86 protein-coding genes (1 of these 86 running past the window's edge) are annotated in these 104,124 nt (G+C 36.1%); 20 read left to right on the top strand and 66 right to left on the bottom strand.

Annotated elements, in window-relative coordinates:
* Positions 1-267: 267 nt before the first annotated feature.
* From E0Y80_RS02235 to E0Y80_RS02225, 3 genes are all read left to right on the top strand, one after another.
* Complete coding sequence (locus tag E0Y80_RS02235; RefSeq protein ID WP_156305772.1) at positions 268-1,407, top strand: endo-1,4-beta-xylanase; 1,140 nt, start codon at positions 268-270, stop codon at positions 1,405-1,407.
* A 236-nt stretch (positions 1,408-1,643) separates the two neighbouring features.
* Positions 1,644-4,892: a SusC/RagA family TonB-linked outer membrane protein gene (locus E0Y80_RS02230; RefSeq protein WP_197091458.1), complete on the top strand. Its 3,249-nt coding sequence runs from the start codon at positions 1,644-1,646 to the stop codon at positions 4,890-4,892.
* A gap of 12 nt (positions 4,893-4,904) precedes the next feature.
* The gene (locus tag E0Y80_RS02225; protein WP_156305771.1) at positions 4,905-6,674 is read left to right on the top strand and encodes a RagB/SusD family nutrient uptake outer membrane protein; all 1,770 of its coding nucleotides are present in this window, start codon (positions 4,905-4,907) and stop codon (positions 6,672-6,674) included.
* Between the two features lie 73 nt (positions 6,675-6,747).
* On the opposite strand, the gene E0Y80_RS02220 is transcribed toward E0Y80_RS02225, so the two are convergent.
* The 7 genes from E0Y80_RS02220 to E0Y80_RS02190 form a co-directional block, all read right to left on the bottom strand.
* On the bottom strand, positions 6,748-7,512 hold the full coding sequence (locus E0Y80_RS02220) for a hypothetical protein (protein ID WP_156305770.1): 765 nt from the start codon (positions 7,510-7,512) through the stop codon (positions 6,748-6,750).
* Between the two features lie 340 nt (positions 7,513-7,852).
* Positions 7,853-10,168 (bottom strand): family 65 glycosyl hydrolase domain-containing protein, encoded by a 2,316-nt coding sequence (locus tag E0Y80_RS02215; protein WP_156305769.1) that lies wholly within the window; start codon positions 10,166-10,168, stop codon positions 7,853-7,855.
* A gap of 21 nt (positions 10,169-10,189) precedes the next feature.
* The gene (gene pgmB, locus E0Y80_RS02210; protein ID WP_156305768.1) at positions 10,190-10,840 is read right to left on the bottom strand and encodes a beta-phosphoglucomutase; all 651 of its coding nucleotides are present in this window, start codon (positions 10,838-10,840) and stop codon (positions 10,190-10,192) included.
* Between the two features lie 7 nt (positions 10,841-10,847).
* A complete protein-coding gene (locus E0Y80_RS02205) occupies positions 10,848-12,698 on the bottom strand; it encodes a glycoside hydrolase family 13 protein (protein ID WP_231595888.1) in 1,851 nt (616 codons plus the stop codon).
* A 9-nt stretch (positions 12,699-12,707) separates the two neighbouring features.
* A complete protein-coding gene (locus E0Y80_RS02200; RefSeq protein WP_156305767.1) occupies positions 12,708-13,724 on the bottom strand; it encodes a SusE domain-containing protein in 1,017 nt (338 codons plus the stop codon).
* Positions 13,725-13,742: 18 nt separating this feature from the next.
* On the bottom strand, positions 13,743-15,323 hold the full coding sequence (locus E0Y80_RS02195) for a RagB/SusD family nutrient uptake outer membrane protein (RefSeq protein ID WP_156305766.1): 1,581 nt from the start codon (positions 15,321-15,323) through the stop codon (positions 13,743-13,745).
* Between the two features lie 17 nt (positions 15,324-15,340).
* Positions 15,341-18,304: a SusC/RagA family TonB-linked outer membrane protein gene (locus tag E0Y80_RS02190; RefSeq protein ID WP_156305765.1), complete on the bottom strand. Its 2,964-nt coding sequence runs from the start codon at positions 18,302-18,304 to the stop codon at positions 15,341-15,343.
* A gap of 428 nt (positions 18,305-18,732) precedes the next feature.
* On the opposite strand from E0Y80_RS02190, the gene E0Y80_RS02185 reads away from it, so the two are divergent.
* Both E0Y80_RS02185 and E0Y80_RS02180 read left to right on the top strand, forming a co-directional pair.
* Positions 18,733-19,551: a phytanoyl-CoA dioxygenase family protein gene (locus tag E0Y80_RS02185; RefSeq protein WP_156305764.1), complete on the top strand. Its 819-nt coding sequence runs from the start codon at positions 18,733-18,735 to the stop codon at positions 19,549-19,551.
* A gap of 11 nt (positions 19,552-19,562) precedes the next feature.
* On the top strand, positions 19,563-21,155 hold the full coding sequence (locus E0Y80_RS02180) for an alpha-amylase family glycosyl hydrolase (RefSeq protein WP_156305763.1): 1,593 nt from the start codon (positions 19,563-19,565) through the stop codon (positions 21,153-21,155).
* On the opposite strand, the gene E0Y80_RS02175 is transcribed toward E0Y80_RS02180, so the two are convergent.
* Positions 21,145-21,990, bottom strand: coding sequence for an AraC family transcriptional regulator (locus E0Y80_RS02175; protein ID WP_156305762.1), 846 nt, complete (start codon positions 21,988-21,990; stop codon positions 21,145-21,147). The two genes, E0Y80_RS02180 and E0Y80_RS02175, sit on opposite strands and share 11 nt — an antisense overlap.
* Positions 21,991-22,110: 120 nt before the next feature.
* Here E0Y80_RS02175 and E0Y80_RS02170 point away from each other — a divergent pair, with 120 nt between their 5' ends.
* Genes E0Y80_RS02170 through E0Y80_RS02155 form a run of 4 tightly spaced genes read left to right on the top strand, consistent with a single transcriptional unit; the run spans position 22,111 to position 26,511 of the window.
* Positions 22,111-23,235: an alpha/beta hydrolase gene (locus E0Y80_RS02170; RefSeq protein WP_156305761.1), complete on the top strand. Its 1,125-nt coding sequence runs from the start codon at positions 22,111-22,113 to the stop codon at positions 23,233-23,235.
* A complete protein-coding gene (locus E0Y80_RS02165; protein ID WP_156305760.1) occupies positions 23,232-24,347 on the top strand; it encodes an alcohol dehydrogenase catalytic domain-containing protein in 1,116 nt (371 codons plus the stop codon). The genes E0Y80_RS02170 and E0Y80_RS02165 overlap by 4 nt, the downstream gene beginning before the upstream one ends.
* A gap of 3 nt (positions 24,348-24,350) precedes the next feature.
* Complete coding sequence (locus tag E0Y80_RS02160; RefSeq protein WP_156305759.1) at positions 24,351-25,145, top strand: alpha/beta hydrolase; 795 nt, start codon at positions 24,351-24,353, stop codon at positions 25,143-25,145.
* Positions 25,146-25,170: 25 nt separating this feature from the next.
* Complete coding sequence (locus E0Y80_RS02155) at positions 25,171-26,511, top strand: MFS transporter (RefSeq protein ID WP_156305758.1); 1,341 nt, start codon at positions 25,171-25,173, stop codon at positions 26,509-26,511.
* A 1-nt stretch (position 26,512) separates the two neighbouring features.
* Here the strand turns inward: E0Y80_RS02155 and E0Y80_RS02150 are convergent, their stop codons facing one another.
* The 16 genes from E0Y80_RS02150 to E0Y80_RS02080 form a co-directional block, all read right to left on the bottom strand.
* A complete protein-coding gene (locus E0Y80_RS02150; RefSeq protein ID WP_156305757.1) occupies positions 26,513-27,523 on the bottom strand; it encodes a LacI family DNA-binding transcriptional regulator in 1,011 nt (336 codons plus the stop codon).
* 100 nt (positions 27,524-27,623) lie between these two features.
* On the bottom strand, positions 27,624-28,301 hold the full coding sequence (locus tag E0Y80_RS02145) for an anaerobic ribonucleoside-triphosphate reductase activating protein (RefSeq protein ID WP_156305756.1): 678 nt from the start codon (positions 28,299-28,301) through the stop codon (positions 27,624-27,626).
* Positions 28,282-28,383, bottom strand: coding sequence for a hypothetical protein (locus E0Y80_RS20970; RefSeq protein ID WP_394350216.1), 102 nt, complete (start codon positions 28,381-28,383; stop codon positions 28,282-28,284). Before E0Y80_RS20970 ends, E0Y80_RS02145 begins: the two co-directional genes overlap by 20 nt.
* A gap of 70 nt (positions 28,384-28,453) precedes the next feature.
* Positions 28,454-30,565 (bottom strand): ribonucleoside triphosphate reductase, encoded by a 2,112-nt coding sequence (locus E0Y80_RS02135; protein WP_156305754.1) that lies wholly within the window; start codon positions 30,563-30,565, stop codon positions 28,454-28,456.
* Positions 30,566-30,766: 201 nt separating this feature from the next.
* Complete coding sequence (locus E0Y80_RS02130) at positions 30,767-32,788, bottom strand: TonB-dependent receptor (RefSeq protein ID WP_156305753.1); 2,022 nt, start codon at positions 32,786-32,788, stop codon at positions 30,767-30,769.
* 45 nt (positions 32,789-32,833) lie between these two features.
* Positions 32,834-33,619, bottom strand: coding sequence for a FixH family protein (locus tag E0Y80_RS02125; protein ID WP_156305752.1), 786 nt, complete (start codon positions 33,617-33,619; stop codon positions 32,834-32,836).
* Positions 33,620-33,633: 14 nt separating this feature from the next.
* Positions 33,634-33,963, bottom strand: coding sequence for a metal-sulfur cluster assembly factor (locus E0Y80_RS02120; protein WP_197091456.1), 330 nt, complete (start codon positions 33,961-33,963; stop codon positions 33,634-33,636).
* On the bottom strand, positions 33,953-35,224 hold the full coding sequence (locus E0Y80_RS02115; protein WP_156305751.1) for a hypothetical protein: 1,272 nt from the start codon (positions 35,222-35,224) through the stop codon (positions 33,953-33,955). The genes E0Y80_RS02120 and E0Y80_RS02115 overlap by 11 nt, the downstream gene beginning before the upstream one ends.
* Before the next feature lie 9 nt (positions 35,225-35,233).
* On the bottom strand, positions 35,234-36,049 hold the full coding sequence (locus E0Y80_RS02110; RefSeq protein ID WP_156305750.1) for a DUF2249 domain-containing protein: 816 nt from the start codon (positions 36,047-36,049) through the stop codon (positions 35,234-35,236).
* 41 nt (positions 36,050-36,090) lie between these two features.
* On the bottom strand, positions 36,091-36,858 hold the full coding sequence (locus E0Y80_RS02105; RefSeq protein ID WP_156305749.1) for an ABC transporter permease: 768 nt from the start codon (positions 36,856-36,858) through the stop codon (positions 36,091-36,093).
* Between the two features lie 9 nt (positions 36,859-36,867).
* Positions 36,868-37,587 carry an ABC transporter ATP-binding protein gene (locus E0Y80_RS02100; protein WP_156305748.1) on the bottom strand — a complete coding sequence of 240 codons (720 nt, stop codon included), beginning with the start codon at positions 37,585-37,587 and terminating at the stop codon, positions 36,868-36,870.
* On the bottom strand, positions 37,584-38,834 hold the full coding sequence (locus E0Y80_RS02095) for a nitrous oxide reductase family maturation protein NosD (protein ID WP_156305747.1): 1,251 nt from the start codon (positions 38,832-38,834) through the stop codon (positions 37,584-37,586). The genes E0Y80_RS02100 and E0Y80_RS02095 overlap by 4 nt, the downstream gene beginning before the upstream one ends.
* A gap of 10 nt (positions 38,835-38,844) precedes the next feature.
* Positions 38,845-39,294 carry a nitrous oxide reductase accessory protein NosL gene (locus E0Y80_RS20590; RefSeq protein ID WP_197091455.1) on the bottom strand — a complete coding sequence of 150 codons (450 nt, stop codon included), beginning with the start codon at positions 39,292-39,294 and terminating at the stop codon, positions 38,845-38,847.
* Between the two features lie 3 nt (positions 39,295-39,297).
* Positions 39,298-39,894, bottom strand: coding sequence for a hypothetical protein (locus E0Y80_RS20585; RefSeq protein ID WP_231595886.1), 597 nt, complete (start codon positions 39,892-39,894; stop codon positions 39,298-39,300).
* Positions 39,895-39,906: 12 nt separating this feature from the next.
* Entirely contained in the window at positions 39,907-41,895 is a 1,989-nt protein-coding gene (nosZ, locus tag E0Y80_RS02085; protein WP_156305746.1) for a Sec-dependent nitrous-oxide reductase, read from the bottom strand.
* A gap of 37 nt (positions 41,896-41,932) precedes the next feature.
* Positions 41,933-42,409, bottom strand: a complete 477-nt coding sequence (locus E0Y80_RS02080; RefSeq protein WP_156305745.1) for a c-type cytochrome — start codon at positions 42,407-42,409, stop codon at positions 41,933-41,935.
* A gap of 263 nt (positions 42,410-42,672) precedes the next feature.
* On the opposite strand from E0Y80_RS02080, the gene E0Y80_RS02075 reads away from it, so the two are divergent.
* From E0Y80_RS02075 to E0Y80_RS02065, 3 genes are read left to right on the top strand one after another with little or no spacing between them, the layout of a single operon-like run.
* Positions 42,673-43,314 (top strand): Crp/Fnr family transcriptional regulator, encoded by a 642-nt coding sequence (locus E0Y80_RS02075; protein ID WP_156305744.1) that lies wholly within the window; start codon positions 42,673-42,675, stop codon positions 43,312-43,314.
* Positions 43,315-43,327: 13 nt separating this feature from the next.
* Entirely contained in the window at positions 43,328-44,587 is a 1,260-nt protein-coding gene (locus E0Y80_RS02070; RefSeq protein WP_156305743.1) for a hypothetical protein, read from the top strand.
* A complete protein-coding gene (locus E0Y80_RS02065) occupies positions 44,580-44,882 on the top strand; it encodes a hypothetical protein (RefSeq protein ID WP_156305742.1) in 303 nt (100 codons plus the stop codon). The genes E0Y80_RS02070 and E0Y80_RS02065 overlap by 8 nt, the downstream gene beginning before the upstream one ends.
* Before the next feature lie 29 nt (positions 44,883-44,911).
* Here E0Y80_RS02065 and E0Y80_RS02060 read toward each other — a convergent pair whose 3' ends face one another.
* From E0Y80_RS02060 to E0Y80_RS02025, 8 genes are all read right to left on the bottom strand, one after another.
* A complete protein-coding gene (locus E0Y80_RS02060) occupies positions 44,912-45,937 on the bottom strand; it encodes an NHL repeat-containing protein (RefSeq protein WP_156305741.1) in 1,026 nt (341 codons plus the stop codon).
* A gap of 20 nt (positions 45,938-45,957) precedes the next feature.
* Positions 45,958-48,108: a c-type cytochrome domain-containing protein gene (locus E0Y80_RS02055; RefSeq protein WP_156305740.1), complete on the bottom strand. Its 2,151-nt coding sequence runs from the start codon at positions 48,106-48,108 to the stop codon at positions 45,958-45,960.
* 13 nt (positions 48,109-48,121) lie between these two features.
* The gene (locus tag E0Y80_RS02050; protein WP_156305739.1) at positions 48,122-49,600 is read right to left on the bottom strand and encodes a DUF1501 domain-containing protein; all 1,479 of its coding nucleotides are present in this window, start codon (positions 49,598-49,600) and stop codon (positions 48,122-48,124) included.
* A gap of 31 nt (positions 49,601-49,631) precedes the next feature.
* Positions 49,632-52,022, bottom strand: coding sequence for a PSD1 and planctomycete cytochrome C domain-containing protein (locus tag E0Y80_RS02045; protein WP_197091454.1), 2,391 nt, complete (start codon positions 52,020-52,022; stop codon positions 49,632-49,634).
* Positions 52,023-52,125: 103 nt separating this feature from the next.
* Positions 52,126-52,569: a c-type cytochrome gene (locus E0Y80_RS02040; RefSeq protein ID WP_156305738.1), complete on the bottom strand. Its 444-nt coding sequence runs from the start codon at positions 52,567-52,569 to the stop codon at positions 52,126-52,128.
* A gap of 355 nt (positions 52,570-52,924) precedes the next feature.
* The gene (locus tag E0Y80_RS02035) at positions 52,925-55,018 is read right to left on the bottom strand and encodes a GDSL-type esterase/lipase family protein (protein ID WP_156305737.1); all 2,094 of its coding nucleotides are present in this window, start codon (positions 55,016-55,018) and stop codon (positions 52,925-52,927) included.
* Positions 55,019-55,066: 48 nt separating this feature from the next.
* Complete coding sequence (locus E0Y80_RS02030) at positions 55,067-55,387, bottom strand: hypothetical protein (protein ID WP_156305736.1); 321 nt, start codon at positions 55,385-55,387, stop codon at positions 55,067-55,069.
* A complete protein-coding gene (locus E0Y80_RS02025) occupies positions 55,351-57,279 on the bottom strand; it encodes a c-type cytochrome (RefSeq protein WP_197091453.1) in 1,929 nt (642 codons plus the stop codon). The genes E0Y80_RS02030 and E0Y80_RS02025 overlap by 37 nt, the downstream gene beginning before the upstream one ends.
* Positions 57,280-57,557: 278 nt before the next feature.
* Between E0Y80_RS02025 and E0Y80_RS02020 the strand changes: the two genes are divergently transcribed.
* The gene (locus E0Y80_RS02020; RefSeq protein ID WP_156305734.1) at positions 57,558-58,271 is read left to right on the top strand and encodes an NUDIX hydrolase; all 714 of its coding nucleotides are present in this window, start codon (positions 57,558-57,560) and stop codon (positions 58,269-58,271) included.
* 42 nt (positions 58,272-58,313) lie between these two features.
* Here E0Y80_RS02020 and E0Y80_RS02015 read toward each other — a convergent pair whose 3' ends face one another.
* The 10 genes from E0Y80_RS02015 to E0Y80_RS01975 are packed head-to-tail and all read right to left on the bottom strand — an operon-like array spanning position 58,314 to position 70,850.
* The gene (locus E0Y80_RS02015) at positions 58,314-60,185 is read right to left on the bottom strand and encodes a glycoside hydrolase family 2 TIM barrel-domain containing protein (protein ID WP_197091452.1); all 1,872 of its coding nucleotides are present in this window, start codon (positions 60,183-60,185) and stop codon (positions 58,314-58,316) included.
* Positions 60,160-60,834 carry a sugar-binding domain-containing protein gene (locus tag E0Y80_RS20580; protein WP_197091451.1) on the bottom strand — a complete coding sequence of 225 codons (675 nt, stop codon included), beginning with the start codon at positions 60,832-60,834 and terminating at the stop codon, positions 60,160-60,162. The genes E0Y80_RS02015 and E0Y80_RS20580 overlap by 26 nt, the downstream gene beginning before the upstream one ends.
* Before the next feature lie 12 nt (positions 60,835-60,846).
* Positions 60,847-62,778 (bottom strand): glycoside hydrolase family 43 protein, encoded by a 1,932-nt coding sequence (locus E0Y80_RS02010; RefSeq protein ID WP_156305733.1) that lies wholly within the window; start codon positions 62,776-62,778, stop codon positions 60,847-60,849.
* 34 nt (positions 62,779-62,812) lie between these two features.
* Positions 62,813-63,025 carry a DUF3823 domain-containing protein gene (locus E0Y80_RS02005; RefSeq protein ID WP_156305732.1) on the bottom strand — a complete coding sequence of 71 codons (213 nt, stop codon included), beginning with the start codon at positions 63,023-63,025 and terminating at the stop codon, positions 62,813-62,815.
* A 6-nt stretch (positions 63,026-63,031) separates the two neighbouring features.
* Positions 63,032-63,298 carry a DUF3823 domain-containing protein gene (locus E0Y80_RS02000; protein ID WP_262885845.1) on the bottom strand — a complete coding sequence of 89 codons (267 nt, stop codon included), beginning with the start codon at positions 63,296-63,298 and terminating at the stop codon, positions 63,032-63,034.
* The gene (locus E0Y80_RS01995; RefSeq protein WP_156305730.1) at positions 63,286-65,238 is read right to left on the bottom strand and encodes a glycoside hydrolase family 97 protein; all 1,953 of its coding nucleotides are present in this window, start codon (positions 65,236-65,238) and stop codon (positions 63,286-63,288) included. The genes E0Y80_RS02000 and E0Y80_RS01995 overlap by 13 nt, the downstream gene beginning before the upstream one ends.
* 24 nt (positions 65,239-65,262) lie before the next feature.
* Positions 65,263-66,960 (bottom strand): sodium:solute symporter family transporter, encoded by a 1,698-nt coding sequence (locus E0Y80_RS01990; protein WP_156305729.1) that lies wholly within the window; start codon positions 66,958-66,960, stop codon positions 65,263-65,265.
* A 28-nt stretch (positions 66,961-66,988) separates the two neighbouring features.
* On the bottom strand, positions 66,989-68,485 hold the full coding sequence (gene araA / locus E0Y80_RS01985) for an L-arabinose isomerase (RefSeq protein WP_156305728.1): 1,497 nt from the start codon (positions 68,483-68,485) through the stop codon (positions 66,989-66,991).
* 33 nt (positions 68,486-68,518) lie between these two features.
* On the bottom strand, positions 68,519-69,211 hold the full coding sequence (locus E0Y80_RS01980; protein WP_156305727.1) for an L-ribulose-5-phosphate 4-epimerase: 693 nt from the start codon (positions 69,209-69,211) through the stop codon (positions 68,519-68,521).
* Positions 69,204-70,850 carry a ribulokinase gene (locus tag E0Y80_RS01975; RefSeq protein WP_156305726.1) on the bottom strand — a complete coding sequence of 549 codons (1,647 nt, stop codon included), beginning with the start codon at positions 70,848-70,850 and terminating at the stop codon, positions 69,204-69,206. Before E0Y80_RS01975 ends, E0Y80_RS01980 begins: the two co-directional genes overlap by 8 nt.
* A 368-nt stretch (positions 70,851-71,218) precedes the next feature.
* Here E0Y80_RS01975 and E0Y80_RS20575 point away from each other — a divergent pair, with 368 nt between their 5' ends.
* The gene (locus tag E0Y80_RS20575) at positions 71,219-71,380 is read left to right on the top strand and encodes a hypothetical protein (protein ID WP_197091449.1); all 162 of its coding nucleotides are present in this window, start codon (positions 71,219-71,221) and stop codon (positions 71,378-71,380) included.
* A 74-nt stretch (positions 71,381-71,454) separates the two neighbouring features.
* On the opposite strand, the gene E0Y80_RS01970 is transcribed toward E0Y80_RS20575, so the two are convergent.
* Positions 71,455-73,761 (bottom strand): tetratricopeptide repeat protein, encoded by a 2,307-nt coding sequence (locus E0Y80_RS01970; RefSeq protein ID WP_156305725.1) that lies wholly within the window; start codon positions 73,759-73,761, stop codon positions 71,455-71,457.
* 189 nt (positions 73,762-73,950) lie between these two features.
* Between E0Y80_RS01970 and E0Y80_RS01965 the strand changes: the two genes are divergently transcribed.
* A complete protein-coding gene (locus E0Y80_RS01965; RefSeq protein ID WP_156305724.1) occupies positions 73,951-74,331 on the top strand; it encodes a nuclear transport factor 2 family protein in 381 nt (126 codons plus the stop codon).
* Between the two features lie 30 nt (positions 74,332-74,361).
* Here the strand turns inward: E0Y80_RS01965 and E0Y80_RS01960 are convergent, their stop codons facing one another.
* The 14 genes from E0Y80_RS01960 to E0Y80_RS01895 all read right to left on the bottom strand — a co-directional run bounded on the left by E0Y80_RS01960 (position 74,362) and on the right by E0Y80_RS01895 (position 87,291).
* On the bottom strand, positions 74,362-75,345 hold the full coding sequence (locus E0Y80_RS01960; protein WP_156305723.1) for an aldo/keto reductase: 984 nt from the start codon (positions 75,343-75,345) through the stop codon (positions 74,362-74,364).
* Between the two features lie 75 nt (positions 75,346-75,420).
* Positions 75,421-76,221 carry a M90 family metallopeptidase gene (locus E0Y80_RS01955; RefSeq protein ID WP_156305722.1) on the bottom strand — a complete coding sequence of 267 codons (801 nt, stop codon included), beginning with the start codon at positions 76,219-76,221 and terminating at the stop codon, positions 75,421-75,423.
* 94 nt (positions 76,222-76,315) lie between these two features.
* On the bottom strand, positions 76,316-77,950 hold the full coding sequence (gene groL / locus E0Y80_RS01950; RefSeq protein ID WP_156305721.1) for a chaperonin GroEL: 1,635 nt from the start codon (positions 77,948-77,950) through the stop codon (positions 76,316-76,318).
* Between the two features lie 89 nt (positions 77,951-78,039).
* Complete coding sequence (locus tag E0Y80_RS01945; protein ID WP_156305720.1) at positions 78,040-78,315, bottom strand: co-chaperone GroES; 276 nt, start codon at positions 78,313-78,315, stop codon at positions 78,040-78,042.
* A 220-nt stretch (positions 78,316-78,535) separates the two neighbouring features.
* On the bottom strand, positions 78,536-78,901 hold the full coding sequence (secG, locus tag E0Y80_RS01940; protein ID WP_156305719.1) for a preprotein translocase subunit SecG: 366 nt from the start codon (positions 78,899-78,901) through the stop codon (positions 78,536-78,538).
* 13 nt (positions 78,902-78,914) lie between these two features.
* Positions 78,915-80,039, bottom strand: a complete 1,125-nt coding sequence (locus E0Y80_RS01935) for a hypothetical protein (protein WP_156305718.1) — start codon at positions 80,037-80,039, stop codon at positions 78,915-78,917.
* A 21-nt stretch (positions 80,040-80,060) separates the two neighbouring features.
* A complete protein-coding gene (locus E0Y80_RS01930; protein WP_231595885.1) occupies positions 80,061-80,591 on the bottom strand; it encodes an LptE family protein in 531 nt (176 codons plus the stop codon).
* 1 nt (position 80,592) lies between these two features.
* A complete protein-coding gene (locus E0Y80_RS01925) occupies positions 80,593-81,864 on the bottom strand; it encodes a sigma 54-interacting transcriptional regulator (RefSeq protein WP_156305717.1) in 1,272 nt (423 codons plus the stop codon).
* Between the two features lie 24 nt (positions 81,865-81,888).
* Positions 81,889-83,322, bottom strand: a complete 1,434-nt coding sequence (gene miaB, locus E0Y80_RS01920; protein WP_156305716.1) for a tRNA (N6-isopentenyl adenosine(37)-C2)-methylthiotransferase MiaB — start codon at positions 83,320-83,322, stop codon at positions 81,889-81,891.
* A gap of 190 nt (positions 83,323-83,512) precedes the next feature.
* Entirely contained in the window at positions 83,513-84,202 is a 690-nt protein-coding gene (locus E0Y80_RS01915; protein WP_394350208.1) for a YiaD family glycine zipper/OmpA-like lipoprotein, read from the bottom strand.
* Positions 84,203-84,329: 127 nt separating this feature from the next.
* Positions 84,330-85,085, bottom strand: a complete 756-nt coding sequence (locus E0Y80_RS01910) for a hypothetical protein (protein ID WP_156305714.1) — start codon at positions 85,083-85,085, stop codon at positions 84,330-84,332.
* 56 nt (positions 85,086-85,141) lie between these two features.
* Positions 85,142-85,543, bottom strand: coding sequence for a hypothetical protein (locus E0Y80_RS01905; RefSeq protein ID WP_156305713.1), 402 nt, complete (start codon positions 85,541-85,543; stop codon positions 85,142-85,144).
* Positions 85,544-86,953: a 23S rRNA (uracil(1939)-C(5))-methyltransferase RlmD gene (gene rlmD, locus E0Y80_RS01900; protein ID WP_156305712.1), complete on the bottom strand. Its 1,410-nt coding sequence runs from the start codon at positions 86,951-86,953 to the stop codon at positions 85,544-85,546.
* A 56-nt stretch (positions 86,954-87,009) separates the two neighbouring features.
* Positions 87,010-87,291, bottom strand: a complete 282-nt coding sequence (locus E0Y80_RS01895) for a hypothetical protein (protein WP_156305711.1) — start codon at positions 87,289-87,291, stop codon at positions 87,010-87,012.
* Positions 87,292-87,450: 159 nt separating this feature from the next.
* Here E0Y80_RS01895 and E0Y80_RS01890 point away from each other — a divergent pair, with 159 nt between their 5' ends.
* Positions 87,451-90,135, top strand: a complete 2,685-nt coding sequence (locus E0Y80_RS01890) for a TonB-dependent receptor (protein WP_156305710.1) — start codon at positions 87,451-87,453, stop codon at positions 90,133-90,135.
* A 41-nt stretch (positions 90,136-90,176) separates the two neighbouring features.
* Here the strand turns inward: E0Y80_RS01890 and E0Y80_RS01885 are convergent, their stop codons facing one another.
* From E0Y80_RS01885 to mutY, 4 genes are all read right to left on the bottom strand, one after another.
* On the bottom strand, positions 90,177-90,755 hold the full coding sequence (locus E0Y80_RS01885) for a TetR/AcrR family transcriptional regulator (protein WP_156305709.1): 579 nt from the start codon (positions 90,753-90,755) through the stop codon (positions 90,177-90,179).
* Between the two features lie 89 nt (positions 90,756-90,844).
* Positions 90,845-91,885 carry a phenylalanine--tRNA ligase subunit alpha gene (gene pheS, locus E0Y80_RS01880; RefSeq protein WP_156305708.1) on the bottom strand — a complete coding sequence of 347 codons (1,041 nt, stop codon included), beginning with the start codon at positions 91,883-91,885 and terminating at the stop codon, positions 90,845-90,847.
* A gap of 61 nt (positions 91,886-91,946) precedes the next feature.
* On the bottom strand, positions 91,947-92,396 hold the full coding sequence (locus E0Y80_RS01875) for a single-stranded DNA-binding protein (protein ID WP_156305707.1): 450 nt from the start codon (positions 92,394-92,396) through the stop codon (positions 91,947-91,949).
* A gap of 25 nt (positions 92,397-92,421) precedes the next feature.
* Positions 92,422-93,465: an A/G-specific adenine glycosylase gene (gene mutY, locus E0Y80_RS01870; protein ID WP_156305706.1), complete on the bottom strand. Its 1,044-nt coding sequence runs from the start codon at positions 93,463-93,465 to the stop codon at positions 92,422-92,424.
* Between the two features lie 127 nt (positions 93,466-93,592).
* Here mutY and E0Y80_RS01865 point away from each other — a divergent pair, with 127 nt between their 5' ends.
* Complete coding sequence (locus E0Y80_RS01865) at positions 93,593-94,453, top strand: M23 family metallopeptidase (protein WP_156305705.1); 861 nt, start codon at positions 93,593-93,595, stop codon at positions 94,451-94,453.
* Positions 94,454-94,504: 51 nt separating this feature from the next.
* Here the strand turns inward: E0Y80_RS01865 and E0Y80_RS01860 are convergent, their stop codons facing one another.
* From E0Y80_RS01860 to E0Y80_RS01845, 4 genes are all read right to left on the bottom strand, one after another.
* Entirely contained in the window at positions 94,505-95,551 is a 1,047-nt protein-coding gene (locus E0Y80_RS01860) for an alpha/beta fold hydrolase (RefSeq protein ID WP_156305704.1), read from the bottom strand.
* 9 nt (positions 95,552-95,560) lie between these two features.
* On the bottom strand, positions 95,561-96,751 hold the full coding sequence (locus tag E0Y80_RS01855) for a porin (protein ID WP_156305703.1): 1,191 nt from the start codon (positions 96,749-96,751) through the stop codon (positions 95,561-95,563).
* 163 nt (positions 96,752-96,914) lie between these two features.
* Positions 96,915-98,444: a sulfatase family protein gene (locus E0Y80_RS01850; protein ID WP_156305702.1), complete on the bottom strand. Its 1,530-nt coding sequence runs from the start codon at positions 98,442-98,444 to the stop codon at positions 96,915-96,917.
* A gap of 14 nt (positions 98,445-98,458) precedes the next feature.
* Positions 98,459-99,982: a sulfatase family protein gene (locus tag E0Y80_RS01845; protein ID WP_156305701.1), complete on the bottom strand. Its 1,524-nt coding sequence runs from the start codon at positions 99,980-99,982 to the stop codon at positions 98,459-98,461.
* Between the two features lie 131 nt (positions 99,983-100,113).
* Here E0Y80_RS01845 and E0Y80_RS01840 point away from each other — a divergent pair, with 131 nt between their 5' ends.
* Genes E0Y80_RS01840 through E0Y80_RS01830 form a run of 3 tightly spaced genes read left to right on the top strand, consistent with a single transcriptional unit; the run spans position 100,114 to position 103,867 of the window.
* Positions 100,114-101,523, top strand: coding sequence for a WG repeat-containing protein (locus tag E0Y80_RS01840; RefSeq protein WP_156305700.1), 1,410 nt, complete (start codon positions 100,114-100,116; stop codon positions 101,521-101,523).
* Between the two features lie 2 nt (positions 101,524-101,525).
* A complete protein-coding gene (locus tag E0Y80_RS01835) occupies positions 101,526-101,954 on the top strand; it encodes a hypothetical protein (RefSeq protein ID WP_156305699.1) in 429 nt (142 codons plus the stop codon).
* 41 nt (positions 101,955-101,995) lie between these two features.
* Entirely contained in the window at positions 101,996-103,867 is a 1,872-nt protein-coding gene (locus E0Y80_RS01830) for a M1 family metallopeptidase (RefSeq protein WP_156305698.1), read from the top strand.
* A 179-nt stretch (positions 103,868-104,046) separates the two neighbouring features.
* On the opposite strand, the gene E0Y80_RS01825 is transcribed toward E0Y80_RS01830, so the two are convergent.
* Positions 104,047-104,124, bottom strand: the end of a protein-coding gene (locus tag E0Y80_RS01825; protein WP_156305697.1) for a sulfatase family protein. It continues 1,440 nt past the right edge of the window; only the last 78 of its 1,518 coding nucleotides appear in the window; the start codon falls outside the window, past its right edge; it ends in the stop codon at positions 104,047-104,049.

Below are 104,124 nucleotides of genomic sequence, written 5' to 3'. Positions count from 1 at the left end.
GGTCGGGGGAAAAAGGCTCGCTACGCGAACCTTTTTCCCCCGACCTTTCGCCATCCTTTCCCGCCTATCTTTGGGTCATTCCATGTCGTAAGACATGGAAACTGTTGCTTACCTTTTTGGCATACCTTCTACCTTTACACATGGTCATTTAACAATAATTATTAATTCAGTGTACTAGCAATTCCACTAAATATTTTATTAAATTTATTAAATAGGCTGAATTAATTATCCTAAAAACATCCATTCTAGTAAAACATAACTTCAACTATGTACATAGCCAAAACAATTATACTTTTTGTCATTCTTATCCTATCAATACCTACAAAGGAATTGAAGGCACAAAATGAAACAGTAGGATTATCTTTAAAGGATGCTTTTTCCGGTAAGTTTAAAATCGGAGCTGCTTTAAATCTGAAACAGATTTACGAGAGGGATGAAAAGGCTACCGCATTATTGGTTTCAGAATTCAACTCTATTACAGCGGAGAACTGTATGAAAGCGATGTACCTACAGCCAATAGAGGGTGAATTCAATTTCGAAGATGCAGACCGATTCGTTGCGTTAGGAGAGAAATATGGCTTGGAACTTATTGGACATACCTTAATTTGGCATTCACAGGCACCAAAATGGTTTTTTACTGATCAGGAGGGCAAAGAGGTCTCTAGGGCGATACTGATCCAAAGGATGCAAAAACATATTCATACTGTAGTATCGAGATACAAGGGTCGGATAAAAGGTTGGGATGTTGTGAATGAGTCCATATTGGACAACGGGGATTGGAGACAGAGCAAGTTTTACCAAATTATAGGTGAGGATTTTGTTGAATTAGCGTTTCAATTTGCGCATGAAGCAGATCCAAAGGCTGAATTATATTATAATGATTATTCCATGTTTGGAAAAGGGAAACGAGAAGCTGTGGTAAGAATGGCCAGCAATCTTTTGGATAAAGGATTGAAAATACATGGTATCGGTATGCAAGGTCATCTTGGTTTGGATTATCCTTCTGTGAGGGAATTTGAGGAGAGTATATTGGCCTTTTCACGATTAGGCATACAGGTAATGATAACTGAGCTTGATATGAGCGTATTGCCAATGAAAGAACCAAATCAAGGTGCTGAAGTAAGCAACAATTACGAATATGAGAAAAAATTAAATCCCTACACAGAAGGATTGCCTTCCGAAGTAGAAAAGAGGCTAGCTAATCGATATACAGAATTCTTTGATTTGTTTATTAAACATCATGATAAAATTTCCCGAGTTACAATGTGGGGATTAACTGATGCGGATTCCTGGAAAAATAACTGGCCAATTAGAGGTAGAACCGATTATCCTTTACTGTTTGACCGAAAATATGAGGCAAAACCCTTTGTAAAGGAATTAATTCAAAAAGCTAAAATTGATCTTTAATTTAAATAGTTTCCGGAGCTAAGGCTCTTCAAAACTCGCTTTGCCAGTTGGATTATTATTTATCATTTTGTAAATAAAATTCTATCCATTACATTTGACAGATAATCAATAAGTATGCACTAAATTTAAGAAGATGAAATAGAAAGAACTTAACTCAGAAAAAAACACCTAAAACAAACAAACACTTAACCAGCCTAAAAAAAAGGCAACCAAATTAACTATCAATTATTACTATCATGACTCAAAAAAAACGTGTTTTTTTTGGGGCAAAGTCCTTGTCTATGCTTGCGGTGTGCTTATTGAGCTCCTCCCCGGAAGTGTTTGCAGAAAAAGGGAATTTTGCCTCCACAGTGGTTGTTGTACAGCAAAACACCATCACAGGATCTGTAAAAGATGATGCTGGAAATCCGATCGCTGGAGCAACAATATTAGTTAAGGGAACCACCCGAGCAACAAGTAGCGATGCGAAGGGTGAATTTTCCATCAATGCCAACTCTGGCGAAACCATCATTATACGAAACTTAGGTTATTTAACACAAGAAATCACTGTGTCCAATGCGGCAATTAATGTTACATTACTACCTGACAATGCAAATATTGATGAAGTTGTTGTGATTGGTTATGGTACTCAGAAAAGAGCAAACATTACTTCAGCAATTTCCACAGTAAATGGCGATGCACTAAAGAATGTTTCCCCGTCCAACCTTTCCAATGCAATTGCTGGCCGTGCTCCTGGTGTTAAAGTAACAGGAACCTCAGGATTAGCAGGGGCTAGTTCAAAGATCAGATTCAGAGGGAGCTTTGCAGAGCCTTTATTTGTCATAGACGGTATTGTCCGTGATAAAGCTGCGTTTGATGCTTTAGAAGCAAATGAAGTCGATCAGATGTCCTTCCTGAAAGACGCAGGTGCTGCAGCTGTCTATGGTACACGTGCAGGAAACGGGGTTGTTATTGTGACCACCAAAAAAGGTACAGTAAAAACTCCTGAATTCAATTTCCAAAGCAATATTGCAGTAAGCAATCCGACCATGACACCATTAGCAGATCTTACAACTGCAACAGACGAACTTACTTACCAAAATAGGGTCGCTGAATTTCAAGGCTTACCAAAACCAAATGGACAGGAAGAATTTGATTACTTTAAAGACAAAAGTTATAGCGTTAATGACGTAATCTGGAGAAATCCAATAAGTAACCGACAGTCTATTTCTGTAGCGGGAGGTGGTGAAAAAATCACTTACTATAACTTATTAAGTTACAGGAATGAAAATGGTTCTTATAAATCTGTCGACCACCAGAAATTCAATTTAAGATCCAATGTTTCGGCAAATATTACAGATGCATTCAGTGTTGATGTTAATATATCAGCCAATCAACAAAATTCCAATCGTTTTTATTGGCCTTTCAGCACATCATCAAATGACGATGACTTTGATGTGTCTGATTTTTATCGTGTGACCTTCAACTGGCCAAAAATGTATCCTTTCTATCTAACTCAAGATGGAACTCCAAGTAATACACCAACTGCTTTCCCAGTACAAACACCAATGGGTAGCTGGCAGGCATGGAACGTAATCGATCAAGTAATTGGTGACCGTTACATTGACCGAAAAGTTAGGCAAGTAAATCCAATCTTGTCATTGAACTTAAAGCTAGACAAATTGGTACCTGGACTATCAACAAAATTCGTAGGTAGTTATATTGGTGAAGATTACCTGAGAAAGCGCTATATGAGTTTCCAAAAGAACTATACTTTTACCTCATTGGATCCAGATGGCAATCCTTTTATTCCTGCACCTCCATCTGAAGACCGTATAAACATCTTTACTTTCAGTCAGCAAAATCCGTTTATGGATTACTACACGCAACGCAGGTGGGAGTATCAGATGAACTTTTTCTTGAATTATGCTCAAACCTTTGGCAAGCACGACATTGGTGCAACCTTAGTATTTGAACAGGGAGAGAAGGGATTTACCAATATTACCTCAACAGCACAAAGTCCAATTACTGCACTTGACCAAATGCATGTTTATCCAACGGACCGTAATTTTAGAGCAACAAACGGTTGGGAAGGAATCGACGCAAGACAATCGGTTATTGGCCGTTTTAATTATGCCTATGGAAGTAAATATCTTGTAGAAGGTTCCTTCCGCTATGATGGTGCCGCATTATTTCCAGAACAACAACGCTTTGGTTTCTTCCCTTCAGTATCTGCTGCTTGGAGAATTTCAGAAGAGGAATTTTTTGCAGGCATAAAGGATAAAGTTTCAGATTTAAAACTTCGTTTTGCTTATGGAGCTACAGGAAACTACCTTGATGTTAATGGAAATGCGATCAATCCTTTTTCTTTTTCTGAGAAATATGCAACGACAACAGGATTTATTTTCGGAGACCGTTACTACAATGGTTTGGCTTATGGATCGACTCCAAACCCTAATATTACCTGGACAAAATCGGAAAGTTACAACTTAGGGTTGGACTATGGTTTTATCAACAATAAATTGAATGGATCAATCGAGGTTTTCAAAAGGTCAGAGACAAACATCTTAGGTCCGAGAACAGTATTGTTACCAGACACCTATGGTAGGTCTTTAGCCCCAGAAAACTATGCCGCAAGGAGTTATAAAGGGGGAGAGATTTCCGTGAACTGGAATGACCGCATAGGTGAAGTAGCATATGGTATTTCAGGAAACTTAGGCTATGCTGTTGATCAATGGGATATATTTGATGAACCAGCTGCCTATGCAGCAGGTGGTTTAGAACATTTTAGATCTAGAATTGGCCAACCTGCAAATATGTTGTTTGGTTTTAATTCCTTAGGAATTGTTAGAACGCAAGAACAACTTGATCAGTTACTTGCTTCTGGTTTCAAAACATATGGTAGAGATCCCTACTTAGGAATGATCTTATATGAAGATGTTCGCGGGCAAGGTTATTCCGAAACACCTGATGGTAAAGTCGACGGAAACGACGTTGTTCTTTTATCATCAAACAACTCTCCACGTTGGGACTATGGTTTGGGATTGAACGGTTCATGGAAAGGCATTTCGGTGAATGCATTGTTTCAAGGTGTATTTAAATATGATCGTATGATTTCTAACCAAGAAGGAGGAGGTATGCGTCAGCATGGTGGAACATTCCGTCCATATTACCCAATTTGGGCTGGAGATGTATGGACACCCGAAAATCCAAATGCACAATACCCAAGACCAGTTGGATACAACTGGGCAGAATCAGGGACCGATCCGTCCTCTTTTTGGATGCGTAGCGGGGCATTCTTCAGGTTGAAAGATTTGAATGTTGCCTATCAGTTACCAACAAGTTTCACAGAGAAAATCAAAATGAACAGTATCAATGTATTCTTCAATGGCACAAACTTATTTGTCTTTTCGCCAATGACGGAGTTTCATGACCCTGAACAGTTGAATTATGACTCATACCCATTAATGAAGACGTTTACATTTGGATTGGACATTAAATTTTAATCGGAATTAATCATGAAAAAGATATTTATAATAGCATTGGGACTTTCAACTCTATTCTCCTCATGTAAGAATGTGCTGGATATAGAGGATCTACAATCCCTAGATGAAGATAAGGTGTGGCAGGATCCTAACTTGGTTAATGCTTATATGGCTAACCTTTATACTGTTTTCGGAAACTGGAGCTCAGGACAAGACTCATACAGTGAGCAACTGGTAGGCATACCCTTTCAATTAAACACCATTGCACCAACAACTGGAGCTTTCAAGACCTGGAACTACACAAACATCAGAAAAATAAACACGGCTATCCAAAAGGTTCAAGAGAGTGCAAATTTAACCCAAGATGTTAAGGACAGAACCTTGGGAGAAGCCTATTTCCTTAGGGCATTTGTGTATTTTGATATGCTGAAACAATATGGAGGTATTCCGTACATCACTGTTCCACAAAATGCAGAAACAGATGATTTAAATACTCCAAGAAACTCAACAAAAGAAACTTTCGATCTTTTGGTGAAAGATTTGGATGATGCTATCAAATTATTGCCAGAAACCATAGAAAAATCCTCAGCGAATTATGGCAGGATAGATGGAAACTTTGCTGCAGCATTTAAAGCGAAAGTTTTATTGTATAAAGCATCTCCACAATTTAACCCATCAAATCCATATAACAACGCGTACTGGAAGGAGGCCCATGCAGCTAATAAATTGGCTTATGATCAATTAAAAAAGAATAACTATAGTCTAACCACTGACTATTCAAATATTACCTTAATTGAAAAAGGTCCTGAAGTAGTATTTGCCGTGATAAACGCATACCCAAATAAAGTAGGAAACTGGGATAATGGAGTTAGACCAGGATTTGAAAGCCGTGGTCCTGCAAGTTCTGTTCCTACCTGGGATTTTGTTAAAGAATTCCCTATGAAAGATGGAAAACTGTATACAGACGCATCAGGGAAATATCATAAATCGGATGATGAATTCTTACAATCTTATTGGTTGAACAGAGATCCAAGATTTGATAAATCCATTGTTTGGAATGGAAAAATCTACGAAGTTTCTGGAAAGGCAGGAAAACGTCAATATACTTCGTTAGGAATTGCCGATGCATTAGACAACTTTGGCATCAACCCAGCAGCAGGTATTAACTCCACCAATCAGGATCGCTACAGTGGCTTCTTTATTTTGAAGAACAGCAAATTATCTTTAAAACAGACTGAGGTAGAAACACAGTATGATGTTGATTTTGTGTTAATGCGTTTAGCTGAAGTTATGTTAAACTATGCTGAAACAGCAAATGAAACGGGTGATTTTACAACTGCACTAGACATGCTTGTTCAATTAAGGAAACGTGCAGGCATTGAGGCAGGAACTGATGGGAAATACGGAATCACAGCAAGTTCTCGCGACCAAATGCGTGAAGCCATTCTAGCAGAAAGAAACATCGAATTATGTTTTGAAGGGCATCGTTTCTGGGATTTAAGACGAAGCCGTAAACTGAACCTATTGGATAAATCAACAAAATACGGTGTTGAAGCTGTTGCCATCAATTCCAATGGTACAGAAATGGATATAAAACAAGCTGCTGAATTAGCTAAGACATATCAGCTTAAAGAGGCAAACTTTAAATACAGTATCCTACAGGTTCCTAAAAATGGAGTTAAGGTCATGGAAGTTCCTGATACCTATTATTTCTTCCCTATCGGTCAGTCAATTATTGATCGTAATCCTAAAATCTTGCAGAACAAGGATTGGGGAGGAGAATTCAATCCTACCATGGAATAGAATAAATTAATAAAGATAAGCTCAAATTTAATAGCCCCCAGAAATTAAGTTTCTGGGGGTATTTTTTAACCAGTTAATAAGCGATTGAATCTAACTGAAAATTCATATCTTTCCAACTAGCCATAGCAAACACGAGGTCAGCATTTGCTTGTACTTGAATATTTTTAATCTGTTTAGCTTTTAATGCTTTTGATGAGTCCATTACAGTTCCTTCGACAGACACTTCTGAAATGTTCTGAGGATTTGCAAACCTGCAGAAACTTAAGTCAGGAGCTACGGTCATGTTAACAACCTGGGTTTCATTTAATTGTAGTCCATTGATTGTAATGGATCGAATTTCATTTTCAATGACTTTGGAAAAAGTTAAGCCCATAGGTTTACTGCGTTGGCTCTTGAGGCGTATTTGAGTAGCATCTGCATTGACCATTAATATTTCTGTTTCACCTTTTTTAGTTTCAACATTTTCCAACTTGATCATTGCTCCATCCGGCATAATGCTATTATAAGTGTAGACTCCATTTGCGGTACTTTTTATTTGGCGTGTAAGGCTCTGTCCGACCGGCAACAAATAAGCTTCTGGAAACAGGTAACAGGGGTGGCTGTTTGGAATTTCATAATGTATTTTACCATCAAAGTTTCCGGTTTTCCTTCCTTCTGCATCGGTGACCTCAATATCCGCAGGGCTTAATAAAAAGTCTAAGACAAAGGTTGTTAACCCTGTCGGGCCAGTAAACGGCATATCATGATCAGCTAAATTATAAGAACCATTAGTCATAACAGCCAGTGTTATTCCCTGATCCAATCGGAAAGCTGAACTTTTATTATAGGTAAATCTCAATTTACCATCTTCCAGTTTAAACTCAAGATAACAATCGTTATCATCGTGATGGTTACAATCCCAGCAATAGAGTTTTACACCATCCAGACTATTTACCGTTGTTAAGCCATTAGTTGACTGTTGGGCCTACTTTTCAAGTGGACAGATTGAAATTCCACGATATGCCATTGTAAACAAAGAAGGGAAAATCGTTAATAAATCAGCATCCCGACCGAGTAGTCCATGGAGGCTAAAACAACAATTTGCAAAGCATCTTTAGAGTAGGTTTCTCAGAAAATTTTTGATTATCACATAAAAAAGGTGCTCCTTGGAGCACCTTTCCACTATAACTATAATCAACCTAAACCTTCAAATCAATTTTCAGCGTATTATTCGCTGCAACAGAATAATCCAAATCTACAACTATTATGTTTATAGTATGATTCGATTTATTCTGAATTTCCATAAATCCTTTACTGATTTTTATAGATAAAATATTCCCTCTGAATCCGATATGGAATGTAAATGCATTCCATTGCTCAGGCAAAAAGGGTTTGAAATAGAGTTTATCATTTTTCACTCTCATTCCTGCGAAACCTTGGACAATACTCATCCAGGTTCCGGCCATTGAGGTAATATGTAAGCCGTCCTCTGTATCATTATTATAATCATCTAAATCTAACCTTGCTGTCCTAAGGTAAAATTCATATGCACGTGCTTCATCATTAAGTTTTGCGGCCAATATACTGTGGATACAAGGAGATAGCGAGCTTTCATGAACTGTACGCATTTCATAGAAATCAAAGTTTCGACGAATATCATCGATTTGAAAATCATCTTCAAAGAAATACAAGCCTTGCAAAACATCTGCTTGTTTAATAAAGCAAGAACGGAGTATCCGATCCCAACTCCATTTCTGGTTAAGAGGTCTTTCAGAAGCTGGAAGATCCTTTACCAGCCATTGCTCTTTGTCCATATAGCCATCTTGTTGAAGATAGATTTCTAGCTTCTTATGCTGTGGATAATACATATTCCCAATGATATCCTTCCATTGTGCTGATTCCCCTTGATTAAATTCAAGTTTTTCGATGATCTCCTGATATCTATTTGGAGAATTTTTAGAAACATAGAACATTGCTTCTTGAGTATATTTTAAACACCAAACTGCTAAATAATTGGTATACCAATTATTATTCACGTTATTTTCATACTCATTAGGTCCAGTAACTCCGAGAATAACATACTTTTCTCTTTCTTGGCTCCAATTAACACGTTGTGCCCAAAATCTCGAGATGGCTATTAAAACTTCTAAACCATATTGTTCTAGATATTTCCAGTCCTGCGTATACTTAATATAGTTGAAAATTGCATAGGCAATTGCTCCATTTCTATGGATTTCTTCAAATGTAATCTCCCATTCATTATGACTCTCAGTTCCATCCATCGTCACCATTGGATATAATGCGGCTCCATTAATAAAACCTAACATTTCTGCATTTTCAATAGCTTTGGTCAAATGGTTGTAACGATAGATGAGAAGATTTTTTGCAACCTCCTGAGGTGCTGTTGAAAGGTAAAAAGGAATGCAATAGGCTTCGGTATCCCAATATGTTGCACCGGCATACTTCTCGCCTGTAAATCCTTTAGGGCCAATATTCAATCTTGAATCCGTTCCTGTATAAGTCTGGAATAATTGAAAGATATTAAATCGAATTGCCTGTTGTGCTTTGACATCCCCTTCTATTTGAATATCGCTATGTTCCCATTTTCTTGACCATGCCTTTTTTTGATTTTTAAATAGTTTGGCAAATCCCTCATTTACTGCAGCCATAAGTTTAGCTTCGCAGTTCACTAAAAGCTGATCTACCTGATAATTAAGAGAAGATAGCACAGAAGCAATTTTTATGATTTTAACCTCTGTACCTGCACAAACATTGAGGGAAAATTCTTCAGCAATAAATTTGATTTCATGCTTGAACTCTGAGTGCATTTTTTCTGCAGAAATTTTGTCTGTAAGGATGGTTGTATGAACCCCTACACAAAGTTCAAAACCTGTTTTTAGCGTTTTTGTCTGAAGAAAGATTCCATTTTCTGTTTTTTTATCCTTTACAGGTTCCCAAAATTTAAAATCGTAGTTGCTGTCCTGATTGGAAATATCCCCATCAATTTTGGAAACAATCTTGATAGAGGCATCAAAATTTAATAGTTTAATTGTATAGCTTATTGCTCCAATTTCATCGTTATCAATACTGCAGAAGCGAATAGCATGAACTTCAACTTTTTGATCGGTATTTATATTAATCATGAAGGAACGCTGAAGAAAGCCTTCTTTCATATTCAGAATACGTTTAAATTCTATAATTTGACATTTTGCCAGGTCCAATAAAAAATTGTTGATATAGATATCAATACCAATCCAATTCGTAGAGTTGATTACTTTATCAAAAGTTGGGGGATAACCATTTTTCCACCATCCCACTCTAGTTTTATCAGGAAAGTATACACCTGCCACATATGATCCTTGCAAACTTTCTCCAGAATATGTTTCTTCGAAATTTGCTCGCTGTCCCATTTTACCATTACCAATACTAAATAAGCTCTCAGAAATTTTATTTAGTTTGGGGTCGAAACCCTCTTCAATAATGCACCAAGGATCGGCTTGTATATAATTTTTCATATAATTACTGAATATTGATAGCTAAAATAATTGTTGAATGGCATTTAAATTTATCTGGGTTAGGTTTTGAACCAAAAGATGGGCATTTCCCAAATCTTTTGTAGAACCAATACCGACCACTTTCATACCCGCAGAGATCGCGGCATCTATACCAGCACTTGCATCTTCAAATACAAGGCAGTTACTCGGAGTTACATTTAATAATTCGGCCCCTTTCAAAAACACTTCAGGATCTGGTTTAGAATTACGGACAATATTACCATCAACTAAAGCATCAAAATAAGACGTTATGCCAGTTTGATCTAAGATTAATTTTGCATTTTTACTTGCAGAACCAAGTCCAATTTTGATATTATTTTTCCTTAATTCTTCAAGAAGATTGATTGCCCCAGGCAGAACTTCATTTGAAGACATTCCTGAAATCATTTCAACATACCATGAATTTTTAAGAGTAGCTAATTCATTTTGTTTATCATTGGGGATTTGCAAACCGGCCCAATCTAAAATTTTCCTTAGGCTTTCTACTCTACTGACACCTTTGAGTTGTTCGTTCATTTCCTCTGAAAAATCAAAATCTAATGTATTAGCCAATCTCTTCCATGCTAAAAAATGATATTTGGCAGTATCGACTAATACCCCGTCAAGATCAAATAAACATGCCTTAAATCCCATTTTAATTTTATTTTAACTCAAACACTTGTGTACTCATTGGGGGAATATCTATTTCTTGAATATCTTCAATTAAATCTCCAGAAATAATATTCGATGCTTTTTTATAATTTCCTATTCCTTCTTGAAAACGCTTTGTATGAATTTTCACATTCTCTTGTTTACTATTCATAATGACCATTACAGTTTTAAGGTCATTATAGCGGAAATAAACATATATTCCATCATCAGGAATAAACTGAAGCATTTTTCCATGTTGAAGCACGGAATTATTTTTCCGATAATTCGCTAGTTTTCTTACATAATTAAAGGCTTCATTTTCTTTTTGAGACCGTCCTTCTGAAGTAAATTTATTGACTTTATCGGTAGACCATCCACCAGGGAAATCTTCTCTTACTAATCCATCTGGATTGGAGAAATTTTTCATTAAGATTTCAGTTCCGTAATAAAGCTGTGGAATTCCGCGAGTAGTTAATAACCATGCTATCCCAGATTTATACTTATTAAAATCTTCTCCAACAACGGAAAGATACCTGCTCAAATCGTGGTTATCCAAGAAGACAACATTTCGATATGGGTCCTCATAAACGAAATCATTAGCGAAAGTGTTATATAACCTTACCACTCCATCCATCCATCCGAACTTTCCATTTAAAGCTTCATTTATTGCCCAATAAGCTTGAAAATCTGTCACTCCCTGAAGTTTAGTGTCTATTCCCTGATTGATTTTATTAGATTTTGTGAAATATGCTTGGTTTGGGATTCCATGAACCCATGTTTCTCCAAAATATGTCATTTTAGGAAATTCAGCATCGATTGCCTTGCCCCACTCGGCCATAAAATCAAGGTCATTATAAGCATAGGTATCCAATCGGAATCCATCAACCCCCATCTCTTCAATCCACCAAATATGGCTTTGGGTAATATAATTTTTGAGGTATTGGTTATGTTGGTTCATATCCGGCATATGCTTGTCAAACCAGCCATTTACCATTATGTCCTTATCTGCTTTTGAAGCATAAGGATCCATGTGGACCTGTTCACGATAGTTAGTTTTTGTAAATGAATCCCATTGATGAACCCAGTCTTTCATTGGCATATCTTTCACAGTAAAGTGTTCCGTTCCAAAATGATTGTGTACCAAATCTTGAATCATCTTTATGCCTCTTTTATGGCATTCTTCAATTAGTTTTCTGTAGGCTTCATTGCCGCCAAATCTAGGATCAACATAATAGCTTTCTGTATTCGCATAGCCATGATAGGAAGTCAGAGGCTGATCATTAGTCAGAATCGGATTAAGCCAAATTGCAGTTACTCCTAAATCCTCTAAATAATCCAATTGATTAATAATTCCTTTTAAATCACCCCCATGACGATAATACATACTGTCACGATTTAGGGATTGATCCAACATACCTTCTATTTTATCGTTAGCAGGTTCTGCATTTGCAAATCTATCCGGCATAATCAAATAGATAAAATCAGATGCATTCACTCCTTGATGCCTATGCTTCGATGCATCCCTCTTCTTGAGCTCATAATGCTTTATAAAATCTTTCTCTCCAGCTTCTTTAAAGATTAAGGGTACCGAACCTGCCTTTGTATTAGCATCAATGTGAATATCTAAAAAGATATAATTAGGATTTTCGACCTTATTCTGTTTAATAAGGCTTACCCCTAGGTAATTTATGGATACTGATTTTTTAGAAATATTTTTGCCATAAACCAATAACTGTATGTTGGGATTTTTCATCCCAACCCACCAATTCAAGGGTTCTATTCGATCAACTTGTGCGAAAGAATGGAGATTAAAACATACAATGATTAAGGCATAAATTACTTTCATTGTTATTCTCATCATGACTTTGAATTAGTTTTTAACAATCGTATAAGTTAATGTAGTTGGATTCATACTTATCGTATAATTACCCGCTTCAGTTAATTTGATATTATCTCCACCCAATTTTAAGGTTCCGTTACTACCACCTAGGTTGGTTCCCCAGTCATGATTTTTACGGAATTTAAATTCACCTTTATTCAAATTGGTTTTAAGGATCCAATTTCCATCCCCATTGTTCACAAACTTCATATCGGCATCTACAGACCAGTTTGAGTTAGGTACCGCATCACCAATCATTCCCCATATTGGAGCTTCCTCTATCACCCATGTATTGCTATTCATATCCATGGTAAGCAAAAATGGTCCAGCAGAAGGAGATTGAAAATTACCTCCGGTAGGACTTATGGCTCCATTTCCACCATCTCCAAAATTAACATTCCAATTTTTACCAGTTGTAATTTTGTAACCCGATTTGGCAGCAGGGAATGTAATAATACCTGTGTAGATACCATTTCCTGTTACAGAAATTAAACTATCGGCTGTTGAAGGATCCCATCCTTGATAATCACCAGGAATATAAATCCAAGCCGTTAAAGGAATAGGTTTGCTATTTAAGTTGACAATGTTACTATATACTGCTATACTGTTTGAAATACTTGATTTCAATCTTATTTCAACGTCTGAATTGGCGTCAAAAGGTAAATTCATAGCAGATAATAAATTATTCAGTTCAAAACCTGAATATTCTTTCGATGTAATTCCATTTGCAATTACGACCTCTCTAACGGGGGAGAAATTAGTTCCCTTTTTTCCAAATTGTAAGGAGTAGGTTATTCCAGCATTGTACCCGAAATCAGACGGGGTATAAGTAAATTCAATGACTTTATCGTCTAAGGTTTCTTTTGTTAGATTTACGGAGGTAGCCGAACTTTTTAAACTACCGGATTGGCCATCCCCAGCAATTGTCCTAACCTCATCTTTTTCGCAAGAGGTCAGTGCAAACGCACTAAGACAAAATAAAATAAGAAGTTTATTAATTAGTTTCATAATTTCTAAGCATTAATATTAATAACCTGTGTTTTGAGTAAGGTTAGTGTTGGCAATCACGTCCGAAGAAGGCAATGGAAGTAATTTTCTAAAATCTTCGATTGACCTACCATCCTTTGCACCACCTTTCCATGGCCAGATATAGCTACTACCAGTGAATTTCCCAAATCGTATTAAATCCGTTCTACGGTAACCTTCGAAATATAGCTCTCTAGCTCTTTCATTCAGGATATCATCCAAAGAAATAGCCGAAGCATTAGCACTTGTGTTACCATAAGCTCTTCTTCTGATTTGGTTAAAATAATTTAATGCTTGTGCCATTGATCCACCAGTTCCACCACGTAGAACGGCTTCGGAATACATTAAATAAACATCGGCTAAACGAAATAAAGGGAAGTCTAATGAGCTGAATGTTCCGCCTTGTGAAGCTCCAGGCGTTCCATTAGATTTTACGTTTTTAAATTTTGTAACGCGTAATCCATCTTTGAATTCTCCAAGTTCATCATTTTCAATTTTGTCACCAAAGAACATCGCTCTTTTATCAGTTGCCCCACTATAATCAGGGAATGCCAATGGTAATGCTTTTGTCGATCGATTTCCACCCCATCCACCGGTCGGTACACCAAAAGAAGTTGGATTCATCTCACCATTTATCAATGAATTGATCAAAAATGTCGTGCCCCCAAAATTTCTGGTTTTTACTCCATCATAGTTAATGCTGAAAATTATTTCATCTTTGCTGGTATTGTAATTATCCTCTAAAAATAAGTTAGCATAACTGCTGGCAAGGGCATATCCACCATTAATTATTTTTGACGCATAGGTAATGGCTTCCGTATATTTAGCTTGACCAGTATAAACTTGGGCATTTAAATAAAGCTTGGTCAATAAAGTCCAAACTGCACCTTTATCTGCACGGCCATATTCATTTTGTTTTGCTGCTTTAATTGTTGGTTCAATTGCCAATAATTCTTTTTCAATATAACTGAATAACTCTGGGCGTTTTATTTGTTCTGGAGATACTTTTCCGATTGTATTTTCTTCGGTAATAAAAGGAGGATTCCCAAATAGATCTAATAATACCCAATATTGATAAGCTCTAACGAACCTAGCTTCTGCACGGTAAGCTTCAATATCGGCGGTATTTGAGATACCTCTAGACGAAAGTTTTTCAGGCGTGCTTTCTCTCAAGAACTCATTCACCACGGTAATGGTATAAAGAGATCTTGTGTAGAGTCCCTTCACCATGATATTGTCGGCATCTGGAGTGCCATAAACCATATCAGGAACACCTGGGTCATTCCATCCACACAACGTTTCATCAGAAGTCAATTGTTGGATATTCCAGTATAAGCGGAAGAAATCTGACTGGCCAGCATCAATACCTGCTAAATCAGAAGCACCTTCCCCTCCACCCGAGGTCATTGACAGGCTACCATAAACCTTTAAAAAAGCTTCTTTATAACCTTGTTCAGTACTATAAACTTGATCAGCAGTAATATCGTTCTTTGGAGTAAGATCTAATAAGTCTTCACTACATGAAGTTACAGACATGATCATCATGCTGCTCCAAATTGCGTTTTTTATATATCTTTTCATGATTGTCGTATAATATGTTAAAACCCAAAGTTTAATCCCAAAGAATATATTCTAGGTCTTGGATATAATGTATAATCAATACCGTTAAATAATTCTGGATCTATACCTTTATATTTCGATACTGTAAATACATTCTGAACATTTGCATTTACTGTCATGGTCACTGTTCCGGACTTATCAAGATTACCAACATTGTACACTAATCCCAAATTATCCATTCGTAAGAAAGATGCGTTGTTGATATAGTAATCACTGTAATATTGATTGTTGTTAAAGTTGGTATTGAAGATATCAGTAGTAGCGTTGTTGATGAAGCGCGATGGGTTCAGGATATTTCGGGCTACACCGAAGTTCGATGAGATGTTGTCGTACACGTAATTTCCGAAACTTGCTCTCAGAACTGTATTTAACGTTAATCTTTTGTAATTGATTGAAGTTGTTAAGCCCATAAAATAATCAGGTGCTGGTTTTTTATAATAATATCGATCAGCCGGTGTCACAGCATCATCTTGGTTTAAGTCTTCATAAACCCCTTCTAATGGGTTTCCTTGCTGATCATAAACCTGCTTATAAACAAAATATTGGAAGGGCGCTAATCCAACAGTGTGGTATTGAATCACATTACCTGTACCTCCAGTTATCCAACCAGCTGCAAGTTGATATCCTGGATTATCGTTTAATGTAAGGTTGGTTACTTTACTTTCGTTTACAGTCATATTAAAGCCAATATCCCAATTGAAATTATCAGATTTAATTGCTTGAATATTGATGCTTCCCTCTACACCGCGGTTTTCCATATTACCAACATTGGTCAATAATTGATTGCTATAATTAGTTCCCACGGGTATTTCGATTGTTGCCAATAAATCCTTGGTTTTCTTGTTATAAGCATCTATGCTACCGGAGATTCGGCCTCCCCAGAATCCATAGTCCAAGCCAATATTTGTGGTTGTCGTAGACTCCCATCGAAGACTTGCATCATAAGCAATTGGAGAATAAACATGATAAAATTGATTGCCAACTTGATATTGAGATTCGTTAGTACTATAATAGTAGCTAGGGATAAAGCCATAATTGGAAATTCCATCTTTATTACCAGTTTCACCATAGCTGACACGAAGTTTCAAATCCGAAATACTGTTGTTATCTTTTAAGAAGTTCTCACCCTTGATTCTCCATGTAAATGCTGCAGAAGGGAAAATACCCCAACGACCATCAGGATTAAATTTTGACGAACCGTCTGCACGAACCGTACCTGATAAGATATAACGATCAGCAAAAGAATAGATTAACCTACCATAATAAGACAGTAATCTATTTTGTTGAACGTCATCAGGGAAGTTTGGCGTGGTTAAAACCACATTATTTGCATTATATGTAGGATAATTAAACCTAGTTTCTTTATTATCATAATAACCATAACCAGCTGTTAAATTTATATTACTATTTATGCTTTCGATGTCTTTCACATAATTTAAATAACCTTCGATAAAAGTGTTATTACTTTTACCTCTGTAGCGTTGGAAGAAGCCCTTATTAGCAAAATTTGATGCAGCAAATTCAGGAATGCTAGTTGCTCCTTTTCCAGCAGCAATATCATAACCAACATTCACATTAGCATGTAATTCCGGTAAGAAGTGGAACGAATAGTCTAATTGAGCATTACCAATACTTCTATTTGCCGCTCCTCTATTACCATAGTTTTCAAGTAGAGAAACCGGGTTCCTAGGTGACAAGGAATTAGGCACAGCACCTTCTTTCCATTCAAAGAAACCACCATAAGGACTAGTAGGATCATAAACCTCCTGTGTTGGATCAAAGATGATAGCCGAACCAATTGCACCCGTATTCGCGAATTCCTGGTTGGTCATGGTTCCTTTAAAATTGATGTCCAATTTTAAGTGGTTGTCAAAGAATCGAGGCGAGATATTCAAGCCCAGAGTCCCTCTTCTTAAAACGTCGGTTTTCAAAATACCACTTTGCTCCAAATGACCAATTGACACTCTATAAGGCATATTTGCCAATCCCCCAGAAAGGGTTACATTATTATCGGTTGTAAAAGCGTTTTGATAGATTAATTTTTGCCAATCTGTATTCGCAGTACCTAACAGTCCTTTCTGAGCAGCAGTTCCATTTTCATTAACATAGGATCTTATTTGGTCAGCAGTTAATACTTCAACTTGATTAGCGATGGTTGAAAGGGAATTTACAGTAGATAGAGTAAGTTTTGGCCTTCCGATTTTACCAGTTTTAGTTGTTATTATGATAACACCATTGGAAGCTCTTGACCCATAGATTGCAGTAGCATTCGCATCTTTCAAAATGGTCATAGATTCAATATCATTAGGGTTAATTAGTGACAATGGGTTGGCTGATCCCGGAACACTTTCACCACTTAATGGATTACCATCAACTACAATCAAAGGATTGTTGCTGGCAGACAGCGAGGCGCCCCCTCTTACGCGGATTGTGCTTCCTGCACCTGGGGAACCGCCATTCGAAGTTATTGATACGCCTGACACTTTTCCTTGAATCAATTGATCCGGAGAAGTGATAGCGCCTTTTTGAAAATCTTTGGATTGTACATTTGAAACAGCTCCTGTCACATGCTTTCGTTCAACAGCACCATACCCAATAACCACAACCTCACCAATTTCAGCAGCATTAGAAGAAAGAGTAAAGTTCAAGGTTTGTGATGCGGTTAGATTCACATTTTGTTCCGAACTATTATGTCCGATGAAAGAAGCTTCGACAATGATTGTCCCAGAGGTCAATCCTTGTAAAACATAGTTCCCAGAAGCGTCTGTAGAAACTTGTTTATTAGTTCCTTTAATAGTTACCGTTGCTCCAGAAAGTTCCAATCCAGCATCATCGACTACCTTCCCTGAAAGTTGAAGATTTTGTTGTCCGGAAACCAATTGAAAACTGAAGGTGAAGATAAATATTAGCCGAAACTGCCAATGGTAAAAATCCCTAATCATATTTTGTTTTTTTGTTTATAATCGACGGGCATTCATTGCCCCCCTATTGGTTTGTTACTAAATTATTATAGAAATGTTATAAAAAAAATAGTTTTTCATTTTTTTTATTTTTAGCAAAAAAGGCAAAAATAAATACCATATAATTCTGATTATCATTTATTTATATATTAATATATTAATTAAATTTTTGCTATAATTATAATTATTACCGAAACCGTTCCCGACAATTATGATCATTTTCTTCTTAAAATCTAGTATTTAGCAATTTTAATTGTTCAGGGTTTACATGAATTTAATAGAGGTAATTTTATCAATAAACAAAAACAATATAGAGTTAATGATAAAATAAGCCATATACCTGATTAAATTACCCCGAAAGAGATGGAAATTTGTCCATTAACTTTGTATATAGACCAGAATTATAAATCATGAGTACACTGAACAATCAAATTTTAGATGAGATCAAACCTATCTCATCTGCAGAAACGGCGGAATTCCAGGAAAACGGCCATATATTAATTCGCGGAGTATTGGATAAGGATACAGTTGAATATTTCCGTGAATATATAGTGGATGCTGCGCAACGGCATAATGAAGAAAAGCGAAAGCTTGAAGAAAGGGATACCTATGGAAAAGCTTTTTTACAGATCATGAACCTTTGGAGAGTAGATGCAGAGGTAAAGCGATTTGTATTGGCCAAACGCTTTGCAAAAATTGCTGCAGATTTATTAGGTGTTGAGAATGTTAGGCTGTATCATGATCAAGCGCTTTTTAAGGAGGCCGGAGGTGGTCCAACCCCTTGGCATCAAGACCAAAACTACTGGCCATTGGATACCAGCAACACGATAACTATGTGGATGCCGTTAGTTGATATTCCAAATCCAGAAATGGGAATGTTGACTTTCGCTTCAGGCTCACATAAACAAAATAATGTTTCGGATATCATTATCTCTGATGAGTCAGAGCAGACCTTTTCAGAATATGTTAAGGAGAAGAATTTTAAGGTAACCCATCCTGATTCCATGCATGCAGGAGATGCGACTTTTCATTATGGCTATACGATGCATAATGCACCTGGGAACTCTTCTGACAAGATGCGATCAGTTATGACCATTATTTATTATGCAGATGGGGCAAGAGTTACTGAACCTAAGCATAAATGGCAGGAAAACGATCGCCAACAATGGTTAATGGGCAAAGAAGCCGGTTCCCTTGCAGATTCTGAAATCAATCCTCTTCTTTTATAAATGATTGTAGGATGAAAATGAATAAGTCATTAGTCCTGTTGTTTCTTGTCTTTGGCTGTTTGCCTTTACTTATAGGCTGCAATAATAAGAAGCAACAGGACCGAGAAAACATCAAGGATGAAATTATTTATCATGTGTTTCAAAGGAGTTTTTATGATAGCAACGGAGATCAAAATGGGGATTTAGCTGGGTTAGAACAAAAATTAGATTATCTTCAAAACCTTGGTATCACATCGATATTGCTGACACCTCTTTATGAATCAGTTTATTATCACAATTATTATTCTAGTGATTTTAAGAAGATAGATTCAACCTATGGCTCAAAAGAAGAATATCTTTCGCTTGTAAAATCCCTGCATAAGAGAGGTATGAAGCTCTACATGGATATGGAAACTCAATATGTAACGGAAGATCATCCCTGGTATAAAGATTCCTATGGTAATCCAAAATCCCCCTACTCCGATTACATTCTTTATGATGACAAAGAACAGTTGAAACCTTCAACTATCGTTTTTGATCTTTATGATCTAAAAGGATACGATGGACAAAGAAGAAAAATTACCACGGTCAATCTTCTGAATAAAGAAGTAATCCAGTATAACAAAGATCTTTTTGCATATTGGCTTGATCCTAATCAGGATGGTAGTTTCGATGATGGTGTAGACGGCTTCCGTTTGGATCATATGATGGACGACTTGGATAATAAGGGACGTTTAACCAATTTATTCCGTGATTTTTGGGTGCCATTAATAGACAGCTTAAAATCCATTAATCCAAAAGTGCATATAATGGCCGAGCAAGCAGATTGGGGATCATATGGAATTGATTACCTAACTGAGGCCAAAGTAGATTGGGTATTTGGATTCAGAATCCAACAGGCAATTAGAACGATGGATAAGGAAAAGATTATGGCATTTGCTGACACTACTTTTCAAAGGACGCCAAAAGGCAGTAATCAGGTCATCTTTATTGAAAACCATGATATTCCTAGGTTTTCAACGGCTGTCAAACAAGTTAAGGGTAAAGAAAAGGTAGGTGCAGCATTGAACTTATTAATAGGAGGAATTCCATCCATCTATTATGGTCAGGAAATTGGTATGTTAGGAGATAGTTTTTTCGGAAAATACGGTGGAATTACGGATGCAAATGAAATTCCCTACCGCGAAGCATTTGAATGGAATAAAAACAAAGATACACCCGGAATGGCTTTTTGGTATAAGAATTCAGGACCTTGGTGGGGAACAACTACCGTAAAAAGCAATGATGGTATATCTGTTGAGGAGCAAGAAAATGATCCAAATTCATTGCTCAATACCTATAAGGCATTGATTAAACTGAGAAAAGACAACGCAGTATTAATCAATGGTGGGTACGAGTCAATACCAAATCAGAGTAAAGATATCGTTAGTTTTTATAGAGAAAATGAAAAAGACAAGGTTTTGGTCTTAATCAACCTATCTTCAGAAAAAGAGGAGCTGGAGTTATCAATTGAAATTGGGGAACCAAATTTAATTTTCGGTGAAAAAAATGGGACTTTTAAAAATAAAAAATTAAGTATAGAGCTTCCAGCATATGGCACACAGGTATGGAAGATTATTCCATAAATTTCTTTCTATATGCCAAAGGACTCATTCCCATTTTTGATTTAAAAGTTTTGTAGAAATAAGACATATCATTAAATCCTGAAGTTATAGCAATAGAGCTTATAGGATCATCAGTATGGAGCAATTGTTGGACAGCAAAATTCATTCGATATTGAACGACCATGTCCACAAAAGTTTTCCGAGTTAGTTTTTTGAAATATTTACAGAATGCATTGGGAGTTAAGTTAGCGACATTTGCCACATCGTCTAAGCGAATATCATTTTTGAAATTTTCGACAATATAGGCCATGATAACATTAATTCGATTCGTGTCAATATTGCTGTTAGAACCATTTTCTAGCGCTCCGATATGAATAGGATGATAATCTTGTTTAGCTAATTCGTTGAGGAGTTCTAAAAAATTCATTATACGTTCAAAGCCATTGGATTTTCGAAGTCTCAGGATGAACTTAGTTAGTTTCTTGGGTTTATGGAAACTTAATCCAGCTTGGCTTTCTTTGAGGAGACTATTGATAGTTGAGAACTCTGGTTTTTCAAATAAATCCTGTCCTAAAAAATCATGAGTAAACTGTATGACTACGGCACTGGCTTTAGGATCTTCATGATCTAACTTCCAACAATGAGGTTGATTTGGACCAATTAAAACAAAGTCTCCATCTGAGAAATCATCGAGTCTATTACCGATATACCGTTTTCCTTTTCCATGGATTATATAGGTCAATTCATACTCTGGGTGATAATGATAAGGTGCCAAAAATGCTTCGTGACCAAATGTTCTAATTAGGAATGATTCCTGTAGACCGTTCTGTAATATTTCGGGTTTTGCTTTTTGCATTAATGGACTTTTTATGCATTAAGATAAAAGTATTTTTCCAATATAAACCATACATATTGAAATATGAAGATTAAGAGTAGATGAAATCTAACAAATAGTAAGACCAATTTATATACTACGATGAAAAAAACAATAGCTACGATATTGATACTGGGGCTTTGGCTCTCTGCCATGGCTCAAGAAGCTCAATTAACTATTCGCGTGAATGCTCCTTCAACAACTCCAGCTCAAGACTCACTTTTAGTAATTGGAAACCAAGGAGTCTGGGGCTTTTGGATATATCCAAAGAGCAAAGCATTAAAATCCATTGGAAATAATGTTTGGGAGGGAATATATACTTTTCCCCTTCAAACAGATTTAGAATTTAAAGTAACTCGAGGATCCTATTTTAAAGAAGCTTTGTACAATGGAAATGGACAGGTTCCTCAATCTGTTAAATTAAAGCTCAAAAAAGATACAACGATCGTCCTTAATCCAAGTAATTGGAATGATATTTATCAAAGAAGCATCGTTGGAACTGTAAGATATCACCATAATTTCTCAAGCAGCTATTTACGGCATGTTAGAAATGTTGTGGTATGGCTCCCTCCTAGTTATAATGAAAATTCCAATAAGAAATATCCTGTATTATATGCCAATGATGGTCAGAACCTCTTTGACCATACCAATTTAAGTGGTAGTGAATGGAGGATGGATGAAATAGCAGACAGTTTAATGCGGAAAGGAGAAATTGAAGAATTTATTATTGTAGGGATAGCCAACACAAAAGACCGTATGATTGAATATAACGGTACGCCCGAAGGTGAAAACTATTTAAAATTTATTGTTACTGAATTAAAACCGTTTATCGACAAGACCTATAGAACTAAACCTGACCGTTCGAATACAGGAATAATCGGTTCATCGATGGGTGGATTAATCTCATTTTATGCGATTTATAATTATCCTGAAATATTTTCAAAATCAGCCTGTTTTTCAAGCGGGTTCTATTTTGATGATGGTGATATCCTTCAAAAAATTAAGAATGATCTCCAACCCTTACAGAACAGTTTGATTTATTTGGATTGTGGCGGCAAGGATTTAGATTATGATTTTCTACCTTCTAACCGTTTAGTCCATGAAATTCTTGAAAAGGACAAGAAGATAAACGTCTTTTATAAAGAATTTCCGAATGATCCCCACAATGAAGTTGCATGGTATAAACGGTTGGACGTTCCATTTAAATTTTTATTCCCAAAAAGATGACAATTACGAGCAAAGCAGCAATAACTGATGGCTACGGCAAGTATTTTATTGATGAAATCAAAGTTGGTCTTCCCCAAGAAGATGAGGTGAGGGTAAAGATTATGGCGGCAGGAGTTTGCCATACAGATTATGATTCCCTACAATGGAAAAAGCCATTGATATTAGGTCATGAGGGAGCAGGAATTATTGATGAAGTCGGTAAAGGGGTAAAACATTTAAAGCCTGGAGATCGGGTTTTACTAAACTGGGCAATTCCATGTATGAATTGTTTTCAATGTGAATTGGAGAACTACCATATCTGTGAACAATCGTCCCCAGTAACAGGTCATGGACATGGAAGCAATTTGGGCCATGCCCATTTAGATGGAACTATGTGGAAAGGCACCAACATTGAAAGATCATTTAATATTGGAACAATTTCAGAATACACCTTAGTAAAATCAGCAGCTGTTAACAAATTAAACATGGATCACCTTCCATTTGAAAGTGCGGCAATCATAGGTTGTGGAGTAATGACAGGATTTGGATCTGTGGTTAACGCGGGGCAAGTTAAAGAAGGAAGTTCCGTTGTTGTTTTAGGTACTGGAGGTGTTGGCCTTAGCGTTATCCAAGGGGCCAAAATAAGCAAGGCATCCAAGATCATTGCTATCGACATCAATCCGAAGCGCTTGGAAATGGCAAAGCAATTTGGAGCTACTCATTGTCTATTGGCAGGTCCAAAGGATATCGGCTTATTGAGAATGGCCGAACAGGTAAAAGCTATGTGTGATAATCGAGGAGCTGACTATGCATTTGAATGTACGGCTAGACCAGAACTTGGAGCATCGCCGCTAGCTATGGTTAGAAATGCCGGAACAGCAGTTCAAGTAAGTGGTATTGAGCAGGAAATATCATTTGACATGAATTTATTTGAATGGGATAAACTTTACCTCAATCCACTTTATGGCAAATGCAACCCTTTTAAAGATTTCGACCGCATTATTCAGCATTATAAAAATGGTGACCTCTTATTGGATGAGATGATTTCAGCCAAATATTCAATTTATAATCTTCCACAAGCTTTTGATGATATGCTGAAAGGCAAAAATGCAAAAGGAGTCATTATATTTTAATTTATGAAAAATACTTTTAGATCGCTTGAGCAGTCAAACCCTTTGTACAGTACGCAGAACTTAAGTTTTATCACAGTTAAATCTCAAAATTTAAAAGGGAGAGGTGATATCTGCATGTATATCCCAGAAAACTGTCCAAAAGATGTTTCAGTGGTCATATTATTACATGGTGTATATGGAAGTTCGTGGAGTTGGGCTTTGAGTTCAGGAGTACATGAACAAGTCGATGCAGCCATTAAGGAAGGGACAATTAAACCCTTTATTTTACTTATGCCATCCGATGGTCTATGGGGGGATGGATCAGGCTATTTGGCACATCAGGAAATTAATTTTGAGAATTGGATTATTGAGGATGTAATTCAAGCAGGTAGACAAGTAGCATCTGATTACATCAGCAATCATTCTAAGTATTTTATTGCTGGTTTATCCATGGGAGGGTATGGAGCTATTCGATTGGGAAGTCGACATCCATCATTATTCACCGCATTTTCGGGACTATCCAGCATTACCTCAATTCCAGAATTCTCACATTTTATTGAAGAAGATTTAAAAGAATATGAGACGGATGCCGAGCTATCTTTAATAGATAGTTTAATTGCTAATCGAGCGAGTTTAGCCCCTTTTCGATTTGATTGTGGCAAAGAAGATTTGTTGATAGATTATAATCGAAAATTACATTTACAACTTATTGAAGCAGGAATTCCGCATATATACGAAGAATATGAAGGAGAACATAGTTGGGATTATTGGAAAAATAATATAATGAAAACAATATTATTTTTTAATTTACAGGTATAAAACCAATTTAAAACTACCAATAATTATGCAGCCAACGTCTAAACGAATAAAGCCTAGGCTTACCCGTGCACAGATTTTCAACATGAGTTTTGGATTCTTTGGAATTCAATTCGGGTTCGCTCTACAAACAGGCAATGCATCTCGCATTCTTCAAACATTCGGAGCAGATGTTGAACATTTATCGTTGTTTTGGTTGGTTGCACCACTCTCAGGAATGCTGATTCAGCCTATTGTTGGATATTTTTCAGATAAGACATGGACTCGGTTAGGGCGTCGCAGGCCTTATTTTTTGGGTGGTGCCTTAGTCGCGGCTGCAGCACTTGCATTAATGCCTAACGCCTCCATTCTCGCCTTATTTTTACCGCCATTACTAATTGGCACTGGGATGTTGATGATAATGGATGTGGCTTTTAATGTTTCGATGGAACCTTTTCGAGCATTAGTCGCAGATAACCTTCCAAAGGAGCAGCACGGCTATGGATATGCCGTTCAAACTTTTCTCATTGGAGCCGGGGCTATAATTGGTTCCTTTCTTCCTTACATTCTTTCTGAATATTGTGGCGTTAGTAAAGTTGCAGAACCAGGTCATGTCCCAGATAATGTCATATGGTCTTTTCATGCAGGAGCTATTGTTTTGGTCCTTTCATTATTATGGACGGTTATTACTACTAAGGAATATACATCAGAGGAACTAAAATCTTTTGATGAACAAATTCAAGAAGAAGAAATTCATAGTCACAGCTTTTCATCAATATTTAAAGATTTTAAAAATATGCCACTGGCGATGAAACAGTTGGGCTTAGTTCAATTTTTTTCTTGGTTTGCATTGTTTTCAATGTGGGTATTTACAACCCCTGCTATTGCACAACATATTTATCATCTTTCACCTACTGATACTTCATCAGCTTCTTATTCAGATGCTGGAAACCTTACAGGGGTTCTCTTTGGAGTGTACAACCTAGTTGCTACAATCTTTGCTTTAATTCTTCCTAAACTCTATCAATCAATTGGGAAGAAGAAAACACATATGTTCGCTCTGGGCATATCAGGCATAGGATTGATTTCAATATTATTTATTCAAAATCCAAATTTATTATACATACCAATGGTTGCTGTAGGGATTGCATGGGCCAGTATCCTTGCAACACCATATTCTATCCTTTCAGGAGTTGTTCCAGCAAAGAAAATGGGATTGTACATGGGACTATTCAATTTCTTTATCACCTTGCCTCAACTAGTCAATGGGGTATTAGGAACAGTATTGGTAAAATATGTTTTTCAACATCAAGCAGTATACTGCCTAACGATGGCTGGAGTATTTATGATTTTTGCAGCAATTTCTACCTTAACTGTAAAAGGAGATTAGATTAATTTTGGGAGGATTCACGAATTACCAAATCTGAATACATCATTGTAAAGTTTTCTTCATCCAATAAAGCTTCGCCGGCAAGTTGTTTTAGTAAAGTTGCAGCAGCTTTCTCTCCAATCTGAATAGCAGGTTGGCGCACAACAGAAAGTGGAGGATGTAGCAATCCAGCAATTTCTAAACTTGAGAAGGCAATAATTTTTAAGTCCGCAGGAATTTTTACTCCAATTCTTTGGCAAACATAATATGTTGAAAATGCTAGTCGCTCAACAGATGCGAGAATACCATCTGGTTTCTGTTTTAGGATTGCGGTTTCAATAATCTCATTGTTCTCTTCATAGGAATTGGAACAATCTACAATTAAGCGCTTTCGAAGCGGTATTTTATACTTTTTCAAAGCATCTTCATAACCTTGCATACGGGTCTTTCCGATAGATAGTTCTTTATTGATTACAAAATATGCAATTCTTTGGCATCCACTCTGAATGAGATGCTCTGTTGCCAAAAAACTACTATGATAATCATCAGTAACTATTTTGGGGAGTTCGATATCATCATAAATTCTATCGAACAAAACGATTGGCAGATTTTCATAATTGATTTTTTCCAAATAACTGTGATCGGTTGATTCACCTGAAACGGACATGATGACCCCATCTACCCTACCACTTGCAAGGCTATGGATAAATTCTCTTTCTTTACTTATATCATCATCGGTAACAAAAATCAGGATGTGATAACCTTGTTTCTTAGCTTCCCTTTCAGCTCCTTGAATAATTTGGGTAAAGTAATTATTTGCCAATTCTGGGAGAACAATTGCAATAGTTTTACTTCTTTGCTCCTTTAAATTACTAGCATAATAATTAGGTTGATAGTTTAGTTCCTTGGCTAATTTTAGAATCCGTTCCTTAGTTTTAGGATTAATGTCACTACTATCGCGAAAAGCCCTGGACACTGTTGATTTCGAGATATTTAACTCTTTTGCAATTTGAATAATATCAACCTTTGCCATTCTTTTGTTTTATTGGAATGCACTAATATACTCATTTTGCAAATATTACAATGGCATTTATAAATAGTCAATTATAAGATCAACTGAGGTCTAAAAAATATCAATTTCGAATTATGATATTAAAGGATTGGGAATTAAATTCCAATTCATTTTTACTGTAATATGTTTGATCAAGATCAGACAACATAGCAACATTATGGAGCGCAAGCTGCAGGTAATAATTCCTATTATAACCCATGCTTTCCAAATAGCAAATCATAGAATTTATATCCATTTTAGATAATAAAGTAGAATGGATTGTTGTTCGAACTTCAAAATCTATATTTGAATTCTTTAGTAGAAGGAAGGTTTCTTCAAAAGCTCTGAAAGATCCATTCACAGTTATATCGTTAAATTTTTGGCCTATCCCTTTAAAATCCAATGCCACATAATCTACAAGGCTTTCATCGATTAACTTTTTAATCACCTTGGGTCTTGCACCATTTGTATCGATCTTTATTAAGTATCCTAATTTTTTGGCAATCCTTACTAATTCTTTCATATCTGGATGCATGGTACATTCACCGCCACTAAAAACGACTGCTTGTAATAATCCTTTTCGGGATTTAAGGAATTCCTCAGCTTTTTCCATACTGATCTTTCCTTTTCCAAGGACGATTTCAGGGTTATAGCAATACAAGCAGCGCATATTGCAGCCTACAAACCAGAAAATGCAGGCTGCTTTATTTGGGTAATCCAATAAGGTAAAAGGGCTGATATCATACAGTGGATTTGCCATACCCTTCTTTGAACAAGGTTCGTTGTTTATGTTCTCCTTGTTTACCAATATTAAAGCTTTCAACAGGTCTATGATACCCCATTACACGAGTATAGACCAGGCATTTACTTCGGTTTTGTTGATACTGTTCCAAAACAAGTATCCTTTCATTTTTAAGTGTTTCCATATTCATGATTTTTTTTGTGTTCATTGATTATTTCATCGTCACATTTTGGGCAATAATCATGTTCTCCATTTAAATATCCATGTTTAGGGCAGATGCTAAAAACAGGAGTTACCGTGATGTATGGCAATTTAAAATTGCTGAGAACTGTTTTTACAAATGATTTACAAGCTTCTGGGGAACTTATTTTTTCACGCATATAAAGGTGCAATACCGTTCCTCCGGTGTATTTGCATTGAAGTTTATCTTGGAGATAGAGTGCCTCAAATGGATCTTCTGTATGGTTAACAGGGATTTGAGAACTATTTGTATAATAAATTTGATGTTCTTGCCCTGCTTGGATAATATCCTCATATCGTTTTTTATCTTCTTTTGCAAAGCGGTAGGTAGTACCTTCTGCAGGAGTAGCTTCAAGGTTATACAGATTCCCTGTTTCCTCTTGAAAGATTTTGAGTTTTTCACGAATGTGGTCTAAAATCTCGCTTGCAAAATCTATTCCCCATGGACTCACAATATTCTCAAAATCATCTGTAAAATTTCGGATCATTTCATTCATACCATTTACTCCAATAGTTGAGAAATGGTTTCTAAAATGAGGTAAATACCGCTTTGTGTATGGATACAGACCATTGTCATACATTTCTTGGATAAACTTACGTTTCTTTTCAAGCGTAGACTTTCCTAACAACATAAGTTCATCTATTCGTTTTAGAAGAGCCTCTTTATTCCCTTTATATAGGAATCCGAGCCTTGCCATATTCATGGTTACCACGCCAATACTTCCGGTCATTTCCGCACTCCCAAAAAGACCATTCCCACGTTTCAACAATTCTCTTAAATCGAGCTGTAACCTGCAACACATACTTCTTACCGCATTAGGTTTGTATGCTTCAGGATTCTCAACTCTATTTCCATCTTGATCTAACATATATTGGCTACCTATAAAATTCTGAAAATAGGAAGAGCCTATTTTTGCTGTGTTTTCAAAAAGGATATCTACATTTTCACCATCCCAATCAAAATCTTCCGTGATATTTACGGTCGGAATTGGAAAGGTAAAAGGCTGTCCATTTGCATCTCCCTCGGTCATGACTTCATAAAAAGCTTTATTAATCATATTCATTTCAGGCTGAAAATGCTTGTAGGTGAAATCTTCAAGGCATGAAATTCCACGATATGAAGCAAGTTCCTTAACGACAAAATCCGTTACCCCTCTAAATAGATGCGCTCCTGATTTGGTGGGTATCTGATCTTGAAGATCTTGAGGAACAACCCAGTCTAGGGTAATATTTGTGAAAGGAGATTGTCCCCAACGGGCAGGTACATTTAAATTATAGACAAAACTTCGGATAGCTTTCTTTACTTCGGTTTGGGTGAGGCAATCTTTGAATACATAAGGAGCAAGATAGGTGTCAAAGGAACTAAAAGCTTGCGCTCCAGCCCATTCGCTTTGCAGAATTCCCAAGAAATTTGCCATTTGCCCAAGTGCTTCTCTAAAATGAGAGGGAGGCTTACTGTCTACTCTACCCCTCACCCCATTAAAGCCTTCATCCAATAGAACTCGGAGGCTCCATCCGGCACAATATCCAGTAAGACAATCGAGATCATGAATATGAATATCAGCATTCCGATGAGCATGACCTTCAATCCTATTATAAACTCTATCCAACCAATAATTGGCAATTATTTTTCCGGCAGTATTATTGACTAAACCCGCGTTGGAGAAGGAATTATTTGCATTTGCCTGAATTCTCCAATCATTTTGATAGATATATTCTTCAACTGCATGACTACTATCCACATAAGTGCTTGAGTCAATAAAACGATCAATATGTTCACGCTGTAATTTTCGGGTATGGCGGAACAGCATGAATGACCGCATTACTTGGAAGTGACCTAATGAATACAGTTTTCTTTCTATTGAATCTTGAATATCTTCGACATCCAGCAAGTCCACATCTTGACATTCGATTAGGATACTTTCAATAATCTTTTGGTCATATGGAATTGAAACACTTTGGAAGGCTTTCTTAATGGCATCTTCTATTTTAAAGGATTGAAAACGTTCAATAGTTCCATCACGTTTAATGACATTTTTCATAGGCATAATATTTACTTTGCGATAGATTTTTAGGATTTATCTAAAGCTAAGGACTTATTATCCATTATTTTATGAGCCAAAACATAAGGAGTTAAAATCTCCAATTTTGACATCTTTTTGAAAAAGAAAAAGTCTTCCTAGTCTTTGATTTATCAAGGACTAGGAAGACTATAAAGATTGTATTTTATTTATTTTAAACCTTTAAAATGAGAGGTTTACCTGAGCAATAAAGTTACGTCCAGGTCTAGCAATTTTCATAATATCTTGATGACGATAATAATATTTATCCAAAATATTTTCTACTCTCAAGTTGGCAGTGATTTTATTTTGTTTAAGGCTGAATGTTTTCCGTAATCCAGCGTGTAGTAGGGTTACCTCTGGAGTGCTGGTTTCCCCATAAAATTCAGGACTGACTTTATTTTGTTTGCCATAGTAAGCAATATCAAATTGACCAGTCCAGCCTTTCACATTTAATATGATGGAGTTTGTATTTGTAAATGGAGAAATTAAAGGCAAATAGTTTCCTTGATAATCCTTTCCTTCAGAGTAGGTCATTGTACTATACCAATCTAAGTTTTTAAGGATTTTTAGCCGCAATGCTAATTCGGCACCAAGAACATTTGCATTTGGCAAATTGTTACTTTGCTTTACTCCTGTTGCTCCAATGGTCATCACCTGAAAATCCTTATTGATTACACCTGCAATGTAATCATTGAAATAATAGTTATAAGCTGTTGCTTCTAGCCTTAGCCAAGGCAACTGATAGCTAACACCAAGACTTGCTTGTATGGATTTTTCGGTTTTTAGGTTTATGTTTCCTAAGTAATCATAATTATCCAGTCGATTAAATAAGTAGAAACCATAATATTCCTGCAAACTTGCAGCCCTATTTGCATAGCCAATTTTAGCCATAAAATGCAAGTTTGCATCGTAATGGTAATGACCAGTAAGATTAACATTTGCAATGTGATTAGAGCGGCTTAAATCTTCCGTATTCATGCTGGATAATTGATCTTTTCCTTCTTGGCTAAAAATACTTGAATTTATATTGCTATAAGTGCCTAAAAACTCTAATGCCCATTGTTGTGTAAGATAAATTCTGTCTGAAACATCAAGACTTATCATATTTCGTTGGGCATCTGGAAGAGTAAACATAAACATACTATTTCCTTGAGAAGGATACATAGTCATATTTGCGGTTAATCTATTTAAATAACCATTGATCCTTGCCTGAATAAAATGATTTTTTAGAGAATAACCGGTTTCTGAATAAAAGCCTGCTGTCCAAGATAAACCCGGCATATCCATGTGCATAGGAACAGTTTCGATTGGACGTTTGGTATCATCCATTGCATGGTCTATATGGTTAAAATAGATTTTTGATTTGATATCACTTAATCCGGAAATATTAGATGTATAGGTGTGCGTAATAGACCCAATATTTGCGTTAGCAAAAGCAACATCCATGGTCAATGCTGGATAGCCAATATTTTGTCCATAATCAGCTAGATATTGAGCTATAATCTGATTTTTCTCATTTAGTTTGTATTTTACAGCAATGGATCCATTCCATTTTTGAAATTGAGAATTAGGAACAATCTGTTCATTTGCAGATCGGTAATTTTGTGCCTTTCTAAAGATTCCATTCAATAATATCCCAAACTTTCCAGAACTATAATTCATAGTTGCAAAAGTTTGAACAGCTTGGGAATTAGTTTCAAATCCAGTACCAACCATTCCCTTTAACTTTGGCATTTCACTTAATTCAGGAGTTGCTAATTTAAAATCTACCCCACCAGCTAAGCCTCCAGCATAGTTATTAAATGATGGACCAAGATTAACATTAATCTGTTGCAGGTTACTAGGTTCAACATAGGAACTAACCGGATCCATCCGATCTGTACAAGCGCCGAAAACAGCCATTCCATCAATACTTAAGCTAATCTGTGCAGCATTCAAACTTCGAATAGTTGGCTCCCAGGCATAACTACCCCTACGAATCATCTGTACTCCTGCTATTCGATCTAAAATTTGATCAATATTAGCCTGTTTTGATGCCCTTTGCTCCTTCTCAAGTTGTTTGGTAATTCCAACCTGACTGGTAACAACCACCTCTTCGATTTCTTGGTTCTTTAAGGTATCCTGATGAACATGATGTTGTGCAAAAGCATTCAGATTTATCATTAGAAAACCCAAGCTGCATAATAATGGAATGGCTTTCATAATCGTCGTATTAAATAAAACTTAAATTTTTATTAGAAGTTATTGTTAGAACAAAACATCTAAAAAGACCTCTTCAGCTAATTTTACGTTTGCCTTATTGATATTGAAAAACAATCTCCAATCTCCAGTCATTGTAAAATTGACCTTCCCTACATAACGTCCTTTTCCCAGACCAGTAGGGTTTTGATTATTTGGAGATCCATGCTCCATGGAAGTCATCTCTGGAGTAAAATCAAGTGTTAAATCATCTTGGACAGGATATGAAAACATAGACTCTCTTAAGAATATCATAACTTCTAAATCATTCATTCCAATTTTTGGTTGATTGGGTTCTACCAATGATAACACATATCGTTTGTTGTCATTTGCTGTAAATGTTTTTACAGGTACATTTCCCTTTAATGCCTCTTTGACAAGTACTGGCACAGAAACCTCCTCATCAGCAATTTTTAAATCAAGGGTCCAACTTCCTGACTCACCTGATGCCATTGTAAAGACTACAAAACCTTCAAATAATCCTGAGCTAGAATCAAAGGTTAGAGGGCCATTTGGCGCTCCATGTTTCATTGTTCCCATATCCATGGTCGGTACTAGGGATATATTACCTGGATTTATTGCTTTTCCGTCTTTTTCAATTTTCACATAGATGTTCTTATATCCAATTTGAAAATCGCAATCAGATAAAATGCTCAATTGATTGCCATTAGCAAGGGCTTTTGTTGCAATTACAGTTTTATCATTAATAGGATTTTCAAGGTTTTCATCTTTTTGACATGCATTCATCAACAGAGCGACTATACTCCAGAAGATGACGTTTAATATATTTTTCATGATTTGTTTATTTATTATTTTTTATTCAGTTCATCTCTACCTTCTGGTGTCATCCGATCTATATTCCATTCAGGATCCCAAATCAGTTGGATATTTATTTCTTTGTCTGAAAATGTATTTTTAAGACTTCGTTCTACTCCGAGTAAAATAGTTTCAGCCATTGGACATGCTGGAGTGGTTAATGTCATTTCTACTATTAGTTTATTAGCCTTTGAAAAATCTAAGGCATAAATTAGTCCCAAATCCAGTACATTAATTCCTAATTCTGGATCCATCACCATCATCAAAGTTTGTTTTGCCTTTAACTCCTCTGCCGCATATTTTGATGTAAGATTAATTTCCATGGTGAATATTTGGTTTATGAGCTATCACTTTAAATACATTTAAGAGGTAACAGACAGATAGCAAAATCCATAGCCCTGTTGATATATCAATCATCCATCTTATCTTAAAAATTATGGATGTAACTGTTATTGACAGACTAATTAGAAAAAGGTAATATTGGATCTTGATTAAGATCGAGCTATATAAATCTTTAGGAAGAGGCACTTTGACATTTCCATTTAAGTTTTTGTAGGCTAAATTCCAGATGATAAAAGGCAATGTCTTAAAGGTCATACCTAAGATTATGCCGGTTATCCAACCCAAAAAAATCCATGTACCGTATAAGGTTACCCAATTCCCAGATTCATATTGAATAACTAATGGAGAAGTCAGAAAGGCAATTATCAAACAAGCAAAGGAAATAATGGTATGCTTCATTGGAATATCTACTTTTTTCCTTAGCCTGTTTTTAATACAAACTATAATAAAGAATAACCAGCTGATAAACCCTAAGAATATAATGCCTCCAAAGACTAAAGAAAAGAAGCTTATTTGATTACGGTACGCATCGACTAAGAAAAGAAGTAAGCCAGCATTGATTAAGATTATGGAAATAAATAAGAGGATTTTTTTATCCGATTTACCTAATAGAAACATAGGTATCATTTTAGCTGCGGCACCTAAGATCAGTTGTAAAAACCAGCCAATAAATCCAGCATGGGCATGTAATTTTAAAATATCAAGGTGGCTTTTTGTCATAAAACTTTCTACAAGATTTATTGCTAATAATAATCCCACGGTGGTTGTAAAACAGAACCAAAACGCCGAAAGCATCCAATAAAGATTGAATTCAAAATTCTTATCAGTGTCTTTGCTTGTCAGCCAAACAATAATAAAATAGAGATAGGAAGATAGGGTAATTAATGACCCAGCAATGATCAACAGATAATTCGTTTTAAAAAACCAAAAACAATAAACCAATATGCTTGTCCCAAAGGTTAACAGGATATAGCTGAGGAAGGATAATGCTGGATATTTTAAATTCGTTTCAAAAATAACAGGGACTAATTGATAGGCAGCACCCATAATAATCATTGTCCCCCAACCAAGTGCCAACGTATGGACAATGGCTAAGACCTTTGGTTGGAAATAATGACCAAGGATTTCATTTCCTGTAGCAAATAGCAAAATACTAAAAACCAAGAAAAAGATAGCTGCAGTAATAAAAAAAGGTATTACCGCATATCCATTACTGGCATTATTTACATAACCTGCATTCATTTTATTTTATTATGGATAAATTAATATCCTGACATCATTTTCTGTCAACTCACTTACAAACACTCGATATGGCATATTCCCCAATTCTTCTAGAAGGTACAATGGAATTTTTCTATGTCTAACATTAATGGCTTCATTTGAGCCTAATATTTCTATCGCATGTAAAATGGTTTCCATTGGTTCAGGCATTGGAAGGGCCCTAACATCCAACTCCAATATCTTAAACTTATTAGAAATAATAAACTTTTCAATTACTTCGAATGGCACAAAAGAAATCATCGAATCCAATTTCTCAACTAAGTTTTTTGCCGTTGGTTTATAAAAATAAACATGGTATTCATCCAATGCTTTTTGTTCAACATATGATAAAGCACCTTTATCTTCTAACCTACTTATTAAAGGGTATGGAATAAATGAATTGATTATTGTGAGCAACCCATTTTTAGGCAATTCTTTATATAAGTTGAATATTTCTTTCAATGGATCGTTTCCAGCATCAATTAATGGACGTACGTCTAGTGATTTTTGACATGAATTGTATGCTAACCAATTAGGTTTGACATTAACTTTTTCTTGGTCATTTTCACTTTTTTGATCTTGTTCCTCCCAGAAATAACCTAAAGGAAGCAGGACATTTTTAAAAACCTGTATATCAACGTTTGCTATTTTTGAAGCTTCCTCAATATTAACACGAGGGGTTAAGACCTTTCTTAATAAAGGTATTCTAATCTTTCTTAAAGGTTTAGCAATAGAAGCAATCGCTTCTATGCTCAACTCATTTGCTTTAATTATATCCGATATTCTAGTGTATTGATTAATTTTCATAGCCTTATAGATTTCAAAATCAGGATCAACAATTGAAATTTCTACAAATCTTTTTTCTTAAAATGTCTAACAGAAAGCCATAAAGGAATAATGCACCATAAAAACATCACAACCAAAGTAATTCCCATTCCTAAAGCATTTCCGAAGAACTCTCTAAAGATGGCACCTGTATATCCCATCATTGCTGAAAGATCTAATTGTAATAGGATTAATATTCGGCAAATATCAATAGGATTAAACATGGATAATCCTACCATAATATTTTCGATAGGGTAATCCGAAAACTGGAACAACATGAATAAAACCAAGGCATCAAACAACAATCCGAAATATAACCACAAGAGAATTGCAAGTCCGATACCTTTGGCTTTATCCCTTATTAATACAGATGTCCACATCGCTATAGCTACGAATATTAGAGTGAGTAATAATCCGCAACCAATTAATGTTAAACCAGAAGTACTATAGGCGTATATGATAGTTGGAATTCCAACTCCAATCAAGAAAGAGAGACAAAGTGCTCCAGCTAGTCCAACAAAAATACTTAACCAAATATTCTCTCTTTTCAATGGTTGGCTTACTAACAAATTGATAAACTCAGCACTGTTATATAGGTAAATACTTGAAAAAACAATACTCACTAATGGCACAACAAATAGCACAATATTCAAAAGACTCACAAGTCCTTTTTCATAGTTATCTTCCATACTAAATACACTGATGGACAAGATAAGGAGTAGAATTGTGTAGAAAATAATCGTTCTATTTCTCAATAAATCGACAAAAACATAACGTATAATTTTATTCATGGAATCTCCTTATATTTTATGATCTGGAACTGCCATAACTTTTGCAATAGCTTTTGAGAGCTTATCAGTTCCGGTATCCTGCTTCAATTGATTAAGTGATTTATGGAATATTAATTTTCCATCTTGTAAATAAATAATTTGGCTTACCAAATCATCTAAATCACTAAGTACGTGAGAGCTTATAATGATCAGTTTATTTTGTTTCATTTCCTTCTGAATTTTTGCCTTTAGGATTTCAGAGGACAGGGGATCTAAGCCAGCTGTTGGCTCATCCAGAATCAGTGCTTTCGGGTTGAACATAAATGCGAGACAAGCACTAACTTTTTGTCTCGTCCCTCCAGAAAGAGTCCCCATTCTTTTACCTAAAAGAGCTGGTAAATCAAAGGAATTATATAGTTCGTAATCCAATTGGCTATCAGGCATTTTTCGAATATCCTTCATCATATCAAAGACTTGCCCAATAGTCATGTTTTCAGGATATTGGCCTACTTGAGGCATATATCCAATTTCGTTGCGATAGGTATATTTATGTTGAATATTTTGGCCTTCAAATTGAATAATTCCGGCATTTGGCACAACCATTCCTAGGATTGATTTTATAAGGGTAGTTTTACCACTTCCATTTGGACCGATCAAGGCTACGCATTCCCCACCATCTAGGGATAGGGTAATATCTTTTAGTACTTTGAATTTGCCAAAGTCTTTTGAAATATGTTGGATATTGATCATACTTTTACAGATTTCATTCGAGGGCTATCGTCTTTAAGCCCTTCAGGGGTTAAACTTGGCAATAACTTTTCCGTGCGGTCAAATAAGGTCACCATAAAACTTCTGAACAATAACATGGCCGAAGGGTATCTTTCTACCATCATTGAGAACAAGCTAACTGGTCGAAATGGGATGTCTCCTACTCCATCCTTGTTAAGGTCATATCCTTCATATTTATCCCAGTAATTATTTGCAAAATAATTTAGGGTCATTGTTCCATTTGTCGCAACATCGAAAGTATTTTGCAGAAAATTATTATTATTAAAAGTGTTATCCATGCAGCTAGCTTGAATTTTTACACCCCAACCATTTCCTTTAAATAGATTATTTTCTATATTTACTCTATTAGTTCCTTCCATAAAAATCGCAGCCGTATTTCGATCAAACTGGTTATTTATGATTTGGCTATCTGAAATATCCTTCAGCAATAATCCATAAGCAGCATCTCCCCAATTTTCTTCAAAAATATTGCCTTCCATGTGCACATGTTTCGTGTACATTACGGCAACACCAGCTCCATTAGCACGGAATGTATTTGCTATATAACTGTTGTCATGAGAAAACATAAAATGTAGACCATATCTTAGATTCCGTTCTGATAAATTCTGTAATACTTTAGTATGGGTGACGAACTCTAAATAAATACCGTCCCGATGACCTACTATAGTATTATTTTCAATATGCAGACTGTCCGACTTCCATCCATGAATACCATTTCCAATAAGTTGTTCGGCTTTTCCATAGGCTTGAATCTTATTACCATAAATTTCTACGTGTTTAGAATTTTGAGAATAGATTCCGAAAAAATTATCTTCTAAGATATTGTCAATTATTTTTACATGTTTAGTGTTATAAATTTTGACTCCGGCTATATCATTCATCGAAGAATGTCCTGACCCTCTTATCGTGAAGCCTTTTATTGTTACGAAGGGTGATTTCACAGATATTGGTTCAAATTTCTTCTCCCCATCAAGGATTACTTGACCAGAAGCCATTAAAGTTATTTGTTTATCAACTATAATATTTCCCTCTTTATAAAGACCTGCTTGCACGATGACGGTATCACCATTTTTTGCAACTGAGATTCCTTTTTTTATCTCCTTTATCGCGGAGGCATTGCCTACATGAATGGTAGCGGCATGGGACATGCCGGCTACCATGAATAAACAAATTATCGCACTAAATATTTTAAAATTTGGAGTTCTCATTATGCTGTATTTATTTCCACAGATCTTCCCATTTCAGGATAGTACCACCTAAGGATGCTTTTGTTTTTTCGAGGTCTTCCAGACTTTTGAATGCGGCAATATTTCCCCGCATTGGACTTTTCAATTCATCACTTTTCAGATAGAATAGTTTTTCTGCAGGCAACAAGCTGTTGCTCAAATAATCTGGTAAATAAAAAGCTGCAACTTCTTCTTTTTTAACATTGCTTTCCTTAACAAAGGAAATCATGCATTGAACATCATCGAAGTTATAAGTTCTTCCTTTTTTAGTTTGTAATTGTGTCCCAAATCTTTGGTCGCTTACTGTCATTTTACAATATGCGCATTGATCGGTACCATATTTAATTGGTTTCGGACCAATTTTACCTTGACATGCTTGAAAGCTAAGTGCTAATAAGAGCAAGGAGATAATCCCAATACTAAATAGTTTACTTTTTTTCATGTCTTAAGCGATTAATTGTTTTTTAGATTGTCGCCATTCTTGAAATACACAGTAGGCCAGGATTATACCACAAAGGATAAATATCCAACCACCTATATCCGGAATTGAATAGGCCCCAAAGTTCAATAATTGTTTATATCCAATTAATGGAGGTTGATAAGACATTCCTGGAACTTTTATAGGAGCATTAGGATCTAAATTGTGTCCATAATTATATTCCCAGATGTAAAAATCAACCATTGCAATAATTCCAAATGCCAGGAAGGCAAAGAATAGGATATAAATTAAGTTTCTTCTATTGCTCAAGCCTACAGCTATGAAAGCTAAAGCAAAGAATCCTATTATATAAGGTAGCACAGTAAATTCTATAAAATCCTGAGCATGTAGGGTTTTCATACCGATGTAGTGGTTCAATCCGTTAATGATTTCCACTTGTCCAGCCAGTTTATAGCTGTAAATCTGCAGTTCTAACCCTTCTGGGTATTGAGCTGCATCCAGCTCAATACGCCAAATAGGTAAGAAGATGACTGCTACTATAGCCAATCCACATAGTATCAATAAAGTACGGTGTAGTTTTGACATTCCAGTTGTAGTTTTCATCTCTATGTAGTTTTAGTTAGTAGTTTCTTGAGGTAGGTTTGTACCTAGACTATAAGTCAATGGAACATTATTACCTTTTTTAGAAATCCGTATATATCCTTGCATTTCTTGGTGAAGTGCACTACAGAAATCCGTACAGTAGAATGGGAAAACACCTACTCTGTCTGGTACCCATTTCAAGGTTTGAGTTTCACCTGGCATAATTAATAGTTCGCCATTTTTAGCCCCTTTGACTGCAAATCCATGTGGCATATCCCAGTCCTGTTCAATATTAGTTACGTGGAAATATACCTCATCTCCAAGTTGTATACCTTCAATATTATCTGGAGCAAAGTGTGATCTCACGGCTGTCAAATAGACATGAACTTCATTACCCTTTCTTTCCACACGAGCTTCTTTTTCTCCCTTAGCAGCATAAGGATTTGTGTTTTCTTCTATCTTGAAGATTTTCACACTTTTATCTTTAACCTTATCCGCCTTAATTGCTTGGGCATAGTGAGGCTCACCAATCGTTGGAAAATCAAGGATTAACTGCATTTTATCTCCAGATATATCAAAAATTTGAGCACTTTGTGACAATTCAGGACCAGTAGGTAAGAAACGGTCTTTCGTAATTTTGTTGTAAGCAACTACATATTTACCATCCGGATTTTTGGTGTCACCACCAGGAATCATCAAGTGACCTGTAGAATAATAAGTTGGAACACGGTCAATTACTTTTAAGTCTTTGATATTCCATTTAACAAGTTCTGAAGACACAAAGAATGAGGTGATAGCATTTCCTTTTCCGTCAAACTCGGTATGTAATGGCCCCAACCCTGGTTTTTCAACTTCTCCATAAAGAGCAGCTTCATATTTAATGATTGGAATTCCACCAAATTTTCCTTCGAACTGTTTCCCTTCAATAGCTTTTTGAATTTTATTAAATGAAAACACCGGAATTAATGCTGCTAGTTTTCCAGAACCTACGATATATTCACCAGTTGGATCCACATCGACACCATGCGGTGATTTAGGGCAAGGAATATAGTAACATAATCCTTCTAATTCCTCAGCTGTTAACACTACAGTTTCAGTTTTAAATTCTGTTTTAGAAGTATGCGATTTCTCATCATACTTATTATGCGCATATTTTAAACCTGAAACTTTTCTTCCTTTTCCAGCTTTCAAGTATTCCTCAGCTTTTTTCCAGTTAACCGCTAGAACAAAATCTTTATCATTCTTGGATGCATTTACTTCCAATAGGGTGTTAGCCTGTTCTGTGTTGTATGTAGAGAAAAAGAACCAACCATGAGATACACCTTTACCGGCACGGCTTAAGTCGTAGTTTACACCTGGAGTTTCAATTTGGAAAGCTAATTCCATATTTCCATTATCCTTATTTACACTTACGAAGCTTAGAGTTCCGCGGAAATTCTTTTTAAATGTATTGATAGGAACATCTCCAGATTCACCATCTACAGGTACAGAGAAACGAGTTCCTGCAACTACATATTCTGTATTTTCAGTAATATATGGCGAGGAGTGGTTACCACCGCTATTTGGTAATTCAAGGATTTCAGCAGTACGGAATGTTGTCAGGTCAACACGAGCGATACGAGGAGTATTATTTGCATTAACAAATACCCATCTTCCATCATAGTTACCATCGGTTTTGGATAATTGAACGTGGTGCAAATCGTCCCAAGGCACATTCCCGTGAGATGTCTCTAGCATTGGTTTTGTTTCTTCACTGAATCCCCATCCCTTTTCAGGGTCTAAGGAGAATACAGGGATTACACGAAGCAATCTACCTGATGGTAATCCGTAGACAGAAAGCTGTCCACTAAATCCTCCAGATACGAAGTTGTAAAATTCATCGTATTTTCCAGGAGCCACGTAAGCTTTCTCAGCTGCATTTCCACTTACAGCCTCACTTGCTCCTTTAGGTTTACAAGCCTGAAAGGTAGAGAACAGTGTAGCTGCAGCTAATCCTGTCAATAAATATTTTTTTAATTCCATTGTTTTATGATTTTAGGGTTAATAAAATGTCCATGTATTATTTCACACCATCATTTTCACGCATGTACTCATAAATTTTACGAGCATCATCATCTGTAAGGTTTTGATTTGGCATACGCACAAGACATAGTTCCAATTGAGCTTGTAACTCAGGGTCTTTGTCAATCATGGCATCTGGATTAGTAATAAAATTCATAATCCATTCAGGAGTTCTACGCTCTGAAACACCTTTCCATCCTGGTCCAACTAACTTCTCATCAGTCATTTTATGACATGATGCACATTTCAGTTCTGCAATGGTTTTACCTTCTTTTGCTAATGCGACATCCAATTTTTCTCCAACCTCAACTTTGTCAAACTTGCCCTCACCTCGGTGAGGATCATAGCTACTTGGATCTTTTGTTTCAGCTGCATTTTCTTCAGGGAAAGATCGCTCAGAAGACTTTTCACTATTGTTTGATGAGCATGCATATATGAATATGGCCATCAAAAAGAGTACGCTTAATTTTTTCATAGTTTCTAGAATTTTAACATAAACAATAATGTGTATTATGATTATTACAAAGGTATCTGCAATGCTGAACGTGATTTTATGCGTGAAATCATAAAATTTTGACCAAAACTATGGATATGTGGCAATAATAATATCAACACACTGAACATCAGTCGCTTAAGTGTTTTTTGATTTTAATCACTATTTGGAGTGACTAAAATCAACCCTTTCAAATAGCATTCTGGATATTTTTGTCTTAAATAAAAACACTAACACAGACGGTCATGATACCAACCGAATTACTCATTGAAAAAGGGGCAGTCACCAAGAAAGTTGAAGCGGGAGAGGTATTATATGCAGAACATGCTCCATCAACATTTTATTACCAAGTTATTTCAGGTAGAATAAGAATATGCAATTTCTTAGATGATGGAAAAGAGGTTTTACACAAAGTCATTGATCAAACAGAGGGCTTTGGTGAAGTTGCGATCATTGACGGTGGTCCTCATGTCGTTAGTGCAGTGGCAGATTGTCCGAGTATTTTATTAAAAATATCAGCTCACTCATTTCTTGAAATTCTAAAGGAATATAACAGCATCAATCTTTTAATAACACAACAGATTGCCAGAGACTTACGATTCAAGATGTTTCTAACTAGATTGATCTGGAGTCATAATCCTGAAGAAATTCTTGTTGGCTTAATAAAGCGTTTAAACGATGATCGAAAATTAATTTGTCCTGAATGTAATCGTCTCATGTTGACTAGACAACAGTTAGCAAACATGACCGGACTCAGAGTTGAAACCATTATTAGAACGATGAAACTACTTGAAAAGCAAGATAAGTTAACGATCGTAAAGGGGAAAGTATTCGTTCCTTCTGATGGCATTGGCGAAATTCAATATGATACATTAAAATGTTCATAAACCCAGATGATTGATGCTAAAGTCTCTTCAAAATATAAGCGCAAAAAAATGGATTATTATTTCAATAGTCAATTTTCTGATCGTAGGGATTTTCGGATTATTAATGCGTTTAAAATTTTTATACCCACTACCTTACTTTGATCAGAAAAACCTGATGCATGCTCATTCTCATTTTGCTTTTTCAGGATGGGTAACCCAAGCAATTATGATCTATATGATTATGATGGTTACAGGAATAAAAGTCAGCGATGCTATACCAAAGAAATATCAAAACATTTTAATTTGCAATTTTTTGGGATCTATTGGAATGCTAATAGCCTTTACGATTACAGGATATGCATTTCTTTCCATTGCTTTTTCATTTTGCATAGTTCTAATATCTTATTGGTTTGCTATTAGCATTTGGAAGGATTTAAATTCTTCCAACCTTTACAAATCAATAATTATCCTATTTAAGGCGGCTTTAATCTATAGCATCCTTAGTTCATTTGGGACATATGGTTTGGTTTATTTGAAGGTAACTCATCAGTTGGATCCACTGAAACAATTGGCGTCCGTCTATTTCTATCTGCATTTTCAATATAATGGCTGGTTCTTCTTTTCATGTTTAGGATTGGCTAATTATTGGGTTTTCAAAAATTCAGGAATAACACTAATTACAGAGCGATTTTCATGGAGTTACTCCTTAACAGTAATTCCGGCTTATTTTTTATCCGTTCTATGGTGGAAAAATTTTCCTAGCTGGCTCTATATCCTTTTATTAGTTACTGTAGTTCTCCAGATTTTTCTCTGGTATCGATTTTTTTCTAAATTAATATCCTTGAAAAGAGCTTCTCAAACGCTGAAATTACCCGATGTAGTTAATTTATTATGGCTTTGTGTTGGGATTGCAGTAAGCTTAAAACTAGTATTACAGGCAATATCCATTATACCAACCCTAAGCCAATTAGTTTATGGTTTTAGACCTATTGTTATTGCCTATTTACACTTGGTCCTTTTGGTAATTATTTCACTATTTTTATTAGGATATGCCTTTCTTTCTAATGGTCTTGGACTAAATAAAATGATTAAAATAGGAGTCTATGGTTTATTAATTGGTATTCTATTAAATGAATTCATTTTAATGATTCAAGGGATCGGTGGCTTACTAAGAATATCCATACATGGAACCCATGAAACATTGGGAATTGCCGCACTGTTAATTGTTATTAGTCTTTGTATCATCATTTGGAAACAAAAAAGTAGATTTATACAAAGAATTGAACATGGATAAGAATAATTCCCCGATTTTATTTGTTGCAGAAAAACTTCAGCTTGAGGATGTATTAAACGAGCATTCTTACCAGGAACAGTTTGATAAATTAGCCCATTATTTGGACCATCTCATAGCGACTGACTTTAATAAACTAATTAGCATTCTATATCGCGTAGATGTATCCGAAACAAAAGCTAGAGCTGCATTAGCTGCAGAAGCAGATAAATTCAGCCCCGGTCAAACATTAGCCAAACTACTTATTGAAAGAGAATCTGAAAAAATAAAGTTTAGGGAGCTCTATAAACGAAAGTAGTTTATGCCCTTGTTTCTCCTGCAATAAAGCTAAACCCTAGTCAATTTATAAGGAAAGACCTTACCAGATGCCCATTGCGCAACATACAGGTTTTCATCATCATCCACGCAAACATCATGTGGATGTGCAAAAATCTTATCTTGTTGACGAACTTGTTGAAGTAGTCCGTCTTTGTAGATAGGCTCTGTACCTCCAATATTGCTAATTACCTTATTATTCTTATCAAGTATGGTTACAAAACCAGAATTTTCAACATCCATCCCTGGAGATCTCAATACCGCAGCATATATATTATTTCCTTTGATTACAGGTCGGCAAACACATGCTCCTGGCATACTTATTACCCCCAATAACTTTCCGGAAGTATCGAACCTTTTAAAGCAATTCCTGGTTCTATCTGTTATCAGCAGAGATTTTTCACCATTCCTGTTATCAAAACAAATACCATGTGCATTATCAAGAAATGAATCACCCTCACCCCTTCCTCCAAAATGGTTTTTCAAATTGCCTTTATTGTCATAATGAAGGATGTGTTGAGCACCATAGCCATCTGCGATAAAAATATCACCATTGCTATCGACTGCGGTTTCTGTAGGCACAAATTCTTCTTTTTTATTATAAAGTCCTACCCCTAAAGGAGCATCAATTGTCAGTAAAATTTTCCCTGAAAGGTCTGTTTTATAAACCTGATGTTTATCGGTATCTGTAATATATAAGAATTCTGTACCATTTTCATTATGTAGAGTCAATCCATGCCCGCCGGGAAAATCATGTCCCCAGCTTTCTAATACTTTCCCGTCCTTATTGAAAACAATTACATTATTTTTTGTTTCATTTGTCAGTAGGATAATCCGCCCCTTTTTATCCTGTACCATTTCATGACAGTCTTTAACCATCAGATTAGGTGTATGTTTTGAAGCCCAATTTTTATCTAATGTATATTTCATTTTGTTATGACCATATACGATATCTTTAGGCTTTGCAAAGAGGTCCTTCATGATCAAAAGTCCTCCTGTTAAAATACTGCTTTTTTGGATAAAAGATTTTCTATTCATATTAATTTAGGGCTAAGTAATTACTTCAATATTATTTCGTCAACAAATAACCATGGAACGTTTCCATTACCTGGTAACCCCTCTGGTATTTTCGCATAATGCTTGGTTTTCAATCGTATGACACTAACATCTTGACTAGGGAGATGACAAGCAATTATTCTACGATTCCGAATTTTATCAGGCTTGTCCATTTCCAATTTTACTTTATTTAGGAGTTTCAAATTAAGTGTATCTGATCCGCCCCACACTTCAATATATTGAGGTGGATAGATATGTTGACCATAATCCTGTTTAATACTTAATGCTAATGTGTCAACTTTTACAGGATTATCAAAGTATAAACTTGCGCTAAGGTCATTTCCTTGAAAACCTAACCATTTACCATCTGCATTATTATTTCCACCGCTTTCCAAATCGAAGAAACTCTGTTCCTTCCTAGCTTTATACTGCTGGCTTGGCTTAGTTTCTAACGTAACTTTTTGAGGAGCAATAAATGTGGCATAAAAGTTCTGTCGAACCTCATTACTAGGCAACCAACCATCTTTCTTACCTTTTACCCTGAGCAGGGCATCCTTTTGAATTGGGAATGGAGATTTATAAAGCAAAGCAGATGTACTGTCTGGGTCACTTCCATCCAAAGTATAATGAAATTGAACTCCAGAAACAGGATGAGTTAATGAAACCATTATTTCTTTTTGAAAGAAGCTCCTTGATGGATTGATTTTAGGTGCGGTTAAAGCTAATTTTTGGCTAGCATCTAGTTTTACACCAGCATCTATTCTTAAGGTTGGATAATTTTTCTTTACAGCGTCAATATCTTCCTGTTTGATTGGAGTATTCCAAACATATACCTTCCGGATATTAGGCAGAGTAGCTAATTTTTCTAATCCCTCCTTTTTAACTTCCGTACCAATCAAACTTATGTTTTTGAGATTTTTTAAATCAGACAAAAGCATTACAGCATCATTGGATAACTTGGTATTGTTTAAATTCAAAATCCTTAGGTTTTTAAATTTCTTCAGGGTTTGAATATCATCGTTTTTTATTGGCATTGAACTTAGGTTCAATGAAACGACTTGATCAGATATTGGCAATAGGTCGGAAAGGGATTTATCGTTATAAAATTCTTTACCAAAAAAATTAACATCCAATGCAGGAGATCCTGCATCTAAAGGGGTAATAATCCGATATGGGGTGGTTAATTTTTTAATATCATTTTCATCAGCCGCCGCGAACTCATAAGTTTCAGCTCCTTCAAAGCCATACACAGCTCTTACAGATTGATATAATGTATCTTGATCATTAAAAGCTGATAATGGCACGTCGAATTTTCCTCCGCTTTTTACCCAAGCTTTTAATAAAGATATTTCATCAATACTCAATTGCGGTTTACCTTTTGGGGGCATTCGATGTTGATTTTCAATATCTAACAATAACCTTTCAATCATTAAGCTTTTAATTGGATCTCCTGCAATAAATAGTTTACCATTTTTTCCACCTTTCAGAATAGAACTACTATCTGAAAGAATTAAATCCCCTTTTGGCTTACTGGAATTATGACAACCCATACATTTTGCTTGTAAGATGGGCAATACCGCATCCTCAAATACCATTGCTGTTTCAGCATCTAATTCTTTTGAGTTTTTACTCAACAATGGGCTTGTAATAAAATCTTCACCATGTGTCAACGATGCACCAAAATGACCAACAAGTAATAGGATAACCATTGCCACATTGATTCCAACGGTAAATACCGGATGATATCCTGGGTTTTTTGTAAATCTTAGATACCCTAATAAGGCCATTGATAATAAGGAAAGAGCTACTCCGGTATATTTATGCCATTCATAACTGCTGCCATCAAAGCCGCCTTCTTTGGACAATACTAATCCCATGATGACCGTGATCGCTATAAGAAATGAACTTATAAAAAGTAGGGAATTAATTAAACTCTTAATCGTTGGCAATTCTTTTTCAATTCTATTTCGAAATAAAAAAAGAATCCATGTAATAATGAGAAGAACGATTGGAAAGTGCAATAATAAGGGATGCATCCTTCCGATGACTTGTAAGTAAACTGGTACCTGAATTCTATCTTCAAAAAGCAGGAAGAAAACGATAAAGCTGTTTAAGCCTAATAGTATATTGAAATGCAAATTTTTTAATGTCATCTATCTATCCAATTTAAGCAAGAATATCTTTGACAACATTACCAGCGACATCAGTGAGACGATATCTTCGTCCGAGGTGTTTATAAGTTAATTTTTCATGGTCAATTCCCAGGGTATGTAAAATTGTAGCATGAAAGTCATGGACATGAACAGGATTTTTCACAATATTATAGCCCAATTCATCTGTTTCTCCATAAACCATTCCTGGTTTTATTCCTCCGCCTGCCATCCAGATGCTAAAGCAACGAGGGTGATGATCGCGGCCATAATTATCCACTGTCAAACCACCTTGGCAGTAATTTGTACGGCCAAATTCCCCACCCCAAATCACTAAGGTTTCATCAAGTAAACCACGCTGTTTTAAATCGGTAATTAGTGCGGCAGAAGCTTGATCGACATCTTTTGCCTGTAAAGCCATTTCCCCTGGAAGTCCGCCATGCTGATCCCAGCCTTGATGATACAGCTGGACAAAACGAACTCCATTTTCGGATAGCTTCCGAGCTAGTAGACAGTTTGCAGCATAGGTCCCCGGCACTAGACATTCTGGACCATACATCTTTATAATGTGATCAGGCTCTTTTGAAAGGTCAGTTACCTCTGGAACGGAGGTCTGCATCCTATACGCCATCTCATATTGTTGAACTTTTGCAGTGATTTCTGGATCACCAAAAGTCTCATATTGCATACTATTGAGTTCTGAAAGCTTATCTAATAGTTTTCTTCTGCTCATTTTATCTGTACCCTCAGGATTATTTAAATAAAGTACGGGATCTGGCCCACCCATAAACTGCACACCTTGGTGGACAGAGTCTAAAAAGCCATTGGTCCATAGTTTTGAATAAACCCCCTGACCATTTCCCCTCCCTTTCGATACCAAAACACAGAATCCAGGAAGATTTTGATTTTCACTCCCCAATCCATAGCTCAACCACGCTCCCATACTTGCACGACTCCCTTGCTGTGATCCTGTTTGAAAGAAAGTAATCGCTGGATCATGATTAATCGCATCGGTATGCATGGATTTAATGATACATAGGTCATCCACAACTTTTGCCATATGTGGAAAAAGACTACTGACCCAAGCTCTACTTTGTCCATATTGCGCAAAATCGAAGTATGAGCCTACTAAAGGAAAGTTTGCCTGCCCTGCTGTCATTCCAGTTAGCCTTTGTCCTCCCCTGATTGATTCAGGAAGATCCTGCCCCATCATTTCCCTTAGTTTAGGTTTATGGTCAAAAGACTCCAATTGAGACACTCCTCCTGATTGGAACAAATAAATTACACGCTTTGCTTTTGGGGCAAAATGGGGTAAAGCTTTTTCAAATGCTTCCTGACTACCTGGTTTCCCAGAAAACAGGTCAGGAATCAATAATGCTCCCAAAGCAACACTTCCTATCCCTATACTCAGGCTTGAAAGGAATTGTCTTCTATTTTGGAACAGTTGTGCCTCTTTTATTTCTTTATCAAAATTGGAATCTTCTTTCTTTTTCATAACAATCTACAATTAGACTTCTAACCTTATTTTACCCTCTTGTCAATGTTTCTTCGAGATTATAAATGGCATGAACCACAGACATTAAGGCTGCCAATTTTACTTCCGGAATTTTTTGGTCAATTGGCGCTTCTCCTACTTTCAAAAATGCGGTTGCATCAGCTTTTTTCTCAGAAAACCTTGCGAATTCTTCTTTATAATATTGATCTAACAACTTCAATTCATCAGCTGTAGCATCTCGACATAATACTTTTTTGAAAGCGGTTTTAATAAGATCTGTTTCGCCTTTATTTGGGGCATTATTAATTAAATTGGTGGAATATACTCTAGCAGCCTCTAATATTGCAGGATCATTCATCATCACCAAAGCTTGTAGTGGAGTATTTGTCCTATTACGTTGAACCTCACAAGCATCACGGTTGCTAGAATCAAAAATCAGCATGTTTGGTGGTGGTAAGGTTAATTTAAAAAACACATATAATCCACGCCTATAGAGATCTTTACCATGGTCTTGAACATACTGCGCCAATGCACCACGACCAGAGCTACTAACTTCCCAAATGCCATCAGGTTGATAAGGTTTAATACTTGGCCCACCTATGGATCTATTTAACAAACCACTGGTAGCTAATACCTGATCCCTAATCATTTGAGCAGGCAACCTTAATCTTTTTGACCGAGCTAGGTAAATATTATCCGGATCCTTTTCTAAATGTTTTGAACTAATTTGGGAAGACTGTTTATAAGTTGCGGAACTGACCAATTGCTTGATTAATCTTTTCACATCCCAACCATTATTTTGAAAATCCAATGCCAACCAATCCAACAATTCAGGATGACTTGGCAAATCCCCCTGATTTCCAAAGTCGGCAACAGATGCTACCAAACCCCGACCAAAGATCATCGCCCACATTTGATTCACAAAAACCCTTGATGTCAATGGATTTTTTTCGCTAAATGTCCATTGAGCTAATCCTAATCGATTTGAAGCATATTTCGTGCTGTCAAATGGTAAAACTGATTGAGGTGTTTGTGGGTAAACTCTCTCTTTTGGCGCATCATAGACTCCCCTATCGAGTACATAAGTTGGTCGGATACTATCTCGTTCTCCCATTACGGAGACTGAAACATCCCCATCATCGGCATTCTGATTAACAAAATTCAAAATACCTTTAATATCCTCTTGGGTAACAGTTAATCTAGGAGTTTTTGATGGACCTGAATAAACCAATCCTTCCAATCCCTTTTCCAATGAATTATTAAAGAATGCATACATTCCGTAATAATTTTTCTGGGTAAATGGGTCATATTTGTGGTCATGACATTGGGCACATTCCATGGTTATCCCTAGAATTCCTTTTGCATAGGTATTTGTTTTGTCGAGTCCATAAGCTACTCGGTATTCCTCCTCAACAACCCCTCCCTCTTCCGTAATTTTATGATTTCTATTGAATGCTGTAGCTAGAATTTGTTCTTTGTTTGGATTAGGCAAAAGATCTCCAGCTAATTGCCAGGTAACAAATTGGTCATACGGCATGTTTTCATTGAAAGCATGGATTACCCAGTCTCGCCATGGCCATTGTGTCCTAATATCATCATCCTGATATCCATAGGAATCCGCATAGCGAGCAACATCCATCCAATGCAATGCCATTTGTTCCCCATAGGCTTTTGAAGACATTAAATCATCTATTAATCGGTCATAGGCCTTTGATGAAGTATCTTTTAAGAATCGCTCCATTACCTGTTCATCAGGAGGGAGCCCGGTAAGGTCTAAACTTACTCTACGTAATAATCGATTTTTGTCCGCTTCTGGATTTGGTTCAAATCCTGCCTTCAGCATCTTATCCAAAACAAACTTATCTATATCATTTTCGCCCCATTTTATTTTATTCTGTTGAGGGATTTCCGGCTTTACAGGAGCTGTAAATGCCCAATGAGGCTTATAAACAGCACCTTGTTTTATCCATTTTTCTATTAAGTCTATTTCATAATTGCTCAATGGCAAATTAGATGCTATTGGTGGCATTCGAAGGGTTTCGTCATCAGATGTAATGCGAAGAAATGCCTCACTAATATTGGGCTTCCCTGGCACGATTGCATGCTTATCTGGACTCTCTGCCAATGCCTTATATGCCCCTTCTTCAGTATCCAATCTTAATCCACCTTCTCTTGTATTATTGTCTGGTCCATGACAGGCAAAACACTTATCAGAAAGGATGGGCTTTATATCATAATTATAATCTACATATTTTGGCAATTCGAATTTACCTGAATCAGTACTTGTTGAATCCGAAGGACTGCACATTGTCAGCAGTCCAATCATTATAATCAAACCTATAATTACAGGAATAATTATTTTTGATTTACGCAGTATTATGACAGATTGTTTAGTTATCATCATAGTATTAAGTCTTTTCATTGAACACAAATTCGGATCTTTGGGATCCTAATTGTCTATTTTTATAATGGTTATTGAAAGTCTATTTAATTTTCCTTTATGAAATTGAATAGATCTTATATTTCTATTTACTTGCAATTGATGAAAAAGATAAGATATAGGCTACCATAGCTTCAGCATCTTCGGTTTTTAATTTAGGGTGGGCGCTCATTTCAGCATTTCCCCATGCCCCACGACCACCATGTATTATTCGTTGAGCCAATATCTTAATGAACACTTCCTTTCGCGGATACCTTAAGTCAATATCAGAAAATGCCGGTCCAATTAGTTTTTTATCTTCTTTATGACATGTATAACAGTCAGAATAAGATATCATGACCTTTCCCCTTTCAATAATACTGGAATCTATTTCTTCGTCACTGCCATTTATTGCACGTATATATGATTCTCTTTTGTCAATAGCTTTTATGTTCAATTGTGAATCCTTGGAATTCGAGTCCGAATTGCATCCAACAATGGAATGGAAGCATAATGAATAAAATACAATCTTAATAATCGACCTTTTCATAAAGAAAATGATTCCTGGATTTAAGGAAATACATGAAGGTTTATAGCATTAAATGATAATTGTTTAAAAATCAATTGATTATTACATGAATTTAAGAAAATTCCATCAGCAAGTAAAAATTTTAAAGAACTATCAATGCAATGGTTACATTTCCCCTTATGCATAGTTGATGATTTGACACAAAAAAATGCACCAATTCACTTTAGAGCTTCTCCAAAGTCTATTAAATAAGGAATAGTCCGAGTTTTTAATTAGGTTAAACTAAATTATACAATCTTTTTAATATAACCAAACAAATGAAAAACTTTGTATAAACATATCTTAATTAGATGCTGGATATCTTTTGATTAAAACTTTAATATTGATTGATCAGATCTGCAATTTTTGAACTCCAGATTTTATAACCATCAGAACTTAAATGGAGATAATCTCCCCCATATAGTTCGGTTTTTAAGGATCCATCTGTGTTCACAAACCATGAGGTTGGATTTATATAATGAATATCGCTAAGATTTGATTTGGCTAAAATTTCATGAATTTTACGACATGCAATTCTATTTGAACTGTTCATTTCTTTCCCTGCAGGTAAAAGGCCGAATAGGATTATTTTTGTATTTGGCATCTGTTTTTTTGCTTCAATAGCACAGGCAATTATTCCAGCTGCAATATCTTCGGGTTCATCTCCCGGAGTCACATTGTTTATTCCAATAGTAATGACGGCATATTCAGGTTGGGCTACATTATAGTTTTGATTTTGAAGACGCCAAAGGAGGTTTTGAGTTTTGTCACCTGAAATACCTGCAGTTTCCCATGCCTTACCTTTCATAGCTGTATCCATGAAGTCCTTTCCCTGCTTAGTATTAATTAATGTCCTGCTACCACCAAATCCTTGGGTAATAGAATTACCTAACAACAATAAAGTCACTTTCTTATTTTCCAGGGTATGTTGAATATCTTGAGCAACATCATGCCAATCTGATCCGTTAATCCAACCCGCTCCAGAACGAAATTCATTACCTGGGACCGCTTTTATGCATCGGTTTTCAAAATGACCTGTAGCCTTCAAGATAAACTCCACAATGGGCTCTGGATTATTCAGAGAATGTGGATGATGGCCGATATCTTTTTTATGGATGACTTTTATGAAGGCTCCCAATTTATTTAATCGATTTTCGAATATTTCGGTATTTTCATTGACTGGCACGACCTCATCAGCATCACCGACAACATGAATCAAGGGAATTTTAGATGAAGCCATGACTTGAGCATGATCAATTGGGTTCTTTTTCCAATTCATAGCCTCAGTCTCATTATTAAAACCATATGCTTTCAACAATCTTTGGCTGTCCTCTTTTGAACCTGGAGAGGTGCCTTTTCCTAAAGGCCAGCTTTTGAAATCCATGACAGGGGCATCAGCGTAGATAGCTGAAACCTGAGCCGGATTTTTGGCCGCCCAATTATAAACAATTAATCCTCCTCGACTCATCCCTTCCAACACTGGTTTTGTATGTAGTCCTGCCTGAGTTGCCAATTCATAAAATGTATCCCACCTTGCAATAGCTTGGTCAGAGCCATATAGATCACTCACATCACAATAAGTGAGGTAAAAACCCCTTTCTAATAAATCAATGTCAGTTTGAGGCTCATGACCCCAAAATCTTGCCCTCCAAATCCATGGGTTACCGTTCGCTGGACTTTTAGGTTTCACTATAAAATACTCAACACCATCATTGAGAAATTTATAGCCCTTATATCCATGGAAATTAAATTCTGAAACTGGCTTTAACTTAAAATTAGCAATTGCATCTGTCCATTTTTTCTCATTATTTGAAATTGAATGATATATCTTTTCTGCAATCTTACCTGCGGCAATTGAAGATATATTTTTTTTATCTGGCATTAAGTGATCACTCCATTCATTTCCGAAAATATGACGCAGATTGACAATCTTTAAATCTGAATTATAAGCTAATTCTTCATAAATAGGAGCATATTTCTGTTGAAGTGCTGCCTCGACTTCAGAATTATTGAAATTCCTCAATGGAGATAATAATATGATTTCTGGACTTTCAGATATGTTCTGATATTTTTTTATAATCCCTTTTAATTCTTCCTTAAATTCTACTGTATAATTTGCCTCACTGAATTTACTGAAGTCTGGCTTGATATCAATTATGATGATTTGAGCTTTGCTTATTACTGATTTTTGAAATTCTTCTGTAAGCATATAATCTATGGTATCCAAACTTCCAAGGTTTTGAACATTATATTCTTTCCCTAAAAAAAAGGATAGTTGAGCGGGGTAAGAATTAAGATCTCTATTTGTAATATTGTTTCCGTAGGTAAACCCATTACCAACACAAATTACCTTAATTTGGGCGAAACTTTGATGAATTGCAAATACAAAGAATAAGATTAAAATAACCTGATTTAAGGATGACTTGCTCATGATAGGTTTATTTATAAGGATAAGAATCAAATATATCAATTTCAAGAATTATTTATTTGGCAAAGTGAAAGCAACATAGGAATCACCTTTTTTACCGCCCCATTTTGACCCTCCGCATGCAATCACGACAAATTGCTTCCCATCTACTTGATAAGTTGCAGGAGTGGCCACACCAGGTGCAGGAAGGTCAGTTTCAAATAAAATTTTCCCGTTCGTTTTATTAATTGCTCTAAATTTTCCATCTGAATTTGCAGCAATAAAAAGCAATCCTGAGGAAGTTACTATCGATCCACCATAATTTTCTCTTCCTGTTGCTGGAATTCCTTTCTTCTTCAACTCTTCAAATTCTCCAAAAAAGCTGTTTTCCAAACATACTCACCCGTATTTAAATTAATTGCGTTTAGAGTACCCCAAGGAGGGTTCACTGCGGGATAACCTTCTTTCGTCAAGAATTTATTATATCCAGTATTCGAATAATTTGGCTTATCATTATCTTCTTCAGTTCCGACTTTTAAGGTCTCGGGCTTTCCAGAATAAGTCAAACCATGTTTATCCTTCAAATCAAGGACTAACGTAGCTAGGGCAATTCTTTCTTCCTCAGATAAATGATTAAATGGAGGCATCATCCGTCTTCCAGAAGATAATAGTTCATTAAATTTTGTGTAATTATACTTTTTCTCTACACCAATGATGGAAGGATAGTCGCCTCCGCCCATTCGTTCAGGGCCATGGCAAGTCATACAATGCTTTTTGTATAAGATTGCTCCAGCTTGCATATTGCTCTTCTTCCCTTCCACATTATTTTCCAATTTCACCAAATTCAATACCCATGTCATTTCATTGGAATTAACATATAGAATCCCCGTCTCTGGATCAAAAGATGGCCCTCCCCATTCCCCTCCTCCATCATATCCGGGAAAGATGATGGTCCCATTTATTGAAGGTGGAGTATAGATACCATGCGAGTTATATTGTTGATACCGCTTTTTAATATCTTCAAATGAAGACTTTGATACTAAACTATTTAAATCCTTTTCTGTCATGCCCTGCCTTGCAAATGGAGTTGGTAATACTGGAAAAGGTTGAGTCGGAGAAAGCTTCTCGCCTTGCACTACCCCTTCAGTAGGCACAGCACGTTCTTCAATTGGATATATTGGTTTTCCAGTCAATCGGTCCAAAACAAATATTAAACCCGTTTTGGTAGTCTGTGCAACTGCATCGATTTTCTTCCCATCCTTATTTAGGCTAACCAATATTGGCGCACTTGATATATCCATATCCCAGACATCATGGTGAACCGTCTGAAAATGCCATAATCGTTTGCCGGTATTGGCATCCAATGCTAGAATACAGTTCCCAAATAACCCATCCCCCCATCTATCACCACCATAAAAGTCATTTGTTGGATTTCCTATACCAGCAAATAGAATTCCTCTATCCTCATCCAAACTAAATCCCGACCAGGCATTTGTTGAACCTTTCGTTTTATAGGCTGTAGAATCTTCCCATGTATCATAACCATATTCTCCTGGATATGGTATCGTATGAAAAATCCACTTTTGCTCACCAGTTCGAACATCAAATGCACGGATATGTCCAGGAGTACCCTCATCAACTTGACCACTAACAATAAAATAATCCTTAAAAACCATCACAGGTGAAGTTGGCGTCATATTAGACTTTTGAACCTCTCTATCTAAGCCATTCCTCAAATCTATTCCTCCTGCCTCGCCGAATGATTTTATCAATGCACCAGTACTTGCATCAATTGAAAATACAACTGGTCCAACCGTAAATATTATTCTTCTATCCTCATCCTTTTCCCAATAGGCTACGCCCCTATTCATATTTTCACTTTTACGATGCCACCTTTCGCTTTTTAAAGAATCTCGAGGGTCAAATACCCATATTTCCTTACCCGTTGCCGCATTTAAGGCAAATAGCTTCATTTTTGGAGAAACAGCATATAAGATATTTTGAACAATAATTGGGTTGGTCTGCATCGGTCCAAATTTGCTGCTATCTCCTTGCTCTGACTGATATATCCATGCAATCTCCAAATTCTTTACATTATTGGTATCTATTTCAGAAAGAGTAGAATATTTAATACTTTCTTTTGACCCGGCACTAACCTTCCATTCATTATAATCGGTCTCCTTTGATTTCAAATCCTTTATAAGAAAAAATAATATGGAACTAATTGCTGCGACAATAATAATTGGCAATAGAAATCTTTGATTAGATTGTGTTATTGACTTCATAGGAAAATAGACTGGCATTAGGTTTAATATCTCAAAATAAACAATTATTTTGAATTTAATTGGTTTTTGAAGATGAGCATAAAATTAACCAATTCTGACACGATTTTAATGTATATAAATTAATTATGCCCATTAAAAACGTTTTAAATTAATATATGGCCGAAATTAAGAACATTCCGTCTAAATTGAATTTTAAAATTTTTAATTAAATTTTGTATTTTGCCTAAACTTCAAGAATAAAAAGAGAACTAAACAACCACACAACATTTAAGGAAAATATGGAATTTTATAAAGATGAACCTAATACGCTCCTCGCGGTTGACTGCATAATATTTGGGTTTGATGGGGAATCTTTGCAAATTTTGCTTATAAAAAGAGGATTTGAACCAGAAATAAACAATTGGAGTCTCATGGGTGGTTTTGTACAACCTGAGGAAAGTCCCGACGAAGCAGCTTCAAGAGTTTTATTAAAACTGACCGGATTAGAAGATGTCTATATGGAACAATCTGCCGTGTTTGGAAAACCGCATCGTGAAAAACATGGCCGCGTTGTTAGCATAACTTATTTTGCACTTATCGATACTAAGGAATACCAACATATCTTAACCGATGAATTTAAGGCTAAATGGTTTCCAATCGATGATTACCCTGAACTTATCTTTGATCATGATGAAATGATAAGCACAGCCAAAAGATTATTACGAAGTAAAGCCGCTTTATATCCAATTCTTTTCGAACTTCTACCTGAGAAATTTACACTTCCCCAAATTTCTAGCTTATATGAAGCAGTCTATGACATTGTAATCGATAAAAGAAATTTCAATAGAAAACTATTATCATCTAACCTACTCATTAAACTGAATGAAAAAGATAAAGAAAACTCTAAAAAAGGAGCCTTTTTCTACGTATTAAATAAAGATATCTATAAAGATCAAATCATGTCTTTCCTTAGGTATTTACCAAGCTGGTCTGCGCAAGACTTAGGAATTTAGATATTTAAAAATAAAAATGGTCTTTCCGTGGAAAGACCATTTTTATTTGAATTTAATTTCAACTTCAGCTGATTCTATCCAAGGGGAAGAGAATTTAACAAATGCAGTGTCTTTGAAATTCGGGTTAGCCTGTAAATAAACAATCATTTTCCCATGAAAAACACGTTGTTTATTATCTGTATAATCTGACATATCCGTATTATTCCCAGCCTCCATTCCTAACAGACGAACATCGCCTATAATTTGGCATGAAATCTCACTTTCAGATAGAAAAACAGCATTACCCTCTTGATCTAAAAGTTGTAATTCAATTTGAGCAATTCCATCTTCTTTATTAATTTCAATTACACTTGGGCCTGTAATATTAATACTTTTAGCCGGTCCGCTTGTTGTAATCTCATCCTGAGACACTTTGTCCCCATTCACATCTAATCCAATTATTTCAAGCTTACCAGCTTTAAAAGGAATATCCCACATGTAGATCCCTGTTTTTGAATCATAGTTTTTAATATCGCCAATCTGTTCCCCATTAAGTTTAAGGAACGCTTTAGGAGAGTTACTATACCCTACAACTCGTATTAATTGCCCATTCTCATAATTCCAATTAGGCCAGGCGTCCATCCAGGGTGCACCTGATGGATCAGGCGAAAATTTGTTTTTTTGTTGAATCCATTTATCATCAACAGGATTTTCGTCTTTAATTGGATAAGTTCCCAAATAGGCCATTGGCTTTTGAGACCATAAGGATTGACGAAAATAGCCTCTCGGCTTGATAAATCCTGCAAAATCCATTAATCCAGAGTAAAAACCTCTAGTTGGCCATTTTCTTGATTCACCTAAATAATCTATTCCCGTCCATAGAAATTGTCCAAATATATGCTCATTTTCAGTTACAGCTTTCCATGCTTCAAGGTCATGCCTGTTTTCACTACCATAGATCACACGTTTGGGGTATTTAATATGGTCTTCTTGATATTTACTTTCTGTATAGTTATATCCAGCAATGTCTAATGCTTCTGGATATTCAGTTTCATTGGACATTGCTACACCCGCCAATCCAGCCGTAACTGGTCTACTAGGATCGAACTTACGAACAACAGTAGCAAGTTTCTTCGATATTGCACCCAATCGATTTGCATCAGGTGCATCCTGCTTAAATCCTCCATAGATTGCCTGTGTAAAACCGCCGTCCTTTTTACCGTCAAGAATCGGATGCGAATAGGGATCATTTGGATAATCAACCTCATTCCCTATACTCCATGCAAAAATGGACATATGATTTCGATCTCTTTTAACCATATCCTCTAAATCTTTCTCGCCCCATTCTTCAAAGAAATCAGTTGAACCCTGAAAACCAGGAACGCCTTCATTCCATCCATCCAACCATTTTCGTTTTGGAAACTCCCATTCATCATAAGCCTCATTGATTACTAAAAACCCCAATTCGTCACAAAGATCATAAAAAGAACTACCTTGTGGATTGTGGCTCGTCCTGATAGCATTTACACCAATTTCCTTTAATTTCATCAATCTTCTTCTCCAAACAGTTGGATACAATTCAGAACCCAATACCCCGGCATCATGGTGGATACAAACTCCCTTCACCTTCATCCACTGTCCATTCAATGCAAATCCCTTGTCTGGATCAAAAGTAAACTTCCGAAAACCTGTCTTTATTTCTGATTGATCCAATATTTTACCTTCCGATATAAGTTTAGTTTTAAGCACATAAAGATTTGGTGAATTTATACTCCAAAGCGCTGGATCGTTTACTTTTAACACAAGTTCAATTGCATTTTTCCCTGATGCATTTATCTTCGTTTTTGTTAATTTTTTATTTATTGATTTGCCTGATGGATCAAACAATTCCGTTTCAACTTCTATTTCTTCAACAGCATTTGATTGATTCAGCATTTGATTGATTCAGCATTTCTACCTGTATGTTTAATCCTGATTTCCCTTTATTTAGTTCCGGGTAGGCATAAACGCCCCACTGATCCAATCGGATCTTGTTGGCATAGACTAACCAAACATCACGATATATACCTGATCCTGTATACCATCTAGAATCTGCATCCTTACTATGATCTACTTTGACACTTATTAGATTATTGCCCCCATAATTTAAATAAGGACTGATATCATAAGAAAATGAAACATAACCGTTTGGTCGTTTCCCTACAGATTTACCGTTGACAAACACCTCACTTCTATTATAAACCCCTTCAAAATACAAAAACACCTGCTCACCTTCTTTTTCAGCTGGTATTTCTATCTCTTTCTGGTACCATCCAATTCCTCCCGGAAGATATCCTGTTGCACTTGCCAATGTTGGACTAAGGGGTTCTTTGATGGTCCAATCATATGGCAAACGAATCTCTTTCCATGACCTATCTCTCTTACTGTTCGCATCTAGAATTTTGTCCTCCTGCAATTTAAAAGACCAACCTAAATTGATTTTTTCAGCTTTTCCAAACCCTGGTTGAGCAAATACTGATGTAGGTAGAAAATAAGCTAGAGAACTAACTAAAAAAATAAATAATATAGGTTTCAATTCGTTCATTTTTTACAGTTATTAATCATTTATACCTTGATGAGTTGGCTTTACCGGAAGTATATTACCATCTGAATCAAAATACATCCTATCGATACAGACTTCTCTATTAAAACCTGCGGCATCCCCCATATTAATACCATTTGGGTAATTAAATCGATGATATACTATATACCATTCGTCTTTGCCAGGTATCTGTAATACAGAATTATGTCCTGTGCCGTAAATACCTTGGCTCGAATCTTTCGAAAGTATCAAATTATCTGCCTTGATCTCAATAGGTCCATACGCTGATCTTGATGTACCGTATCTTACTCTATAATTTTCACTCCGAGTATCGTCTTCAGACCATAGAAAATAGTAAATCCCGTTTCTGTAAATAACATAAATCCCCTCCCTAAAAGTGCCATCAGATGGGGTAATTACTTTCATGGTTTCTTTTTTAATAGAAATCATATCCTTATTTAATTCCGCAACCGCTAAATATCCATTTCCCCAGTACAAATAACTTTTGCCAGATTTTGGATCGTTGAATACCGCCGGATCAATTTCCTGACCGCCTCTAATGCCTTCCGGTTTAAAATCAATTAATGGTTTACCTGAATCCTTAAATGGTCCTGTAGGATTATCCGATACAGCAACACCGATTTTTTGTGCTGCCGTGAAATAGTAATAATATTTGTATTGGCCTTTTACTTTTATCTCGGTAATCGTAGGAGCCCAAGCATTTCGATCTGCCCACGAAACATCCTTTTTTAAATCTAATATGACACCTTCATCTTTCCAATCCTTTAGGTTGTCGGATGAAAAGGTCTTGAAATAGTAACCTCCCCAACCATCAAAACCATCACTCGTAGGATAGAGATAGTATTTCTTAGTTTTGTTTGAATATAGCACATCAGGATCCGCGTAAAAGCCTTTGAGTACAGGATTTACTGCTTTAGGAATTTCTATTCCGGCAGGCAATCCCCATTTTGAGGTTAGACCAATCAATTCATCCCTTGAAATCGGAATGATTGTCCCGTGCCTTGGGTGGAAATCCATAGTGATGTTATGATCAATGACCTTAAATTTATCCAAATCAATAGACTCACAAAATTGATATTTCCCTTTACCATAAACATCATACATTAAAATGTATTTGTCCGAATGATTCAGTTTAAAAACACTTGAACCCTCAACTGCATCTCTTGTCTGTTGCTTATATCCCGGTTGTTCAATCCACTTTCCCGAAGTAAGAGAATCAGTTATTGCTAATTTAATCCCATTCCCATGTCCTTCTGTTTTATAGAACATATAGTATAGGCCATTCTTATTGACAATATCACCATCAATACATGACTTTCCATTCTTAGGGTTAAACAAAACTTTTGGTTCACCTTCGAAATCAGTAAAATCAGAATTCGCATAGGCGTAATAAATTATATCAGGACCATTCCCATGTTGCATTGACCAGTAAACCATATATTTCCCAACAGAAGAATCAAAAATCGTCTGTGGTGCCCAAACTCTTTTCAATTCTTCATTACCCTGAAATCTTTTTTGAATATTAATAACTGAATGTGTCCAATTGATTAAATCATCCGATTTTAAAAGAACCATTGCTCTATTGGAATCCCATCCTTTCGAAGAGGTCATATCAGTTAAAACCATATAGAACTTCCCGTTTTCTCCCCTTAATATATGGGGATCACGAACTCCACCTGTGGAGCTAATCTTGTCAGAACTCAAAATTGGATGATTATTATTTAAAGCTTTGAAATTATATCCATCTGTACTTATTGCATAACATACAGCCTCATCTTGCACAACATTTCCTTTAAAATAAGTAAATAAATAAGCTACAAAATCTTTTTCCGCTGGTCCTGACTTATATGACTGAGCCAAGCTGCTACTGCCTGATAGACTAAAAATAATAAGTGTTAGAAAATAATAAATTCGGTTTAATTGCATTTTATTCGGATTAACTCTTTATTAGGTTTTCATTTTAATTCGTTCCAAGTTTTTGAACCTGTGAATATAAATATTCACCTGAAGAATTTGATTTGACTCCAATTCGCACAAAAACTCCTTCTAAATTGGCAAGATTCTCTGGAATATCAACCGTAGATGTATAAGCTGTTCCAAGTTTTATATCATCAACATTTAGATCTCTACTAAATTGATTGTCCTCCTGGTCCAAAAGCATTCTTCCACTCATATAAAGTCAGACATTATCTAAATTAGCATTTTCAACGACTTTATTCACTGTAAAAGTTGCAGTTACTTTATTCCCATTTCTATTGAATGCAACATTCTTTAATGCAAAGTATGGCGTAACGGGGGTGTCTATTTTTGTATTTCCATTTACTTTTATCAAAATGGTATCTTGAAATTGAGGCAACCATGGAGAGTCTCCTTTTCTCACCAATTTATATTCACCATCAAATAAGCTTGCAGCGAATTTAGATTGTTTTCCGCTTAGTCCATTAATATGACAAATCCACCATTAGGCTTCATTGATATGTTTGTCTTTCCCATGATATTCAATTCCTGAGTACTGAATTCTCCTGGCTTATCAGCATCTGTAATAAGTTTTACTTTTTTATTTTTTGCTAATTCAGATAGATCAATGCTAATCTGTTTTTCCTTATTCTCCCCATTAATCCCAGCTACATACCATTTATTTCCTGATTTTCTGGCAATAACAACTTCCTTACCAGGATATCCCTGAATAAATTTCACATCATCCCAATGAGTTGGAAGGTCACGCAATAATTGCTTAATAAAGCCGGGGACATGCAGCATACCTTCTGGAGACTCCGCAAAATGCTGAATACCTGATAAAAACAAAATCGAAGTAGCTAACTCAAAAGCTGATGTTGTTTTCCTCACAACATTTGTATTGACTTTATGTAGATTCATTGGAGTATAATCCATTGGGTCAAATACATTTCTGGTAAAAGGCAATGTTGCACAAATTTCTGCCTGCCTATCTGCATCTTCTTGTGTAAAGGTTACAGTCTCAAAACCTCTTACAGCTTCCACTGTCATTAGATGTGGATACATTTTTGACCATCCTCGAGGCAAAGTTGCACCATGAAAATTGACCATCAATTTATAGTCAGCAGCGTCCCGAAGAATCTCATGATAATAGGCAATCACAGACTGTCCATCTCCACCAAAAAAATCAATCTTAACTCCTTTTATTCCCATTTTTTGAAGTTTTTCAAATTCCTTTCTTCGCAATTCTGAGGTTAATAGTTTATTCTTTGGCGTATATTTAACAGTATTCCAGTAACCAGCTGAATTATACCATAAGATCAATCCAACATTCTTCCCTTTAGCATAATCTGATAACTCTTGAATGCGCGAATAGCCTATATTTCTGTCCCAATTAACATCGATTAGACAATATTGCCAATTCATATCCGCTGCAAAATCAATGTATTTTTTCTGCTCATCAAATATGATGTAATCATCTTTGCTATTAATCCAACTCCATGATGACTTACCCGGCTTAATGAAACCTTGATCTATTTGAATTGACTCATCTAGAAGATCTAAACCCAATGTTGATTCTACGATAGTTCCCAAATTACCAACAGCAATTACTCGCCAAGGACTGTGAAAATCACCTTCAATAACAGTTTCTAACTCTTTATTAAAAATGGTTTCTTTTATTCCTGCATAATCAATTTTATACTCACCTTTTTCAGATTCTGCCGATAACCTACTAGCTGCATGATTAGATTCTAATCCAGATTCTGAAATTAACACATAGGTATCACCAACCTTAAAAAGTGCAGGATATACCCAACCTGTTTGAGTAGGTTCCAATGTCCCTACTTTAATAGCTTGGTAATAATGCTCCTCATATGACGGATTTGTTTGCTCCCATCCTGATTTTGCAATGGCCATCGGTTGTAACCATGCAATCGCAGTTTCAGGAAACTTAAATGAACTCTGCTCTGAACTTAATAATCTCTTTGAATTATGTACACTCGGAATTTCATATCGGAACGCAACCCCATCATTCGAAACTTGGAATTGAATATTTAACTGATTATTTTGTTGATTTTTAAAACTTATCACCTGCTCATTGGCTAGGTAGTTATTAATTCTACGCTTGGCATTTAAACTTTCGTAGCTTTTTTTAATTGTATTTAAATTGGATCTTTTATCAAAAGACAAACCCGATGAAAATGATTCATCGGCAAGGTTTAAACCCAATTTTGAATTTTCCAATGCTATCTTATTTTCAAATTTCACAGCATATAGAGGCTCACCTTTTTCATTCAAATGAATTTCAACTCTAATCTTTCCATCCGGACTTTCAATTTGCATCTTTGGTTGAACTGCATTTACAGTATGGATCAAGAGATATAAACTTAGGGACGTCCACAACTTCTTATTTGAAAATAATGATAACATAATTATAATTTATTTAACAAGGATTTACCAAAACTTAACGTACAATGCCCCAACCAAAAGCAAGGTTACAACAATCATTACTGTAACTGAAGGTTCCAATTTGAACATTTTGCGATCCAGTTCTAATCCTTTTGGATTTACTTTTGGCCCGAACAAACTAATTCCCACCATCACGATCATCGTAAATAGAAAAGCAAGACCCATACATATCTGGAAAGGAATTTCATAGTTCCCCTGGGCATTTGGATAGGCTGTATAAAGAAATGTTTCATGTCCAAACCATTCTGGTGCATAATTATTAAACACAACCGAAAGCACGAAACCCGTAATTAAACCAGCTATTGCTGCTGAACCGGTGGTTCTCTTCCAGAACATCCCTAACAAAAACATCGCAAAAACTCCTGGTGAAATAAAACCAGTATATTTTTGAATAAATGTAAATCCTCCTGCTCCTCCAATTCCCAAAAGATCATCCCAGGTAAATAATAAGGAAACGATGATAGAAATGATAATTGTTATTTTCCCAATTCTAATTAATTTCTTTTCTGAGGCATTTTTGTCGATATACTTGTTGTAAATATCCATCGTAAAAATTGTCGCAATACTATTAGCCTTTCCTGCTAATGATGCCACAATGGCTGCAGTAAGAGCTGCTAATGACAAGCCCTTCATCCCATTGGGTAGAAACCCTAAAATTGCTGAATAAGCATTATCAGGATTAAAATTGCCTCCTGGAGCCATTTCTTCCTGCAATGCACCATTTTTATAAAGAACATATGCTGCAATACCTGGTAACATAACAATTATTGGCATCAACAATTTCAAAAATCCAGCAAATAAGATTCCCGTCCTCGCCGTTTTTAAATCAGCCCCCAATGCGCGTTGGGTAATATATTGATTACAGCCCCAATAGTTCAAGTTCACTATCCATATACCTGCTAAATACATTCCAATTCCCGGTAGCATTAAATATTTGTTGATATCTTCTTGAGAACTCTCTGCCGTTGGTTTATCGACAATCAGGTTAAAATGTTTTGGAGAGTCAACCATTAACTGCTTAAATCCTGCGATTGCATCTTTTCCAAGTCCAAAATGTTCCGATACTAGCGTCAGCGCTACATAGGTTGTGGCCAATCCTCCTACAATCAATACTACCACTTGAATAACATCTGTAAAACCAATAACCTTCATCCCTCCAAGGGTAATAACCACCGCAAATACTGCTAATGCTAGCATAATAAGATGGAAATTCTCACCACCTCCTAGATTGCTAATGGCCAGGGCACCCAAAAATAAGATCGATGTTAAATTGACGAATACATATAGAAACAACCAAAAAACAGCCATAATAAGAGCGGTAGTTTCATTATATCGTTGCTTCAAAAATTGTGGCATCGTAAAGATTTTATTCTTCAGATAGACTGGTATAAACCAAACTGCTACGATGATTAATGCTATGGCAGCAATCCACTCATAAGCAGCTACAGCAATACCTACGGTAAAACCATTTCCGCTCATTCCAATAAATTGCTCCGCTGAAATGTTGGAAGCAATTAAACTTGCCCCAATTGCCCACCAGGTTAATGAACCTTCTGCTAAAAAATAATCCTTACTGCTTTCTGTTGATGATTTTTGTCTTTTATAAATCCAATAACCATAACCAGCGACTACTACAAAATATATTAAAAAAATGACGTAGTCTATTGTTGCAAATTTTTCCATGATTTATAGGTTTATTTGGTTATATCTACTATTGCAACTTAAAAAATGCTTCACTCCATTTTAGGTTATTCTCAAAATCTTTCAAATTGGTCGTTTCATCAATTAATATCATTTCCAGTCCCGCAATCCTTGAAAAATCTGCTAAATATTCGGAAGTCAAATTTTGACTATATACAGTATGATGCGCTCCCCCAGCATATATCCAAGCTGTACAAGCTGTTTTCATATCAGGCTCAGGTTGCCACAAAACTCTTGCTACTGGCAATTTAGGAAGGTCTTCACTAACTTCAACACCTTTTACCGTATTGACCACTAATCTAAAACGATCTCCCATATCGACCAAAGATGCGTTCAACGCCTTTCCCCCCTTTGAATTAAAGACCAAACGTGCAGGATCAGATTTCCCTCCAATTCCCAATGGATGTACTTCTAACCTAGGTTTATCTGCCGCCAATGATGCGTCCACTTCAAGCATGTGCGATCCTAATACCATTTCATTCTTTGGATCAAAGTGGTAAGTATAGTCCTCCATAAAAGCATTTGCCCCTTCGTAACCTGTTGCCATCACTTTACATGCTCTTACTATCGCAGGAGTTTTCCAATCTCCTTCTCCGGCGAAACCATACCCATCCGCCATCAAACGTTGAACCGCCAAGCCTGGCAATTGAACCATTCCATGTAAATCTTCAAATGTATCTGTGAATCCCTTATAATTCCCTTTCTCTAAGAAAGATCTCAATCCTAACTCTATCTTGGCTGCATCATAAACCTGCTGCCTATTCTGCCCACCTTCCTTTACATCATCTGTCAGAATATATAGATCTTCGTATTCCTTAAGTAATTTATTAACATCATTTTCAGAAACAGAATTAATTTCGGCAACTAAATCTCCGATACCATGTGTATTGACAGAGAATCCAAATTTAATCTCTGCTTCAACTTTATCCCCTTCGGTTACTGCTACATAGCGCATATTATCTCCAAATCGAACAAATTTTGCGCCTTGCCAATCATGCCATGCCGCAGCAGCCCGACACCAAATATTAATTTGCTCAACGACCTCCTCGTCTTGCCAATATCCTGTGACTACCTTACGTCCTATCCGCATCCGGGATACGATGAAACCAAATTCACGATCTCCGTGGGCACTCTGATTCAAGTTCATAAAATCCATATCAATGGAATCCCAAGGAATATCACGATTGAACTGAGTATGTAAGTGAAGTAACGGCTTTTGTAAAGCCTGTAGGCCTCTAATCCACATTTTCGCAGGGGAAAATGTATGCATCCACGTGATAATACCTATACATTCCTCTTTCGCATTCGCAGCAGAAATTGTTTCAAAAATCTCATTCGAATTCCTTACAATTGGCTTAAAAATTACTTGAACAGGGATACTTGAGTGCGAATTATAATAGGCTGAAATCTCTTCTGAATGCTTGGCCGCTTGTCTCAATGTTTCTTCACCATATAGATCTTGGCTTCCAGTGATAAACCAAACTTCTAGATTTTTTAATGTTGACATTTTATAGGGATATTTTTAGGGTTTATTGAATTGTTATTGTCCGTAATATGCGTTTTTACCATGTTTACGCTCATAATGTTTATTGATTAAGGAATCTTTCATACGATTCACTTCAGGATTGATTTGCTCAGTCAAAAAAGCCATTTTAGCCACATATTCCAAAACTGCAGCATTATAAACAGCCTTTTTCCCGTCCTTACCCCAACAAAAAGGAGCATGATTTCCAACCAGCATCATTTCTACTTCCTTATAATCTAATTTAGCTTCCTTATAATAATTAATGATTTGATATCCGGTCTGATATTCATAGTTTCCTTTGATCATCTCATCTTCCATCGGTGGTGCACAAGGAATATCTTTTGTCAAATGATCCGCATGGGTAGTCCCATAAATCGGAATGTCACGATTGCTTTGTGCCCAGGCTGTGCCATAGGCTGAATGGGTATGAACAATTGCACCAATTTCCTCCCACTCCTTGTATAATACAGCATGGGTCTTGGTGTCCGATGAAGGTCTTAATTCTCCTTCAATAACATTTGCATCAAAATCAACAATGACCATATCCTCCGGCTTCAAATCCTCGTAGGGTACTCCACTTGGTTTGATAGCAAAGACCTTGAGATCTCTATCCACAACACTTACATTTCCAAATGTAAATAGAACCAACCCTAGTTTAGGCAATTCCATATTCGCATCAAATGCTGCTTGCTTAATTTTACTATACATGGTATATATTTTTCTCTAATAATTCTGAAAGCTCATTATACTTAGCATATCGTTGAGCATAGATTCCTACATTTTCAGCATTAGGTTTATATTCTATATCAAAACCTTGACCCATGGCTTTCATTGCCGTTTCAACATCAGTATATACTCCTCCTACAACTGCGGCAAACATCGCTGCCCCTAATGCACAGGTTTGCTCAGAACGATGAACCCTTATAGGCATATTCAAAATATCTGACATCATCTGCATGACAAATGGCGATTTCTTCGCTACTCCTCCTAAAGCAATGATTCCTTTTACAGGGATGTTTTGATCCACAAAACATTCTACAATTTTTTTAGCTCCGAAACATGTTGATTCAACAACAGAACGATATAATAAGATTACATCTGTAGATAAATTTAAATCAAAAAATGCTGCTTTTAGATTCTGATTGGCATATGGAGTTCTCCTTCCATTTAACCAGTCTATTGCCAATGGATGTGAAGCTTTCGGCTTAACAGGTGATGCTTTTTCACTTAGTAATGGAATTAATTTATCCTCAGCTAATTTGACCTGCTCATCATCCTCCCCAAATAGCTGCTTTAATGGCCAAGTCAACAAGTTTTTAAACCAAGCATATGCGTCCCCAAATGCAGATTGTCCCGCTTCTAATCCTGTCATTCCTGGAATTACTGAACCATTGACCTGTCCACAAATACCTTCTACAGTAATACTTAGCTCTCCCGGAACCACTAATATGTCACAGGTGGATGTCCCCATTACTTTACTTAGATAATAAGGTTCTATCTCACCACCTACTGCACCCATATGACAATCAAAAGCGCCAGCTCCAACTTTTACTTGTGTTGAAAGACCTAATTGTTCCGCCCATTCTGCTGAGAGATTACCAACGGAATGTGAAGAACTATGTGTATCGATACCTAATTTCTCCACCTGCCCTTTTAAAATCGGATCCAATGTCACAAAAAATTCCTCCGGGGGATACCCTTTAAATTCTTCTGCCCATAGGCCTTTATGTCCAGCGGCACAGACACCTCGCTTTAAAGAATCTGCAGATTGACCTCCTGTTAATACAAAAGGAATCCAATCACAATGTTCAACCCAAGTGTATGCTGCGTCTCGAACTTTTTCATCTATTCTAGATATATGAAGGATTTTCGACCAAAACCATTCTGATGAATATACACCACCTACATATTTGAGATAATTTGTATCAAACTTCTCTGCATGTGCATTGATTTCCTTGGCCTCTCCTACTGAAGTATGATCCTTCCAAAGGATAAACATCGCATTTGGATTTTCTGAAAATTCGGGCAGTAAAGATAGCGCAACCCCCTCTTTGTTGACTGCAATTGGAGTGGATCCCGTCGTATCCACAGAAATAGCAACTACATTTTTCCTATCATTCTCTGAAATATCCGCCAGACATTCATTTATAGTATGTGTAATCCCATCTATATAGTCTTGGGGATGTTGTCTAAACTGATTAATCGATGCATCGTTGTATAGACCCTTCTTCCACCTTGGGTAATAAAAAACACTGGAACTAATTTCTTTCCCATTGTCGGCATTTACCAAAACAGAACGAACAGAATCAGTCCCAAAATCTACCCCTATGACATAGTTTTCTTTCATTTTAATACAAGAATTCGTAATATTTCTAAGTTTATTTTTGATTAGCATTGTCGGCTAGCCAGTGAAAATCAATCATTTCACAATGCAATATAATTAAAATTTTTAATTAATGTCATTTTAACATTTATTTATTTATTTTTTTTCATCCAGCAATTTAACCCCCTTAAAACGACTCCTTTTGCTGTAGAATAATCCTATTCGATTTACATGCACTACATAGTGTAGAAATTACACTACAATTAATTTATTAGTGGCAATAATTTAAGGCATTCGAAAATTCTAGCATTACATTTGCAGACTATTAAAATAGTTACCACAAACTATTTGTTTAGTGATAATCACACACACTACTATTAAAAGAAATAAAAATGAAAAAGAGATATTTACAACCTAGAGTTGAGGTGACTCTAATATATACTGAAGAAGGAATTGCAGCAGGCTCGGCAAAAGTTTATCCATATGACAACGGCAATTATATTCAGGATGAATGGACTCAAGAAGCTGACGATAATAGAAATATTGATTGGTAAGATTTTATACCTTACAAAAAAAGCGACAGGGATTCTGTCGCTTTTTTTATGCCTTTTTAATAAATAATGCTGATTTAAAACCCAAGCTTGGAGAATAAACCAGGTTTCTTCCATGTTTGTTTAAAATGCTCTGCTATGGAGTCATGATCTTGATAGGAAAGAACATAGTCCAAAATTTTATGCGCTTCTTTTAAATATCCCTGATGATAATTTGCATGTGCTTTCGCTAACAACACTTCTTCAGACAAACTATCGTATGACCAATCCTCATTTTGATAGATATTCTCAAATTTCTCTACCAAAGAATTTACATGTGCTAAGTCATTTAATTTATCATACAATTTGATGCCATAACTCAACCATAAAACATATTCTGTAGGTTCCAAAGCCTCACTGCAAAAAGTATCATAATCAGAAAAAAACGCTGCCCCCTCACGATACTGACCTATTTGATAATGACTTTTCACAATCATGTACACCGTCTTGGCTTTATCAAAGTCATTTAGCAGGAATGATTGTTTATTTTCCAAATATAATCTTGCCGCTCGGTTAACCTGTTCAAAATCCTCCAACTCATTAAATACTTGCATTAAATTATATTGAGGATTAGCCTCGTCTGGATAGGTTTCCGATATACCTTGATAATAATCTCTGCGTTGTGAAGCAGGTTTACCTTCATGTTCGTGATACAAAACCTCCTCTACTGTATTCTTTGCTGCCTCAAAGTCTCTAAAATCATAATCCGAAATATCTGGGTTGTCTTGATAATGTTCGTAAATCTCAAATAATAAGCTCTGAGCTTCCTGAACGATATCTTCGGAATTACCTAACTTATGATTTACAGAAACCCAATCTGCCCGATGCTGAAGATGCTTATAAAATGAAACCGTCTGCTCATCATACAAGCTGAAATAGTTCTCTAAAGCTAGCTGAGCTCCTTCATAATCTTTATTCTTTAAAAGGGAATCTACTAGGCTATGTTGCAATTCGGAAAATTCAGAATGATTTAGCCCTTCTCTTGCCATTTCAACCGCCAATTCATAATTTCCCAATGCCGTATAGACTATCGAAAGGTTATTACAGCACATAGCCCAACAGTGCTCATCCCCATAAAAATCACTCTCATACTTAAATTCTTCAAAATACTTTCTAAATGCATCATAAGACTGTTGATACAATTTAGAATCTAAAATCCTTAATGCTTCTTTGATTGCATCATCAGCCATGTTTTTAAGAAAATCATCAAGATTGACTCCCTCATTGTAGATATCCCTAGGTAGACTGGAAAATTGTGGCAATTCTTGTTCAACGAGTCCGTTCGACAAAAATTGGGATTCAACCATACGCCTCCACGTAGTTACATCCGCTTGTATAGAAACCCCAGTTCTTAATATTGGATAGGCTTCATCAAATTCTCCCATCTCATAAAGATATGTCCCGGCAAAATGATAGGCAGCATAATTGTTCGGAAACTTATTCTTTATCTCCAAACTATGATGGTAATAAAAATCTTCCGGTATACCCAAAGCTTCTGAATAATTACGCTCAATAATCAATTGAAAATAAAAAACATTCGGATTTTGATAGCCTAAATCAATCTGTTCCTTAAATCTATTATGCCATTTAACATAGGCATCCACAACCTCCTGACTGTGGTTATCTCCTTTAAGTAATTTTAACAAAACTTTTAGGGAAACATCCAAAGAATTTCCTTCAAACGCAATCTCGGCAAGATCTAGGTATTCATTATCATGCGGACTCACAAAAGTATAGATCCCCTTGTCAATCAATTCGATCTGAGCCTCTTTACTTATAAATCCTGTTCTGTCTAATAAATAAAGCTTTTTTATCCAACATATTGATATATTCCGATCTCTCAGGTCCCGGTTATCTTTGAATTCTACATCAAAAAATTCAATCGCCTCCTCTAGACTCTTTAAAAGGAATTCCTCATCTTGAAAAACTTCATAAATCTTGATCTGAAAATCGTGCCCATAAACTCTATTTAATGGATTTTCCTTCAACCTTTCAGCATATTCCAGGTATTCCTCTTTATTGCTTTCTGTCAGGTGCTTTTTGTCCTTTCCGATCTGATTTAAAGTAAATTGATTGCTTAATGGGTAGTTTAAAATATTATATAAAACTCGAGCATTGTTTGGTTCATAACTCAATACACGTTTTAAATAAGGTATAACATGCTGCTGTATGGCAGCATAAGCTTCCTCATGCCCCTCCTCAAATGCACGGTCATGATGCGCTATGGCCATTAGGAATAGAACGTCGGTATCCTGTGGATGGTCTAATAGATATTCTTCCCCTTCTCTGATACATAGATCTAATTCACCTGCGTAAAATAATTGCTCCAATTCTTCGTAATTCATTTTCCTATTTTATTTCAATCATCATTATTAATTCCAAAAGCAAAATACAAAAGTTAATGCGCATTAATAATAGGGATTTTCAGGGATTTTGAATGTTAACACTTTCTTAATACAGCAATTATTAATACTCAACTGTTACTGAATGATATAGAATTCACTTATCTTTAAATAAGTTTTTTAATACATTCAATGAACAAAAGAGAAGAGATAATAAAAAATTACATTGATGGTTATAACAACTTTGATGTAGAAAAGATGGTTCGAGACATGGATAACGAGCTGTTGTTTGAAAACATTAGCAATGGAATGGTAACAGACTCACTTTCTGGCAAAGAGGATTTCATGCATCAAGCAGAACAGGCAAAAGAGTTTTTTTCACAAAGAACGCAAACCATTACTGCCATGAATCATCATGATACATTCTCTGAGGTTTTTATCGATTACGAGGCAATCATGGCAATGGATATCTCTGATAGTTTAAAATTCGGAGATAAAATTAAGCTGAGAGGAAAATCCATTTTCGAATTTAATTCCGAAGGAAAAATAGCCTTGATTAAGGATATAAGCTAATTTAAGGGCCACTTAACAGCAGCCCTTAAATTAAAATGCATCAACCACAGCATTTATAAAATCTATCTCCTCATGAGTAAGATTTATATCCATCGACTTAGCATTCTGAACAGATTGATGGGCATTTCTCGCACCTGCTAATGCGATTGTAATCCCTGGACGTTCAATGGTCCAACGTAAAACTAACTGAGCCAAAGTAACACCCTTATCGTCAGCTAATGGTTTAATTCTTTCCAAAAGAATATTCGCTCGATCTATAAAATCTGGCTGAAAATGCGGATGCTTTGCACGGTGATCACCTTCCTGAAATTCATACCCAGAATGGATTTTCCCAGTAAGCAATCCTCTTTCTAACGGGCTGTAGGCTAATATTGCCTTATCATGCTTAATACAATACGGGACAGTTTCTTCTTCAATTCCCCTATTTACCATACTATATGGAATTTGATTGGATACTATTGGTAATGTACGCTTCGCTTCTGCCATTAATTGAGCACTGTAGTTACATACACCAGCATACCTCACCTTCCCTTGCTCTATTAACTGAGAAACTGCCTCAAAAGTTTCCTCTACTGCTGTGGTCGAATCTGGCCAGTGTATTTGATATAAATCAATATAATCAGTTCCTAATCTCTTTAGGCTCTGCTCACATTCATAAATAATACTTTCTTTGCCTGCATATTTATAAATTTCAATATCATCTCCATTATTCATCTTACTATGAAATGCGAAATCACCTTTTGCAAGGTCCCATCGCATCCCAAACTTGGTAAGAATCTGTGTTTTATCTCGAGGTATGTCTTTTAGTGCTTCCCCTACAATCTCCTCACTTGTTCCTTGACCGTAGATAGGAGCAGTATCGATGGTCGTAACTCCCAAATCATACGCCGCAACTATTGCTTCAATAGCATCTTTTCGGTCAGTTGAACCCCACATCCATCCACCAGCAGCCCAAGCTCCAAAGGTTATTACCGATGCATTAATTTCACTGTCACCAATATATCTGTATTCCATAATAATATTTATTTTTTAGTATTGAACATTCGATTATATCAACCTTAATAACAGACACTTACCGAAAATTGTTTATTATTTTTCAACTTTCTCACCATTATAAATTTCATTTAACATTGTATATAGTTCTGGATGATCTTTTTGCAGTAGCCTAGGTTTCTGAAAAAAATATTCTGAAACTACTGCAAAGAATTCCGCAGGATTTGTAGCTGCATAATCCCTAATATTTGATTCATCTCTCCTAATTTCTTTAATGGTCTGATGCATCTCCTCAATCCATGGTTGAATTAAGTTCTTTGGAATCAGATATTCAGGAACTCCATCAACCTCCCCGTCTGCCTTATCTATTAAATGAACAAATTCATGTATTGCCGTGTTTCCATCTGAATGTTGCTCAAACCCAGCCATTAATGCTGGTAGTGAGAGAATCATTTTCCGATGCATAGCTCCGTCTCCAACCATTCCTAAGATATTTCTCCTTTCCTCCTCAGTATTATATTTCTCATTGAAAGTACCAGGATATACCAATACTTCATCTAAATTCTCATACGACCAGTTCTGAAAATGGAAGAGGGGAATGGTTGCACTTGCAGCAATTAGTATGCATTGCTCATCCGTGATGCTGGCACCTTTTTCTGGTGAAATCCGTGTAGTATGTAAAAAATAAGAAACCCGGCTTATAAATGTGGCTTGCTGTTCCTCGTTGAGCTGATTGAAAAAATCAACTTTGCCATGTAAGACTTCCTTAATGTAATCTTCGCTCGGTATTTCCTGATTCACTATTTTCTTATTCCCAACATTCTTCCAAACAAAATACACTAATATGATCCCAAATAAGAAAATAATAAATAAAACAACAATACTATAAGTCTCCATATAACAATCAGAAAAACGATATTTCTAATATACAAAAAACAAAAAAGAGCTACCTGATTTTAGATAGCTCTTTTAATTATATTCAAGTGGAATACTACATCATTCCACCCATACCGCCTCCCATTGGAGCACCAGCACCTACTGGATTCTCTTCCGGTTCGTCAGCTAATACACACTCTGTAGTCAATAACATAGAAGCAACTGAAGCCGCGTTTTCTAATGCTACACGTGAAACTTTCGTAGGATCGATAACACCAGCTGAAATTAAGTTCTCAAACTTATCAGTACGTGCATTGTATCCATAATCTGCTGTTCCTTCTTTAACCTTTTGAACAATTACAGCTCCTTCAATACCTGCGTTAGCACAGATTTGACGCAAAGGCTCTTCAATCGCACGTTTGATGATATCGATACCAATCTGCTCGTCTTCGTTTTCTCCTTTTAAGTTAACTAAAGCCTCAGTTGAACGAATGAATGCAACACCACCACCAGCAACAATACCTTCTTCTACTGCTGCACGAGTAGCATGTAATGCATCGTCTACGCGGTCTTTTTTCTCTTTCATCTCAACCTCTGAAGCAGCACCTACATAAAGAACCGCAACACCACCTGATAATTTCGCTAAGCGCTCTTGCAATTTCTCACGATCATAATCTGAAGTTGTAGTTTCAATTTGAGAACGAATCTGCGCAACACGTGCTTTAATGTCTTCAACATTACCTGCACCATTAATTACAGTTGTATTATCTTTATCTACAACAACTTTCTCTGCTTGTCCTAAATATGATAATTCAGCATTCTCTAATTTAAATCCTCTCTCTTCAGAAATTACGGTACCGCCTGTAAGAATAGCGATATCTTCTAACATTGCTTTACGGCGGTCACCGAAACCTGGAGCCTTAACAGCTGCAACTTTCAGAGAACCACGGATTTTGTTAACTACTAGTGTAGCTAATGCTTCTCCATCTAAATCTTCTGCAATAATTAATAAAGGTTTTCCTGTTTGAACTTGTTTTTCCAAGATTGGCAATAACTCTTTCATATTGCTGATCTTCTTGTCATAGATCAAAATGTATGGGCTTTCTAAATCAGCTTCCATTTTGTCTGAGTTCGTAACAAAGTATGGTGATAAATAACCACGGTCAAATTGCATACCTTCAACTGTTTTAACTTCAGTTTCAGTACCTTTTGCTTCTTCAACTGTGATAACTCCGTCGTTACCAACTTTTTCCATCGCCTCTGCAATTAATGAACCGATAACCTCGTCATTGTTTGCTGAAATTGATGCAACTTGTTTAATTTTATTGTTGTCAGCACCTACTACTTGAGATTGAGACTTTAAATTCTCAACTACTGCAGCAACTGCCTTGTCAATACCACGTTTTAAATCCATTGGATTTGCACCTGCTGCTACAGATTTAATACCCGGAGCAACGATTGCTTGTGCTAAAACAGTAGCCGTTGTAGTACCGTCACCCGCTTGATCCGCAGTTTTAGATGCTACTTCTTTTACCATTTGAGCACCCATGTTCTCTAAAGCATCTTTTAAATCGATCTCTTTAGCTACCGATACACCATCTTTTGTAATTGCTGGAGAACCAAATTTCTTCTCAATAATTACATTACGCCCTTTGGGGCCTAATGTAACTTTTACTGCGTTTGCTAGTGTGTCAACACCTTTTTTCAGGGCGTCACGTGCTTCTACATTATATTTTACTTGTTTTGCCATTGTTATATGTATTGAATCTTCGACTTGAATTCATCAAATAGGACAATTTCAAAGTCTAATCTTATTAAAATTTTGTTTTTGGATTTTGATTACAGAACAGCGTAGATATCAGCCTCACGCATAATTAAATACTCTTTACCTTCGTAGGTAATTTCTGTTCCAGCGTACTTACCGTACAATACTTTATCACCTACTTTTACAGTCAATGGTTCTTCAGGCTTCCCTGATCCTACAGCTACAATTGTTCCTTGGGATGGTTTTTCTTTTGCCGTATCAGGAATATAGATACCTGATGCTGTCTTTTCTTCTGCTGGAGCAGGTTCAACTACTACTCTGTCTCCGATAGGTTTAATACTTAATGCCATAATTGTATATCAATTTTTATTTTTTTAGTGTTATGTATTTCAAAAGCATCACTAACTATGCCAATTGAAATTAATCAAAATATTTTGCCATTTTAGCATTAACTGTCATTTTTCATGTCAGTAAACCATCATCTTAATGTCATCATGACACCAGTGCGCCCAAAAACAAAAAACCCTGCCTAATTATAGACAGGGTTATATCGTGTAAGACTAAAGCTTGTTATTTTGTCGTATCTGTAGGAACAGGTGCTTGCGTCGCTGGAGTTTGAGTTCCAGTCGCAGGTGTAGCTGTTGGATTTAAATTCAAATTTGGAGCCGTTACTGGTGCTTCGATTTGATCCCCTAAACCTCCTTTATTCGATGTCGATGGACCAATGATATTAATGGCAATACAAAATACCATTAATGCAATTGCAAAAATCCATGTCCCTTTTTCTAAGATATCACCCGTACGTTGTACCCCAATTAAATTAGCGCCACCCGAAAATCCAGAAGATAAACCTCCTCCTTTTGGGTTTTGAATCAATACAAAAAACGCTAATAATAAACTAGCTAGAATAATTAGGATAATAAATAAAATGTCCATTTCTATATTTCAATTATAACTTTTGTTCAATCTCTTTAATTCGGGTCGCAAAGTACGATTTTTTTTCTGGATTATCCGAAATTAATTTTCGAAACACCAAGATTGCTTTTTCATACATTCCCTGTGACTCGTAGATGTTTGCCAACGTCTCCGTAACTACCTGCAATTGATCTTCTGAACTGCTCCTCGCCTTATTCTCCGTATTAATCGATTCCGCCTTCGGCGCTTGGATCTGTGGCTCCTCACGAATAAACTTCTCTATTACCTCATCGACCTTCTCCGCAGAATTAAACTCTACAGTTTCCTTCTTGTGCTTATCGCTCAATTTATCCTCCGGATCCTGAAGATGAAAAATATTCTCCCTAATCTGTTGATCCAAAATCGCTGCATCCAGTTTCTTAGGATCAAACTGACCCTTTTGCTGTTTTGGGATAACAGGATTTGAAAATGGCTGGTAGGTATCTGCATGCTCCAATCGAGTTTTGTAAAGCCACCATCTGAAACTATATGGCATCAACTCATCATTATATAAACTGATGTCTTCTTCAGAACTCCTCTTCTCACCTTCCTGCTCAACAATTGAATCAACTTCATTTGTTGAATCTTCCTCTATTTCATCTATAACTCCAGCTTCTTCTACTTCAGTTTCCTCATCTTCCGCAAATTCCTTCTCTATATTATAACCCGATGGTATATCAAATATAGGCTCTTCATCTTTTGGGGTAGATTCCTGATGCACAAATTCCTGCTGTACTTCTTCAATGGTAGACTGATGCTCTAATTTGGTTTCAACAACTTCAGGTTCTGATCCTAAATCACCCGCATAAACTTCTGTATCTTCCCCAAACCCCTGTTCTTCCGCAACTTCCTCATAAGAAATATAGTCATCCGAGTCGACTTCTATTTCGGGGATTTCCTCAATGGGTTTTTGTAGATAGTCTCTTAACCAAAATGGATTATTAGCATAGATCAATGTTCTCTGCTTATCTATGGAATGTCCTTCCAAAAATTTCTTGCGTTCAAAAGCAAAAATGATTGGTTGTGAATACGGGTATTTAGATAAAAGCTGCTCAAACTCAGCAGTACTTACCTCCAATGGGTTCTCTAAGGCTTTTCTAAAAACAGTAATTTGATCCATGTAATTCAAGGGCTCTTTTTCTTACCAATTATTAAATGCTCGATTAAAAACATCCTCTGTAAGCATCTTAACGATATCCTGGTTCAAGGTCATTTCCTGTGTGCTTACCTCTCCGCGGAACTCCTTAAATTGAGTAAACGATTCCTCAAAATCACTCTCCCCTGTCTCATCCTTCCTGTTCACATACTTAACCTTCACCGTTATCGAAAGACGATTTAATGCTGCACGATCGGTCCCTGCTTCAACTGCTGCAGGAGTGATCGCATAATTCGTAATAACTCCTGAAAACATAGCATCCCCATCCTGATTAACCTGACTTAATTTAGATTGTGTCCTGATCCGCTCCTTTAATCCCTCTGTGAAAGTTTGACTTAAGGTTGCAGAAACAAATGGAGAAATATTTTCAAATATCTCAACAGAATAGGTTTTCATATCCTCAGGAATGGTCCCACCTCCCAAACTATATTTTACTCCACAACCCTGTATAGTAAATATAAGAAGTGCTGCAAATATATAGGCTATAAAATTGCCTTTCATCTTATTTCTGAACATATCAATCTAAATTCAAATCCTTTATCTTCCTGTACAGCGTACGCTCCGAAATCCCTAGCTCCTGCGCAGCTGCCTTACGTTTTCCTTTATGCTTCTTCAAAGCCTTCTTGATCAAATCCGATTCCTTATCTAATAAAGACAGGGATTCTTCAACCTCCTCAACATCCTGCGTATCATACAGGTAATCATTATTGCTTCCGTTTGATACATTTGGATTATGAATCGTAATTGTTGGGTTTGAATTCACCGGAAATTCCTCCGATCCTAAAACTCCTGCACTTGGCCTCACATCCTGATACAATTGATTGATATAGGGTGAATTTTGATCCATCGTGCCTTGATTTAAGCCATTCTGCATCAACTCTACAACCAACTTCTTCAAATCAACCATATCTTTCTTCATATCAAAAAGAACTTTGTATAAAAGATCTCTTTCAGAAAAATTTTCCTTCGATTGATCCTTCAAGGCCATGGGCAGCGTAGTGCTCTGCGTTTCTGCAGGTAAATAATGACTTAGAATTTGAGCATTTACCAACCTCTCCTTTTCTAAAACGGCAATCTGCTCGGCAATATTTTTCAATTGACGAACATTTCCCGGCCAAGAATAGTTGCGAAGCAATTCTTGAGCGTCTTCAGTCAACTGAATACCTGGCGAACGGTATTTATCAGAAAAATCAACCACGAACTTTCTGAACAAAAGTACGATATCCTCCTTACGCTCCCGCAATGACGGAATGCGCAATGGAACCGTATTTAATCTATAATAAAGATCTTCCCTAAATTTTCCCTTTTTTACCGCCTCGTAAACATCGACATTGGTCGCAGCAACTACACGGACATTTGTTTTTTGTACTTTAGAAGATCCAACACGGATATACTCTCCAGATTCCAAGACTCTCAATAACCTGGCTTGCGTACCGAGTGGCAACTCCCCAACCTCATCAAGAAATATAGTCCCACCATCAACAACTTCAAAATATCCTTTCCTTGCTTCGTGAGCGCCAGTAAATGAACCTTTCTCATGTCCAAATAACTCCGAATCTATCGTTCCTTCTGGAATCGCTCCACAGTTAACCGCAATAAAAGGCCCGTGTTTCCTACCACTTAATTGATGGATGATGTGCGAAAAAACTTCTTTCCCCGAACCACTCTCCCCTTGAATCAAAACCGATATATCGGTAGGTGCTACCTGACGTGCAATATCGATTGCACGATTTAGTAATGGAGAATTCCCAATTATCCCAAACCTGCTCTTAATATCTTGATGATCCATTATTAATATTTAGTGTTTAGATTATTAATCAATTATTCTTCCGATCAGGGTCGCAGATGTACAGCTCTCGCCTAATACATTTACATAATCTCCAATCTTAAAACGTTCATCCACTGGGAAAACAACCATCGTATTTTGATCGTTTCGACCACAGAAATCCTTATCCGAACGTTTAGAAGTTCCTTCAATTAATACTTTCTGAACTTTTCCAACAAAATTCTCAATTCTATATAAACTATGTGCTCTTTGCAAATCCACAACTTCTGTCAACCTGCGCTTCTTAACCTCTTCCGGTATATCATCCTCATAACGCTTCGCTGCCAAGGTTCCAGGTCGTTCTGAATAGGCAAACATATAGGCGTAATCATATTTTACATATTCCATCATTGATAACGTTTCCTGATGCTCCTCCTCAGTCTCTGTACAGAATCCTGTAATGACATCAGTTGAGATTCCACACTCCGGAATAATACGGCGAATAGCTTCTATCCTATTGATATACCACTCCCTATCATAAGTCCTATTCATCAATTCTAGAACTCTTGAGTTCCCTGACTGAACCGGTAAGTGAATATAATTACAGATATTCTCATAACGGGCCATCGTATATAATACCTCGTCAGTTATATCCTTTGGATGTGACGTAGAAAACCTGATTCTTAAATCCGGACTTACTTCGGCTACCAAAGCTAACAATTGAGCAAAGTTGATGGTCGACTTCTCTGCCTCTCCCTCTTCCGATTTAGGGGTATACTTGTACGAGTCGACGTTTTGTCCTAGTAAAGTAACCTCTTTATATCCGGCATTGTATAGATCTTGAGCCTCTTTTACAATGGATTCAACATCACGACTTCGCTCTCTCCCTCTAGTGAATGGAACAACGCAGAATGAACACATATTGTCACATCCTCGCATTATCGAAATAAATGCTGAAATACCATTACTGTTCAATCGCACAGGACTGATATCTGCATAGGTCTCCTCTCGAGAAAGCAACACATTTACCGCACGTCCACCCTCATCTGCTTGATCAATCAAATTTGGCAAATCGCGATATGCATCAGGTCCCACAACAACATCAACCAATTTCTCCTCTTCCAAGAATTTTGCCTTCAATCGCTCTGCCATACAGCCTAATACACCTACCACCATGCCTGGATTCTTTGCCTTCGCAGATTCGAATTCCTTTAATCTATTTCGAACTCGCTGTTCTGCATTCTCACGAATCGAACAGGTATTGATAAATACAACATCAGCCTCTTTATAATCCTTCGTTGTCTCAAATCCTTTCTCTATCAAGATGGAAGCTACAATTTCACTATCTGAAAAATTCATTTGGCATCCGTAGCTTTCAATATAAAGCTTACGACCTGTGGATTGCCCAGTAGGAACCATATCTAAAGCCTCACCTTGGCGAGATTCATCATGTGTTTTTGTTGTATGCGTTAACTCTAACATAGTCAATTTTCAAAGACTACAAAGTTAGTAATTATCTATTAAACAAATGACAGTTTGTCAGCACTTAGTGAAATTTAACAAAACTTTATTTCATCACTCCAGCATATTCTTCCTAAACTCATCAACATTCAACCAAAATAGAAAAGGCGCCAATTTGAATTAGCGCCTTCCATTTATATTTTAAAAAGTCTTATTGAGCTGCCTCTTGTTTAGCTTGCTCTTGCATTTTCTTGTTTGCAACAATTACAATCTCAACACGACGATTTTCTGCTCTACCTGCCTCTGTATCGTTGGAAGCAATTGGCTCGGCAAAGTTCTTACCTTCTGTTTTTATACGGCTGCCTGCTAATCCTTGTGAAACTGCGAATGCCTTAACTGATGAGGCACGGCCATCAGATACTTTTTGGTTTGCAGCCAAAGTACCTACGTTATCTGTATGTCCTAAAACCAAGATATCAGTATTAGGTTCTTTATTTAATGTCTCAACCAATTTAGCAATGTTTTCTTTTGCTGTAGGTTTCAAAGCTGTACTATTAAAATCAAATAAAATACCTGAATCAAACTTAACTAAGATACCTTCACCTACTTGTTCTACTTCAGCTCCAGCTACTGTATTTTCAATTTCTTTTGCCTGCTTGTCCATTTTCTTACCGATCAATGTCCCCGCAGCTCCACCAATAACAGCTCCAGCAATTGCACCTACTGCAGTATTACCCGCTTTACCTCCTATTAAGGCGCCAATTGCACCACCAGCTGCTGTACCTACTACAGCTCCTTTTGTTGTGTTACTACTATTTTGAATGGTTGAACAGCTAGCAAATAACATTGCTGATGTAGCAACTGTCAATCCATATACCGCTAGTCTTTTATTCATTTTCATAATCAAATAATTTATCTTTTGTACTAATTAATTTATTGTCCCACTAATAGAATGCTTATTTGCAAAGCCAATGCCAAACTACATTTTTATCCATTTTATAAGTTACAACTTATTAATTAACAGCACCTTATTTTTCCAAAGTGGGAATATCTAACTTAGGCAATCTTTGAGATTTTGGACGTCCTTGCGAATTCCATGTCTTAAATGAACTGTTGATATAATTCATTAAATCATATTGTCCCCAGCGCTGAGCTGTTGAATACGATGGTCTATAAATATCCATGAACGATTGTAATTCATCTCCCTCCAATTTCGTCAAATTCGATACAATCGTTTTATTGAAGATGCGATCTACTTTCGTTTCTTCCAATTCTTGATTCATATAGCTCTCAAAACGCTTCGCATTCTTCGCCTCTTTTCCGAACAGATTATACAAAGCCGTCGCCGGACTAGCTAAATAGGTCCCAAATTTATTGTGACCCCCATTATATACACCTTTACTACCATAATCTTCCATCATCTCTCGCATTTGACCCTCCTTGGTACTACGGGTTATAACAACCGTCTCGATCTGGTTTCCTGCCTGTATATCAACCAAAATGTCCTCCAACGTATTGATCCTTGTCTTTACCGGTCCATAACCAACTTTACTAATCGACAAGGTATCCCCCACATTCACTTCAACAGTAAATACGCCATAAGAATTCGTCCTAACTGTTTGTTTGGTCCTTAAATTGACCACATTCGCATCACTAATTCTAGTGTCTGTCCCACGCTCTAGCACCAAGCCAGAGACCATGTTATCTAATTCTTGAGCTTGTGCAGCAATACCCAAGAAAAAGAAAGCACATAATAGGGCAATATATTTTACTTTATTATACATCCAATTTTAAAGGTAATAATACTTTTGACTAGCAAATGTTAAAAAGTTTTAAATCACTAGGTATTATAAGGATAGAAAACAAAATTAGCCCCCTCCGGTACGATCACAAAAAGACACATAAATTCATTCGCAGATTTAAAATTCTTAATAAAGAACTCCTTCTTATCTTCTTTTATAATCCCTCTATCCACAAACTCTTCCAATGAACTCGCCTGAATACTCCATTGCGTATTCAGTTCATCTTTATCTAATATCAATTCCCCTAAATCAACCTTTAATTGGTGTGCAACAAATATTGGATACAAAGTATACCCTTCTGCCATCATCTCTGAAGAAACCTCTTGAATTGAATCCTTGTAAAAATCTAAGTCCGACTTTAAACTTACCAAAGGACTTTTCCCTTTACTTGGCTTCCCTTCTTCCTCAGGCCCTTTATTTAGTAGATCTTGTAAATCCATTTATTTCTTTAATTTTAATAATACTACATTCTCAACATGTTGTGTATGTGGAAACATATCAACTGGCTTTATTCGAACAACCTCATACTTACTTGTTAAACTCTCCAAATCACGTGCCTGAGTTGCAGCATTACAACTGACATAAACCACTTTTTCACTCTCCATCTCTAAAATGCGATCAACAACATCTGGATGCATGCCGGCTCTCGGTGGATCTGTAATCACAACATCTGGTTTGCCATGTTCGTTTATGAAATCAGATGTAAGTACATCTTTCATATCGCCTGCATAAAACTTCGTATTGTCAATACCATTTGTTGCTGAATTAATTTTCGCATCCTCTATTGCTGTTGGAACATATTCAACGCCAATAACCTCCTTAGCTGATCTCGCAACAAAATTTGCAATTGTTCCAGCACCGGTATACAGGTCATAAACTAACTCATCTCCCTTTAAATCCGCAAATTCCCTTGTAATTTTATATAATTCATAAGCCTGTCTTGAGTTGGTTTGATAAAATGATTTTGGACCAACCTTAAACTTCAACCCTTCCATCTCCTCATAAATAAAATCTCGACCAGCATAAACATGTATGTCTTGATCAAAAATGGTATCATTACGTTTCTGATTTATGATATATAATAAAGAAGTTATTTCAGGAAATTTTTCTTTGATAAATGACATCAACATGTCCACTTGTCCTTCTTCTGGGTAGGCAAACACCACAATGACCATCAGCTCTCCGGTGGAAGAAGTTCTGATAATCAAGTTTCGCAAACAACCTTCATGTTCTCTCAAGTCATAAAATGACATGAAATTTTCTTTTGCAAATTCAAAAATGCTATTCCGCAAATCGTTTGAAGGATCTTGCTGAAGGAAACAATGATCTATCGTTAAGATCTTATCAAACCTTCCAGGAACATGGAAACCGAGAGCGTCCATCGAATCTGTGGGCTCCACCTCATCAAGGCTCGTTAACCAACGCTTATTGGAAAATGTATATTCTAATTTATTTCTATAATATTCGGTCTGAACGGAACCCAATATTGGTTCCATCCCAGAAACATCAACTTTACCAATTCTTGATAATGCATTCCCAACATATTGCTCTTTGAACTTCAATTGAGAGTCATAGGTCATGTGCTGCCATTTACAACCACCACACACCCCGAAATGAGAACAAAATGGATCAATTCTATACTCCGAACCCTTTTTTACCGCAGCAATCTTCCCCTCAGCAAAATTCTTTTTCTTTCGAACCAACTCCACGTCCAACACATCTCCAGGCACCGCTCGCTCAATAAACAAAACTAAATTATCGTGCTTGGCAACGCCCTTGCCTTCTTCGGCAATATCAACTATTTCAACGTCTGAAATAAATTTCTTATCCTGAGGTATTCTTCTTCCCATAATTCCGCAAAAATACGTTTTTTTAAAGAATTTCCCCTCAATAACAATATATCACATCACCCCCTTTTAAAGATCATATTCCTCCGTAATCTGGAAATATATTGTCTTAAAGTAAAAATCCTATCAGGATGAACATGATATTCCTTTTTGGATGAACTTGAAATCCCATCGGGATGAACTTGAAATCCCATCGGGATGAAATATCTATAGCCAGACCCGAAGGGTCTGGAATAAGTATATATTCCAAAAACAACTCCGTAGGAGTGACATGTTAACCCCGGAATTTGAAAATATGCCACACCTACTTCGTTGAATTCTGCATTTATTTTTTCATTCATAATCTTCCTTATTCTGAGGGAAAACCTCCCCCCTGACCTTTAATAGAAAAGAAAAATTTAAAAAAACATGGTTAATGCTAAATTATGTTAAATCAATTTTCGGGGTAATTATTGCCAAAAAATTATATTATTTTAGAATAACCAAACACCAATTCCTAAATGATAAGATTTTATCTTCTATCAATCTTTATTTTAATAGTGAATTTAAGTTTCGCTCAAAACAATTCTTCTATCCTAGGACATGTATTTGATTCTGAATTGAAACCGTTGGAAAAAGCGACAGTTTCAGTTGTTTCAGAAAAAGACTCAATTGTGATAACTTACGCCCTTACAAACGAAAAAGGTGAATTTGATTTGGTAAAAATACCAGCAAATAAAGAAATTTTATTTTTTGTTTCCCATGTAAATAGTTCACCCTTCCAAAGAAAATTAAATTTAAAACCAGGCGAAAAATATAAGATGGACAGCATCATTTTGAAAGGTAATACAATTGAAGAAATATCTATTACAGCTGTTCCTCCTATCCGTTTAATTGGTGATACTTTAGAATATAAAGCAGATTATTTCAAAACTAGGCCAAACGCTACTGTTGAGGAATTAATTAGGATTTTACCCGGTCTACAAGTGAATGCAGATGGATCCATATATTATCAAGGACGAGAAGTGAGTGGCGTCAGAGTTAATAACAAGGATTTCTTCGCTCAGGATCTTAAAATAGCAACTCGTAATTTAGATGCATCATTAATAGATATTGTGCAGGTCATTAAGGATAAAGGTGAATCTAAAAGAGAAATTTTAGATGATTCAGAATTGCCCATTGTAATAAACTTGAAAATGAAGAAAGAATTTCTAAAGGCCAATTTTGGAAAATTTTATGGAGGTGCGGCTACAAGAGACCGCTATGAATCAGGAGCATTAATAAATACCTTCCGTGACACTTTACAAGTTAGTTTTATCGGTTTTGCAAATAATATAAATAGGCAAGGATTTGACTATTCAGAACTTAATGAACATGGAGGTATGAATAGAATGGAAAACAATAGTTATTCCTATTGGAGTTCTAATGGACTTATGAATCAGATTTCTGCTGGAGTAAATGTAAACTATGATATTGCAAAAAAATTAAAAACTAATTTAATGTATAATTATGGCCAGCACGATTTCTATAGTGATAACAGTCGGACAGGCAATAGCTTTTATAATGAAATTTTAGAGCAATCCAAGGGAAATAGCATAAATGAAAATTCGAATTTTAATCACGAATTGAAAGCATTTATTAGATATAATATTGATACTACATCACAATTTACATTTTCAACAAATTTAACACAATCAAAACATACTTCTGACTATATGGGCAATTCCGAAAGCTGGAGAAATGAAGCAGATTATGTTTTACGTTCTGAAAGTAATAGTTCAAATAACAACAAAAGATTCAATTATTACCATTCATTTTATATCGAAAAGAAGTTTAAAAATAAATGGCTATTATCTTTTAACCATAATTTAAGAAATAATAATGGATCAGGAATAAGTAATAACAATTCTAATAGCCGTTATTTTCTTTTTAATGATAGTACAATCCTTCAGCATCAAATAGAAAATTCTAATAATCTATCACAGGTACTTGAACATAAAATTAACTTACAAGTCCCTATTAATAAAAAAATAAATTTCGATCTCTATGCACAACAAATAAATGGTAATCAATGGGAAACAGAAGATATACTTAACAAGATTAATGCTGATGAATTCTCCAATAGGAATGATGTTGCTAATAATAAAGGATTAAAAAACAATCTATTCTATGCTGGAACAAAATGGAATATTAGTTTAATTAAAGACCTTCCTATTTCAATAGGAATTAAGTATGCAAGTCAATCTAATAACTTTGATTATTATCAAAAACGTGAGAACCTGAAAAATGAAAATTCTTATTGGCTACCCGATTTAAGTATTACCTATAAAAACCTAAATCTAAATTATTATAAGTCTTTTTCAGCTCCTAATTTCTACAGTATAGTTTCTGTTAATTCAGATTTATACCCCACTCGAATACAATTAGCAAGTCCCTTTTTTGATAACACTATTGAGGAAAGATATAGTATTAGGTATAATAAGTTTTTCAACAAATCTAAAATCAATTTCTTTATTTCTGCAAATTATTCAACTAAAGACAATAGCGTTGGATATGCAAACACCTACAATACTGAAAACAGCACTGGAACTTCCCAATCTTATCAAGCTGGACCAACTGATTCGTACGGCACAAATATTTCATTTTCAAAAACATTCCTTCAAAATAAAAATTGGAACTTAAGTTTTTCTACTTATTCATACGTATACGCTAACCAAAATTACAGCATGTCTAATAATGAAGAAAATCTTGCCACTCAATTTTATGGAAATTGGAATAATACAGTAACCTTCAGCTATAAAAGTGCTTTCACATTTACCCCATCGTTCGCAATGGGAATTAATAATACTAATTTTAAGTACGACTCCGAAAATTTTAAAAACATAAACAACACGAATACAAGCTTAGGTGCGACATTACTATTAAATAACATCAAGAAATTTAGAATAGAAAGTTCATTTACCGTAAAAAATCAAGTTGTTGGGATTAACGGTGACAGAAGAAATCTAAACATTTTAAATGCATCAGTATATTATCCAATTTTAGGAAAAGGTGAATTAAAGTTATCAGCTTTTGATATCCTTAATCAAAATGTTTCCAATAATTTCAGCAGCTATGGAAACTCTACGAATTACTCCCAGACATTAACCTTAAGACAATATTTTATGTTAGGGATGGTATATAAATTCTTAAAAACTGGAAAATAGCTAACTATCTAGACTTTTGTCTTATGCCTTTTGTCTTTTGTCTACGCCTCCATCAACGTTGCCTGCACTAAATACGGAAGAATTTCTTTTTGGAAAGAAATAAAGTTCTTGCGTACATCTGCTTCGGATACAGCAGTAAAGGCAAAGGAAAATACAATATTCTTGCTGGTCTTAATTAAGAAGGTTAATCTTTCTTCCGGAATCATATTGGCAATGATATCATTCTGCATAAAAGAACGCAGTAAAAGAAACTCCAAGTCGTCGGACAAGAGCTTTAGGTACTCCTGCGCATTAACGGATTCACGGATAAACTCCCAACCAACGAATTCATTACAAACCGTGTATGTTACTCGGCTGACACGCAATATGGTATTTGCTAAAAATAACGCCAAATCCTTTTCGTTAACATTCTTATTTAAGATATCGTACACATTGTCTTGGATATAATCCATCAGGACGGCATGTAGAATCAACTCTTTACTCGCAAAATGCTTATAGAAGGTGGCTTTCGCAATGGAAGCATTTTTGGCTAGCTCATTTACGCTAGTTTTATTATAGCCATATTTTCTAAATAAATCTCGGGCAGATTTTTTTATTGCTATAACTACTTTATCTTCCATTAAGGTGTTTTTTTGAATTTGGGATTCAGTCTATTTTTTAATGTTTTATATCGACATGAATGCCGATATAAAACATAATATTTTTGGTTCTAAATAATCTCAGTTTCAAATTGTGATAAGAAACGAACATCGTTTTCTGAGAATAGACGCAAGTCGCGTATTTCGTATTTCAAATTTGTAATACGTTCAATACCCATACCGAATGCGTAACCTGAGTATTTCTTACTGTCGATCCCGCAATTTTCCAATACATTAGGATCTACCATACCACAGCCTAAAATCTCAACCCATCCTGAATATTTACACATCTGGCAGCCCGCACCCTTACAGATTGTACAAGAAATATCCATCTCTGCTGATGGCTCTGTAAAAGGAAAGTAGGATGGACGGAACCTTACTTTGGTATCCTCCCCGTATAATTCCTTCACAAAGTGATATAAGGTTTGTTTTAAATCGGCAAACGAAACATCCTCATCGATATATAATCCTTCAATCTGATGAAAGAAACAGTGAGCACGTGCTGATATCGCCTCGTTACGATAAACTCTTCCCGGCATAATCGCACGGAATGGTGGTTGCCCAGCTTCCATTAACCGAACCTGAACTGATGATGTATGTGTACGAAGCACCACATCATTCCCATCCTGCTTCTTGATAAAGAAGGTATCCTGCATATCACGTGCTGGATGTTCAGGAGCAAAGTTTAACGCAGAGAAATTATGCCAATCATCTTCAATCTCATTTCCTTCAGCAACCACAAATCCCAATTTCTTGAAAATCTCAACGATTTCCTTCCGTACTAAGGATAATGGATGCCTAGATCCCAAAGTGAATCCTTGACCAGGCAAGGTCAAATCACCTTCCTTTTTCGCTGACTGACTATCGGATTGACCAGCAAATTGTTCCGAAGCTTCTTTAAAAGTTACTTCAGCCAATTGCTTAAATTCATTTAACACCTTTCCTAATACCCTCTTTTCCTCAGAAGATACCGTTTTGAATTCTTCAAATAAGTTCTTTACAATGCCCTTGGACACTAAGAACTTTAATCTGAATGCTTCAACATCTTGAGCAGAGTTTGGCGAAAATGCCTGTATCTCTTCTGTATACTGCGTAATCTTATCTTGCAACATGTGTCAAAGATACAGCAATTTTAAAAAATAAATGAAATGGTACTGTATTTAATTAGGTAGATTAAAATGGTAGACCATCATTATCGTCATCATTCTCCGTGAAGTCGACAGGTTGTTCTTTTGGTTCGGCATTGCCTGGCACACTGCCTGCTCCTCCTTGAGGGCTCTGCGGCTCGAAATCAGACCTGCGACCTAATAAATTAAAACTCTCTGCTACAATCTCGGTCGTGTACCGACGGATTCCCTCCTTATCTTCATAAGAACGTGTCCTTAGTTTTCCTTCAATATAAACAAGCTTCCCTTTGCTGAGGTACTTTACCGCAACATCAGCCAAGCCTCGCCACAACACAATGTTATGCCATTCCGTCTGTTCCACTCGACGGCCGTCCTTGTTGAAAGTCTCTGAGGTCGCTAAGGGAAAACTCGCAACACTTACATTTCCTTCTAAATAGCGGATTTCCGGGTCCTTTCCAAGATGACCTACTAAAATAACTTTATTTACTCCCGACATACAATAATTTAGGATTTAGTGAGCACTAAAAATAATGTTCCACAAAGGAACTAATCAGTTTATGTTTAGCTAATTTATCTAAATTTTCTAATAAACAATAATTCCAATTTCTTTTTTTGACCAATTCCGAGTTATCAACATCTATCTTGTAAAACTTCGCGTAAATATTCTGGTGACTAAGGATATGCTTCACTTGTCCTTGAATCATTTTTGGCTCATTTTCACCAAATAATTCTCGATATTCAGGCAACTGTACCAATTCCGCTACATTTATTTCTTTTGCCGTTTCTAACATCGGAAATTCATACAAATTCGCCCAAACATCCCCTTCTGACCGCTGCGACATCAATACTTCACCCCCAGCTTCTAATACGAAATAATGAAAATAACGATCCTTACTTTTCTTCGCCTTTATTTTCCTAGGAAGCTTTTCTACCAAGCCATCCCCATAGGCTCGGCAGTCCAATCTCAATACGCATTCCTCACACCTGGGATTCTTAGGTTTACATTGCAAGGAACCAAAATCCATAATCGCCTGATTGTATTCGGATGGATGATCACGATCTAGCATTTCATCCGCTAATTGAGTAAATATCTTTTTCCCTTGAGTACTATTGATAGGCTCATCAATCCCAAAATAACGTGATAGTACCCGAAAAACATTCCCATCCAATACAGCGTGTGGATGATTACTTGAAAAGGAAGAAATAGCCGCTGCTGTATATTCTCCAACTCCGGGCAGTCTCAATAAATCAGTATATGTCGTGGGAAATTCCCCAGAATGCAAATTAACAACCTGCTTACTCGCCTTATGCATATTACGTGCACGCGAATAATAACCTAAACCTTGCCATAACCTCAGAATCTCCGACTCTTCTGCTTCAGCAAACTTTGTTACATTCGGATAACTTTCCAAAAACCGATGAAAATAAGGTGTACCTTGTTCAATACGGGTCTGTTGAAGAATAATTTCTGATAGCCAAATAATGTATGGATTCTTTGTTTCCCGCCATGGTAATGCCCTTTTGTGTGTAGCATACCACCCTAGGATTCGTTGCGAAAATGACATATTGCAAAGATGATAATTTATCCCCGACCTAAGCCTAAAAAAGTTATTAAATGTTAAATTTTCTTGCTATTATTTTAACATCTTCTATTTTTATGCCCGGCTAATATAAAGTGGGAGAGTAAAATATATGACAAAAAAGAAGACTGCTATTGAAATTATTGATTCCAATGGCGATTCAAATTTGAAGATTCAGATTCCAACTATTTTATTGAAAAACTGGAAATATATCCTGGCTGGAGGAATCTTCACTATTTGCTTGATATGTGCAACAATTGTTTATGTTGCCACTAAATCTACAAGCAATCACTACGAAGAACAACTAAGTAAACAAATTGAAGCGCTGGAAGAAGCTAGACAAAACCTTGCTCTTGAAGAAGCTACAAATCAATTGAGTACTGTACAAATTCAAAAATCCTTCGATGCTATTGATAGTGCTGTAAACCAAATTAATGCCAAAATGCGCAAAAGAGGGTTAAAAGAATTTGCCCCTAAAATCAAAAATGCTGGTGGACCCGTGGAAAATGAAGTAAACCTTAATGAAATGATTAAGTTTTACGAAGCAACTGTTAAAAAATTGGACAAAAAACTAGAAGGTGTTCCTTTAGGAAAACCCCATAATGGAAACATTACTTCTAGATTCGGATACAGAAGAAACCCTTTTACAAACCGTGGAATTGAAATGCATTCCGGAATTGACATTAGTGGCCGTACCGGAGAAGCAATCAATGCTACCGCTGCCGGAAAGGTGGTTTTCTCTGGATATAAAGGACAATATGGTAATGTAGTGATCATTGAACATACCAATGGATGGGAAACTCGTTACGCTCACCTTTCTAGAACATTGGTGAAAAAAGGACAAAAAATTGAAGCTGGACAACAGGTGGGTAAACTTGGTAGCACAGGCAGATCGACTGGACCTCATCTACATTACGAATTACTTTCTTTCGGTAGAAAAATCAATCCTGAAAAAACATTGATCTTTAACTAAGATCATGAACATAAAAAAATAGCTGTCCTTTTATTAAGACAGCTATTTTTTTTATAAGTTCTTTAGGAATTTTCTCACTTCTGAAATAAACTTGTCAGGGCATCCAAAATGAATGTTGTGGTTGTCACAATCGAATTGTATCAAACTAATTTTAGTTGGATGTAAATCTCTAAGTTTCTGATTCTCTTCAGTCGTTTTAAATAAATCGGGTTCCCCTATTGCTTCCATTATTAACATAGGAACATCCAATGTCTTATAAATATGCAATGGATTTATCCTAACGATAGAAGAAGCATACCGACTTACTTGATCGCTCTGATTCAAAACCTCCGTATAATGCAAACTATCCTGCATATGCATGTACTCATTTAACCCACAGTACATGATATATTGATTTCCATTCTTTCTGACAAAACCTAAATTCTGCCAGCGACTTTCAGAATCGTCTATAGTTGAAAAATTATTGAAAATTTCAAGCTCTGAATTATATCGCTGAAATAAAAGCTCTTCCACTTCTTTAGGAACTTTAAGATTTTTTAAGAAATTTGTATAATCTTCATGAGTTAATTTCTGGAACATCGTGTCAAAGGAAACAGACCCTCCATCTTCTAGAATAATTGCACTTACCTTTTCTGGGTATTTTTCATAAAATGCAGAGGCAAGGTAACCACCTCGAGAAAATCCCGCGATAACCGCTTTTTTTATCCCCTTCTGCTCCAGCAGTGAATTAAGATCATCCGCAAAATCCCAAAAATCCAAATCCTCCTGTGGTATCTCCGTTAACCCATGACCATAATGGTCTATAGAAAGTACCGTATATCCATCTTGCAAAAGCGAATCAGCAAATGGATAAAAATCGTATGCTGAAAGTAAGCTACCGGGTAACCATATAAACACTTTTTCTACTTGACTCCCCCATTGTAAATAGGTTACTTCATGTCTTTTAAATTTTATCTTCCTTCTATGCTCCTTCTCAAAATCATCAAATTTCCCTTTATGAAAATTATATAAATTTTCAGTTCTATCTTGAAAATCTTGGGATTTCACTGAAAATACAAAAAGCAAAAAAGCAAAACTTAAAATGATGGATCGAAACATGTTGTTAATTTACAAAACAGGAATAGTAAAGTAAGCTCCTAATGCAATCCTATTAAATTGTTTACTGTCTAACTCAACATTCTTGTTATATGTAACTGTATTACCCATATAGCCTAAATAGAATCTTAGATCTCTATTTTTCAATGGCTTATTCTGTAATGCTGCAAAATAAGTATAATTCTTTCTAAAATCAGCCCCTAATCCTCCATCTGCAGCGGCCTTGGATCCAACCGTTTCAAAAGCTCCCTTCAAAGCTATTTCCCATTTATCTGTTATAAATTGATCATATCTCAATATGGCCGATTTATACGTTATATCTTTAGATAATGTTCTTTCAGCACCGGTTCTCCCATAAAAATCATTGATCACTGATGACCCCAGCATGATATGATCGACTGCATAGTAAGAATATTGAAGATCCAGATAAATCATTTGACGGGCAGTCTTAAATTTATTAGCCAATGAAACGGCATGGTTAGTACGGTCTTTTGCAAATTGAGAAATGTTGTAGGACCATTTTGTATCAATTCTTTTATCTAAAAATGAACCCATCCAGGTAAAATAACCTCCCATAGGAGTTTTGGAAGCCTCTAATTCGCCCGCTGTATACCCATTATCTGATAACAATCGATCAAAACTATGATTGATGGTATTATAAAGCTGAACATTAATAGAATGATTTTGATTAATATCATAGGATAACATTCCCCCCACCACAAACAAATTTAATATATTACCTACGTAATCACTAAATCGAAGTTCATAGATTGGGTTGTTTTGAAATTCAAAGCTTCCGACCATTGCGCTCTGTTTACCTAGAGTTACTGCCCATTTATTTTCCTTCCCGAATTTGTATTTCAAGAAAGCAAAATCTAATGCAGCTGAAGCATTGTCTAAAGATGTTGGGGTAAATGACCTATTTAACCGGAATCTTACCCGGTAGGAAAACTGATCATTATAGTCTCCTGAAACCATAATGCGGGCATCATCTAGATTCGCATTTAATTTTGAATCATCTTGACCAAAATTATTGGCATTTAAAGCAGCCCTGAATAAGATATCAAGGTTAACCAATTTCGAAGCTTTAGGCTCCTTAACTTGTACACTGTCAGAATCAATAGTAATTAATGTACTGTCTTGAGCAGCTGCTAATTTTAAAATAAGGCTGAAAAATAAGGTTAATAGTAATTGTCTTTTCATGGAATGATATTCGTTGAGAACAAATATAATTCACTTGAAATATCTATTCTCAACAAATAACAATTCAAAAACATTATAAATTACTCCCTTATGATTAAGGTCTTATTTTTTATCAATAAAGTAATTTATATTCCTGGCATGAGCCTTTTAAAGAATGCCTATTCTATTTCTGAGCTAAAACATCTCTAGCTTCGGTATCTTCTAATCGATCTATTTCAGATCGCAACAACTTTTCCATTCGTTCCTGAACCTTTTTATATTTCGGATTTCCATAAACGTTCTTCATTTCCTTCGGATCTTTGTTCAAATCAAATAGCTCCCATCCATTTACTCGCTTATAGAATCGAATTAATTTATACTGTCCATCAGAAACTCCAAAATGCGGCGATACAGCATGCTCCCCATTCTCATAATAATGATAGAACAGCTGGTCTTGAATACTTTTCTTTTTCCCTTCAAGTACACTCAAAAAGGATCTCCCCTGCATGTCAGCAGGTACTTCCGTACCACTTAACTCTAAAAATGTTGGGGCTATATCTACCACCGACACCATACTTTCAATCTTCGTTTTCGGTTTGATCAAGCCAGGCATCTTCATTAACATTGGCGTTCTGAATGATTCCTCATACATAAATCTTTTATCGAACCACCCATGCTCTCCCATGTAAAAACCTTGATCAGATAAGTACAATACTAATGTATTCTCCTCCAAATTATTATCCCTCAGATAATCTAAAACACGTCCGATATTTCGGTCCATGGATTCAGCAGTATTTAAGTAGTCAACCATATATCGGTGGTATTTCCACTTGGCAAGATCCTGACCACTAAGGTTCGATTTCTTTAATTCATCATAGATTGGTTTATAATAATCCACATAGGCTTGGAATTGTGCATCGTTCATTCTTTTAAAATTCCCGTCTGCACGCATCTTCTCTATATTTTCGAACATCTTCAAATCATACCCCATTTGCATGTCCTTGTCAATACTCATCTCTTGGACAGAAGCAGCTTTTCTGGTCGAATAATCATCAAAAAATGTTTCCGGTAAGGGTATGTTCTTGTTGTCATTTTTCCCAAAATCCTCTAATGCTGGCATCCATGTTCTATGTGTATTTTTATGACCTATCACAATACAGAATGGTTCGTCCTTACCTTTCGAATCCAGCCAATTCAGCGCACGATCCGTAACCAAATCCGCAACATAGCCTTCTTCCCTTTCCATAACTTCCTTCTCTCCATTTACACTACTGATAAAATCCGGATTGAAATAATGACCTTGCCCGGGAAGGATGCTGTAATAATCAAACCCCTCAAGGTTTCTTCCCAAATGGATTTTACCTATCCATGCTGTTTGATACCCATTTTGATGTAATTCCTTGATAAATGAATTTTGTCCATGATTGAAATTTGAGGTCTCATTATCCTTGAACCCATTTTTATTGCTGTACTTACCTGTCAATAATGTTGCACGGCTAGGACCACAGATAGAATTCGTAACATAACCTTTCGTGAAGAGGGCTCCTTCATTGGCAATTCGATCTAAATTCGGTGTATGGGCAATTTTAGAACCATAGGCACCAATAGTTTGATAGGAATGGTCATCAGAAATGATGACTACGATATTAGGTTTTTTTTGGGCATAAACAGCAAAACTGATCATGCTAAAGCATAGAATAGATAGTAAACGCATGTTATCTTATTTGTTTAGGAAGCTTCAAATATAAGCATTGCTTCGGCATCATCTTGTTTTTTGATTTCTTCTTTTAATTTTCGCATCATTTCAGCCTGTTTTTCAGCATATTTAGCATTATTGTACAGGTTGTTCATTTCCTTTGAATCCTTCTTCAAGTCATATAGCTCCCATGAATCAACTTTATTATAAAATCGAATCAATTTATATTGCCCGTCACTCACACCAAAATGTGGGGAAACATTATGGATTCCATCCTCATAATAATGATAGTACAATTGTTTTCTCGCACCTTCTTTTCCTTCAATAATTTTTTCAAATGACTCTCCTTGCATATCCGATGGAACAGCAACACCCGCCAGTTCCAACATCGTAGGGGCAATATCAATAGTCATAAGGAGATCATTAACTTTTTTAGATTTCTTGATGTGCTTTGGATATCGCAGCATCATCGGCGTACGAAAGGATTCCTCGTACATAAACCGCTTGTCAAACCATCCATGCTCTCCCATATAAAAACCTTGGTCTGACATATAAATTACAAGCGTATTCTCCGCTAATCCTTTCTCATCTAGATAATCTAAAACCTTCCCAATATTTCTGTCCATGGATTCAGCGGTGTTTAGGTAATCTGTCATATATCGCTGATATTTCCATTCCGCTAATTTCTTTGGATCTGAAAAATCACGGCTCTCGAAGTCTGCCTTCACCTTAGCATAATAGGACCTATATTTTTCCCGATCTGACTCGTCCATCCTAAAGAAATTCGATTCTTTCATCCAGTCGGCTTCCGATTTAAATAATTTTAGATCGTAATCCAATTTCATATCCTTGCTTACTTGCATTTCCTGAATCTTTGCAGCTTCCCGCCCTTCATAATTATCATAGAAATTATCAGGCAAAGGAAACTTCTTTCCGTCATTCTTACCAAAGTCTTGAGGATCTGGATTCCATTCACGATGCGTCGCTTTATGCCCTAAAATCATGCAAAAGGGCTTTTCACGATCCAAACTCTCCATCCATCCTATCGCCTTTTCCGTCACAATATCAGACACATAACCCTTCTCCCTTTTCATCTCACCTTTCTGATTCTTAAAATTCGGATTAAAATAATGACCCTGATTGATCAGTACATCAAAATAGTCAAATCCTTCTAGCGTATCTCCCAAATGTTGTTTACCAATCCATGATGTACGGTAGCCTGCCTTCCTCAATTCTTTCACGAATGAATTCTGACTATGTTCAAAGTGTGATTTCTCATTCTCTTTATATCCATTCTTATGACTGTACTTCCCTGTCAATAGACTTGCTCTGCTTGGTCCACATAATGAATTATTGACATAGGCTCTGTTGAAAAGAAGTCCATCCTTTGCAATTCGATCAATATTTGGTGTAGAACCAATTTTGGAACCATATGCTGATATTGTCTGATAGGAATGATCGTCAGAAATAATAATTACAATATTTGGCCTCTTCTGACCATACAGCATACTGATGGATAGGGCACAGAATAAAATAAAAGTGAATGCTTTGTTCATATAATTAAATATACGATTTCAATATTTAATATAGACCTTAAAAACATGACAATTCCTGAATAAAATTATCTCAATTCTAATTTGAAGAATCAATAAAAAAGATGACTTTTGCCAAATAATTCCCTCTTTAAATGAAAAAATTTTTTACTCTCCTTGTTTTTGTGACTTTCTTTCAAGTTTCCTTTGCCCAACAAGATGTATTCAAAATTGATTATACAGTTTCTATTGACGAATCTTTAAAGGCACAGATCGCAGGGTCAGACTCCGTTGAAAATTCCATGGACGGATTATTCTTCGACATCATGGAAGAATTAAAGAATCAAACAGTTATGCAGGCATGGGTAGGAAAAGATCAGTACAAAATACAATCAAGTTTCCTGGATACATGGATGCAGATTACAGATAATAAGACCCATACCGTGGTCAGAGTGGATTCTGCAAATGCTAGATTCACAAAATTGGATTTCGAATCAACTAATTTTTTCGCTGGACCAATCAACCTGGAAAATAAAGAGACAGCAATTATTGCGGGATTCCCGTGTAAACTTGCAACCATGGAAATTGAATCGGACGAAGGGGATACTGAACCGGCAATAGTCGAAATTTGGTATACTGAAAAAATACCTCAAATTATATGGGGTGAATACCAATACCTGAGAGATGTCCCTGGCGCTGCCCTAAAAATATCTACCTCAGGTGCATCCTTCTTTGCTATAGATATTAAAAAAATTAAAACCCCAAATAATTTTTTCCAAATTCCTGACAACTATACTGAAGTTGATGACCTTGAAAATCTTGAATCTGAAACTTTTGAAGATGTAGGTCTGGGTGAAGATCTTGTTGCATACTTTGACTCTACATCCTATCAATATGGACTTAGTACGACGGAAGGAACTGTCCTAACCGAACCAAAATTCAGCTCTATAGGACCTTTTAATAACGGCTATGCCATCGCTTCCAATGAAGCTAGTTTATCGGCTATCATTGATAATAAAGGAAATAATAAAACCGATTTCATCTATGAATACATTTACTTTGATCCTGAATTAAATGCTTATCAATATTCAATTGATGGTAAAATGAGCATGATGGATGTCAATGGTACAGCAATCTGGAAAAATCATTATGATTATTTCTCTCCATTTACTCAGAATTTCAGTGTGGCAAATTTTGACAGTAAATCTGGTATTATTGACCGTAAAGGAGATATAATAGTTCCATTTACTGATCGATCGATTCTAGTTAACGACAACTACTATTACATTACCGACGAAGAGGGAACATATAAAGCCTATGATATTAAAAACAATAAATTGATCATTTCTGGATATGCATATCTATTTGTAACCAATGTTGAAAACCTTTTCAAGGTTTCTGAAGATGGTGAGAACTTTGGCTTAGTCAATACAAAGGGGGAAATCATCCTTCCAATGGAATATGGCTATATTACAGACTTTCAGAATGGAACTGCATCCGCAATGAAAAATAATTCTGATGAAGAAATTATCATCAATAGTAAAGGAGAAAAAATAACGAACTAAGGATGACCTTTGAAATTAACACACTACATCGCGGTAGATTTATTTGGATATTACTAGGATCATTATTTGTTGTGGGTTATTTGTTGTCGCTCACTCAGCTTCAGGAAATATATAAAATAATTATCTTGCTATTTTGTATTCCTGCCATCATGTGGGCAGCAGTGAGGTTTAGTAAAGATAATTCCACGTGGAGCATACAAAACCGTAACATTAACATTACCATCTTCAATAAGGAATTATCCTTTGCTGTGGATGATATTAGCTATATCAAAAACCATATCAGATCTGGAGGAAACCTCGTAGTATTCCACAAAAAGGGGAAATCGTCCCCAACTAGAATCTGGAGAAACAAAATTTTCGCAAGCAATGACCAATTTGATGAATTAATTGCTGCCCTAAAAGTTCTTGAAATCGAAATCCTAATCGGATAGTGACCAACCTTTGAAATGCTAAATTTTATATATTTGGCATTATGAATCTAAAAAAGTCTTTTACCCTACTTTTATTGGTCCTTTGCAGTGTATCTATCTTTGCTCAACGCAAAGGTTATTGGGACCAAAAAGTTGATTATACCATGGATATTGATGTCAATGAAAAGACATTCCAATATGATGGTAAAATGAAACTTAAATACAGTAATAACTCTGGACAAGAATTAAACAAGGTTTATTTTCATCTTTATTTCAATGCCTTTCAACCCGGAAGCATGATGGATGAACGCCTAAAAAGTATTTCAGATCCTGACCCTCGAATGGTCAGAAATATCGGCACTAAAGAAAACCCTGAAAGAAAAAGTCGAATTGAAGCCTTAACACCTGACCTAATCGGATTTCAAAAAATTAAAACGGTTAAATACAATGGTTCAGACGTTAGCTTTAAAGAGGATGGAACTATTCTCGAGGTGACTCTTCCAAATCCCATTAAAGATGGAACTACCGTTGAATTCGACCTGACCTGGCAAGCTCAAGTTCCAGAACAAATCCGCCGTAGCGGCCGTAATTCAAAAGAAGGAGTCGCATTTTCCATGACACAGTGGTACCCGAAAATGGCTCAATTCGATGAATTCGGATGGCACCTTGACGAGTACGTAGCTCGTGAGTTTATTGCTCCTTTTGGAAACTTTGATGTAACGATACATATTAATAAAGATTATGTAATTGGATCATCCGGCAAGCTTCAAAACCCAGCACACGTTAAAGGTTATGTTGAAAACGCTAAAATAAAATCTAAAAACAATAAAGCTACCTGGCACTATAAAGCAGAAAATATCCATGATTTCGCTTGGGCGGCAGATCCAAAATTCGTTGTGGATTCCGCTAAAACGAAGGGTAATGTAACCATATACATCGTATACTTACCATCAGACAAGGAAGTATCAGAAAACTGGAAAACCGCTTTAGGCTTGTCCACTGATTTTTTTGATTTTGTAGGTCAGCATTTTGGTGCATATCCATGGAATACCTATACCATCATTCAAGGTGGTGACGGAGGTATGGAATACGGAACAGCGACACTAATTACCGGTGGCAGAAACCTAAAGGGTCTGGTTGGCGTTATTTTCCATGAAGCTGCGCATTCCTGGTATCAACATCTCTTTGGTATCAATGAAACTGTCGATGAATGGATGGATGAAGGCTTCACTAGCTACATCGAAGAACTAGCTTACCAAGAGTTGTTCGAAAGACCTAAAGCCCGGGCATTGAATCCAATTGGCGCCACTTATCTTTCTTATTACAAATTAGCAAAGTCCGGCAAGGAAGAACCAATGAGCCTTCTAGCCGATTATTACAACACAAACTATGCGTACAGCACTGAAGCATACAGCAAAGGTGGTGTATTGGCAGAGCAATTAGGATACATTATTGGAAAACAGAACTTAAATAAAACCTTCCTTAATTTCTATGATTTCTGGAAGCTAAAACATCCAACGCCTAATGATTTCAAACGTGTTGCTGAAGAAACATCAGGAATGAATTTGAAATGGTATTTTAACCTATTTATTAATACGACTAGGACCATTGACTATGCTATAGAAAATGTGACTGCTCAAAGCATTGAATTGAAAAACAAATCTAACTTCGCGATGCCAATCGATTTATTGGTTGAATATGAAGATGGAAGCAGAGAATTGTTCTACATCCCGCTTCGTGAAATGAGAGGAGATAAACCAGCTGAAAACTATGAAATATACAGCGGCGTAAAACGTACTATCCTAACAGATTGGTTTTGGACAAAACCTAATTATTCCGTTCCTGTATCAAAGAAAGTGAAAAAAGCTTGGATTGACCCAACAGAAAGGTTAGCGGATATCAACTATGAAGACAATGCATATTCAGCACAATAGAAATTAAATAAAAATCTAACATGATTTAAAAAAGGTGATCTGATTCTAATTAGATCGCCTTTTTTTAATCATGTCAAGGTGCGGACCATTAACTACAGAAATAGGACATAGTAACATCTGAAAAATATCAGATTGATACAGGCCTATCAACAATGGGATTTATGTAAAATATAAATTGATTATTTGTTTTTAATCCTTTCTAAAAGACTCTTTAATTCGGCAACAATTTTAGGATTTTCTTTAGCAATATTACTCTT

It is taken from the genome of Sphingobacterium endophyticum (genome assembly GCF_009733535.1).
GTDB lineage: Bacteria > Bacteroidota > Bacteroidia > Sphingobacteriales > Sphingobacteriaceae > Sphingobacterium > Sphingobacterium endophyticum.
This window is presented reverse-complemented; position numbering and strand designations above follow the sequence as displayed.

What these genes read in the sequence shown, in the direction of transcription:
- E0Y80_RS02235 (WP_156305772.1), top strand. Translation starts at nt 268, where the DNA reads ATGTACATAGCCAAAACAATTATACTTTTTGTCATTCTTATCCTATCA.
- E0Y80_RS02230 (WP_197091458.1), top strand. Translation starts at nt 1,644, where the DNA reads ATGACTCAAAAAAAACGTGTTTTTTTTGGGGCAAAGTCCTTGTCTATG.
- E0Y80_RS02225 (WP_156305771.1), top strand. Translation starts at nt 4,905, where the DNA reads ATGAAAAAGATATTTATAATAGCATTGGGACTTTCAACTCTATTCTCC.
- E0Y80_RS02215 (WP_156305769.1), bottom strand. Translation starts at nt 10,168, where the DNA reads ATGAAAAATTATATACAAGCCGATCCTTGGTGCATTATTGAAGAGGGT.
- pgmB (WP_156305768.1), bottom strand. Translation starts at nt 10,840, where the DNA reads ATGGGATTTAAGGCATGTTTATTTGATCTTGACGGGGTATTAGTCGAT.
- E0Y80_RS02205 (WP_231595888.1), bottom strand. Translation starts at nt 12,698, where the DNA reads ATGATGAGAATAACAATGAAAGTAATTTATGCCTTAATCATTGTATGT.
- E0Y80_RS02200 (WP_156305767.1), bottom strand. Translation starts at nt 13,724, where the DNA reads ATGAAACTAATTAATAAACTTCTTATTTTATTTTGTCTTAGTGCGTTT.
- E0Y80_RS02195 (WP_156305766.1), bottom strand. Translation starts at nt 15,323, where the DNA reads ATGAAAAGATATATAAAAAACGCAATTTGGAGCAGCATGATGATCATG.
- E0Y80_RS02190 (WP_156305765.1), bottom strand. Translation starts at nt 18,304, where the DNA reads ATGATTAGGGATTTTTACCATTGGCAGTTTCGGCTAATATTTATCTTC.
- E0Y80_RS02185 (WP_156305764.1), top strand. Translation starts at nt 18,733, where the DNA reads ATGAGTACACTGAACAATCAAATTTTAGATGAGATCAAACCTATCTCA.
- E0Y80_RS02180 (WP_156305763.1), top strand. Translation starts at nt 19,563, where the DNA reads ATGAAAATGAATAAGTCATTAGTCCTGTTGTTTCTTGTCTTTGGCTGT.
- E0Y80_RS02175 (WP_156305762.1), bottom strand. Translation starts at nt 21,990, where the DNA reads ATGCAAAAAGCAAAACCCGAAATATTACAGAACGGTCTACAGGAATCA.
- E0Y80_RS02170 (WP_156305761.1), top strand. Translation starts at nt 22,111, where the DNA reads ATGAAAAAAACAATAGCTACGATATTGATACTGGGGCTTTGGCTCTCT.
- E0Y80_RS02165 (WP_156305760.1), top strand. Translation starts at nt 23,232, where the DNA reads ATGACAATTACGAGCAAAGCAGCAATAACTGATGGCTACGGCAAGTAT.
- E0Y80_RS02160 (WP_156305759.1), top strand. Translation starts at nt 24,351, where the DNA reads ATGAAAAATACTTTTAGATCGCTTGAGCAGTCAAACCCTTTGTACAGT.
- E0Y80_RS02155 (WP_156305758.1), top strand. Translation starts at nt 25,171, where the DNA reads ATGCAGCCAACGTCTAAACGAATAAAGCCTAGGCTTACCCGTGCACAG.
- E0Y80_RS02150 (WP_156305757.1), bottom strand. Translation starts at nt 27,523, where the DNA reads ATGGCAAAGGTTGATATTATTCAAATTGCAAAAGAGTTAAATATCTCG.
- E0Y80_RS02145 (WP_156305756.1), bottom strand. Translation starts at nt 28,301, where the DNA reads ATGGCAAATCCACTGTATGATATCAGCCCTTTTACCTTATTGGATTAC.
- E0Y80_RS20970 (WP_394350216.1), bottom strand. Translation starts at nt 28,383, where the DNA reads ATGGGGTATCATAGACCTGTTGAAAGCTTTAATATTGGTAAACAAGGA.
- E0Y80_RS02135 (WP_156305754.1), bottom strand. Translation starts at nt 30,565, where the DNA reads ATGAAAAATGTCATTAAACGTGATGGAACTATTGAACGTTTTCAATCC.
- E0Y80_RS02130 (WP_156305753.1), bottom strand. Translation starts at nt 32,788, where the DNA reads ATGAAAGCCATTCCATTATTATGCAGCTTGGGTTTTCTAATGATAAAT.
- E0Y80_RS02125 (WP_156305752.1), bottom strand. Translation starts at nt 33,619, where the DNA reads ATGAAAAATATATTAAACGTCATCTTCTGGAGTATAGTCGCTCTGTTG.
- E0Y80_RS02120 (WP_197091456.1), bottom strand. Translation starts at nt 33,963, where the DNA reads ATGGAAATTAATCTTACATCAAAATATGCGGCAGAGGAGTTAAAGGCA.
- E0Y80_RS02115 (WP_156305751.1), bottom strand. Translation starts at nt 35,224, where the DNA reads ATGAATGCAGGTTATGTAAATAATGCCAGTAATGGATATGCGGTAATA.
- E0Y80_RS02110 (WP_156305750.1), bottom strand. Translation starts at nt 36,049, where the DNA reads ATGAAAATTAATCAATACACTAGAATATCGGATATAATTAAAGCAAAT.
- E0Y80_RS02105 (WP_156305749.1), bottom strand. Translation starts at nt 36,858, where the DNA reads ATGAATAAAATTATACGTTATGTTTTTGTCGATTTATTGAGAAATAGA.
- E0Y80_RS02100 (WP_156305748.1), bottom strand. Translation starts at nt 37,587, where the DNA reads ATGATCAATATCCAACATATTTCAAAAGACTTTGGCAAATTCAAAGTA.
- E0Y80_RS02095 (WP_156305747.1), bottom strand. Translation starts at nt 38,834, where the DNA reads ATGAGAACTCCAAATTTTAAAATATTTAGTGCGATAATTTGTTTATTC.
- E0Y80_RS20590 (WP_197091455.1), bottom strand. Translation starts at nt 39,294, where the DNA reads ATGAAAAAAAGTAAACTATTTAGTATTGGGATTATCTCCTTGCTCTTA.
- E0Y80_RS20585 (WP_231595886.1), bottom strand. Translation starts at nt 39,894, where the DNA reads ATGAAAACTACAACTGGAATGTCAAAACTACACCGTACTTTATTGATA.
- nosZ (WP_156305746.1), bottom strand. Translation starts at nt 41,895, where the DNA reads ATGGAATTAAAAAAATATTTATTGACAGGATTAGCTGCAGCTACACTG.
- E0Y80_RS02080 (WP_156305745.1), bottom strand. Translation starts at nt 42,409, where the DNA reads ATGAAAAAATTAAGCGTACTCTTTTTGATGGCCATATTCATATATGCA.
- E0Y80_RS02075 (WP_156305744.1), top strand. Translation starts at nt 42,673, where the DNA reads ATGATACCAACCGAATTACTCATTGAAAAAGGGGCAGTCACCAAGAAA.
- E0Y80_RS02070 (WP_156305743.1), top strand. Translation starts at nt 43,328, where the DNA reads ATGCTAAAGTCTCTTCAAAATATAAGCGCAAAAAAATGGATTATTATT.
- E0Y80_RS02065 (WP_156305742.1), top strand. Translation starts at nt 44,580, where the DNA reads ATGGATAAGAATAATTCCCCGATTTTATTTGTTGCAGAAAAACTTCAG.
- E0Y80_RS02060 (WP_156305741.1), bottom strand. Translation starts at nt 45,937, where the DNA reads ATGAATAGAAAATCTTTTATCCAAAAAAGCAGTATTTTAACAGGAGGA.
- E0Y80_RS02055 (WP_156305740.1), bottom strand. Translation starts at nt 48,108, where the DNA reads ATGACATTAAAAAATTTGCATTTCAATATACTATTAGGCTTAAACAGC.
- E0Y80_RS02050 (WP_156305739.1), bottom strand. Translation starts at nt 49,600, where the DNA reads ATGAAAAAGAAAGAAGATTCCAATTTTGATAAAGAAATAAAAGAGGCA.
- E0Y80_RS02045 (WP_197091454.1), bottom strand. Translation starts at nt 52,022, where the DNA reads ATGAAAAGACTTAATACTATGATGATAACTAAACAATCTGTCATAATA.
- E0Y80_RS02040 (WP_156305738.1), bottom strand. Translation starts at nt 52,569, where the DNA reads ATGAAAAGGTCGATTATTAAGATTGTATTTTATTCATTATGCTTCCAT.
- E0Y80_RS02035 (WP_156305737.1), bottom strand. Translation starts at nt 55,018, where the DNA reads ATGAGCAAGTCATCCTTAAATCAGGTTATTTTAATCTTATTCTTTGTA.
- E0Y80_RS02025 (WP_197091453.1), bottom strand. Translation starts at nt 57,279, where the DNA reads ATGAAGTCAATAACACAATCTAATCAAAGATTTCTATTGCCAATTATT.
- E0Y80_RS02020 (WP_156305734.1), top strand. Translation starts at nt 57,558, where the DNA reads ATGGAATTTTATAAAGATGAACCTAATACGCTCCTCGCGGTTGACTGC.
- E0Y80_RS02015 (WP_197091452.1), bottom strand. Translation starts at nt 60,185, where the DNA reads ATGCTGAATCAATCAAATGCTGTTGAAGAAATAGAAGTTGAAACGGAA.
- E0Y80_RS20580 (WP_197091451.1), bottom strand. Translation starts at nt 60,834, where the DNA reads ATGAACGAATTGAAACCTATATTATTTATTTTTTTAGTTAGTTCTCTA.
- E0Y80_RS02010 (WP_156305733.1), bottom strand. Translation starts at nt 62,778, where the DNA reads ATGCAATTAAACCGAATTTATTATTTTCTAACACTTATTATTTTTAGT.
- E0Y80_RS02005 (WP_156305732.1), bottom strand. Translation starts at nt 63,025, where the DNA reads ATGAGTGGAAGAATGCTTTTGGACCAGGAGGACAATCAATTTAGTAGA.
- E0Y80_RS01995 (WP_156305730.1), bottom strand. Translation starts at nt 65,238, where the DNA reads ATGTTATCATTATTTTCAAATAAGAAGTTGTGGACGTCCCTAAGTTTA.
- E0Y80_RS01990 (WP_156305729.1), bottom strand. Translation starts at nt 66,960, where the DNA reads ATGGAAAAATTTGCAACAATAGACTACGTCATTTTTTTAATATATTTT.
- araA (WP_156305728.1), bottom strand. Translation starts at nt 68,485, where the DNA reads ATGTCAACATTAAAAAATCTAGAAGTTTGGTTTATCACTGGAAGCCAA.
- E0Y80_RS01980 (WP_156305727.1), bottom strand. Translation starts at nt 69,211, where the DNA reads ATGTATAGTAAAATTAAGCAAGCAGCATTTGATGCGAATATGGAATTG.
- E0Y80_RS01975 (WP_156305726.1), bottom strand. Translation starts at nt 70,850, where the DNA reads ATGAAAGAAAACTATGTCATAGGGGTAGATTTTGGGACTGATTCTGTT.
- E0Y80_RS20575 (WP_197091449.1), top strand. Translation starts at nt 71,219, where the DNA reads ATGAAAAAGAGATATTTACAACCTAGAGTTGAGGTGACTCTAATATAT.
- E0Y80_RS01970 (WP_156305725.1), bottom strand. Translation starts at nt 73,761, where the DNA reads ATGAATTACGAAGAATTGGAGCAATTATTTTACGCAGGTGAATTAGAT.
- E0Y80_RS01965 (WP_156305724.1), top strand. Translation starts at nt 73,951, where the DNA reads ATGAACAAAAGAGAAGAGATAATAAAAAATTACATTGATGGTTATAAC.
- E0Y80_RS01960 (WP_156305723.1), bottom strand. Translation starts at nt 75,345, where the DNA reads ATGGAATACAGATATATTGGTGACAGTGAAATTAATGCATCGGTAATA.
- E0Y80_RS01955 (WP_156305722.1), bottom strand. Translation starts at nt 76,221, where the DNA reads ATGGAGACTTATAGTATTGTTGTTTTATTTATTATTTTCTTATTTGGG.
- groL (WP_156305721.1), bottom strand. Translation starts at nt 77,950, where the DNA reads ATGGCAAAACAAGTAAAATATAATGTAGAAGCACGTGACGCCCTGAAA.
- E0Y80_RS01945 (WP_156305720.1), bottom strand. Translation starts at nt 78,315, where the DNA reads ATGGCATTAAGTATTAAACCTATCGGAGACAGAGTAGTAGTTGAACCT.
- secG (WP_156305719.1), bottom strand. Translation starts at nt 78,901, where the DNA reads ATGGACATTTTATTTATTATCCTAATTATTCTAGCTAGTTTATTATTA.
- E0Y80_RS01935 (WP_156305718.1), bottom strand. Translation starts at nt 80,039, where the DNA reads ATGGATCAAATTACTGTTTTTAGAAAAGCCTTAGAGAACCCATTGGAG.
- E0Y80_RS01930 (WP_231595885.1), bottom strand. Translation starts at nt 80,591, where the DNA reads ATGTTCAGAAATAAGATGAAAGGCAATTTTATAGCCTATATATTTGCA.
- E0Y80_RS01925 (WP_156305717.1), bottom strand. Translation starts at nt 81,864, where the DNA reads ATGGATCATCAAGATATTAAGAGCAGGTTTGGGATAATTGGGAATTCT.
- miaB (WP_156305716.1), bottom strand. Translation starts at nt 83,322, where the DNA reads ATGTTAGAGTTAACGCATACAACAAAAACACATGATGAATCTCGCCAA.
- E0Y80_RS01915 (WP_394350208.1), bottom strand. Translation starts at nt 84,202, where the DNA reads ATGAAAATGAATAAAAGACTAGCGGTATATGGATTGACAGTTGCTACA.
- E0Y80_RS01910 (WP_156305714.1), bottom strand. Translation starts at nt 85,085, where the DNA reads ATGTATAATAAAGTAAAATATATTGCCCTATTATGTGCTTTCTTTTTC.
- E0Y80_RS01905 (WP_156305713.1), bottom strand. Translation starts at nt 85,543, where the DNA reads ATGGATTTACAAGATCTACTAAATAAAGGGCCTGAGGAAGAAGGGAAG.
- rlmD (WP_156305712.1), bottom strand. Translation starts at nt 86,953, where the DNA reads ATGGGAAGAAGAATACCTCAGGATAAGAAATTTATTTCAGACGTTGAA.
- E0Y80_RS01895 (WP_156305711.1), bottom strand. Translation starts at nt 87,291, where the DNA reads ATGAATGAAAAAATAAATGCAGAATTCAACGAAGTAGGTGTGGCATAT.
- E0Y80_RS01890 (WP_156305710.1), top strand. Translation starts at nt 87,451, where the DNA reads ATGATAAGATTTTATCTTCTATCAATCTTTATTTTAATAGTGAATTTA.
- E0Y80_RS01885 (WP_156305709.1), bottom strand. Translation starts at nt 90,755, where the DNA reads ATGGAAGATAAAGTAGTTATAGCAATAAAAAAATCTGCCCGAGATTTA.
- pheS (WP_156305708.1), bottom strand. Translation starts at nt 91,885, where the DNA reads ATGTTGCAAGATAAGATTACGCAGTATACAGAAGAGATACAGGCATTT.
- E0Y80_RS01875 (WP_156305707.1), bottom strand. Translation starts at nt 92,396, where the DNA reads ATGTCGGGAGTAAATAAAGTTATTTTAGTAGGTCATCTTGGAAAGGAC.
- mutY (WP_156305706.1), bottom strand. Translation starts at nt 93,465, where the DNA reads ATGTCATTTTCGCAACGAATCCTAGGGTGGTATGCTACACACAAAAGG.
- E0Y80_RS01865 (WP_156305705.1), top strand. Translation starts at nt 93,593, where the DNA reads ATGACAAAAAAGAAGACTGCTATTGAAATTATTGATTCCAATGGCGAT.
- E0Y80_RS01860 (WP_156305704.1), bottom strand. Translation starts at nt 95,551, where the DNA reads ATGTTTCGATCCATCATTTTAAGTTTTGCTTTTTTGCTTTTTGTATTT.
- E0Y80_RS01855 (WP_156305703.1), bottom strand. Translation starts at nt 96,751, where the DNA reads ATGAAAAGACAATTACTATTAACCTTATTTTTCAGCCTTATTTTAAAA.
- E0Y80_RS01850 (WP_156305702.1), bottom strand. Translation starts at nt 98,444, where the DNA reads ATGCGTTTACTATCTATTCTATGCTTTAGCATGATCAGTTTTGCTGTT.
- E0Y80_RS01845 (WP_156305701.1), bottom strand. Translation starts at nt 99,982, where the DNA reads ATGAACAAAGCATTCACTTTTATTTTATTCTGTGCCCTATCCATCAGT.
- E0Y80_RS01840 (WP_156305700.1), top strand. Translation starts at nt 100,114, where the DNA reads ATGAAAAAATTTTTTACTCTCCTTGTTTTTGTGACTTTCTTTCAAGTT.
- E0Y80_RS01835 (WP_156305699.1), top strand. Translation starts at nt 101,526, where the DNA reads ATGACCTTTGAAATTAACACACTACATCGCGGTAGATTTATTTGGATA.
- E0Y80_RS01830 (WP_156305698.1), top strand. Translation starts at nt 101,996, where the DNA reads ATGAATCTAAAAAAGTCTTTTACCCTACTTTTATTGGTCCTTTGCAGT.